This window comes from Pseudomonas sp. CFBP 8758, assembly GCF_014841725.1.
In the GTDB taxonomy this organism is placed as follows: Bacteria; Pseudomonadota; Gammaproteobacteria; order Pseudomonadales; family Pseudomonadaceae; genus Aquipseudomonas; species Aquipseudomonas baltica.
On the sequence record NZ_JACYUK010000002.1, the window covers coordinates 227565 to 338927 of the forward strand.

A 111363-nucleotide genomic window follows, 5' to 3' on the forward strand; every position below is an offset into this window, starting at 1 on the left:
CCTGGCGGACCTGATTCTGGACCCGCGCAGCAAGGAAGCCGCCCGCGTGCAGGCGCGCAAGGAATTGCGCGAAAGCCTGACCGGTGTTTCGGCCTTGTTCGCCGACAAGCCCTGCTTTCTCAGCGATGAGCAAAGTCTGGTCGACTGCTGTCTACTGCCGATACTCTGGCGCTTGCCGATCATGGGTATCGAACTGCCGCGGCCTGCCAAGCCGCTGCTCGACTATATGGAACGTCAGTTCGCGCGGGAGGCCTTCAAGGCCAGCCTGTCCGCGGCTGAACGTGAAATGCGCTAGGTTTTGAGGAGCCGTTGATGAACTCCAGTCGTCCCTATTTGATCCGCGCGCTATACGAGTGGATCGTTGACAATGACTGCACCCCGCACATGCTGGTCAATGCCGAGTATCCCTCGGTCCAGGTGCCGCAAGGTTTCGCCAGCGATGGCCAGATCGTGCTGAACGTGTCACCCAGCGCTGTGCGCAACCTGCACATGGACAACGAGGCGGTCAGCTTCGACGGTCGCTTCGGTGGTGTGTCGCACACGCTGTTCGTGCCTTCGGGTGCCATCCTCGGTATCTACGCCCGGGAGAATGGCCAAGGCATGGTCTTCGACCTGGAGTCGCCCGAGCTGGACGAGGAAGAAGCCGAGTTCGAAGACATCGTCGAATCCGATGACGACGTTCCACCGCCAGGCAACCCGCCGCCGCGCCCAACCGGGCGGCCGAGTCTGAAAGTGGTGAAATGAAAAAAGGCGATCCGCAAGGATCGCCTTTTTTCATGGTGGTGAGCGGCTGTGGTCAGTCGATGTACTCGAACAGCTTGACGATCTTCTGCACACCGGAGACGCCTTGCACCAGGTTGGTGGCGCGGGTGGCCTCGGCCTGGGTCAGCAGGCCCAGCAGGTAAACGATGCCGTTCTCGGTCACGACTTTGATGCGCGAACCGGGGATGGCGCTGTCGGCCAGCATCTGGGTCTTGATCTTGGTGGTCAGCCAGGCGTCGTTGTTGCGCGCCAGCAACGAGGAAGGCGCCAGCACCTGGATCTCGTTGTGGACCTTCTTGACTCGCTGCACTTCGCTGGCGGCCTGCTCGGCCAGGGCCTTGAGGTCGGCGCGCGGCGTCTGCCCGGCGAGCAGGACCACACCGTTGTAGCTGGTCACGACGACATGGGAGTTCTTGTCCAGGTCGATGTTGGCCTTGGCAATGTTCACCGATACCTTGGTTTCGATCAGCGAATCGTCGATCTTGCTGCCCAGGGTGCGGGTACCGCGATCATCGTCGATCGGGTTGTCGCGGGTGGCGGTCAGGACCGAGCTGCAGCCGGTTACGCTCAAGGCCAGGCTCAGGGCCACTAGGGCAAGGCGGTTACGCTTCATTCTTCACTCCCGAACAGTTGGCTGTCGATCAAGTCGCAGAGACAATGGATCGCCAGCAGGTGAACTTCCTGGATGCGTGCCGTGACGTTGGCCGGCACGCGGATCTCGACGTCTTCGGGCAACAACAGGGAGGCCATGCCGCCCCCGTCGCGGCCGGTCAGAGCCACCACGACCATGTCGCGGTCGTGGGCGGCCTGGATCGCCTGGATGATGTTGGCCGAGTTGCCGCTGGTGGAGATGGCCAGCAACACGTCGCCCGGCTGGCCCAGCGCGCGGATCTGCTTGGAGAATACCTCGTTGAAGCTGTAGTCGTTGGCGATCGAGGTAATCGTCGAGCTGTCGGTGGTCAGGGCGATCGCAGGCAGGCTGGGGCGTTCGCGTTCGAAGCGGTTGAGCAGTTCGGACGAGAAGTGCTGGGCATCGCCGGCCGAGCCGCCATTGCCGCAGGAAAGCATCTTGCCATCGCTGAGCAAGGCACCCACCATGACCTGGCTGGCTTGTTCGATGTACGGTGCAAGGACTTCCATCGCCTGTTGCTTGGTATCGATACTGGCCTGGAAAAGCTGGCGAATTCGGGATTGCATGTCCATCAAGGTGACCTTAAGTAGGGCGGCTGGTCGGGCAAGACCGCAACGCGGCGGTGGTTCCCGGCACAAGAATGTGCAGCCCGCAAAGCAAAGAGCAAAAACCGGTGGCAAGGGTGTCGAGTGTCAGCTGTCGAAGGCATTGCGGATCCAGTTCAGGCGCGTGGCCCGAGTGCCGGTGCCTTCCAGGGCGATCACGTCGAAACGGCATGGATGCTGGGCCCAGCGCGCTTCCTTGATGAGGAAATATTGCGCGGCCAGCACCAGCTTTTGGCGTTTGCGGGCGTCGATACTGGCCAACGCTCCACCCCATTGTGCATGCAGGCGATAGCGGACCTCGACGAATACTACTGTATCGCCATCTAGCATGACCAGATCAAGCTCGCCTCGTTTGCACAGCCAGTTCTGCGCCAGCAGCGTCAAGCCCTGTGCGCACAAGTGCTCCAGGGCTTGCTGCTCGGCCTCGCGACCCGCCTGCTGGCGGGGGCTCAGCGACATTACGGCGTGGTGTTGGGCAGGCGCTGGACCTGGCCACCGGCGAACTGCGCCCACGGCAATTGGCGCTCGATGCGTTGGCTGGCGCTCATGCCAAGGTTGCCGGACAGGCCTTCGATGCGGCTGTCGGGCAGGGCCTTGAGCTGGCCCAGGCGTGCGGCCAGGGTGTAGGCGTCGACGCCCATGGCATACAGTCGGCCTATGCTGCCGTTGGCCTGCGGCCACTGGCGGGTAACCTGCTGGCGCAACGGATTGCTGGTGTCGAGCAACCACGGCGTCTCGCAGAAGCGGATGCCGGTCATGTCGTTGTACTGGGCCTGATCGCCGCTGGCGCTGAACACGTGCGAAGTGGCATAGACCGGCAGGTCGCCGGCGTACTGGAAGTTCAAGGTCGGCTTGATCTGCTGGGCCTGCTGCGGTGTGGCGGCGAGGAAGATGAAGTCGATGTCCTGGCGACGCGATCCCTGTGTCCCGGTGCTGCTCTGCAGGCCGCTGCCGGCGTTGCGCACGTTGAGCATGTCGGCGATCTGTTGGGCCAGTTGGACCGGCTGGTCGACGCGTTCGGCTGCAACCAGCGTGCCGCCGTTGGCTTCCCAGTCCTGGCGGAAGGCATTGAGCACACGGTCGCCCCACTCACCCTTGGGGATCATTGCCGCAGCGCTGTGCAAGCCGTCGGCACGTGCGCGACGGGACACTTCGCGCGCTTCGTCTTCGGCGGCCAGGCCGAATTGGAACAGCTGGGGTGGACCGAGCTGGTTGTTGTCGCTGTAGTTCAATGCCAGGGTTGGCAGGGGCAGCTGGGTGCGTGCCGCCAGTTGCTTGACCAGAGGTTTCTCCAGCGGGCCGATTACCAGTTGCACGCCTTGCGCCTGCGCCTGGCGGTAGAAGTCGTCGAGCGAGCTGAGGCGCGAGCTGTCGATCACGTCGATGACCGGCGGCTTCTGCCCGGCTTGCTGGGCTTGGTAGTACGCCGCCATGAAGCCTTCGCGCAAGGCGCGGGCCACGCCTGCCAACTGGCCTTCCTGTGGCAGCAGCAGGGCGATTCGGGTCAGCGGCTGGCTGGCCAGGGCCTTGAGTTTGACCAAGGGGGTAGGCAGCTGTCTGGCGGCAGGGTGAGCCGCGTGCTGGGCCACCCAGGTATCGATGGCGGCCTGCTGCTGTTCCAGGGTGCCTGCCGATTTGACGGCCAGGGCCAGGCTCAGCCAGCCGGCGAAGTCGTCGGTGCCCTGGTTTTGCAACTGCTCCACCGGCAGCGAACCCACCAGTGCCCAGATGGCTTCGTGATTCTGGCCGGCGACCTCGCCACTGAGCAGGGGTGCCACGAATACGCGCTCGCGCGCCGCAGCCAGGATCTGCCCGTCGGCTTCCAGGGCCCGGGCGCGCACCAGATGCGCGCGTACCTGCTGGTCTGCGGGCAGCTCGCCCAGGCGCTGCAGGCTCGGATGATCGAGGGCGGCAAGCGCGGCCTTGGCATCGTTGCGGGTCAGTGCGAGCTCTGCGCCCAGGGTGCTGGCCAATATCTGCAGGCCTGGCTTGAGCAGTTCGATTCGCACTTGCTGCAGGATCTGCGCGGCGCGGGTTGGATCGCCCTGGCGAGCGGCCTGGTCTGCCGCGCTCAAGCGCAAGGCTGCCGCTTCTTCCGGCGACTTGCTGGCGGTGGCGCGTTCGAGCAGCTGCTCGACGGTCGCGTCCGGCGTGCGCGGCAGCTCACCGAGATTGGATGAAGGCGAACTGGCGCACGCGGCCAGCAAGGCGGCGAGGCATAGGGCAGATAGAAGCCGCAGGCAGGCTGTCATGGATATCTTCCTGATTTACTCGATCAATAGACGGGCAAGTGTACCCAAGCATCGGCCGGGGTGCGACGAGGATGGCAAGCCTGTCCTTATATAGGACAAGCAAATGTTTCACGTCGGCCGTGCCGGATCGCTGGGCGAGCACTGGCTGGCCTGGAGCCTGTACAATGCGGGTTTGGCCGAACGACAAGGTGTGTGCTGTGACTGCTTCAAGCGCTTCTAATTCCACCTCAGGCACACTTTATGTAGTGGCTACGCCCATCGGCAATCTGGACGACATGAGCGCGCGCGCGTTGAAGATCCTGGGCGAAGTAGCGTTGATCGCGGCCGAGGATACCCGCCATTCGGTGCGTCTGATGCAGCACTTCGGGTTGAATACGCCGCTGGCGGCCTGTCACGAGCACAACGAGCGGGACGAAGGCAGCCGTTTCATCCAGCGGCTGCTGGCGGGTGATGACATCGCGCTGATTTCCGATGCGGGTACACCGCTGATCTCCGACCCCGGTTATCACCTGGTGCGTCAGGCGCGTGCGGCGGGCGTGCAGGTAGTGCCGGTCCCCGGTCCCTGTGCCTTGATCGCGGCGCTGTCGGCCGCTGGCCTGCCGTCGGACCGTTTCATCTTCGAAGGTTTCCTGCCGGCCAAGACCGCCGGTCGCTGTGCGCGCCTGGAGCAGGTCAGGGAAGAACCGCGCACCTTGATCTTCTACGAGGCGCCGCATCGCATACTCGAATGCCTGCAGGACATGGAGAAAGTCTTCGGCGGTGAACGTTCTGCGCTGCTGGCGCGCGAATTGACGAAAACCTTTGAAACCCTCAAAGGCCTGCCGCTGTCCGAGTTGCGTGCATTCGTGGAAGCCGACAGCAATCAGCAGCGCGGCGAGTGCGTGGTACTGGTGGCGGGATGGACTGCGCCGGTCAGCGATGAGGCCGTCAGCACCGAAGTCATGCGTATTCTGGACCTGCTGCTGGCAGAGATGCCGCTCAAGCGCGCTGCCGCGGTGGCGGCCGAGATCACCGGCGTGCGCAAGAATCTGCTCTACCAGGTGGCCCTGGAAAAGCAGAAGGCGTGAGATTGGTTCGGCTCCAGGTCGATCGGAGCGATAAAAGCTTGTCCTGGCCGGTGCATGTCGTTAACCTGCGCGCCGGAGAGTCGATCGGACAGTCGCTGCCTGTTTTTGTTCCGCAACCCAGGTTGCTGGGCAGAGCGGGGGGAGGAAAGTCCGGGCTCCATAGGGCAGAGTGCCAGGTAATGCCTGGGAGGCGCGAGCCTACGGAAAGTGCCACAGAAAATAACCGCCTAAGCGCGCAAGCGCCGGTAAGGGTGAAAAGGTGCGGTAAGAGCGCACCGCACGTCTGGCAACAGTTCGTGGCTAGGTAAACCCCACTCGGAGCAAGACCAAATAGGGTTCCATATGGCGCGGCCCGCGTTGGAACCGGGTAGGTTGCTAGAGGTGTCCAGCGATGGCCATCGTAGAGGAATGACTGTCCTCGACAAAACCCGGCTTACAGATCGACTCTCCACCTTTTACCTTCGCGTCCCTTCGCTGTCCCTTGCGCTGTTTCGCAGAAAAAAACGGCTACCAAACCCCCTTTGGTAATGTCGAAAAAATCTTAGTCTTGAGACTCTACTTTAAGTTCAAGACGCAGATGCTTGAACTCAAACGGCTTTGTTCCTCCCCGACGCGTCTCAAATACCGTCTTCCCTTCATTTTGCGTTCTAAATCTCCGATCTATAAGGCTTTTCCCTACAGACGCGCCTTGACGGTGTGGTGGGGGGGTTCCTATAGTGTGCGCGAGTGGCGGGAAGTGGCGAAAAGTGGGTTTTTCGAGTGTAAAAGTCTGAGTTCAGGGGAAGCGCGACGTGTTTCGTGGAGCAAATCCGATCAACCTCGATGCCAAGGGACGGCTCGCAATGCCGAGTCGGTATCGTGACGAGTTGGATTCCAAATGCGCCGGCCAGCTGATCATCACGGTCGATACCATCGACCCCTGCCTGTGTGTCTACCCGCTGGATGAATGGGAACTCATCGAGGCCAAGCTTCGCGCCCTGCCATCGCTGGTGGAAAGCAACCGGCGCCTGCAGCGCCTGCTGATCGGCAATGCCGTCGACCTCGAGCTCGACGGCAGCGGACGTTTCCTGGTGCCTCCACGCCTGCGCGAGTACGCCCGGCTGGACAAGCACGCGATGCTGGTTGGCCAGCTGAACAAGTTTCAATTGTGGGACGAGGGTGCGTGGAATGCCGTCAGTGCGGCAGACCTTGCAGCTATACAACAACCGGGCGCCATGCCCGAAGAATTGCGTGATTTGATCTTGTGACTATTGATAGCGGCTTCAACCACATCACCGTGCTGCTCGACGAGGCCGTCGAGGCTCTGGCCGTGCGCGACGATGGTTGCTATCTGGACGGCACCTTCGGCCGTGGCGGCCATAGCCGCCTGATCCTGCGCCACCTGGGGCCCGACGGCCGCCTGTTGGGGTTCGACAAGGACCCTCAAGCGATTGCCACCGGGCAAGCGCTGGCGGCCGAAGACGGCCGCTTTGTCATTGTACAGCGCAGCTTTGCCGAACTTGGCGCCGAAGTGCGCGAGCGCGGCATGCATGGCAAGGTCAGCGGCATCCTCCTCGACCTGGGTGTTTCATCGCCACAGCTCGACGATGCCGAGCGCGGCTTCAGCTTCCTGCATGACGGCCCGCTGGACATGCGCATGGACCCTTCGCGCGGCATGAGCGCGGCCCAGTTCATCGCAACCGCTGCCGAGGAAGAAATCGTCCGCGTCTTCAAGGAGTACGGCGAGGAGCGCTTCGCCCGGCGCATGGCGCGTGCGGTGGTGCAGCGTCGCGAAGTGCAGCCGTTCGAGCGCACCGCCGACCTGGCCGAGGTGCTCAAGGTTGCCAATCCGGCGTGGGAGAAGGGCAAGAACCCGGCAACCCGCGCCTTCCAGGGCCTGCGCATTCACGTCAACAATGAACTGGCCGACCTCGAGGCAGGCCTCGAGGCTGCCCTCGATGCGCTGGAAATCGGCGGCCGTCTGGTGGTTATCAGCTTTCATTCCCTGGAAGACCGCATCGTCAAACTGTTCATGCGCAAACTGACCAAGGGCGAAGCCGACAACCTGCCGCGCAACCTGCCGGTGCGTTTCGAAGCCTTCGTACCCAAAGCCAAGCTGCACGGCAAGGCGCAATTCGCCTCCGAAACCGAGCTCAGGGCCAACCCGCGTTCGCGCAGCGCCGTCATGCGTGTCGCGGAGAAGCTGCGATGAGCAAGCTCCTCAACAAGCCGCTGCCAGGCGGCAGTTTTCTCATGCTGCTGCTGTTCATCGCCGTGCTGGTTTCGGCCATCGGCGTTTCCTACAGTGCGCACATCAATCGGCAGTTGCTCAATACGCTGTACGGCGAGCTCAGCGATCGCGACAAGGCGCAGGCCGAGTGGGGGCGCCTGATCCTGGAGCAAAGCACCTGGACCGCGCACAGCCGTATCGAAACCCTGGCCGCCGAACAACTGAAAATGCGCATCCCGGATGCCGCTGAAATTCGCATGGTGTCGCCATGATGAAGCTCGACGGGGCCTTGTTCCCGTGGCGGTTCCGCCTGATGGTCGGCCTGCTGTTGCTGCTGGTCGCCGGTATCGTTGCGCAGATCGTCTACCTGCAGGTCATCAACCGTGACTTCCTGATCGGTCAGGGCGATGCGCGCAGCATGCGCCACATCCCCATTCCTGCGCACCGTGGTTTGATCACCGACCGCAACGGCGAGCCTCTGGCCGTGAGCACGCCGGTGACCACCCTGTGGGCCAATCCCAAGGAAATGCAGCTGTCCAAGGACAAGTGGCCCGAACTGGCGCGCGCGCTTGGGCAGGAGCCCAAGGCTTTGGCCGCCCGTCTCGAGGCGCAGGCGAGCAAGGAATTCATCTACCTGGTACGTGGCCTGACGCCTGAACAAGGCGCCTCGGTGCTCGACCTGAAAACCCCGGGTGTCTACGGCATCGAGGAATTCCGCCGGTTCTATCCGGCCGGCGATGTCACTGCGCACATGGTCGGTTTCACCGACCTCGACGATCACGGCCGAGAAGGCGTCGAGCTGGCCTATGACGAGTGGCTGGCCGGCGTGCCCGGCAAGCGTCAGGTCATCAAGGATCGGCGCGGCCGGCTGATCAAGGACGTCCAGGTGACCAAGAATGCCAAGGCCGGAAAGACCTTGGCATTGTCCATTGACCTGCGCCTGCAATACCTGGCCAGCCGCGAACTGCGCAACGCCATCAACGAGAACGAAGCCAAGGCCGGCAGCATGGTCATCATGGACGTGAAGACCGGCGAAGTGCTGGCCATGGTCAACCAGCCTACCTACAACCCCAACAATCGCCGCACCATGTTGCCGGCGGCGATGCGCAACCGGGCGATCATCGACGTATTCGAACCGGGTTCGACCATGAAGCCGATCTCGATGAGTGCAGCGCTGGAAACCGGCCGCTGGAAACCCACCGACAAGGTGGACGTCTACCCCGGTACCTTGCAGATCGGCCGCTACACCATCAAGGACGTGACCAAGACCGAAGGCCCGGTGCTCGACCTGACCGGCATCCTGATCAACTCCAGTAACGTGGGCATGAGCAAGGTCGCCTTCGACATTGGCGGTGAAAGCATCTACCGGGTGATGTCGGCGGTTGGCCTGGGCCAGTACACCGGCCTTGGCTTCCCGGGCGAGCGCGTCGGCAACCTGCCCAACCATCGCGAATGGCGCAAGGCCGAGACCGCGACGCTGTCCTACGGCTACGGCCTGTCGGTGACGGCGCTGCAGCTGGTGCACGCCTATGCGGCGATCGCCAACAACGGCCGCATCGTGCCGCTGACCATTCTCAAGAGCGACCAGCCGCCGACCGCGGCGCAGGTCATTCCCGAGAAGGTCGCCAAGACCGTGCAGGGCATGCTTCAGCAAGTCATCGAAGACACCCGCGGCGTGTATCGCGCACGGGTGCCTTCGTATCACGTGGCGGGCAAGTCGGGTACCGCGCGCAAGGCCACCATCGGCTCGCGTGGGTATACCGAGAACGCCTATCGCTCGCTGTTCGCAGGCTTCGGTCCGATGAGCGACCCGCGCTACGCCATCGTGGTGGTGATCGACGAACCCAGCAAGGGTGGCTATTACGGTGGTCTGGTCAGCGCGCCAGTGTTCAGCAAGGTAATGTCCGGCACGTTGCGCCTGATGAACGTGCAGCCCGACAACCTGCCACCGCCTGTGCCACAGCAGCAGGTGAACGCCGCACCGGCGACTCCATTGATAAAAGGAGGGCGCGGCTGATGACCATGCCCCTGAGCAAGCTTTTTCCCGAAGCCAGCCGCGATCCGCTGATTCGCGAGTTGACCCTGGACAGCCGCAACGTTCGCCCCGGCGACCTGTTCCTGGCCGTGCCTGGAAGCAAGGTCGATGGCCGCGCGCACATCGCCGACGCCCTCAAGCTGGGTGCCGCCGCCGTGGCCTACGAAGTGGATGGCAGCACCGTGCTGCCGCTCACCGATGTACCACTGATTCCCGTGAAAGGCTTGATCGCGCAGCTGTCGAGCATTGCCGGGCGTTTCTACGGCGAGCCGAGTCGCCTGGTCAATCTGGTCGGCGTGACCGGTACCAACGGCAAGACCAGCATCACCCAACTGGTCGCCCAGGCACTCGATGCGCTGGGCGAGCACTGCGGCCTGATCGGCACCCTGGGCACCGGTTTCTACGGCGCCCTGCAGAGCGGCCGACTGACGACCCCCGACCCGATCGCCGTGCAGTCCACCTTGTATGACCTGAAAAAGGGCGGCGCTCATGCCGTGGCCATGGAAGTGTCGTCGCACGCGCTCGATCAAGGCCGCGTGGCCGCGCTGGATTTCGACATCGCGGTGCTGAGCAACCTGTCTCGCGACCATCTGGACTACCACGGCAGCATGCAGGCCTATGCAGCGGCCAAGGCGCGGCTGTTCGCCTGGCCGGGGCTCAAGTGCCGCGTGCTCAATCTGGACGACGAATTCGGTCGGCAGTTGGCCGAGCAGGAACAGGACTCACGCTTGATCACCTACAGCCTCGCCGACAGCGCCGCGACGCTGTTCTGCCGTGACACCCGCTTCGACGACCACGGCGTACGCGCCACCCTGGTCACCGCGCACGGCGAATACAGCCTGAGCAGCCGCCTGCTCGGGCGCTTCAACTTGAGCAACGTACTGGCGGCGGTAGGGGTGCTGATGGGCATGGCCTATCCGCTTGACGACATCCTCAAGGTCATGCGCAACGTCGAAGGCCCTGTTGGCCGCATGCAGCGCCTGGGCGGCGCAAGCAAGCCGCTGGTGGTGGTCGACTATGCCCATACGCCCGATGCTCTGGACCAGGTGCTGCAAGCCTTGCGCCCCCATGCCAAGGGCCGGTTGCTGTGCCTGTTCGGCTGCGGCGGTGATCGCGACAGCGGCAAGCGTCCATTGATGGCCGAGGTGGCCGAGCGTCTCGCCGACCGTGTGCTGGTGACCGACGACAACCCTCGCAGCGAAGATCCGCTGCGCATCTTCGACGACATTCGCGCCGGCTTCTCCAGTGCCGCCAACGCAACGTTCGTGGCTGGCCGTGGCGCGGCCATCGCCCAACTGATAGGCGCTGCCTCGGTCGATGACGTGATCGTGTTGGCCGGCAAGGGGCACGAAGACTATCAAGAGATCAATGGTGAGCGTCAGCCGTTCTCCGACCTGCAGCAGGCCGAACAGGCCCTGGCCGCATGGGGGACCGTCGATGCTTGACGCCATGACCCTCAGCCAGTTGGCCGACGCCTTGCAAGGCCGCGTGCGTGGCGGTGATGCGCGCTTCGACGGCGTCAGCATAGACAGCCGTGCCATCGTTGCCGGCGATCTGTTCGTCGCGCTGGCCGGTCCTCGCTTCGATGGCCATGACTATCTCGACGAGGTGGCTGCCAAGGGAGCAGTAGCCGCGTTGGTGCAACGCGAAGTTGCTGGCACGACGCTGCCCCAGCTGGTGGTGGCCGATACGCGCCTGGCGCTGGGTCAGCTCGGTGCGCTGAACCGCGCTGCGTTCAGCCATCCGGTGGCGGCCATCACCGGCTCCAGCGGCAAGACCACGGTCAAGGAAATGCTCGCCAGCATCCTGCGTACACAAGGTGCGGTGCTGGCCACCCGTGGCAACCTGAACAATGACCTGGGCGCGCCGCTGACGCTGCTCGAGCTGGCGCCACAGCACACGGCAGCGGTGATCGAGCTGGGCGCGTCGCGCCTGGGCGAAATCGCCTACACCGTGGGCCTCACGCGTCCACAGGTAGCACTGATCACCAATGCGGGCACCGCTCACGTCGGCGAATTCGGCGGCCCGGAAAAGATCGTCGAAGCCAAGGGCGAGATTCTCGAAGGCCTGGGCGAGGGCGGTACGGCCGTTCTCAATCTCGACGACAAGGCTTTTGCAATCTGGCAGGCGCGTGCCGGCCAGCATGCCGTGCTGACCTTCTCGCTGGACAACGCCAAGGCTGACTTTCATTCCAGCGCCCGTCACAGCGATGCGCGCGGCTGCCCGTCCTTCACCCTGCATGGCCCTGACGGCGAGGTGCCAGTCCAGCTCAACCTGCTCGGTACCCACAACGTGCTCAATGCCCTGGCAGCCGCTGCCGCGGCCCATGCCCTGGGTGTGACGCTGGCCGGCATCCAGGCAGGCCTCAACGCGGTGCAGCCGGTCAAGGGCCGCACCGTGGCGCAGCTCGCGGTCAACGGTGCGCGGGTGATCGACGACACCTACAACGCCAACCCCACCTCGATGTGTGCGGCAATCGATATACTCGCCGGCTTTTCCGGGCGTACCGTCCTGGTTCTCGGCGATATCGGCGAACTGGGCGCCTGGGCCGAAGCGGGCCATCGCCAGGTCGGTGAATACGCGGTCGGCAGAATCGACGCGCTGTACGCGGTGGGCCCATTGATGAGCCACGCAGTCGCTGCGTTCGGTGCTCAGGGCCGACACTTCGCCAACCAGGCAGACCTGATTGCGGCGCTGGGCGCCGAGCAGGGTTCCACTACCACTATTTTGATCAAGGGATCACGCAGCGCGGCGATGGAAAACATCGTGGCGGCACTGTGCGGTCCTGGCGGGGAGAAACACTGATGCTGCTGCTGCTGGCGGAATTTCTGCAACAGTTCTACAAAGGCTTCGCGGTCTTTCAGTACCTGACCCTTCGCGGGATTCTGGGCGTACTGACCGCGCTGTCGCTGGCCCTCTGGTTGGGCCCCTGGATGATCCGCACCCTGCAGATTCGTCAGATTGGCCAAGCGGTGCGCAACGATGGCCCACAATCGCACCTGTCCAAATCCGGCACGCCGACCATGGGCGGCGCCCTCATTCTGTCGGCCATCGCCATCAGCACGCTGCTATGGGCCGACCTGTCCAATCGCTACGTCTGGGTCGTACTGGTCGTCACCCTGTTGTTCGGTGGCATCGGCTGGGTGGACGACTATCGCAAGGTGATCGAGAAAAACTCGCGCGGCCTGCCCAGCCGCTGGAAATACTTCTGGCAATCGGTGTTCGGCCTGGGTGCGGCGGTGTTCCTGTTCATGACCGCGAACAGCCCGGTGGAAACCACCCTGATCATCCCGATGCTCAAGGACGCCAGTATCCCATTGGGTGCCGGCTTCATCGTGCTGACCTACTTCGTCATCGTCGGCTCCAGCAATGCGGTCAACCTCACCGATGGCCTCGACGGCCTGGCGATTCTGCCGACGGTGATGGTGGGCGGCGCGCTGGGGATTTTCTGCTATCTGTCGGGCAACATTAAGTTCGCCGAATACCTGCTGATTCCCTATGTGCCGGGCGCGGGTGAGTTGATCGTCTTCTGCGGCGCGCTGATCGGCGCCGGGCTGGGCTTCCTGTGGTTCAACACCTATCCGGCCCAGGTGTTCATGGGCGACGTCGGCGCGCTGGCGCTGGGCGCCGCGCTGGGCACCATCGCGGTGATCGTGCGTCAGGAGATCGTCCTGTTCATCATGGGCGGCATCTTCGTCGTCGAGACGCTGTCGGTGGTGATCCAGGTCGCCTCGTTCAAGCTGACCGGTCGCCGCGTATTCCGCATGGCACCGATCCATCACCATTTCGAACTCAAGGGCTGGCCCGAACCTCGGGTCATCGTGCGTTTCTGGATCATCACCGTGATTCTGGTGTTGATCGGCCTTGCCACCCTGAAGCTGAGGTAGAACGAGTGTCTCTGATCGCTTCTTCCCACTTCCGCATCGTTGTCGGCCTCGGCAAGAGCGGCATGTCGCTGGTGCGCTTCCTGGCGCGCCAGGGCGTGGCGTTTGCCGTGGCCGACACGCGAGCAGCGCCGCCGGAACTGGCGACGCTACAGCGTGACTATCCCCAGGTGGAAGTGCGTTGCGGCGAGCTGGACGTGGAGTTCCTGTGCCGCGCCGACGAGCTCTACGTGAGCCCCGGCCTGGCGCTGGCGACCCCCGCCCTGCAACAGGCGGCGGCACGCGGCGTGCACCTGTCCGGCGACATCGACCTGTTCGCCCGGCATGCCAAGGCGCCGATCGTGGCGATCACCGGCTCCAATGCCAAGAGCACCGTGACCACCCTGGTTGGCGAGATGGCGGTTGCGGCTGGCAAGCGCGTGGCCGTGGGCGGCAACCTCGGCGAGCCGGCGCTCGATCTGCTCGCTGACGACGTCGAGTTGTACGTGCTGGAGTTGTCGAGCTTCCAGCTGGAAACCACCCATCAGCTCAATGCCGAAGTGGCTACAGTGCTCAACGTCAGTGAAGACCACATGGATCGCTACAGCGGCCTGCCGTCCTATCACCTGGCCAAGCACAGGATTTTCCGTGGCGCGCGCAAGTTCGTCTTCAATCGTCAGGACGCCCTGAGCCGGCCGCTGATCGGCGAAGGCATGCCGTGCTGGACCTTCGGCTTGAACAAGCCGGACTTCAAGGCCTTCGGCCTGCGCGAGGAAGACGGGCAGAAGTACCTGGCCTACGAGTTCGAGAACCTGATGCCGGTCAGCGCGCTCAAGGTGCGTGGCGCGCACAACCAGGCCAATGCCCTGGCCGCGCTCGCTCTGGGACACGCGGTAGGTCTGCCGTTCGACGCCATGCTGGCCAGCCTGCGTGAATTCACCGGGCTGACGCACCGTTGCCAGTGGCTGCGCGAGCGCGATGGCGTGGCCTGGTACGACGACTCCAAGGCCACCAACGTCGGCGCCGCCATTGCCGCCATCGAAGGCCTGGGCGCCGATATCGACGGCCAGTTGGTGCTGATCGCCGGTGGCGACGGCAAGGGCGCCGATTTCACCGCGCTGGGCAAGCCCATCCAGCGTCACTGCCGGGCACTGGTGCTGTTGGGCCGCGATGCCCCGCGCATCGCCGCCCTGGCCGGGCCGGGCGTTCCACAAGTTACCGTTGCCTCGATCGAGGAAGCGGTTCAGCAGTGTGCCGAACTGGCGCAGCCCGGCGATGCCGTGCTGCTGTCACCGGCCTGCGCGAGTCTGGACATGTTCAAGAATTACGAAGAACGCGGGCGGCGGTTCGCCCAGGCAGTGGAGGGCTTGTCATGATCTTTGGTGTCATCAAGCCATTTCCCTCGCCGCTGATCAGTGGCCGCGGGATCGACATCGACTTCGCCATGCTCGCGGGCTGCCTGGCATTGCTCGGCCTGGGCCTGGTGATGATCACCTCGGCCTCTTCGGAAGTAGCTGCGGTCAACTCGGGCAATTCGCTGTCGATGATGATCCGGCACCTGGTCTACCTGGTGATCGGTATCGGTACCTGCATCGTCACCATGATGGTGCCCATCGCCACCTGGCAGCGCCTGGGCGGTACGCTGCTGATCGCCGCCTTCGGCTTGCTGGTGATGGTGCTGTTGCCCGGCATTGGCCGCGAAGTGAACGGTTCGATGCGCTGGATCGGCTTCGGCATGTTCAACGTGCAGCCTTCGGAAATCGCCAAGGTGTTCGTGGTGATCTTCCTGGCGGGCTATCTGGTGCGTCGCCAGCAGGAAGTCCGCGACAGCTGGATGGGCTTCTTCAAGCCGTTCTTCGTGCTGTTGCCGATGGCCGGGCTGCTGCTGATGGAGCCGGACTTCGGCGCCACGGTGGTGATGATGGGCGCAGCGGCGGCGATGCTGTTCCTTGGTGGGGTGGGGCTGTTCCGCTTCGCCTTGATGGTGGCCCTGGCGGTCGGTGCGGTGTTCGTGCTGGTCCAGGCGCAGCCGTACCGCATGGCGCGGCTGATCACCTTCACCGACCCGTGGAGCGACCAGTTCGGCTCGGGCTATCAATTGACCCAGGCACTGATCGCCTTTGGCCGTGGCCAGTGGTTCGGCGTTGGCCTGGGCAACAGCGTGCAGAAGCAGTTCTACCTGCCCGAAGCGCACACCGACTTCGTGTTCTCGGTGCTGGCCGAGGAGCTGGGGGTGATCGGTTCACTGTGCACCGTGGCCCTGTTCGTGTTCGTCTGTATCCGCGGCATGTACATCGGTTACTGGGCCGAGCGGGCCAAACAGTATTTCGCCGCGTACGTGGCCTATGGGCTGTCGTTCCTGTGGATCGGCCAGTTCCTGATCAACATTGGCGTGAACGTCGGCCTGCTGCCGACCAAGGGTCTGACCTTGCCGTTTCTCAGCTACGGCGGCAGTTCGCTGGTGATCTGCTGCGCCTGTCTGGGGCTGCTGCTGCGCATCGAATGGGAAAGCCGTTCGCACCTGGGCAGCGAAGAGGTGGAATTCAGCGAGAGCGATTTCGCCGAGGAGACGCCCCATGGCCGGTAAAGGCAATGTGCTGATCATGGCGGGCGGTACCGGGGGCCATGTGTTCCCGGCGCTGGCCTGCGCACGGGAATTCCAGGCGCGCGGTTTCAGCGTGCACTGGCTAGGCACGCCGCGCGGGATCGAGAACGAGCTGGTGCCTGCCAATGGCCTGCCACTGCACCTGATCGATGTCAGCGGTGTGCGCGGCAAGAGCCGGCTGGCTCTGCTCAAGGCGCCGTTCGCCATTTGCAAGGCCGTGTTCCAGGCGCGCCGCATCATCGCCCGGCTGCAGCCGGTGTGCGTGGTCGGCTTCGGTGGTTACCTGACCGGGCCCGGTGGCGTCGCCGCGCGGCTGGCCGGCGTGCCGGTGATCGTGCACGAGCAGAATGCCGTGGCCGGTACCGCCAATCGCCTATTGGTGCCTTTCGCCAGTCGGGTCTGCGAAGCTTTCCCCGACACCTTCGCCGCCTCGGCCAGGCGTCGTACCACCGGCAACCCGGTGCGTACCGAGCTGTTCATGGAAACCCCGCGTCAGGCACTCATCGGTCGCCAACCGCGTCTGCTGGTACTGGGTGGCAGCCTGGGCGCCGAGCCGCTGAACAAGCTGCTGCCCGAAGCCCTGGCTCAGGTGCCTGCGCACTACCGCCCCGAGGTGTTCCACCAGGCCGGCAAGCAACACGATGAAATCACCGCCGAGCGTTATCGCACCGCCGGTGTCGAGGCGCAGGTCGCGCCGTTCATCAAGGACATGGCCCAGGCGTATGGCTGGGCCGACCTGGTGGTGTGTCGCGCGGGTGCGTTGACCATCAGCGAATTGGCGGCCGCCGGCCTGCCGTCGTTGCTGGTGCCGTTGCCCCACGCGATCGACGACCACCAGACTCGCAATGCCGATTATCTGGCTCGCGAAGGCGCTGCCTTCCTGATGCCACAAGCGACAACCGGCGCGGCACAGCTTGCCGAGCGCCTGAAAGAGGTTTTGATGCAACCCGAAAAACTCCTGAGCATGGCGAGCACTGCCCGCCGCCTGGCCAAACCCGATGCCACGCGCAATGTGGTCGACGTCTGCCTGGAGGTGGCCCATGGTTGAGAACCAGAGAGCCATTCCGCAACCGGAAATGCGCCGTATCCGTCGTATCCACTTCGTCGGTATCGGTGGTGTGGGCATGTGCGGCATCGCCGAGGTGCTGTTGAACCTGGGCTACGATGTGTCCGGTTCCGACCTCAAGGCTTCGCCGGTGACCGAGCGACTGACGTCGTTCGGCGCGCAGATTTTCATCGGCCACCGTGCCGAGAACGCCGCCAGCGCCGACGTGCTGGTGGTGTCGAGTGCGGTCAACACCAGCAACCCGGAAGTCGCCACCGCGCTGGAGCGGCGGATTCCAGTGGTGCCGCGTGCCGAGATGCTGGCCGAGCTGATGCGCTACCGGCATGGCATTGCCGTGGCCGGCACCCATGGCAAGACCACCACCACCAGCCTGATCGCCTCGGTGTTCGCGGCCGGTGGCCTGGACCCGACATTCGTCATCGGCGGCCGGCTCAACGCGGCCGGCACCAATGCCCAGTTGGGCACCAGCCGCTACCTGATCGCCGAGGCCGACGAGTCGGACGCCAGCTTCCTGCACCTGCAGCCGCTGGTGGCCGTCGTCACCAACATCGACGCCGATCACATGGCGACCTACGGCAACGACTTCAACGTTCTGAAGAAGACCTTCGTCGAGTTCCTGCACAACCTGCCGTTCTACGGATTGGCCGTGGTGTGCCTGGATGACCCGGTCGTGCGCGAGATCCTCCCGCAGATCGCGCGGCCGACCTTGACCTACGGCATCAGCGAAGAGGCCGACGTGCGTGCCATCAACGTGCGCCAGCAGGGCATGCTGACCCACTTCACGGTGCTGCGCCGCGACCGCGAGCCGCTCAACGTGTCGGTCAACATGCCGGGCAACCACAACGTGCTCAACGCCCTGGCGACGATTGCCATTGCCACCGATGAAGGCATCAGCGACAGCGCCATCGTCCAGGGCCTCTCCGGCTTCCAGGGCGTGGGTCGACGTTTCCAGGTGTATGGCGAATTGCCGGTCGAAGGCGGCAGCGTGATGCTGGTCGACGACTACGGTCATCACCCCCGCGAAGTGGCGGCAGTGATCAGTGCCGTGCGCGGTGGCTGGCCCGATAAACGTCTGGTGATGGTATATCAGCCGCACCGTTTCAGCCGCACGCGTGACCTGTACGACGATTTCGTACAGGTGCTTGCCGACGCCAATGTGCTGCTGCTGATGGAGGTCTACCCGGCCGGCGAAGAACCCATCCCCGGCGCCGACAGCCGTCAGCTGTGCCACAGCATCCGCCAGCGCGGCCAGTTGGACCCTATCTACATCGAACGCGGCGTCGAGCTGGCGCCACTGGTCAAGCCGCTGCTGCGCGCAGGCGACATCCTGCTGTGCCAGGGTGCCGGTGACATCGGCGGGCTTGCCCCGCAGTTGCTCAAAAGCCCGCTGTTCGCGCAGGCCTCGGAGAAATCGCAATGAACATTCTGGATTCCAACACCCTGCGCTCGCAGATCATGCCCAGTGACTTCGGTCGCGTGGCCGTGCTCTACGGCGGCAAGAGCGCCGAGCGCGAGGTGTCGCTGAAGTCGGGCGCCGCGTGCCTGCAGGCCTTGCAGAGCGCCGGGGTAGACGCGTTCGGCATCGACGTTGGCGACGATCTGCTGGCCCGCCTGCAGGCGGAGAAGATCGACCGTGCGTTCATCATCCTCCATGGCCGCGGCGGCGAAGACGGCAGCATGCAAGGGTTGCTCGAGTGCTTGGGCATCCCCTACACCGGCAGCGGCATCCTTGCCAGCGCCTTGGCGATGGACAAATTGCGCACCAAGCAGGTGTGGCAGAGCCTCGGCCTGCCGACCCCGTCGCACGCCGTGCTGGCCAGCGAGCAGGATTGTATTTTTGCCGCTGGGGAACTGGGCTTCCCTTTGATCGTCAAACCCGCCCATGAAGGTTCAAGCATCGGGATGGCCAAGGTGAACAGCGTCGACGAACTGGTCGTCGCCTGGAAAGCCGCCAGCACCTACGATTCGCAAGTGCTGGTCGAACAATGGGTCCACGGCCCCGAGTTCACCGTCGCGACGCTGCGTGGCCAGATGCTGCCTGCGATTGCGCTGGGCACGCCCCACACGTTCTACGACTACGACGCCAAGTACGTCGCCAACGATACCCAGTACCGCATCCCCTGCGGCCTTGCTCCCGCCAAGGAACAGGAACTCACCGAACTCTGCGCCCGCGCCTGCGATGCCATCGGCATCCAGGGTTGGGGGCGTGTGGATGTGATGCAGGACCAGCAGGGCCGTTTCTGGCTGCTGGAAGTCAACACCGCTCCAGGCATGACCGATCACAGCCTGGTGCCCATGGCGGCGAACGCGGCTGGCCTGGATTTCCAGCAGTTGGTGCTGGCGATTCTGGCCGCCAGTTGCAAGGCGCGAGGTTAAGACCATGCACGGCCCAATGATTCGCCATCAGTCACCCGCCATCGGCCGCAACAAGCCGGTGCCGCGTGGCGCCAGCCGTATGGTGGCCAAGGAGCCACTGTCGGTGCGCCTGCCCAAGGCCAATTTCAGCATCTTCAGGAAGCTGATGTGGCCGGTGCTGTTGGTGGGTCTGGGCTTTGGCACCTACGAGGGTGCCCAGTACCTGATGCCCTACGCCGATCGCCCGATCACCAAGGTGTCGGTACAAGGCGACCTGGCCTACATCAACCAGCAGTCGGTGCAGGAGCGCATCCAGCCTTATGTCGGCATGACGTTCTTCAGCATCGACCTGACCCGCATGCGCACCGAGCTGGAAACCATGCCCTGGATCGCCCATGCCGAAGTGCGTCGGGTCTGGCCTGACCAGGTGGTGATCCGCCTGGAAGAGCAACTGCCGGTCGCGCGCTGGGGCAACGAGTCGCTGCTCAACAACCAGGGCCAGGCGTTCGCGCCTCGCGAACTGGGCAACTACGAACACTTGCCGCAGTTGTTCGGCCCGGTACGGGCCCAACAGCAGGTGATGCAGCAATACCAGGTGCTGAGTCAGATGTTGCGTCCACTGGGCTATTCGGTTGCCCGACTGGAACTGACCGAACGCGGCAGCTGGTTTCTCACCACAGGCGCAGGAAGCGCCGGCCCGGGCATCGAGCTGTTGCTGGGACGTGACCACTTGCTGGAAAAAATGCGCCGCTTTATCGCCATTTACGACAAGACACTCAAAGACCAGATCACGAATATCGCGCGTATCGACCTGCGCTATGCCAACGGCCTGGCCGTGGGCTGGCGTGAACCGAGCGCCCCGACTGCGGACAAGCCCGCCGTCGCGAAGAATTGACAAGAGGCAGGACCATGGCAAACGTTCAAAGCGGCAAAATGATCGTCGGGCTGGACATCGGCACCTCCAAGGTGGTGGCGCTGGTGGGCGAGGTGGCAGCCGACGGTACGCTGGACATCGTCGGGATCGGTACCCACCCCTCGCGCGGCCTGAAGAAGGGCGTGGTGGTGAACATCGAGTCGACCGTGGCGTCGATCCAGCGCGCGGTCGAGGAAGCCCAGCTGATGGCCGGTTGCCGCATTCACTCGGCGTTCGTCGGCGTCGCCGGTAACCACATCCGCAGCCTGAACTCCCATGGTATCGTGGCCATTCGCGACCGCGAGGTCAGCACCGCTGACCTGGAGCGGGTTCTGGACGCGGCCCAGGCCGTGGCGATCCCCGCCGACCAGCGCGTATTGCACACCCTGCCGCAGGACTACGTGATCGACAACCAGGAAGGCGTGCGCGAGCCTCTGGGCATGTCCGGCGTGCGTCTGGAAGCCAAGGTCCATGTGGTCACCTGCGCCGTCAACGCGGCGCAGAACATCGAGAAGTGCGTGCGCCGCTGCGGCCTGGAAATCGACGACATCATTCTCGAGCAGCTGGCCTCGGCCTACTCGGTACTGACCGATGACGAGAAAGAGCTGGGTGTCTGCCTGGTCGACATCGGCGGCGGCACCACCGATATCGCCATCTTCACCGAAGGCGCCATTCGCCACACCGCGGTCATTCCCATCGCGGGCGATCAAGTCACCAACGACATCGCCATGGCCCTGCGCACACCGACGCAGTACGCCGAAGAAATCAAGATCCGTTACGCCTGCGCCCTGGCCAAGTTGGCCGGCGCCGGCGAAACCATCAAGGTGCCCAGTGTCGGCGACCGTCCTCCGCGCGAGCTGTCGCGCCAGGCGCTGGCCGAAGTCGTCGAGCCACGCTACGACGAGCTGTTCACCCTGATTCAGGCCGAGCTGCGTCGCAGCGGCTACGAAGACCTCATCCCGGCCGGCATCGTGCTGACCGGTGGTACGGCAAAAATGGAAGGCGCGGTCGAGCTGGCCGAAGAAATCTTCCACATGCCGGTGCGCCTGGGCGTACCGCATAGCGTGCGGGGACTGAGCGACGTTATCAGCAACCCGATCTATTCCACCGGCGTGGGCCTGCTGATGTATGGCCTGCAGAAACAGTCCGATGGCTTGAACCTGTCAGGTATCAGCAACAGCGGCAATTACAGCGATGACACCAAGGCTCCGGTGCTGGAACGGCTGAAGCGTTGGGTGCAAGGCAATTTCTGATTCAAAACGGCAGTAGCGGTAGGCGCACACAAATAGAGAAAGGAGAGGGCACATGTTCGAACTCGTAGACAACATCCCGCAAAGCCCGGTAATCAAAGTTATCGGTGTCGGCGGCGGCGGCGGCAACGCCGTCAACCACATGGTCAAGAGCAACATCGAAGGCGTTGAGTTCATCTGCGCCAACACCGATGCTCAGGCACTCAAGAACATCGGCGCGCGCACCATCCTGCAGCTGGGTACCGGTGTGACCAAGGGCCTGGGCGCTGGCGCCAACCCTGAAGTCGGCCGTCAGGCCGCGATGGAAGACCGCGAGCGCATCGCCGAAGTGCTGCAAGGCACCAACATGGTCTTCATCACCACCGGCATGGGCGGCGGTACCGGTACCGGTGCTGCGCCGATCATCGCCGAAGTGGCCAAGGAAATGGGCATCCTGACCGTTGCGGTCGTGACCCGTCCGTTCCCGTTCGAAGGCCGCAAGCGCATGCAGATCGCCGACGAAGGCATTCGCATGCTGTCCGAAAGCGTCGACTCGTTGATCACCATCCCCAACGAGAAGCTGCTGACCATCCTGGGCAAGGACGCCAGCCTGCTGTCGGCGTTCGCCAAGGCCGACGACGTGCTGGCCGGTGCCGTTCGCGGTATCTCGGACATCATCAAGCGTCCGGGCATGATCAACGTCGACTTCGCCGACGTGCGTACCGTGATGAGCGAAATGGGCATGGCGATGATGGGGACCGGCTGCGCCAGCGGCCCGAACCGCGCGCGCGAGGCCACCGAAGCGGCCATTCGCAACCCGCTGCTCGAGGACGTCAACCTGCAGGGCGCTCGCGGCATTCTGGTCAACATCACCGCAGGTCCCGACCTGTCGCTGGGTGAATACTCCGACGTGGGTAGCATCATCGAAGCGTTCGCCTCCGACCACGCGATGGTCAAGGTGGGTACCGTCATCGACCCGGACATGCGCGACGAGCTGCACGTGACCGTCGTGGCCACTGGCCTGGGCGCGAAGATCGAGAAGCCTGTGAAGGTCATCGACAACACCATGCAGACCGCAGCGCAGACGCCGCCACCGTCGCAGCAGCCGGCTCGCCAGGACGCACCGTCGGTGAACTACCGCGACCTGGATCGTCCGACCGTGATGCGCAACCAGGCTCACGCCGGTGCTGCTGCAGCGGCCAAGCTGAACCCACAGGATGACCTGGATTATCTGGACATCCCGGCCTTCCTGCGTCGTCAGGCCGATTGATGCAATTTATCAGGGGTATTAGGGTGATTGGTGTTCAGCAAAGGTTCGGTCTGCTATCATCGCCAGCCTTTGTTGATACCAGTTCGCAATTTGCGCTGAAGCGGCCAATGCCATGATTAAACAACGCACCCTGAAGAATATTATCCGTGCCACAGGCGTCGGTCTGCACTCCGGTGAGAAGGTCTACCTGACCTTGAAGCCTGCGCCCGTGGATACCGGCATCGTGTTCTGCCGTGTCGACCTTGATCCGGTCGTGCAGATTCCTGCGCGCGCCCACAATGTCGGCGCTACCACGATGTCCACCACTTTGGTCAATGGCGATGTCAAGGTCGATACCGTAGAGCATCTACTGTCGGCCATGGCGGGCCTGGGAATCGATAACGCCTACGTCGAGCTCTCCGCGTCCGAAGTGCCGATCATGGATGGCAGCGCCGGACCCTTCGTATTCCTGATTCAATCGGCTGGCCTGGAAGAACAGGACGCGCCGAAGAAATTCATCCGCATCCTGCGTGAAGTGACAGTGACGGAGGGCGACAAGCGCGCCACCTTCCTGCCTTTCGAAGGTTTCAAGGTGAGCTTCGAGATAGATTTCGATCATCCTGTCTTCAAGGATCGCACCCAGAGTGCCAGTGTCGACTTCTCTAGCACGTCCTTCGTGAAGGAAGTCAGTCGCGCTCGCACGTTCGGTTTCATGAGCGACCTTGAGTACCTGCGCAAGCACAATCGTGCACTGGGCGGCAGCGTCGAGAACGCTATCGTGGTGGACGAGGCAGGCGTCATGAACGAGGACGGTCTTCGTTACGAAGACGAGTTCGTCAAGCACAAGATCCTTGATGCAATCGGCGATCTCTATCAGCTGGGTAACAGCCTGATTGGCGAATTCCGTGGCTACAAGTCGGGCCACGCACTGAACAACCAGCTTCTGCGTCGTCTGCTCGAGCAGGACGATGCGTGGGAAGTGGTCACGTTCGAAGATGCCAGTACGGTACCGATCTCCTACATGCGGCCAGCTGCGTTGGGTTGATACAACCTCTCTTTTCTGGTTACACATTTATAGGCCACCCATTGGGTGGCTTTTTTTTGCGTGGCGTTCAGGGTACCCAGGGCATTGCCGGCGGGTTCAGCGCACGCGTTTGGCGTGGGCTGCCAGGCGCTCAAGCGCGGCGCGCAGATTCGGATCGCTGATGCCGTCGGCGGTGGCCTGAATGTTCTCGCTCGCGCCGATGGACAGATCGATGCTGCGCTCTCCGGCCTTGCTCTGCACCGTGGGCGGCTGCACCTTGAACAGGATACGGGTCAGGCTGCCGAATTCCTCCAGGGCCTGCAGGTCGCGCTGCAGTCGCTTTTGCTGATAGCGCAGGCGCGTGGCCCAGTGGCCGTCGGTGACGATCAGCAACAGGCTGCCTTCGCGCCACGAGGCAACGTAGCAATGCTCGCGCGCCGCAGGCTGCAGCTGGCTCTCGAGCAGGCGCTGCAGGTGCGACAGGCGCTGGGCATGGCTGAACAAGGCCTTGAGCGGCTTGGCTTCGCGCAGCAGCACCGCTGGTGCCCGGGCGGGCAGGGGCCGAAAGACCATGGAGATACACCTGAGGTTACAGAGTCGGCATGTTAACAGAATCCCTTGTCGTCACCGTTTTACGTAGGTACACCGGCGGGCCTGTGAACGTTCGAATAGATGACATCTGCAGCTTGCGGGTTGAACTTGGCGAAAAAGCCCTTATTGTAAAACCGCCCCGTCACAACGCTGTGCCAGCATCGTGGACATCGCGCCACTTTCCTCTCCATCGTTTCCGGGTAGAATGCTCGTTCGCATGCGGCCATGAGGGCTGCACGGGCGACTCACGGGGCCGCCCTCCATCCCTATGTGTGGAAGATCCTGCCAATATGTTTGCGCCTTTGTTAAAGAAACTTTTTGGAAGCAAGAACGAGCGTGAAGTACGACGCATGCTCAAGACGGTACAAGCCGTCAATGCCTTCGAAGAGCAGATGGTGGCCCTTTCGGACGAGCAGCTGCGCGCCAAAACCGCAGAGTTCAAGGCCCGCCTGGCAAAAGGCGAGACCCTCGACCAGCTGCTGCCCGAAGCCTTCGCCGTGTGCCGCGAAGCCGGCAAGCGCGTCATGGGCATGCGGCACTTCGATGTCCAGCTGATCGGCGGCCTCACCCTGCACGAAGGCATGATCGCCGAAATGCGTACGGGTGAAGGCAAGACCCTGGTGGCAACCCTGGGTGTGTACCTCAATGCGCTGTCCGGCAAGGGCGTGCACGTGGTTACGGTCAACGACTACCTGGCCCGTCGCGACGCCAACTGGATGCGTCCGCTGTACGAGTACCTGGGCCTGACCGTGGGCGTGGTCACGCCGTTCGCGCCGCCGGACGAGAAGCGTCTGGCCTACGCCGCCGACATCACCTACGGCACCAACAACGAATTCGGTTTCGACTATTTGCGCGACAACATGGCGTTCAGCATGGAAGAGAAATTCCAGCGCGAGCTGAATTTCGCCGTGATCGACGAAGTCGACTCCATCCTCATCGACGAAGCCCGCACGCCGCTGATCATTTCCGGTCAGGCCGAGGACAGCTCCAAGCTGTACACCGAAATCAACCGCCTGATTCCGCAACTCGAGCAGCACATCGAGGAAGTGGAAGGTCAGGTAACCAAGGAAGGCCACTACAGCATCGACGAGAAGACCCGCCAGGTCGAACTCAACGAAGCCGGCCACCAGTACATCGAGGAAATGCTCACCCGCGCCGGTCTGCTGGCCGAGGGCGAGAGCCTTTATTCGGCGCACAACCTGGGCCTGCTGACCCACGTGTATGCCGGCCTGCGTGCGCACAAGCTGTTCAACCGCAACGTCGAGTACATCGTCCAGGACGGCCAGATCCTGCTGGTCGACGAGCACACCGGTCGTACCATGCCGGGCCGTCGCCTGTCCGAGGGCCTGCACCAGGCCATCGAGGCCAAGGAAAATCTGAACATTCAGGCCGAGAGCCAGACGCTCGCCTCGACCACGTTCCAGAACTACTTCCGCCTGTACAACAAACTGTCGGGCATGACCGGTACGGCCGATACCGAGGCGTTCGAATTCGCCCAGATCTATCAGCTCAACGTGATGGTCATTCCGCCGAACAAGCCGCTCGCGCGCAAGGACTTCAACGACCTGGTGTACCTGACTGCGGACGAGAAATACGCCGCCATCGTCACCGACATCAAGGAAAGCATGGCCCAGGGCCGGCCGGTGCTGGTGGGTACGGCCACCATCGAAACCTCCGAGCACATGTCGCGCCTGCTCAACCAGGAAGGCATCGAGCACAAGGTGCTCAACGCCAAGTTCCACGAGAAGGAAGCCGAGATCATCGCGCAGGCCGGTCGTCCAGGTGCGCTGACCATTGCCACCAACATGGCCGGCCGTGGTACCGACATTCTTCTGGGCGGCAACTGGGAGGTCGAAGTGGCTTCCCTCGAGGACCCGTCGCCGGAGCAGATTGCCCAGATCAAGGCCGACTGGCAGAAGCGTCACCAGCAGGTGCTCGAATCCGGTGGCCTGCATGTGATCGCCTCCGAGCGTCACGAATCACGCCGTATCGACAATCAGTTGCGTGGCCGTGCCGGTCGCCAGGGTGATGCCGGTTCCAGCCGCTTCTACCTGTCGCTGGAAGACAGCCTGATGCGCATCTTCGCATCCGACCGGGTGAAGAACTTCATGAAGGCGCTGGGCATGCAGTCCGGTGAAGCCATCGAACATCGCATGGTGACCAACGCCATCGAAAAGGCCCAGCGCAAGGTCGAAGGCCGCAACTTCGACATTCGCAAGCAATTGCTCGAATTCGACGACGTCGCCAACGAGCAGCGCAAGGTCATCTACCACATGCGCAACAGTCTGCTGGCGTCCGACAACGTCGGTGACACCATTGCCGACTTCCGCCAGGAAGTGCTGGGCCAGCTGTTCGCCCAGCACATTCCGCCACAGTCGCTGCCCGAGCAGTGGGACGTGGCCGGTCTGGAAGCGGCGCTGCAGACCGATTTCGGTGTGAGCCTGCCGATCCAGCAGTGGCTGGACGCCGACGACAAGCTCTACGAAGAAACGCTGCGCGAGAAAGTCATGGCCGAGCTGCTGGCGGCCTACACCGAGAAGGAAGACCAGGCCAGCGCCGATGCGTTGCGCACCTTCGAGAAGCAGATCCTGCTGCGCGTGCTCGACGACCTGTGGAAAGATCACCTGTCGACCATGGACCACCTGCGTCACGGTATCCACCTGCGCGGCTACGCCCAGAAGAACCCGAAGCAGGAATACAAGCGCGAGTCGTTCAGCCTGTTCCAGGAGCTGCTGGATTCGATCAAGCGCGACACCATCCGTGTGCTTTCCCACGTTCAGGTGCGCCGCGAAGATCCGGTCGAGGAAGAGGCTCGTCTGCGTCGCGATGCCGAGGAGCTGGCTGCGCGCATGCAGTTCGAACACGCTCCTGCGCCAGGCCTGGATCAGCCCGAAGCCTTGGCGGAGGACGCCGAAGTGATTGCCGCCACGGTGTCGGAGCCGGTGCGCAATGACCAGAAACTGGGCCGCAACGAGCTGTGCTGGTGTGGTTCAGGCAAGAAGTTCAAGCATTGCCACGGCAAGATCGACTGATCGCCGCACATTGCTTCAAGCAGTAGCACGCCGCGACTGACGCCGGCTCCCCGTAGGAGCGGTCAGTGGCCGCGAAAAGTACGACACGGTGTGGCAGGTTACCGCGTCGTCTGTTTCGCGGCCGCTGACCGCTCCTGCGGTGGATTTCGGTGATCCGATCGCGGCGTTCGTCCATTCAATGGCGGCGTCGACGCTACGCCGTACAGTCTTCAAAGGAGTGCTCACATGGCTGTTGGTCTTGGTCCACTGCCCACGCTGCATGCGGTTCCCGGTTTCGAGCTGGGCATCTCCAGCGCCGGCATCAAACGCCCCGGCCGCAAGGACGTGGTGGTCATGCGCTGCGCCGAGGGTTCCAGCGTCGCTGGCGTGTTCACCCTGAATGCGTTCTGTGCGGCACCGGTCATCGTCTCCCGGCAGCGCGTGGGCGGCGCTGTGCGTTACCTGCTGACCAACACCGGCAATGCCAACGCCGGTACCGGTGAGCCCGGCCTGGCTGCCGCCGAGCGCACTACGGCGCGGCTCGCCGAATTGGCCGGGGTGGACGCCAGCGCCGTGCTGCCGTTTTCCACCGGAGTGATCGGCGAGCCACTGCCCGTGGAGAAGATCGAAGGGGCCCTGCAGGCCGCTCTCGACGACCTGTCGGTGGACAACTGGGCCGCCGCGGCCACTGGCATCATGACCACCGATACCTTGCCCAAAGGCGCCAGCCGCCAGTTCCAGCACGACGGCGTGACCGTCACCGTGACCGGGATCAGCAAGGGTGCGGGCATGATCCGGCCAAATATGGCGACCATGCTTGGCTACATTGCCACCGACGCCAAGGTCGCGCCCCACGTACTGCAGGATCTGCTGCGCGACGGCGCCAACAAGTCGTTCAACCGCATCACCATCGACGGCGACACGTCGACCAACGACTGCTGCATGCTGGTGGCTACCGGGCAGGCGGCATTGCCGGAGGTCGGCGAGGCCAGCGGCCCGTTGTTCGCGGCGCTGAAGCAGGCGGTCTTCGAAGTGTGCATGGAAGTGGCCCAGGCCATCGTGCGCGACGGTGAAGGGGCGACCAAGTTCGTCACCGTCCAGGTCAACGGCGGCAGCAACCACCAGGAATGCCTGGACGTGGCCTACACCGTGGCTCACTCGCCGCTGATCAAGACCGCCTTGTTCGCCTCCGATCCGAACTGGGGGCGCATCCTGGCGGCCGTCGGCCGTGCAGGCGTGCCGGAACTGGATGTCAGCAAGATCGATGTGTTCCTGGGCGAGGTGTGCATCGCCAGTCGTGGCGCGCGTGCGGCCACCTATACCGAGGAGCAGGGTTCGGCGGTGATGGCGCAGGCAGAAATCGGCATTCGTATCGAGCTGGGCCGCGGCGATTGCAGCGAGACCATCTGGACCACCGACCTGTCCCATGAATATGTGAAGATCAACGCCGAATACCGTACCTGACGGTCAGGCCCGGGTGTGCTCCATGGTGCACCTGGGCGTTGGTAGCTCAGTGCGGCCTGGAGAATGCGTGAAACGAGTGCATGTAGCCGCCGCGGTGATCCGTGGCGCAGATAACCGTATCTTGATTGCCCGCCGTGCCGATGCCCAGCACCAGGGCGGTTTATGGGAGTTTCCCGGCGGCAAGGTCGAGGCCGGCGAGACGGTGCAGACGGCGCTGGCGCGGGAGCTGCGCGAAGAACTGGGGATCGAGGTCGGCCAGGCGCGGCCATTGATCAAGGTGCATCACGACTATGCCGACAAGCAGGTGTTGCTGGATGTCTGGGAAGTGACCGAGTTCACTGGCCAGCCGCACGGCGTCGAAGGTCAACCCGTGGCGTGGGTCAAGGCCCGCGAGTTGCCGGGCTACGAGTTTCCGGCAGCCAATCGTCCCATCGTCGCGGCAGCGAGCCTGCCCGGTGAATATCTCATCACTCCGGATGGGCTCGATAACCCGACCTTGTTGCGCGGGATGCAGAAGGCGATTGCCGGTGGCATCAAGCTGCTGCAACTGCGTGCACCCAATGGCTACGATCCGCAGTACCGCGACCTGGCGGTGGACGCAGTGGGGTTGTGCGCCGGCAAGGCCCAGTTGATGCTCAAGGGGCCGCTGGAATGGCTGGGCGATTTCCCTTCGGCCGGTTGGCACCTGACGTCGGCGCAGTTGCGCAAGTACGCCAGCAAGGGCCGGCCGTTTCCTCAGGAGCGTTGGCTGGCGGCCTCCTGTCACGACGCCGAGGAGCTGGCGCTGGCGCGGCAGATGGGGGTGGATTTCATCACCCTGTCGCCGGTGCAACCGACCCTCACGCATCCCGATGCCCAGCCGTTGGGATGGGATCAGGCGCATGGTTTGATCGAGGGTTTCAACCAGCCGGTCTATCTACTGGGCGGGATGGGTCCGCAGGATCAGGCGAAGGCTTGGGAGATCGGCGCGCAGGGCGTCGCAGGCATCCGCGCGTTCTGGCCAACCCTGTAGCCGCCCTGGCCCCTGTAGCAGCGGCGCAAGCCGCGTCAGCTGTCCCTCGAGACCCACTGACCTGACGCGGTACTGGCGACCTGCAGCCTGCGCCACTCTCACGGCTTGGCAGGCTGCCAAAGAATTTCGGCAATAGCCTGGCGTCGAGCGATGATCCGCGCCGCCACGAACAGCAGGTCCGAAAGCCGATTGATGTACGCCAGGCTCACCGCTGACAAAGGCTCCACGGCATTGAGCTGCTGACAGCGACGCTCGGCACTGCGTGCCAGGCTGCGACAGACATGGGCCTGGGCGATCAGCATTGAACCGCCTGGCAGGATGAAATTCTCCAACGCGCCGACTTCGTCGTTCCAGGTATCGATGGCCGTTTCCAGGCGCTCCACTTCGCCAGCATCGAGTGCCTGGTACGCGGGCATGGCCAACTCGCCACCCAGATCGAACAGCCGATGCTGGCAGGGCGCAAGCACCTCGTACACCTCGTTCAGGCGCGGATCTTCCGTCAGTCCCGCCAGCAGCACGCCCAATTGGCTGTTCAAGGTGTCCACTTCGCCAATAGCCTCGACTCGCGGATGGTCCTTGGGCACCCGACGTCCATCGCCAAGCCCGGTTTCGCCCTGGTCGCCGGTGCGCGTGTAAATCTTCGTCAGGCGAAAGCCCATGCTCATATCTCCGTGGTGGTGAGGGGCAGCGGATTGCCGGCCAACGGCAGGCGCAGGGTGAAGCAGGTGCCCTGGCCAGGGCTGGATTGCACTTCCATCTGGCCCTTGTGGTTGTTGGTGATGATGAAGTAGGACACCGACAGGCCCAGGCCGGTGCCTTGGCCAATCTCCTTGGTGGTGAAGAAGGGCTCGAACGTACGCTTGCGCACGCTTTCGGGCATGCCCACGCCGTTGTCCTCGACCTGGATTTCCGCCCACGGCGGGCTCAGCCGGGTGCGCAGGATGATGCGTCCCGGCTCGTGCTCGTCGTTGCGCTGGTGAATGGCCTGCGCGGCGTTTTTCAGCAGGTTGAGCAGCACTTGCTCCAGCTCGTTGGCAGTGCCCGGTACCGGGCCCAGCGCCGGGTCGAACTGGCGCACGATGTTTTGTCCCTTGAAGTCGAAACCGATCGCCAGATCGAAGTCGTTGCCGGCGATCTCCACCGCCTGGTCGATCAGGGCGGGCAGGTCGCACGGCGCCATTTCCCGCGTGCTGCGGCGGCTGAAGCTGAGCATGTGGGTGACGATCTTGGCTGCCCGTGCACCGGCCTGCTGAATGCCGTCGAGCAGCTGCGGGATTTCGCGCCCTTGCAGGTAGGCGTTCACTGCTGCCAGATCGACACCGGCGTCGCTGGCCTGTTCGAGGTTCTTCGGCAGGTCGGCCGAAAGGCGGCGCCTGACGTTCTGCACGTTGTGCAGGATCGCGCCCAGGGGGTTGTTGATTTCGTGGGCCATGCCGGCGGCCAGCCCCCCCACCGAGAGCATCTTTTCCGACTGCACCATCATCTCTTCCAGGGACAGGCGCTGGGTGATGTCGTCGATGCGAATCACCACGCCGCGGCCGGCACCGCCCATCAGCGGATAGAAGGTCAGCGCGTAATGGTGTGGGGTGTCGTCCTTGACCCAGGTGACCCGCTCGATCTTGGCCACCGTGTGCTGTTCGACCGTGGTCTTGAGCTGCGGCAGGAACGGTTTGAGCGGGGCGAATGCAAGAAAGATCGGTTGATTGAGCGCCTCGTCCAGCGGCGTTCCGGAAAGTGCGCTGGCTTCCTGATTCCACTGGGTGACGTACAGCTGCTCGTCGAGGGCAATGAGCGCCGAAGGCATGGAGTCGATGATGCTGTTGAGGTAGTTCTGAAAGCCGGTGAGTTTCTTCTCGATCTTGCTGCGCACCTGGACTTCGAGTTCGAGCTTGCGGTTGGTGTGGCGAGTTTCTTCGGCCAGCCCCTGGGCCTGGTCGTAGGCGGCCTGGGACTCGTCGCGGGCACGCTTGAGTTGCTGTTCGCGGGCCTCGATGCGTGAAAGCATGGTGTTGAACGCTTCCGCCAGGCTGCCGATCTCGTCGTGGTTGCCGCGGCCGGCGCGCAAGGCGTAGTTTTCTTCGCGGGTGACCTGGCGCGACAGCTCTTCGAGGCGATAGATGGGTTGGGTGATCAAGCGCTTGATCTGCCGGGCGATGATCATCCACAACAGCACGCTGAACACCAGGATGCCCAGGCTGGCAGTCAGCGTGCCGGTGTAGAACGCCACGGGCAGTTCGCTGCTGGCCACCAGCAGCAGATGGCCGGCACTGGGGAGAGGCACCAACTGGGTGCTGCGGAATTCGGTGGAGCGCCAGGCTTCGATGCTGGCGAAGCGGGCCGGCATCTTCAGCCGGTCGCCGTGCTGCAACTGGGCCAGGCGCTCGCCCTGGGCGTCGTAGATGGCGGCGGCGCGCAACGGGGAATAGCTGTTGAGCTCTTCGAGCAGCGCTTCGGCGTCCTGCGGCGAGCGTACCGCCCGCTGCGCAAGGCCAGGGTTGGCCAGCAGTCGGCCGATGGTCTGCAAGGCCTGGGGCGCCATGCTTTCCTGGGAAATCCAGTAGGCGGCACTGATGAACGTCAGGTTGGCGACCAGCAGGACCGTGGTCAACAGCACCAGCAGGGCAGCCAGCAGTTTCTGGCCAACCGGCAGGTTTTCGAGTCTCTGGCGCAAGGGCATTGGCGGGTCGCTTCCACGGCAGGGCAGAGCGCCAGTGTAGCAAACCTGTTTTGCAAATCCCGCGGTTCGCCTGATACACCGCGGCGCCTGTTTCGCGGCCGATGACCGCTCCTACGGAAATTGTGAGTCCCGCCGTAGGAGCGGTCGGTGGCCGCGAAGGGCGCGCTGCGGTATGCCTGATTCACCGCGCGGCTGTTTCGCGGCCACGGACCGCTCCTACGGAGATCGTGAGTCCCTCCGTAGGAGCGGTCGGTGGCCGCGAAGGGCGCGGTCTCAGGTCTTGTTCAAGGCCCGCACAAGCCGCGCCTGCAGTGCTTGCAGATGTGGCACCTCGCAGTGCCGCTCCAGCGCGGCTTTGCAGGCGTAGCCCAGCAGATAGTCGATTTCGGTGCGCCGACCCTGGTCGACGTCCTGGTACATCGAAGAGTAATTGGCAGCGGTCGCCTGGATAACCCGTCGTACTTCCTCGTGCAGCCCCTGGGCCGCGTCCACCTGCCCGCACGCGTCCAGCAGCTGTGCCAGCTCGGCGCAAAGGGTGGCCACTTCGTCGTGATGGTCCGCCAACGCGCCATTGCGACAGCCGTACAGCACGGTCAGCGGGTTGATCGCGCAGTTGAGCGCCAGCTTGCGCCACAGGCGCGAATGGATACTGGGTGTCCACTGATGAGCGATGCCGGCACGCTCCAGGTCGGCCAGCAAGGCTGCAGGGTGGGTGGGGCAGGCCGGGTCGGCATCGCCCAGCCAGGTAAAGCCCTGCCCGGCGAAAACCGCCTGGAAATCGGCGGCACGGTAGGCGCCTTCGGTGGTCGAGGCATAGATACAGCGCGCCTGCGGCAGCATTTCGGCCACCGCCTGCTGACTGCCCATGCCGTTCTGCAGAAGGATCACTTCGGCGCCGGGTGCCAGCCGCGCGGCGACACTGGCAATGGCCGCTTGCGCATCGTAGGCCTTGCAGGCCAGCAAAAGGCGGGTGATGGCGCCCTCGGCGGCCACGTCGGTGGCCGGCAGGCAGTGAACGCTGGCCTCGCCGCTTTCGATCAAGCGCAAGCCACCGGCTGCGCGGTAGGCCTGCAGGCGCGCGGCATTGCGCAATAGCAGCTGCACCTGCAAGCCCGCGCGGGCCAGGCGGCACGCCCACAACGTACCCAGGCTGCCTGCGCCCAACACATGCCAGGATCGCGCTGCCGGCGGTTCTGCGACGACCAGCGCTGGTTCCTCGGCGGCCGCATTGCTTGGGGGGAGGTTGCGCATGTCAGGCTCGTGTGGAAAGTGATGACCCATGCCTGAATTCAAGCGGTGGGGTGGCATTTCACGATGCCGGCTCCCTTATAATGAGCGGGCATTTCAATCGTCAAGCCAGGCGTGCTCCTTCTTTCAACGAGCCGCCGATCAATTCTGGAGGAAACACATGCCCTCGTTCGACGTAGTGTCCGAGTTGGACAAGCACGAAGTCACCAACGCGGTCGACAACGCCATCAAGGAGCTGGATCGCCGTTACGATCTCAAGGGAAAAGGCAGTTTCGCATTAAAGGAGCTGACGGTCACCCTGACCGCCGAAGCCGAGTACCAGCTGGAAGCTATGATCGAGATTCTCAAGCTGGCACTGGTCAAGCGCAAGATCGACGTGCAATGCCTCGAGGTCAAGGATGCCTACGCCTCGGGTAAGGAAATGAAGCAGGAAGCGATCCTGCGCGAAGGTATCGAGAAGGAACTGGCGAAGAAGATCGTCGCCCACGTCAAGGACGCCAAGCTCAAGGTGCAGGCTGCCATCCAGGGTGAGCAGGTGCGTATCACCGGCAAGAAACGCGATGACTTGCAGGAGGCAATCGCTGCCCTGCGGGCGAAGGAATTCGGCATGCCGCTGCAGTTCAACAACTTTCGCGATTGATGAAGAACGGCGGGCCGGGCTGAACCTTGCCAGGCGACCGGCGTCGGAGCATCAGTGCGGCCGGAGCCTCTGGCGCCGGGCTTGCCGTGGCCTTTCAGATCGTGGCGCCGGTACGCCCGAGCCGGTCTTTGCCGGTTATCGCACGCTTTTTCTTGAACGAAGCTTGAACGAAGGCGGTAGGAGAACCCCATGGATTTGAACGCGGAAGTCAATCATCTGGTCCAGGCCTCGCAGGCCTGGATTCCGATGGTCATGCAGTACGGCAGCAAGGTGATCCTCGCCTTGGTGGTGCTGTGCGTGGGTTGGTGGTTGATCAACCGAGTCACCGCCAACCTGCAGAAACTGCTGGCCCTGCGTCACATCGATCTGGCGCTGCAGAACTTCATCGGCACGATCGCCAATATCATCCTGAAGATCCTCTTGATGGTCAGTGTGGCCTCGATGATCGGTATCGAGACGACCTCGTTCGTTGCCGCCATCGGTGGTGCGACCCTGGCCATCGGCCTGGCCCTGCAGGGCAGCCTGGCGAACTTCGCCGGCGGCGTGCTGATTCTGCTGTTCCGTCCCTTTCGCATCGGCGACTGGATCGAAGCGCAGGGTGTGAGCGGCACGGTCGACTCCATCCAGATCTTCCATACCGTGTTGCGCACTGGCGACAACCGCACGGTGATCCTGCCCAACGGCAACCTGTCCAACGGCATCATCACCAACACCAACCGTCAGCCTACGCGCAAGATCACCTTCGATATCGGCGTGGACTACGATGCCGACCTGCAGAAAGCTCGCGAGATCCTGCTGGACCTGGCCAAGGACCCACGCGTGTTGCAGACCCCGGCACCCGAGGCAGTCGTGGCGGCCCTGGGCGACAGCTCGATCACCGTGTCCCTGCGGATCTGGGTGAACACTGGCGACTTCGGCGGCGTGACCAACATGCTCAACGGCGAGATTCGCGATCGCCTGCGTGCCGAAGGCATCGACATTCCGTTTCCGCAGCGTGTGATTCGGGTGATGCAGGAAGGCGAAGCCAAGTAGGTTCGCAACGCTTCACGAAAAAGCCCCGGTCATCATGGCCGGGGCTTTTTTTTGTCAGGAGGGTTCTTCGTCAGGCCCGTCGCGCGCGATGCGGGCATTCTCCTGCTTCCAGTGCAGGGCGATCAGCAGCAGGGTCGGCACACCGAGCAGGGCAGTGATGAGGAAGAAATTGTGGTAGCCGAACTTCTCGACCATGACCCCTGAGTAGCCCCCGATCAGGCGCGGCAGGAGGAGCATGATCGAGCTCAGCAGGGCGTATTGGGTCGCCGAGAACTTGAGGTTGGTCAGGCTCGACAGGTAGGCGACGAAGGCCGAAGTGGCGAGCCCGGAGCTGAAGTTGTCCAGCGAGATGGTCAGCACCAGCATCTGCAGATTCGGCCCCATGTCGGCCAGCATGAGGAACAGCAGGTTGGTCCCCGCCGAAGTGATGCCACCGATGAACAGAATGGGCAGGATGCCGAAGCGCACGATCAGCAGGCCGCCGAAGCCCGCGCCGAGCAGGGTCATGATCAGGCCGAAGATTTTGCTGACGCTGGCGATCTGGTCCTTGGTGAAGCCTTGGTCGATGTAGAAGACGTTGGCCATGACACCCATCACCGTATCGGACATCCGGTAGGTCGCGATCAGGCCCAGCAGCAGCAATGCCTGCCAGCGGTAGCGCAGGATGAAATCGTTGATCGGTGTGAGCACGGGAGCCAACCCGCGGCGACCGACCGAAGACAGGCACACCGCAGTCAGGATTATGTAGAGCAGCGCACGCAGGAATGCCCGGTCCTCGAGCAGCAGGTCGATCAGGCTCTGGCTGCCGAACAGCACGCTGGCAAAATCGGTGTTGTACAACTGGGTGAACATCGCCGGCACCGACACCAGCAACACGATCAGCACGAACACCGACATCAGTTGGTGACTGAAGCCGTAGCGCGCTGCGGACAATTGCGTGCGCAGGGCTACCGGGGGTTCGCGCATGATCAGGGTAGTGATCAGTGCCGGTACCATCAGCACACCGAACAGCAGGTACGTGTTGGCCCAGGCCTGGTGCAGATAGGCGAAGCCGGTGGAACCGAAGCCTTCGGCGAAGTACAGCGCACCGGCGGTGGCCAGCAGCGCGGCCACGCGATAGCCGGCCATGTAGCTGGCGGCGAGGGCGGCCTGGCGCTGGTCTTCGGCGATTTCCAGGCGGTAGGCGTCTACCGCGATGTCCTGAGTGGCCGAGGCGAACGCGACCACCACGGCAATCGCGATCAACCACGACAGATGCTTCTGCGGGTCGCAGAAACTCATGCCCACCAGGCCGAGGATCACCAGAGCCTGGGCCAGAACCAGCCAGGAACGACGCCGGCCCAGCTTGCCGAGCAGTGGCAGCCGCCACTGGTCGAGCAGCGGCGACCATACCCATTTGAAGGCATAGGCCAGACCGATCAGGCTGGCGTAACCGATGGTTTCACGGGCGACGCCCGCTTCACGCAACCACACCGACAGGGTTGAAAACACCAGCATGTACGGCAGGCCGGCAGCGAAACCGAGCAGCAGAAGCACAACGGTGGAAGGGCTGGCATAAGCGGCGAGCGCGGCGCGCCAGGTTTTACGGGGCATGGGCTGGAATCTGCCTCAGTTTGCGAAACAAAGCGCGCACTCTAACCGCATGCCTGCTCCGGACGCCAGCCATGGCGTGCCATATCCACGCGATTCTTCATGATCAGCACGCCTTCGCCACGCAGGCGTGCGCGTTGTTCGGCCCCGCTGCACGTGCCTGCCGCCAGGCTCAGCCGCCCGCCGGCGGCAACCACACGGTGCCAGGGCAGGCGGGTACCGTCCGGCAGTTGGCTCAGGGTACGTCCGACCCAGCGGGCCGCGCGCCCGAGCATGGCCAGTTCGGCCAACTGTCCATAGGTCACCACTTTGCCTTCCGGTACCTGAGCCAGCACGGTGTACAGCGCAGTGCGGCGAACGGCCGCAGCCTGATCCGGAGTATTTTGCAGTTGAGAATTGAACTCGTCTGTCATCTCGGGGTCTGTCCTTGCTCGGATCTTGTCCTACCGAATAATGCCGCATTTCCTACACTTCAGAGCACCCAGAATCCGCCTATGTTGCCTAGAACCCTGCTGTGCCTTGCCCTGGCTTCCACCTCCACCGTGACGTTTGCCGATACAGTCTGGTTGAAGAACGGCGACCGTATCTCCGGGAAGATTACCGTGTTCGACGGTGGCAAGCTGATGGTGAAGACTGAATACGGTGGTTCGATTCCTCTGGACTGGAAACAGATCAAGACTATGGAAAGCGACCAGGAACTGCTGGTCAAGCAGGATGACTACATCGGCGAGAAAACCAAGTCGTTCAAGGCCGCCGAAGACGGCAAAGTCATCCTGCAGAACGGTGATGCACCGAAGACCGTCGAGTTGGCCAGCATCCAGCAGATCATCAAACCCAAGCCGGTGGTCACCGATCTGCAGATCAAGGGCAACGTCGATTTGGGCCTGGACTACAAGCGCGCCGAAACCGATACGGACGACTACAACGTCGCCTTCAAGACCACCGCCAGGCACGGCAAGTGGCGTCATATCGGCTCTGGCGAGTACAACCGCGAGTCCCAGGACAGCATCGTCACGACCGACAATTTCGATCTCGAATACTCCCTTGACCGCTTCCTCACCGATCAGTGGTTCTGGCAGGGCCGGGTTGATTACAAGCGTGACAAGATCGAGGACCTGGAGCGTCAGCGCACCGTGGGTACCGGCCCGGGCTACCAGTTCTGGGACGACGAACTGGGTGCGTTCTCCCTCGGTGGCTTGATCAACCGCACCGACTACCAGTATGCCGACGGCGACAAGGACAACTTCTATTCGCTGGCCATGAAGTGGGACTACAACCGCTACCTGATCGGCAAGACGGTCGAGTTCTTCACCCGCGGCGAACTCGGCAAGCCGATCGGCAACGTCGCCGACTACAGCCTGGATGCCGAAATGGGCCTGCGCTACAAGGTTACCGAATGGGCGTCGTTGAACCTCAAGGCCGAGAAGGACCTGGTCAGCGGCACCAGTGGTGCGGACCTGGACAGTACCCGCTACACCGCCGGTTTCGGTGTCGCCTGGTAACATTGCAATACGCCGACACAAGTCTGCGAGGCCCGGCTGGCGCGGGTTTCGCGGGACTGGCCTAAGCGACTGATGGGTCGCCACCTTGAATTAACGATTTATTGACGTCATCTAGGGTCTACTGGAAGGCATTCTTCCGTAGAGGAAACCATTTGATGCGCGCTTTTCTATTGCTGTTCCTGTTGTTCCCCGTGCTGGAACTGTACGTCTTCTTCAAGGTGAGCACGGCGATCGGGTTCTTTCCCGCGCTGCTGCTCATCATCGCCGGTTCGGCATTGGGTGTGCTGGTCATGCGCGTCGCCGGGCTGGCCACCGTCCTGCGTACCCGAGCCAGCCTGCAGCGCGGCGAGCTGCCTGCCGAGCAGATGTTCAATGGTCTGGTCACCGCCGTCGGCGGCGTACTGCTGATCGTGCCCGGCTTCATCAGCGATCTGCTGGCCGTGCTGTGCCTGCTGCCATTCACCCGGCACTTCCTGATCCGCAAGGTACGCGAGCGTGCCCAGGCGCAAGCCATGCGCCAGCGCGCGTTCGCCGACGACATGCCGCCCCCGGGTGGCCCGGCCCAGGCCTACCGGGCTCACGTCATCGAAGGCGAGGTGATCGAAGGCGAAGTGGTCGGTCGCGACACGTCGCGTCCGGACCGCTGAACACCTGCTGCAACCTGTCAACGGCGCCCTCGGGCGCCGTTTCTCTTGCAGCTTTGCCTGCAAATTTTTTCAGCCCGGCCCTTGTAATCGCTCGCGCCGACCTCATGTATGGGTCACCGCAAGGTTTGTGGCGATTGCGCCACACATGTTCCCGCGTCTTGCGGTGCAAGACGCGACCGGTTACGCCGGAAGATCCACACCGCCGGTACACACCGGCCGATGAAAACCATAATTAGGAGAGATCGACAATGAAGCTTCGTCCTCTGCATGACCGCGTCGTTATCCGTCGCAGCGAAGAAGAGTCCAAAACCGCTGGCGGTATCGTTCTGCCAGGTTCGGCCGCTGAAAAACCCAACCGTGGCGAAATCGTCGCAGTGGGCACCGGCAAGATCCTGGAGAGCGGCGAAGTTCGTGCGCTGGCCGTCAAAGTGGGTGACAAGGTGGTATTCGGCCCTTACTCGGGCAGCAACACCGTCAAGGTCGACGGTGAAGACCTGCTGGTGATGAGCGAGAGCGAGATCCTCGCCGTCGTCGAAGGCTGAAACCACTGAACTCCCGTTACTACCCAGTATTCAAGGAAATCGATCATGGCTGCTAAAGAAGTTAAATTCGGCGACTCCGCCCGCAAGAAAATGCTGACTGGTGTCAACGTCCTGGCTGACGCGGTAAAAGCGACCCTGGGCCCGAAAGGCCGTAACGTGATCATCGAGAAGAGCTTCGGCGCTCCGACCATCACCAAGGACGGCGTTTCCGTTGCCAAGGAAATCGAGCTCGAAGACCGTTTCGAAAACATGGGCGCGCAGCTGGTCAAAGACGTTGCCTCCCGTGCCAACGATGACGCAGGCGACGGCACCACGACCGCTACCGTTCTGGCTCAGGCCATCGTCAACGAAGGCTACAAGGCCGTCGCTGCCGGCATGAACCCGATGGACCTCAAGCGCGGCATCGACAAGGCGACCATCGCCGTTGTTGCCGAGCTGAAAAACCTGTCCAAGCCGTGCGCCGATACCAAGGCCATCGCTCAGGTCGGCACCATCTCCGCCAACTCCGACAGCTCCATCGGCGACATCATTGCCGAAGCCATGGAAAAAGTCGGTAAAGAAGGCGTGATCACCGTTGAAGAAGGCAGTGGCCTGGAAAACGAGCTGTCGGTTGTAGAAGGCATGCAGTTCGACCGTGGCTACCTGTCCCCGTACTTCGTCAACAAGCCTGAGACCATGGTCGCCGAGCTGGACAGCCCGCTGATCCTGCTGGTCGACAAGAAAATCTCCAACATCCGTGAAATGCTTCCGGTGCTGGAAGCTGTTGCCAAGGCCGGCCGCCCACTGCTGATCGTTTCCGAAGACGTCGAAGGCGAAGCCTTGGCGACTCTGGTCGTGAACAACATGCGCGGTATCGTCAAAGTCGCTGCCGTCAAGGCGCCGGGCTTCGGCGATCGTCGCAAGTCCATGCTGCAGGACATCGCCGTACTGACCGGCGGTACCGTTATCTCCGAAGAGATCGGCCTGAGCCTGGAAAGTGCCACCCTGGAAAACCTGGGCAGCGCCAAGCGCGTGACCATTTCCAAGGAAAACACCATCATCGTCGACGGTGCTGGCGTTGAAGGCGACATCCAGTCCCGTATCAACCAGATCCGTGCCCAGGTTGCCGAAACTTCCTCGGACTACGACCGTGAAAAACTGCAGGAACGTCTGGCCAAGCTGTCTGGCGGCGTTGCAGTGATCAAGGTTGGCGCTGGCTCCGAAGTTGAAATGAAAGAGAAGAAAGCCCGCGTTGAAGACGCCCTGCACGCAACCCGCGCAGCCGTCGAAGAAGGCGTGGTACCTGGCGGTGGCGTTGCACTGATCCGTGCTCTGGAAGCGCTGACCAACCTGACCGGCGACAACGCTGATCAGAACGTAGGTATAGCTGTACTGCGTCGCGCAGTCGAAGCACCGCTGCGCCAGATCGCTGCAAACTCCGGCGACGAGCCAAGCGTCGTCGTCAACGAAGTCAAGAACGGCAATGGTAACTACGGTTACAACGCTGCAACTGGCGTCTACGGCGACATGATCGAAATGGGCATCCTGGATCCTACCAAGGTGACCCGTTCGGCCTTGCAGGCTGCAGCTTCCATCGGTGGTCTGATCCTGACCACCGAAGCGGCCATTGCCGACAAGCCGAAAGCCGAAGGCTCGGCTGGCGGCGGCATGCCAGACATGGGCGGCATGGGTGGCATGGGCGGCATGATGTAAGCGAGCCCCGCGCTCTACCTGTCCTCAGGTAAGAAAAACCCCGGCCAGCGATGGCCGGGGTTTTTTTATGCCTGCCCAGCCTATAAGCTGCGCGAGCCCCGCCGGGGCGACAGCAGCACTCGGAGACCTGCCCATGCGAATCCTACTGGTTGAAGACAACCGCGACATCCTGGCCAACCTGGCCGATTACCTGGGTATGAAAGGCTACACCGTCGACTGCGCCCAGGACGGCCTGTCCGGATTGCACCTGGCGGCGACCGAGCACTACGACCTCATCGTGCTCGACATCATGCTCCCGGGCATCGATGGCTATACGCTGTGCAAGCGCCTGCGCGAAGATGCCCGGCGCGATACGCCGGTGATCATGCTCACCGCGCGCGACCAGCTGGACGATCGCCTGCAGGGTTTTCGTTCCGGCGCCGACGACTACCTGCTCAAGCCGTTTGCCCTGTCGGAGCTGGCAGCACGCATCGAAGCGGTCCTGCGCCGGGCCCAGGGCGGCGGTCGTCGCTCGCTGCAGGTGGGCGATCTCATCTACGACCTCGACACCCTCGAGGTCACCCGCGAGGGCCGCCTGCTCAAGCTCAACCCGGTTGGCCTCAAGCTGCTCGCCGTGCTGATGCAGAAGAGCCCCCATGTGCTGCGCCGCGAAGTGCTCGAGGAAGCTCTGTGGGGCGATGACTGCCCCGACAGCGACAGCCTGCGCAGCCACGTCCATCAGCTGCGCCAGGTGATCGACAAGCCGTTCGAGAAGCCCTTGCTGCACACCGTGCACGGTGTCGGTTACCGTCTTGCCGAAGGCCGCGATGGAGTTTAAGCAGAGCCTCGCGCAACGCATCATCATCGCGTTTGCCTTGATGAGTGCGCTGGTCGCAGGGGCGTTCGCGGTCGGTATCGTGGCTACCGTGCACCTGGTGGAGGAGCGGTTGATATCCGCAGGCCTGGGCGGCGACCTGCAGCGGCTGCTGCTGATGGACAACGCGGCCGACTGGAGCCATCGCCCCGAACCCGATCAGTTGTTCTACTACGATAACGGTCCGGGCGACTTCGCGCTCACTGCCGATGTGAGGCATCTGCCACGCGGCTTCCACGAAGTGTTTCGCGGCGACCTTTCCTACCACGCGATGATCGAGGTAGTCGACGGTCGTCGTTACGCCTTGCTGCAGGATCAGAGCGATTTCGAAGAGCGCGAAAGAGTGCTGTTCGCCGTGGTGCTGGTGGGCTTCGTGCTCAGTCTGGCCCTGGCGATCTTTCTTGGCTGGGTCTTGGCACGCAAGGTCATGGCGCCCGTGGTGCGCCTGGCCCGCCAGGTGCGCCATCGTGATCAGATTCTTGGCCTGGCACCGCCATTGGCACCGGACTATACGGCCGACGAAGTCGGCGAGCTGGCCGTGGCCTTCGATGCCACCCTTGGCCGCCTGCGCGATGCCTTGACCCGCGAACGGCTGTTTACCAGCGACGTGAGCCATGAACTGCGCACGCCGTTGATGGTGCTCGCCAGCTCCTGCGAGCTGCTGCTGGAGAATCCGGCGCTGCCGGAGCGTTCCCGTGCGCAGGTGCTGCGCATTGCCCGAGCCTGCGAAGACATGCGTGACCTGGTGCAGACCTTCCTGATGCTGGCGCGGGCCCAGCGCGACGACAGCGGCAGAGCCACGCCGGCCACTCTGGGTCAGGTAGCCGAAGCGCTGCTGACCCAATGGCGACCAGCCATCGAAAAGAAAGGCCTGGCCCTTGAGTTCGTCGCTGGCGCGCCCTTGGCGCAGACCTACAACGGTGCTTTTCTTCACGCCGTGATGGGCAACCTGCTGCGCAATGCCCTGCACTACACCGATCAGGGTTTCATTCGTCTGACGCTGGGGGCGAGCGGCTTCCATGTGGAAGACAGCGGTGTAGGGATCCCCGAGGCCCAGCGCGAGGCCATGTTCCAGCCGTTCGTGCGCGGCCCGGAGAAGCGTGGAGAAGGTCTAGGCCTGGGTCTGTCGTTGGTCCAGCGGATCTGCGAGGACCAGGGCTGGCAAGTCCATCTGGAGGCCGTCGAGCCTCATGGCTGTCGCTTCAGTGTGGAGCTGGGCCTTGGCAAGCAAGCCCTGGGGTGATGCTTGCTTCGCACCCCAGGTGCAATTATTGTAGGAAATATCCTGTATCAGCTCGGAAACTTCTGACAAATTTTTCACAATGACATGACCTAGCCATGACGGTTGGATGAATAAGGTGTGCGCCACTGTCCTGGAGGCGTGCCCATGTCCGATCCCGTGAAGCTGGAATTTTCCGATAAGTACGATCGCGCTCACGCGCAGAAGTATTTCGACAAACACCGCAACAGTTTTGCTCGACGCATGTCGCACCGACGTGACGAACAGCTGGCCCGCAAAGCCCTGGCCCTGGTCGGCGAGCCTGGATTGGTGCTAGACCTGCCGTGCGGCGCCGGTCGTTTCTGGCCGCTGCTGGCGGAGAAGCAGAACCGGGTGATCATTGGTGCGGACAACTCTGCGGCCATGGTGGAAACCGCTTGCGCTTCACAGCCGGCGCACATCGTTGGACGGGTGCAGCCGCTGCAGACCTCGGCATTCGATGTGGCCCTGCCGGACAATTCGGTGGACAGTATTTTCTGCATGAGGTTGCTGCACCACATCGGCGAGGCCGAGCACCGCATGACGATCCTCAAGCAGTTTCATCGAGTGACGCGTGACAGTGTGGTGTTGTCGTTGTGGGTCGATGGCAACTTCAAGGCCTGGAAGCGTGAGCGGGCCGAGCAGCGTCGACGCCTGCACAACGAGCAGGATGGGTATCAGAACCGCTTCGTGTTGCCGGCGGCAACCGTTGAAGCGGAGTTCATCCAGGCCGGCTTCCGTATCCAGGAACGCCTGGACTTTTTACCGATGTACGCCATGTGGCGAGTATACGTTCTACGTAAGGGGTAAGCAGGATGGCGGTTGAAGGTATGACGGCAGGCACGGCGAGCGGAGATGCCGACTTCGATCACTATTGGCGGCAGCAGGGTGCCTGGGTGGAAGAGCCTAATGTCAGGCGCGGCGGTGAAAGCGGCGTGCAACGCCTGTTCGCTGCCGACGGGCAGATGATCTACGTCAAGCGCCAGGTCGGGCATATCTACCGCAGCTGGCTGCACCCGTTCGGTCGCCCAACGGTGCTGCGCGAACGCGATGCGTTGACCGCGCTCTACCAGCTCGACGTCAATGTACCGAAGATGATCTTCTGCGGTACGCAGCGCGACGAGAACAATCAGTGGCGCGCACTGCTGGTGACGCGTTCCTTGGACGGTTTCGAGGAGTATGAGCACTGGCTGCAGGGCGGGGGCCGCGAACGCCACGGCGAAGCGGTCCACGAGCAGATTCTGCAGAGCCTGGCGACCAATCTGGCGCGCATGCACCGCGGCCGCTGGCAGCACAGCTGCATCTATATCAAGCATGTGTTCGTGCGCGTGACAGGCGAGGGCAGCAATGCACGCGGTGAGGTAGCGCTGCTGGACCTGGAGAAGTGCCGTCAGCGCATGACCGCGCAGCAAGCTGCCTCCCACGACATGAAGCAGCTGCGTCGCCATTCGTCGTTCAGTGCACCCGACTGGCAGAAGTTGATCTACCTTTATGAAGCGGCATTCGGCAGCTCCATCAAAGGTTTAGCGTGATGAAACTAGAAATGGCACGAGGTTTGTTTCTGGTGGCAGCCCTGGGGGTGGCCACTGCGGCGGCAGCGGCGTGGGAACAACCCCGCTCGGCCATTGTCAGTGCGGCCCACGGTGAGGGCAATTGCCCATTGCCCCGGTCGCAGAAGGCGCACATCGCAGTGACCCCGGACAAGGATTTCATCCTGTTCATGCTGGGCCTGAGCCAAGGCGTGCGCACCCAGGGTTGAATTCCCGAGCCAGTTCGCTGGCTCACGTTGCACTGGCTCAAGCCAGGTACAGGTGGTTGTCCCAAAGCCCCGATGGCAATTGCAGCGGCATGCCCACTAGCTGCGCTGCTCGGCAGTCATAATGGCGGCAGCGGCCTTGCCCCGAAGTCACCACGAAACCGTCTTCCACAGCCCCCACGCCTGCGCAATCGGGCAAGGTGCCGTCATGCCTGACCGCACCACTGTCCATGTCCCAGATGAAGAAGCGGTTGGCCCTCGGCGCCGTCAGCGCCACAAGGCGCAACTCGCTGTGCACCGCAACGCTGGCGGTGTAGTGCCCCATGGATTGCAATTGCGTCAGCGAAACGGGAAAGGCTTCGAAGGGCTGGCCGGGACGCTTGACCGCCAACAGCGGCGCGCTTTCATGGGCAGGCCCCATGAATTGCTGGCAGGCGAAGACGGTAGCGTCGCTGCCGATTGCCAGGTGCCGCACGCTGTTCATCGGCTGTTCCAGGCACTCCTTGCTCAGCAGGGTGCCATCGCGCTGCATCATCACCAGGCTCGGCTGCATGGCATCCAGATTCATCTCGATCCGGCTTTCGGCCTCGGTCCGAATACCGCCATTGGCCACCACCAGGGTTTCGCCGTCCGGCATCCACGATACCTGATGAGGGCCGATGCCATGGGTGGACAGTTCGCCACTGTGCACCAGGCGTCCGTCGACGAAGCGGTAGACCCCCAGAACGCCACGGCCTGGATCGGTGGTGTCGTTCTCGGTGGCGTACAGCCACTCGCCATCCTTGTGCACTACTGCGTGGCCATAGAAGTGCCGATCTGCCTGGGATGCCAGGGTCTGCAGCAACACGCCGTCGTGCAGATCGATCAAGTAGCTTTCGGTGCCGGGACGGCGAGCCACGAACAGCGCCACGGGCAGCGTCGGGTGCGTGACGATGTCATGGCAGCGTTGGCCTACCTGCGTGGCGAACACCTCGCGGCCGTCCAGCCGATAACCCACGGCGTAGTGCCCGCCATCGGCATCGTCGCGCGCAGACAACAGCAGCGGTTCGCGCTGCGGATGCCGGGCCAGCGTCCAGTTGCCCAGGGTCAGTGCCTTGAGCAGTACGTGGGTCAGCTTCTGCGCCGAGCGTACAATCATCGTCAGTCACCGTCGTTGGCATTGAAGCCCAGCTGGATGTTCAGGGCGCGGGCCAGTTCGCCTTCGTGCAGACGGTGGACCACGTTGAGGCTGTCGTAGAGGGTGTTGAGGAACTGTTTGCCGGCATCGTCGCCGAGCAGTTCACCGAGGTTGCGGGTATTGCCGTCGAGCAGCTTCATGGACGCGGCGTAGGCGGCGTCGATCTTGTCGGCCAGGGGTTTCTGCTCGGCGGGCAACAGGCCGCGCAGGCCCTTGCCGTCGACACCGACCCAGACGGTCTGGGCGGCCGCCAGGCTCGCCCGCACGCTGTGCATCGACTGCGCGCTGCGCCAGGCCTCGGCCTGGTAGGGCTGGGCAATACCCTTGCTGAGGCGGCCCATGGGCGCGCCGAGCTTTTTCTTCAGGGTGTCGAGTGCGGTGACCTGCGCACGCAGCACATCGGCGATGGCTTCGTGGGAGTCGGCGTAGCGCTGGTTGGGAAACTTGGTCATCTGCGCGAGCATGCCGTCGGCACTGTTCCAACTGGCGAGGATTTCTTCGGCCAGCGCTTTCTGCCTCTCGCCAATGGCGCTGAGCAGTGGACAGTAGCGTGCTTTCTGCGCGGCATCGGCAATTTCCGGCTTGCTGTCGAACAGGATGTACTCATAGGCCGACAGCCCCTGCACGACCACGCTGGCCTTGGCCAAACCCTGTGCGTCGATGGGTTGCTCGGCGTTGGCCAGTTGCTCGACCTGACGGCCGACGAGGTTCTTCTTGTCCGGCCAGAACTGCACCGACCAGGCTTTGTTGCCCTCGGCCAGCGGCCCGATCAGCAACGGTTGCAGCTCGGCCCAGGCTCTTTGCGCCTTGAGGAAATCGGCACGCGCGGCATCCAGTGGCTGCGTACCCTGGCAGAACGCCAGGGCGCTGGCAGCCAGTTGCCGATCGGCCTCCACCCAGCGGCTATAGGTCGGCAGGATGACCTGCTTGGCGATGGCCGCACTGGTAACGGCTTGCCGATCTTGCGGCGAGCAGGCACCCAGTGCCAGGGCGGCGAGGCCGGTGAAGAGCAGCTTGGGACGGAACATGTAGGCTCCTGAAACGTGTGTTCATCTAGAGAGAGTTCAAGAACGCCAGCAGCGCAGCGCGCTGCTGGGCGTCGAATTGCAATACCTGTTGCCTGGCCGCTTCGGCTTCGCCGCCGTGCCACAGCACGGCTTCGAGCAGGTTGCGCGCGCGACCGTCGTGGAGAAACTGGCTATGCCCGCTGACCGTTTCGCTCAGGCCGATGCCCCACAGCGGCGGCGTGCGCCAGTCCTGTGCGCCAGCCTTGAACTCGCTGCGGCCGTCGGCCAGGCCGGGGCCCATGTCGTGCAGCAGCAGGTCGGTGTAGGGGCGAATCGTCTGGCTGCGCAGCTCGGGCTCCGCCGCGTCGCTGGCCGTGGTGTATTGCGCCACGTGGCAACCCTGGCAGCCGGCCTGATAGAACAGATTCTTGCCGGCCAGGACCTGCGGCGAGTCGACGTCGCGGCGCGCAGGCACACCCAGGTTGCGGGTGTAGAACAACACCAGACGCAGAATGTTATCACTGACTTCGGGTTCCCCGCCCGGGCCATTGCCGTTGACCGCCTGGCGACAATCGGTTTGCGCCGCCGTACAGTCATCGAAGGGTCGCAGCGTGGTGGTCAGCCCCATGTCGCCGGAAAAGGCATGGACATTCTGCTGGTTCAGATTGGGCTGTCCGGCTTTCCAGCCGAAGCGGCCAGGCACGCTGCGGCCTTGGCTGTCGTCCCATACCTGGTTGGGCCGACCCTTGATCGGCCCGGCGCTATCGGCCTGGTTGCGGGCATTGGCCAGGATATCCGCTTCGCTGATTGCTTCGAGCAGGCCCAGGCCGATCATCGGTGGTGCGACCCGCGCAGAGAAGCGTGTGTCGGGATGCAGTGGGCCGTAGCCCAATTGGCTGATCTGCAACTGCGGCTGGCGCAGCTCGACCAGAGTGCCGTCCTTGAAGCGCACCGGCACGCTTTGATAGGTGACCCTCACCTTGCCTTCGGGCACGTGGCCAGGGATGGCCATATCCTGCAGCTGTGTGCCGTAGACCGGCTCGGGCACCACGCCCAGGCGTTCGATCTCGCGCAGGTAATGCGGGCTGTCGGGCAGCGACAAGCGGACCAGCATGGAGACGGCGCTGAGCGCGTTGTCTTCGGGCGGATGGCCGCGGCCATCCTTGATGTGGCAGTTCTGGCAGGCATTGGTATTGAACAGCGGCCCCAGGCCGTCACGCGCGGTGGTGGTAGACGGCGCGATGACCCAGGGGCTGCGGAAGAAGCTGTTGCCCACGCTGAAATCCAGGCGTCGGACCGGCGAAAGATTGGCCGAGGGCATGGAGTAGGCGTTGACATCGAATTTGCGCACGGTGGCCTGCCCCGCGCTCTGTGCTTCGCCCGGCTCTGCCTGGGTGAAACGCGGGGCGTCGTCACACCCGACCAGGCCGCAGGCCAGGAGCAGGAAGACGACACGGGGCAGGGATGGGCGCATGGGTGAAAAGCTGTGGTGAAGGAAGCGGATGTTCGGCCGACGCATGGGGGCTGCAACTGGCGTCGGCGTAGCCTTCTCCAGTGCAGCCCCCGGTTGAATCAGAACTCGTGATCGGCGGTGTCCGGGTTCAGATCGGTGATGCCCAGTTTGCCGGCGGCCTGTTCGATTGCGCCGGTCTGCTTGACCAGGGCGGCGATTGCATCGCGTACCACCTGCTGGCCGGCGGCGTTGTCGGCGCTGATCAACTGGTCGAAGTGCTCGCCCTTGTTGGCGCGGTCGACGATGGCCTGCATCTTCGCTTCGGTGTCGGCCAGATCGGCCTTGAGCGCGGTATCGGCAGCCGGGTCGGCCTTGGCCACCAGTGAGGACAGGCTGGCGCCGGTCAGCTTGGTGCCGTCGGTACGGGTGTACTCGCCCAGGTACACGTTACGGATGCCCTTGGCATTGTAGAAGGCGGAATTGTGCGTGTTGTCGCTGAAGCAGTCGTGCTCGTCTTCCGGCGAGTTGGCTTCGAGCGCGACCTTCATGCGTTCGCCGGCCAGTTCGCCGAGCGACAGGCTGCCCATGCCGAAAAGCATTTTGCGCAGGCCACTGTCGACCGGTTCGCCGACCAGCGTGGCGCGGTAGTTGTCGGCCACGTTGGGCTTCCAGTTGGCGAGCATCTCTTCGAGGTCGCTGACCAGCAGATCGGTGACGGCCTTGAGGTAGGCGCGACGGCGATCGTTGTGGCCGCCGGTGGCGCCCGCGCCGTCCAGGTAGTCGGAGGCGGGGCGGTTGCCGGCGCCAGGGCCGGTACCGTTGAGGTCCTGGCCCCAGAGCAGGAATTCGATGGCGTGGTAGCCGGTGGCGACGTTGGCCTCCGAACCGCCCAGCTCGTTCAGGCTGGCAAGCTTCTCGGGAGTGATTTCGCTGACGTCGACCTTGTCTTCACCGACCTGGATTTCCTTGTTGGCGATGATGTTGGCAGTCGCGCCCGGGTTGCCCAGGGCGTGTTCGTAGCTCTTGTCGGTGTAGTCGATCAGGCCTTCGTCCAGCGGCCAGGCATTGACCTGGCCTTCCCAATCGTCGATCAGGGTGTTGCCGAAGCGAAAGGTTTCGGTCTGCAGGTAGGCAGGGCGCGAGGCTACCCAGGCGTCGCGTGCGGCCTTCAGGGTGGCGTCGCTGGGTGCGGCAAGGAAGGCGTCCACGGCTTTCTGCAGCGTCTGGGCAGTGCTCAGCGCGTCTTCGAAGGTGGCGTGCACGATGTCGGCGTAATGGGCAACCACGGCCTTGGCGGCCGCCTCGTCCAGAGTCCCGGAGGCCGTGGGCACCGCAGCCGGGGCCGCCGGGGCGGATGCAGCCGGGGCTGGGGCCTGGGCAGCGGTGGTGGTTTGCTTGTCCTTGCTGTCGCAGCCGGCAAGAGCGATGGCGATGGCCAGCAGACTGGCGGTGGCCAGGGGCGTACGAATCATGGCGAAATCCTGCGTCAAGAGTGGCGAGCGGGCGCGCCTGTGGCGCGCAAAACTGCGCCATAATGCGAAAGATTTGCATTTTCTGTAAAGGGTTAATGTGAAAAAACCTTCAGGCTGGCATGTCTGCCGCTAGGTTTGCGACGGAGTCCGCGCCAGGCTGGTACGGCTGCGCTCGGATTGCTTGAGCAGGGCGGTCAGTTCGCGAGCGGCCAGGGGTTTGCTGTAGAGGTAGCCCTGGCCCTCATGACAGCCCTGGGCGACGATGTACGCTTCCTGCTCCAGCGTTTCCACGCCTTCGGCGATCACCTGCATGTTCAGGCTCTTGCCCAGCTGGATGATCGCCCGGACGATGGTCGCGTCGTCCTCGTCGTTGAGCACGTCCTGGACGAAACTCTTGTCGATCTTGATCTTGTCCAGTGGCAGTGACTTCAGGTAGCTGAGCGAAGAATAGCCCGTGCCGAAGTCGTCGATGGCGATCAGCGCACCCGAGCGTCGCAGACTCAGCAGGTGCTGCGCGGCGGTGCTGATGTCCTCCATCAGGCCGGTTTCGGTGACTTCCAGTTCGAGGCTGCGCGGCGGCAGGCGGTACATTTGCAGGATGTTGCTGACCACCCGCGGCAGTTCGTTGTGATGCAACTGCACGGTCGACAGATTGACCGCCATGCGCAAGCCGCTGAAACCCTGGTCGTGCCACTCGCGCAGTTGGCTGCAGGCCTCGTTCAGCACCCACTCGCCGATGGCAATGATGCTGCGGTTCTGCTCGGCCAGCGGAATGAACTGATCGGGTGGCACCAGGCCGTGCTCGGGATGCTGCCACCTCAGCAGTGCCTCGACGCCGACGATCCGGTGGTCGCGGTAGCTGATCTGTGGCTGGTACACCAGATGCAGTTGATTGCGTGCCAGTGCCTCGCGCAGGTCTTTTTCCAGCTCGCGGCGCCGGCGCATCTCGGTGTCGACGCTGGCAATGTAGAACTGGTAGCGGTTGCGCGAGCGGACCTTGGCCAGGGTCATGGTCTGCTCGGCTTTCTGCAGCAGGTTTTCGGTGCTGTCGCCGTCTTCGGGAAACAAGGTGATGCCGATGGTTGCGCGCAGGCGAATGGAGTGCGGGTCGAGCGGGAAGGCGGCATCGAGGTCGTCGAGAATGCGCTGGGCCAGTTCTGCCGCTTCGTAAGGTTGTTCGATGTCGGCCTGGACCAGTGCGAACTGATCGCCGCCCAGGCGGGCCAGGGTGCCGAACCTGCCACTGTGGGCCCGCAGGCGATCGGCCAGCGCGCGCAGCAACTGGTCACCGGTCTGGTAGCCAAACTGTTCGTTGATGCCCTTGAAGTCGTCGAGGCCGACGCACAGCACCGCCACCCGCCGCTGCAGGCGATGGGCGTCGAGCAGGACCTTGTCCAGTTGCTGCTGCAATTGCACGCGATTGGCCAGGCCGGTCAGGAAGTCATGCTGGGCCATGTGCAGCATGCTGTCTTCGGCTTCGTGGCGCAGTTGGGTGTTGCGCTCGATGGAGGCCAGGAGTTGATTGGCGGTGTTCACCCACAGGCCCAGCTCGTTGTGTTCATGGCCGCGCGGCAACGGCAATTGGTACTCGCCGGGGCGGTCGGGATTGATCTGCAGCAGGTGTTTGATGATCCGCGACAACGGCTTGGTCAGCAGCCAGTGATAGATCAGGTACAGCAACAGACCCAGGGCGAGCGCGCGCAAGGTGCCGGAGATGAAGATGATCACCGAGCTGACGATGAAATCCTCGCCATAGGTGGCGGTGTCCAGGGTGATGTGCAGGTCGCCGTAGTATTCGCTGTAGGGCCCGCGGCCGATCAGGCGTGTACTGAAGCTGCGCTCCTGGCCCAGGATGCGATCGGTCAGCCAGCGGCTGGTCAGGCTCTGCAGCGGACGCGAACGTTCGGCGAGCATGGGTTCGTCGGGATGGCCGATGGAAGCCTGGCGCACGGCATCGTCCTGGAACAACCCTTCGATGACCTGCATGCCCATTTCCCGGTCCAGGCTATAGACCGCCTGGGTCGACGGATCGCGGAACATGGCGAGGATCCGCTCGGCATCGGCGGAGATGGCCTGGCGGGTCTTGTAGCCATCGAAGACGATTTGCGCACAACTGAGCACCATGCCCACGACCAGTGCCGACATCAGTACCACGCGAAGCAACTTGACGGACAAGCTGTTCCTGACTTCCAGCTTCAATGGCAATTCCTTGTTTCGAACGCTTGGCATCAAGATGCCATGAGTATTGGCAACTTACCGTAAGCCGTAAAGCCACAAATGTGCGCGAGCCGTACCGATGGTCTTGAATACCGGAGGACGCGCCAGTGTGTCGGCCGACCCGGACGTATTCTTGAGCGGCCATGTAGCAACAAGGTAAACGAAGCGTGCCTTCGGCGTATGCAGGCAGGCACAAAAAAGCCCGGCACGAAGGCCGGGCTTTTCAACAGTGCAGCAGGTCAGGCGGTGAACGCCTGGCCTTCGTACTGCTGGGCAACGAAGTCCCAGTTCACCAGGTTCCAGAACGCCTCGACGTACTTGGGGCGGACGTTGCGGTAGTCGATGTAATAGGCGTGTTCCCAGACGTCGCAGGTCAGCAGCGGGGTATCGCCGTTGGTCAGCGGGTTGCCGGCACCAATGGTGCTGGCCAGGGCCAGGGAACCGTCGGCTTTCTTCACCAGCCAGCCCCAGCCGGAACCGAAGGTGCCGACCGACGTCTTGGTGAATTCTTCCTTGAAGGTGTCGAACGAGCCGAACGCGGTGTTGATGGCTTCGGCCAGGGCACCGGTAGGCTGGCCGCCGGCGTTTGGCGCCAGGCAGTTCCAGTAGAAGGTGTGGTTCCAGACCTGGGCGGCGTTGTTGAAGATGCCACCGGAAGACGACTTGACGATCTCTTCGAGGGTCTTGCCTTCGAACTCGGTGCCAGGCACCAGGTTGTTCAGGTTCACGACATAGGTGTTGTGGTGCTTGTCGTGGTGATACTCCAGGGTTTCCTTGGAGATGTGCGGCTGCAGGGCATCGTGGGCGTAGGGCAGCGGCGGCAATTCGAAAGCCATGGTGATTCTCCTAATCAGGTCTGTTGCGGTTTGCGCAAGGCCGATCACGGGCGGCCTGGAAAACGTCGGCGAGTTTTTACTCTTTGCGACGCAGTGCCGGATCATAGCATCGGCATAGTGGCTTAACCACGCAACAACTGTGTGGAATAGAGGTTCCAGAGCCTTTGCGTGGCCAGACTGACGGTTTCAGGCGAATACCAGTTGCGCGGCTACGGCGAACATCATCACCGCCACCATCAGATCGAGCAGGCGCCAGGTGTTGGGCCGCGCCAGCCAGGGCGCCAGCCACGCCGCAGCCAGGGCCAGGCCGAAGAACCACAGCAGCGATGCGCTGGTGGCGCCGGCGACATAGGCGGCAGGCACGCTTTGCTGGGCGCCGAGCGAGCCGATCAGCAGGACCGTGTCCAGATACACGTGGGGGTTGAGCAGGGTCACCGCCAGGGCGCTGAGCAGCACCGCCCTGCGCGAGCGCAATCCGGCGGTGCCGGCCTGTTCCAAGCTTTGCCGCGAGCAGGCACGGCGCAGGGCCTTGACGCCGTACCAGAGCAGAAACAACGCACCGCCCCAGCGTGCCACCGCCAGCAAGGTCGGATTGTGCGCCAGTACCGTGGCCAGGCCGAACACACCCGCAGCCACCAGCAGCGCATCGCATACCACGCACAGCAGCGCCACGGGCAGGTGATGCTCACGGCGCAGGCTCTGCGCCAGAACGAAAGCGTTCTGCGTGCCGATCGCCATGATCAGGCCGAACGCGACCAGCAAACCGTTCAAGTAACTCTGCCACATCGCTGTATCTCCCATTTGATGCTGGCCATTGTGAGGGGCGGCGCGGTATAAGAAAAAGCAATAGTGCTGATCACTCATTAGGAAATCTGATGTTCGATTACAAGCTGCTCGCCGCGCTGGCCGCCGTGGTGGAGCAAACGGGCTTCGAGCGCGCCGCGCAGGTGCTGGGCCTGTCTCAGTCGGCCGTGTCGCAGCGGATCAAGCTGCTCGAGGCGCGAGTGGGCCAGCCCGTGCTGATTCGCGTCACGCCGCCGGCACCCACCGATATCGGCCGCCGCCTGCTCAACCATGTGCAGCAGGTACGCTTGCTCGAGCGTGACCTGCAGGGGCAGGTGCCGGCGCTGGATGAACAGGGCATGCCCGAGCGCCTGCGGATTGCCTTGAACGCGGACAGCCTGGGCACTTGGTGGGCCGGCGCGGTCGCGGACTTCAGCATTCGCGAGCAATTGCTGCTGGACCACGTGGTGGAGGATCAGGACGTCGGGCTCAAGCGCATGCGCGCCGGTGAAGTGGCCGCCTGCCTGTGTGCCAGCGAGCGGCCCCTGGCCGGGGCGCGCAGTCTGTTGCTGGGGGCCATGCGCTATCGCGCGCTGGCCAGCCCTGAGTTCATGGCTCGGCATTTTCCCGCAGGCTTCGACCCGGCCCATCTGCCCCGCACGCCTGCGCTGGTGTTCGGCCCCGACGATTATCTGCAACATCGTTTTCTGGCGTCGCTGGGGCTGGCGGAAGGTTTTCTCCATCACCTGTGCCCGTCGTCGGAAGGGTTCAACCGGTTGGCCAAGGCCGGGATGGGCTGGGGCATGGTCCCCGAGCTGCAGGTCGAGGATGCACTGGCCGACGGCAGCCTGATCGAGATCGTCACCGGGCATCCGGTGGACGTACCGTTGTACTGGCATCACTGGCGCAACGGTGGGCAATTGCTCGAGCGCCTCACCCGGCATCTGCGCGAGGGCGCCGCAAGCTGGTTGGTGCCGCTGTGAGCCCTGGGTGCGTCTACCGCTAGCGGCCCGGTTGCTCACAGCCATGGTGCCGAGCAGAGAGTGACCTCGAAGAACGCTGCAGGACCTTCCCGAGGTCGTGCTGCGGTAACACATTGAACGATGCACAGCGGAGCAATTCATGAAGATTCTGGTTACCGGCGCAAGCGGCTTCATCGGCGGGCGCTTCACGCGCCTGGCGTTGGAGCAGGGGCTTGAAGTGCGCATCAACGGTCGCCGGGCCGAAGGGGTCGAGCATCTGGTACGACGCGGCGCACAGTTCATGCAGGGCGACCTGCTCGACCCCGACCTGGCCAAGCGCCTGTGCATCGGCGTCGACGCCGTGGTCCATTGCGCCGGTGCCGCAGGTACCTGGGGCCGCGCCCAGATGTTCCAGCAGGCCAATGTCGAGGTCACCGAGAACGTCGTCGAGGCCTGTCTCAAGGAGCACGTGCAGCGGCTGGTGTATCTGTCTTCGGCAGCGGTCTGTTTCGACGGTCGCAGCCACCTGGCAGTCAAGGAAGAGCAGGTACCGGGACGTCTGCGCGGGCATGCCGCGCGCAGCAAATGGCTGGCCGAGCGCAAGGTGCTCGGCGCTGCCGAGTTCGGCCTGGAAACCATCGTGCTGCGAGCGCACAGGGTGACCGGCGCCGGCGACGGGCAGCAGTTCGCGCGGTTGATCGAGATGCAGCGCAAGAATCGCCTGCGGATCATCGGCGACGGCTTGAACAAGGTCGACTTCACCAGCGTGCAGAACCTCAACCAGGCACTGCTGGGCGCTCTGACGGCGGGCGATACCGCGCTCAACCAGGTCTACAACATCAGCAATGGCGCGCCGATTCCGCTGTGGGATGTGATCAACTACGTGATGCGTCAGCTGGAGTTGCCCCAGGTACGTCGCTACCGCGACTTCGGCCTGGCCCACGGCAGTGCTGCGGTGTGCGAGTCGGCGTGCCTGCTGTGGCCAGGCCAACCCCGACCGCGGTTGTCGCGTTTTGAAGTCCAGGCCTTGCACGAGCATTTCACCCTGGATATCAATCGCGCCCGGCATTACCTGGGCTACGAGCCACGCACGTCCGTGTGGGCATCGCTGGATGAATTCTGTGGCTGGTGGCGTGCCCAGGGCACGCCCGGCGGTTGAGCCAATCGCCCGGGTGGTCGGCCAGTGCCCGCCGTTGCAAGGGTATACTCGCGGTCCTGGCCATTACCCCGTGACACAAAGGTTTCTCACATGCGCAAAGATGCTCCCGACGACTTCGACGACAACCTGCCCAGTTTGCGTGGTGATACCCGCGACGACCACGAGTTTGCCCCAGTGGGCGGCGGGCGCGATCGCGACGCGTTGTACTCGCGCAACACGCCGGTGGTGCGCGTCAAGGCGCCCAGCACGGGTGCGCTGTGGGCGCTGATCGGCGCGTTGTTCATCGCCCTGGGCGGCCTGGGCTGGTGGAGTTTCCAGCAGATCAATTTGATGGAGCAGCAACTGGTGGCCACTCAGGAGAGTTTTGCGCGCATCAGCGAAGAAGCGGCGGGGCGCCTGCAGGACATCAGCGGCAAAGTGGCCAACACCCAGTCCACTGCCGTATCGGGTAGCGAAGCGATGCGGGTCGAAATCAAGCAGTTGCAGGACCAGCTGGCGCAGCAGACTCAGCAACAGAGTGGCGTGGCCGGCCAGCAGAGCACCTTGCAGACCCGTCTGGAACAGGCCGCGTCTCAGGTGGCTGCGCAGCAGACGCTCAACGAGCAATTGCAGACGCAGTTGAAGGCACTGGCGACCGAGCTTGCGACGTTGAAGCAGGCACAGCCGGACACCGGCAAGTTGCAGGCACGTCTGGACAGCGTGGACGGCGAGCTTGCCGCGTTGAAGAAGAGCAATCCGGGCGCGCAGCTCGAACGCCTGGAGCAGGATCTCATCGTGCTCAAGAGCGAGCAGGACAATCGACCGGCGGCCACCAGTGGCCCCAGCATCAGCGAGTTCGATGCGTTCCGCGGACAGGCCACGCGCAGCTTGAACACGCTGCAGAGTCAGGTACAGAACCTGCAGCAGCAGATCAGCCAGCTGCGACGCTGAACGGCCGGGCACGCCTGGCGGCGGCCCGGCCTGCCGCTTACATGCGCGGGTAGTCCAGGTAGCCCGCAGCGCCCTTGGCGTAGAACGTTTCGGGGTGTGGCTCGTTCAATGGCGCGTCGGCCTGCAGGCGCTCCGGCAGGTCGGGGTTGGCGATGTACGGCACGCCGAAGGCCACGGCGTCGGCGATGCCATTGGCCAGGGCAGCGTTGGCCGACGCCTTGTCGAAACGCTCGTTGACGATGTACGGACCGCCAAACGCATCACGCAGTTGCGCGGCCAAACTGTCCTCGCCTTCCTTCTCGCGGGCACAGATGAACGCGATGCCGCGCTTGCCGAGTTCGCGGGCAACATAGGTGAAGGTTTCGGCACGGTTGCCGTCGCCCATGTCGTGCAGGTCGGCACGTGGCGAGAGGTGCATGCCGACACGGTCGGCGCCCCAGACGTCGATGGCCGCATCGGTCACTTCCAGCAGCAGCCGTGCACGGTTTTCCAGGGAGCCGCCATAGGCGTCGGTGCGCTGGTTGGTGCTGCTCTGCAGGAACTGGTCGAGCAGGTAACCGTTGGCGCCGTGGATTTCCACGCCATCGAAGCCCGCAGCCTTGGCGTTTTCCGCGCCCACTCGATAGGCCTCGACGATGTCGGCGATTTCAGCGGTTTCCAGTGCCCGTGGGGTTTCGAAACCGGTGATCGGGCGCACCAGGCTGACGTGGCCGTCGGCGGCGATTGCGCTGGGGGCCACCGGCAGCTCGCCGTTCAGGTATTGCGAATGCGAGATCCGGCCCACGTGCCACAGCTGCAGCATGATCCGGCCACCGGCGGCGTGCACGGCCTGGGTGACGTTGGCCCAGCCGCGAACCTGGTCGTTGGACCAGATGCCAGGGGTATCCGGGTAGCCGACGCCCATGGGCGTCACCGAGGTCGCTTCGCTGAGGATCAGCCCGGCGCTGGCGCGTTGCACGTAGTACTCAGCCATCATCTGGTTGGGCACGCGGCCCTCGTCGGCGCGGCAACGGGTCAGCGGTGCCATGATGATGCGGTTCGGCAGTTCCAGTGCGCCGAGCTTGATCGGGTCGAAAAGTGTGGTCATGTAGGACAGCCTCTATCAGTGAGTGGCGGGTGCCAGGTCCGGCGTCCGGGTCTGGCGAAAAGTGATCAGGGTGACGATCAGGGCAAGCACGGCCAGTGCGGCGGCGGCCAGCGGCACGCTGGTCAGGCCCAGGCCGCCGGCGATGACGGCGCCGCCGATCCAGGCGCCCAGGGCGTTACCGACGTTGAAGGCACTGATGTTCAGGGTCGACACCAGGTTGGGCGCCGACTTGCCGAAGGTCACCACGTTGATCTGCAGCGCAGGCACGGCGGCGAATGCCGCGGCGGCCCAGAGGAATAACGTGATTTCGGTCGGGATGACGGCCACTGCGGTCCAGCTCAGCGCGGTGGACACCACGGCCATGGCCGCGAAGACCCCGATCAGGGTGGCACCCAGGCGTCGATCGGCCAGCTTGCCGCCGATGATGTTGCCCACGGTCAGGCCCAGGCCGATCAGCAGCAGCGTGTAGGTGACCCCGCGCGGTGATATGCCGGTGACATCACCCAGCAGCGGCGCGATGTAGGTGAACAAGGTGAACATGGACGCGGCGAACAGCGCTGTCATGCTCAGCGACAGCCAGATGCCGGCGCCCTTGAGGGCCGACAGTTCGGCGACCATGTCCAGCTTGGCTTCTTCGCGATTGCCTGGCAGAAAACGCAGCAGACCGATCAGCGCGATCACGCCGATCAGGGTGACCACCCAGAACGTCGAGCGCCAGCCCGCCGCCTGGCCCAGCGCAGTGCCCAATGGCACGCCCAGCACGTTGGCCAGTGTCAGGCCGGTGAACATCAAGGCCACCGCCGAGGCACGCTTGTTGGGTGCCACCAGCCCTGCAGCCACAACCGAGCCGATGCCGAAAAAGGCACCGTGGGACAGCGCGGTGACCACCCGAGCGAACATCAGCACGTTGTAGTCGCTGGCGATGGCGCAGAGCAGGTTGCCGACGATGAAGATGCCCATCAGCACCACCAGCGCCGCTTTTCGCGGCAGGCGCGCGGTGGCCAGGGCCATGAACGGCGCGCCGATGGCCACGCCCAAGGCGTAGCCGGTGACCAGCCAGCCGGCGCTGGGAATGCTGACGCCGAGGTCGCCCGCCACATCGGGCAGCAGGCCCATGATGACGAACTCGGTGGTGCCGATGGCGAAGGAGCTCAGCGCCAGGATCAGCAGGGATAAAGGCATGAAAAGATCCTTGTCAGAGCTGTGCGCTCATTTGCGCGAGAAACGCCTGGATGACGTCCTCGTTGCGTTTGAAGAAGTGCCACTGGCCAACCTTCTTGCTGCTGATCAGGCCTGCCCGTTGCAGGGTGGCCAGATGCGCCGAGACGGTTGACTGCGAGAGGCCGCAGCGTTGGTCGATCTGCCCGGCACATACACCGTTTTCGGTGCTGTGGTGCTGATCGGGAAACTGCCCCTGGGGATCCTTGAGCCACGCCAGGATTTCCCTGCGCACGGGGTGGGAGAGGGCTTTTATTATTTCGTCGAGATCGAGGGACATGACGTACTCGGCTTATATCGGGACGAAGCGAAATATATATCTGTATTTCGCGATATACAAATATGAATGTGTGCTAACGACGGGTCATTCGGCTATATCGGGTTATAACGATACAGTCGCAATGGTGCTAAGCTGCGCGGTATGAACTACCTGGCACACCTTCATCTCGGCGGTCCTGCACCTGAGCAACTGCTCGGCAGCCTCTATGGCGATTTCGTCAAAGGCCCGCTGGCAGGGCGCTTCAGCGCGCCCATGGAGGCCGGCATTCGCCTGCATCGGCAGATCGATGCATTCACCGACAGTCACCCGCTGGTGCTGCGCGCCATCGGCCGCTTCCCGGCCGAACGGCGCCGCTATGCCGGGATCATCGTCGATGTGTTTTTCGATCATTGCCTGGCGCTGCACTGGGCGGACTATTCCCGGCAGCCGCTGACGGCGTTCACCGACCATGTCTATCGGGTGCTGGCAGCCGAAGCCGAGTTGCCGGGGCGGCTGGCGGCCATGGCGCCGCACATGATCGCCGAGGATTGGTTGGGGTCGTACCGGGATTTCCAGATCATCGAGCGGGTGCTGCAGGGGATCTCACGGCGGTTGTCCAAGCCCGAAGGGCTGGCTGGGGGGTTCGAGGAAGTACGAGCCCTGTACGCGCCACTGACCGAAGATTTCCGCGCGTTCTATCCGGTGGTGCAGGGGTTCGCGCGGGAGAGGCGGTGACTGTACTGACGTATTCGCGGGCGGCGAGTCCTCTGCCCGCGAATGAGGCAGCTGGGTACATCTGACTCACGCCGCCTGCCGCACCTCTTCAACCTCCCCGAACAACGCGAAGCGCACTGCCTCCTGAGCCTCATAGGCCAGCGCCGCGCGTTCCTTGCCCAGGCTGGCGATCGGTGTCAGCACCTGGATCAACACCTGCCCGCGGGGCTGAGCAAAGATGCGCAGCAAGTGCGACAGCAGATCATCATCGCCCACAAACGGCGCGATCGGATCCAGCTCGCCGTCACGCTGATAGCGGATCGCGATCGGCTGCACCGGCACGCCGGCGTCTATGGCGCTGGACATCAGCCGCCCATGGAACGTACGCAGGCTGTGACCATCGGTGGTAGTGCCCTCGGGGAAGATCATCAGATCCAGATCGTTGCGCAAGTGCTGGGTCATCTGCCGCCGGATCAACTGGCTGTCGCCCGCGCCGCGACGAATGAACAGCGTGCCGGCCTTGAGCGCCAACCAGCCGGCCACCGGCCAGGTGCGAACTTCGGCCTTTGACAGGAACGAAAGCGGCGCCAGCATGCCGAGCAGGGGAATGTCCGTCCAGGAGACATGGTTGCCGACCCACAGCATGGGCTTGTGCGGCAACTTGCCCTGCACGGTCACCTCGAACGGCAGCGCATTGCTCAGGCGCACCATGAACCAGCGCGACCAGCGCTGACGGCGGCCCATGCAGTCGGGCAGGCGCAGCCGCTCCAGCAGGCTGAACATCGCGGCCAGCGTCAGGCCCAGGCCGATCACCCAGAGCAGGCGCAGGATGCGCGCGTACACGCGCCAGCGCGGCATCACACGGCCGCCTTGAAGTGGCGGGCGTAGCGCGGGCAGAGATCGTCGCGCTTGAGCAGGATGAACACGTCGGCAACCTGGAAATCCGGGTCCCAGCATGGCTCGCCACAGATCTTCGCGCCCAGGCGCATGTAGGCCTTGAGCAGCGGCGGCAGTTCGGCAATGACGTTGCCTGGAATGTCCAGGCTGGGCAGGGGCATCTTCGGCTCGGCGCGCAAGTGCTCGGTGCACAGGTAGCGCTCGCGCAGACGCTGCATGATCGCCTGGGCCTGGATGCCGCCATCCTGCATCGGGATGCTGGCGCAGCCCATCAGGTAATCATAGCCACCCTCGTTCAGCACCTCCGCCAGCTCGCCCCAGAGCACCGCGATGGTGCCGCCGTTGCGGTAGGCGGGGGCCACGCAGGTGCGCCCGATTTCCAGGATCGAGCCTTGCAGGTGGCGCAGGCCGTGCAGGCTGAATTCTTCTTCGCTGTAGAAGCGCCCCAGCCGGTCGGCAGCGCGGTGGTCGAGCAGGCGTGTGGTTGCTACCAGTCGCCCGGTGGCCAGGTCGCGCACCCCGATGTGCTGGCAATGGGCATCGTAGTCGTCGATATCCAGACCTTGCTCGGCGCTCTTGAGTTGGGCGTTGAGCTCGGTGCTGAACACGGCGAAGCGCAGGGCCTGGGCCTCGTGCAGAGCTTGCGGGCCGACAAGTCGTTCGGCGTGCAGACGGCGTTCGGTACGGGTGTCGCCAGAGCGTGCGATCTGAGTCATTGCAAGTCTCCAAAAGCCGGCCGGTGAGTGCGGCAGGTCGATTTTGCTAGGCATGGCCAGCCTAGGAAGACCCGGTGTCATCACCATGAAGCTTTGGTGATGCTTGCGTGACAGCCCTCGACCGCCATACGCCACACAACTCTTGCAGCGAACGGCTGTCATACCCGCACTGCACACTCGCTCCAACCTCGATCACGAGCCTTCCCCGCATGCCGCGTCTGCTTATCCTGTCGATCTCTCTGCTGTGCGCGTTACCGGTGTGTGCGCAGAATTGGCCATCCGAGCGATGGAGCCAGGCACCGGCACCGGCGTCGCCGGCCATTGCCGCCCTGGAGCAATACGCGTTCGTCGCCCGCGATGACGCCGTGCGCGAAGGCGTGCGCACCGATGCGCTGCTGGTGGTCCGCGACGGCGAGATCGTCTACGAGCGCTACGCCGGCCCCGGTGCTGCCGACCGGGTGCATGCCACCTGGTCGATCAGCAAGAGCCTGCTGGCCACGGTAATGGGCGTGGCCTATGGCGAAGGGCGTTTTGCCCTGCAGGATGCCGCCGCCGACTATTTCCAGCCCCTTGCCCAGCACCGCGATATACGCGTGCAGGACCTGTTTCACTGGGCGTCGGGGCTGGACTGGCAGGAAGACTACGAATATGCACCGCTCAATTCCTCGGTGGTGGCGATGCTCTACACCCGTGGTCATCACGACATGGCCAGCTATGCCGCGAGCCACCGGCGTGCCTACGTGCCCGGCGAACATTTCCGCTACTCCAGTGGCGACAGCAATCTGCTTGCCGCAGCGCTGCGCAATATGGTCGGCCTGCACGAGTACCCGGACTATCCCTGGCAGGCGTTGTTCACGCCTCTGGGTATCGACCAGGCGGTGTGGGAAACCGATGCCAGCGGCACATTCGTCGCCTCGTCCTATGCCTACCTGACCGCGCGCGATCTGGCCCGGGTGGGCCTGCTGATGCAGCGCGATGGTCAATGGCGTGGCCGGCAATTGCTGCCGCAGGCGTGGGTGGCCTTCAACCGCACGCCGTTCGCCCCGAGTGAGCACGTTGCGGGAGAGCCCGCAGCAGGCGCGCACTGGTGGCTCAACAGCAATATGGCCTGGCCCCATGCTCCGCGCAGCACCATGGCGGCACTGGGGCATTGGGGACAGGCGCTGTACGTGCTGCCCGAGCAACGCCTGGTGGTGGTGCGCTATGCCGATGACCGCGATGGCAGCTTCAGCCACGATGCGCTGTTGCAGCGGATCGTGGCCGCCTTCGCCGCACCGGGTGGCCAATGAGCACTGGCAAGCGCGCCTGGGCGGCGCTCGGCCTGCTGCTGTCGCTGGCGGCGGCCACTTGGCTGTGGCACGAACGCACGCAGTTGCTGGCCTTTCCCGACATTCTCAGCGCCTTTTCAGCGAAGGAATACTGTTCGTGCCGCTATGTGCTGCAAAACAGTGCCGGCTACTGTCAGAGCTACATCAAGCAGTATCTGCCGCTCAGCAGCCTGAGCGAGGACGCTGGCCAGCGGCGGGTTATGGCCAGCGGCCTGGGGCGCAGCAATACGGCGGCCTGGGTTGGGCCCCGGCAAGGCTGCCGATTGATTCCCGGGAGCGACGGATGAACCGGCCCGAACCTGGTCTGCCTGCACCCGCCACCGATGTCTCCATCCACCTGGTTACAGGACTGCCCATGCGTGAATCGAACGGCTTGCAAGCGACCCTATCTGTCATGCAGGGGCGCTGACATGGGCGGGCCGGTGTTTCCGTGGCGCGAGAGCAGCGAATTCGAGTTGCTGATCGACGGGCCGCAGTTCTTCCCGCGCATGCTCGAGCGCATCGGCGAGGCCGAGCACGCGATCGATCTGGAACTGTACCTGGTGGAGGCCGGCGCCTGTGCCCAGGCCGTGGTCCAGGCACTGCACGCGGCGGCCGCACGGGGCGTGCATGTACGCTGCCTGTTCGACGACTACGGCTCGCTGGCCTTCACCGCAGAACTGCGCGCGCAGTTGATCGACGTCGGGGTGGAGCTGCGTTTCTACAACCCGATCAGTTGGCGCCGGGGCGTGCGCAACCTCTACCGCGACCACCGCAAACTGTTGCTGGTGGACCAGCAATGGGCGATGGTCGGCGGCACCGGTGTCACCGACGAGTTCTGGCAGCCGAATGAAAGTGTCAGCGAATGGCATGAGGTAATGGTGGCCATGACCGGCACCTTGGTCGCTGACTGGCAGATGCTGTTCGACCGCCAATGGCGCGCCAACCTGCGGCGCACCGCCTGGCGTCCGCCTACCCATTTCGGCTTGGCGCGCGTGCCGCCCATGCCCGACGGCGGCCAGGGGCTGGGTCGGGTCGCCTACGCCGATGCCCGGCAACATCGCGACATTCTGCAGTCACTGGTGCGCGCACTGAACAGCGGACAGCGCCGCATCTGGCTGGCGACACCTTATTTTCTGCCGACCTGGAAGGTCCGCCGCTCGCTGCGTCGCGCCGCCAGCCGCGGCATCGACGTCAGGCTGTTGCTCACCGGTCCGCGCACCGACCACCCATCGGTACGCTATGCCGGCCATAACTATTACCCGAAGTTGCTCAAGGCCGGGGTCAAGATCTATGAATACCAACCCTGTTTCCTGCACTTGAAAATGGTCTTGATCGACGACTGGGTCAGTGTCGGTTCGTGCAACTTCGATCATTGGAACCTGCGCTTCAATCTGGAAGCCAACCTCGAAGCGCTGGACCCCAGCCTGACCGAGGCGGTGCAGCGCAGCTTCATCACCGACTTCGCCGCCAGCCATGAAGTCAGCCTGGCCGATTGGCGCCGTCGGCCGTTCTGGGGGCGGGTTCAGCAACGCATTTTCGGCTGGATGGATCGCCTGAGCGTGGCGGTGTTTCGGCGCCGGGGCTGAGGCCGCCCGACAACCGTGGCCTCATGCGGGGCAGGGCTCTACACTGTCGCGCAACTGCGCACAGGACACCTCAGTGACTTCCAGCATTTTCTGGTACGACTACGAAACCACCGGTATCAATCCGCGCTGCGATCGGCCCTTGCAGGTCGCCGGCATCCGCACCGATGCAGACCTCAACGAGATCGCCGCGCCGGTCAACCTGTACTGCCAGCCCAGCGACGATATTCTGCCGCATCCGGCAGCCTGCATGATCACCGGCATCACTCCGCAGCGCCTGGCCGATCGCGGCCTGAGCGAGGCCGACTTCATGACCCGGGTCCACGCCCAGCTGGCGATGCCCGGTACCTGCGGGGCCGGCTACAACACCTTGCGCTTCGACGATGAAATGACCCGCTACAGCCTCTATCGCAACTTCTTCGACCCTTACGGGCGCGAGTGGCAAGGTGGCAACAGCCGTTGGGATTTGATCGACGTGGTCCGCGCTGCCTATGCGCTGCGCCCCGAGGGCATCCACTGGCCGCAGGTAGACGGACGGGCGAGCATGCGCCTGGAGTTGCTCACGGCCGCCAACGGCATCGACCATGGTCAAGCGCACGATGCGTTGTCCGACGTGCGTGCGACCATTGCGCTGGCGCGCTTGATTCGCCAGCGCCAGCCTCGGCTATACGACTGGCTGTTCCAATTGCGTGGCAAACAACGGGTGCAGGAAAACATCCAGCTGTTGCAGCCGCTGGTACATGTTTCCGGGCAATTCGGCGCAGCGCGACGCTATGCCGCAGTGGTGTTGCCATTGGCTTGGCATCCAAAGAATCGCAATGCCTTGATTGTCTACGACCTGGCTCATGATCCGCAGCCGTTGATCGAGCAAAGTATCGAGGTATTGCAAGAGCGTCTGTACAAACGCCGCGAGGATCTCGCGGAGGGCGAGGCGCCATTGCCTTTGAAACTTCTGCACATCAATCGCTGCCCGGTAATAGCCCCGCTCGGCGTACTGCGCGACGAAGATTGGCAACGCCTGAATCTGGACAAGCCGCTTTATCAAGCTCGGGCAATGCGTTTGTGCGATGCCCAACCGCAATGGCATTACAAATTGTCACCGTTGTATCAAGCGCAGGCGTTTTCCGAGAGTGTCGATCCGGAACAACAGTTGTATGACGGGTTCATCGGTGACCGCGACCGGTTATTGTGCGAACGGATTCGCACATTGGATCCAGAACAGTTGGCGACAGCTCAGTGGGTATTCGATGACGAGCGCCTGCCTGAATTGTTGTTCCGTTACAGGGCGCGCAACTTTCCGCATACCCTGAATCCTCTTGAAACACAGCGTTGGTTGCAATTCTGCCAACAGCGCTTGAGTGATCCACTATTGGGTGCGCCCAATACGTTGCAAGGTTTCAATGCCGCGCTGGCCGACTGCATGGTCAAGGCCGATCCGGCGCAGACCCAGGTGCTGAATCACTGGCAGACCTACGCGCAGGCACTGGCGGCGCGCCTGGGCCTACAGCCGACTTGAATTGAAGTCGCGGCCATAAAAAACGCCAGTCACAGGACTGGCGTTTTTTTATCTACAGGCTGTGATCTACAGACTGCGATCCAAACGATGTAGCGATCAGCCGAGGAAACTGGCCCAGCTTTCGACCACGTCACCACCCCATTTGGCTTTCCATTCTTTCAGGGTCTTGTGGTTGCCACCCTTGGTCTCGATGACTTCACCGTTGTGCGGGTTCTTGTATTGTTTGACCTTGCGCGCGCGCTTGGTGCCGGTAACTTTGCCTGTGGCAGGGCGCGGTGCCTTGTTCAACTTGGCTTCCGGATCCAGCAGGGCAATGATGTCGCGCAGTGATTTCTGGTATTCGCCCATCAGGGTGCGCAGTTTGCCTTCGAATTCCAGTTCGGTTTGCAATTTGTCGTCTTCGGACAGGTTCTTCAAGCGTGCCTGAAGCTCTTTGATTGCCTCTTCGGTTGCGCGATATTCGTTGATCAGGGACATGGTCATACCTCGGTAATGCAAGTGTCAGTGGAAACAGTGTCGTGATAATAAGCATCCACCGAGGCCAAGTAAACATTTAACGGAAACACTGCGTTGATACCGTCAGTGCCTGCAACATCGAGGTGAATGATTTTTCATGTCATTACCGGGCAGATCTATTTAATACCTGTGACTCCATCGACAGTGTGCCGGCCGACCCGTTCGGTGGAGCGGGGCGGATGTGCGACACGCTTGAAAGGCTGCAATCAATACTGCAGATTCGGCCGTCAACCGCTAGAATGGCGCCCTTTGCGAAGTTTCTGGAGTTTGAATACATGCGCACTTTTCGGCTGGTGACCGCTTGCCCGGACCGCGTTGGCATCGTTGCCAAAGTCAGCCATTTCCTGGCGTCCCACAACGGCTGGATCAGCGAATCGAACCACCACTCCGATGACCAGAACGGCTGGTTCTTCATGCGCCACGAAATTCGTGCCGACACCCTGCCGTTCGACATCGACGCCTTCCGCGAAGCCTTCGCGCCCATCGCCGAAGAATTCGCCATGGAATGGCGGGTCACCGACACCGCGCAGAAGAAGCGCGTGGTGCTCATGGCCAGCCGCGAATCCCACTGCCTGGCCGACCTGCTGCACCGCTGGCACAGCAACGAGCTGGACTGCGACATCGCCTGCGTGGTGTCCAACCACGAAGACCTGCGCAGCATGGTCGAATGGCATGGCATTCCCTACTACCATGTGCCGGTCGACCCTCAGGACAAACTGCCGGCGTTCGCCGAAGTCTCGCGCCTGGTCGATCAGCACCAGGCCGATGTCGTGGTGCTGGCGCGTTACATGCAGATTCTGCCACCGCAGTTGTGCCAGGCCTATGCCGGCAAGATCATCAACATCCACCACAGCTTCCTGCCGTCTTTCGTCGGCGCCAAGCCTTACCACCAGGCCTCGCTGCGCGGCGTGAAACTGATCGGTGCCACCTGTCACTACGTCACCGAGGAGCTGGACGCCGGCCCGATCATCGAGCAGGACGTGGTTCGCGTCAGCCACAGCGACAGCATCGACGACATGGTGCGCTTCGGTCGCGATGTCGAGAAAATGGTCCTGGCCCGTGGTCTGCGCTATCACCTCGAAGACCGCGTGATGGTGCACGGCAACAAGACCGTAGTCTTCAGCTGAGCATGGGCGAGCCGGGCGACAAGGCCAGTGCCAAGCCGTTGCCGGTGCTCGGTGCGGGCTGTGCGAGCCGCTACGATCCCGAGGCGCTGAGCGAGGAGCACGGCACCGATTTTCCGGGTGCCGAGGCGTTGTGGGCGCAGCAGTGGCGGGAACAGCCGCAGGGCGAGCCTGCCAGCGACGTCGACACGCCCGCTGCAGTCAAGCCTGGCGGGCCCGCAGCAGCTTGTTGAGCAAGGGCTTGCCCAACAGGGCGACGAACACCGGGCCGCCGGCGATCAGGTAGAAGTAGTAGGTGACCAGCCGCCAGATCAGAATGGCGGCGGCAGCGGTCGACTTGCCTACCATGGGCGCCAACAGGGCGGCCGAGGCCAGCTCGGCGGCGCCCGCGCCGCCGGGCAACAGGCTGAACTGGCCGGCGCTCAGGGCCAGCATCTGAATCAGAAAGCTCCACGCCCAGTCCACCTCGCTGCCCAGCCCCTGCAAAGTGAAATACAGCACGCTGTAGCGCAGTGTCCAGTGCACGCAGGTCAAGGCAAACACCTGGGCGAGCACGCTGCGGGGCAGGCGGAAGTTGTCAGCGAAAGCGTCGAGAAAATGCAGCAGTTTGCGCGCCCAGCGCCTTCGTGTGGCGGGCTTGATGCGCAGCAGTTGCAGGAGCCGGCCGTTGATCTTGATCACCGGGCGGTGATAGCGCGCCAGTACCGCACAAGCGATCAATGCGCCCGTCATCAGAACTCCGCTGGCCAGCAGCATGCTTTCCAGTGCCTGGCTGAGGTTGTGAAACAGCGCGTAGACCAGAATGCACAGCAGGGCGAAGAAGAAGAACATCAGGTCGTTGAGCTGGTCCATGGCGAACACGGCGCTGGTCTTGGCCGCGCCAATGCCCTGGCGTCCCAGCAAGGCCAGCAGGGTCAGTGGTGCGCCGCTGCCGCCCGGGGTTGCGCAATAGGCGAACTCTGCCGCCATCACTACCGCAACCGTCTTCAGCCGACCGATGCGTGCCGCCTGCTCGGCCAGCAGCAGCCGCAGGCGCATGGCATTCACCACCCAGCCGACGCAGATCATGCCGAACATGCCCAATAGCAGAAGCAGCGAGAACCCGCGCAGGCGCTGGAGCATTTCGCTGCCGCCCATGACGATGGGAATGAGCACGGCGACGGCGATGATCAGAACCAGCCACAGCATACGACTCATGGTAGGCGAGTCGCCGCGAGGTTCGCGGGAGGGGAAAGGCGAGTGCGCTGCATGGAAGAGTCCGTATGGGCCGGCATCGGGCCGTCGTGGGCGAGATGATAGCCGCGTCGGCGTGATTCGTCAGCGACTTGGATTCACCCAGGATTTTTTTCTGCACACCGGCCGGTTTGGCATTACGCTGGGTCAGGCTTCATTGAATAACAGCAGAGGTGCAACATGACGGATGCCCGACACGTATTGTTCGGTGCCGACCTGAGCGGTGAGCCGGTGGGTCTGGACCTGCGCCTGACCAACCGCCACGGTTTGATCGCCGGTGCCACTGGAACCGGCAAGACGGTCACCCTGCAGCGCTTGGCCGAGGCATTCAGCGAGGCCGGGGTGGCGGTCTTTGCCGCCGATATCAAGGGTGATCTGTGCGGCCTGGGCGCCAGTGGCAATCCGCAGGGCAAGATCGCCGAGCGGATTGCGCAGATGCCATGGCTGGAGTACCGCCCCCAGGCCTGCCCGGTCACCCTCTGGGACATTCATGGGCAGTCCGGCCATCCGCTGCGCACCACGCTCAGCGAAATGGGGCCGCTGCTGCTGGGCAGCCTGCTGGAACTCACCGACAGCCAGCAATCCGCGCTGTACGCCGCCTTCAAGGTAGCCGACCGCGAAGGCTTGCTGCTGCTCGACCTCAAGGATCTCAAGGCGCTGCTCAACCACCTCCGGGACAACCCAGAGCTGCTCGGTGACGACAGCGCGCTGATGACCACGGGCTCGAGCCAGGCCCTGTTGCGCCGCCTTGCCACGCTGGAGCAGCAGGGCGCCGAAGCGCTGTTCGGCGAGCCGGCCCTGCGCCTGGAAGACATTCTGCACCCCGACGCCGATGGCCGCGGCCGCATCCATCTGCTCGACGCCAGCCGCCTGGTGCACGAGGCGCCGAAAGTCTACGCCACCTTCCTGCTGTGGCTGCTGGCTGAGCTGTTCGAGCAATTGCCCGAGCGCGGCGACGCCGACAAGCCGTTGCTGGCGCTGTTTTTCGACGAAGCCCACTTGTTGTTCAACGGCACCCCCAAAGCCCTGCAGGATCGCCTGGAGCAAGTGGTGCGGTTGATTCGCTCCAAGGGCGTCGGCGTGTACTTCGTCACCCAGTCGCCCAGCGACCTGCCCGATGCGGTGCTGGCCCAACTGGGCCTGCGCATCCAGCACGGTCTGCGGGCGTTCACCGCCCGAGAGCAGAAAGCGCTCAAGGCGGTTGCCGAAGGTTTCCGCCCCAACCCCGCGTTCGACACCCTGGCGGTGCTGACCGAGCTGGGCACCGGCGAGGCCTTGGTCGGAACGCTGGAGGAGAAAGGCACCCCGGCGATGGTCCGGCGCGTCTCGATCGCGCCGCCGCAGTCGCGTATCGGCCCGCTGACGGACGCCGAGCGTGCCGCCGTGGTCCGCAACTCTGCACTGGCCGGGCGTTACGATCAGCCGGTGGACCGCGAGTCCGCCTATGAACTGCTGACCGCGCGCAAGCTGGCGCCCGCCGCGGACCCTGCACAGCCGCCCGCGCCAAGCCTGGCCGACAAGGCCGGCGAGTTTCTCAGTGGCGCTGCGGGGCAGGCATTGAAGTCAGCGATGCGCCAGGCGGCCAACCAGTTCGGTCGTCAGTTGGTCCGCGGCTTGATGGGGTCTTTGCTGGGCGGCAGCAAGCGCAAGTAGCGTCCAGCGTTTTCCCACCCATGCAAAAAGGCGCCCGCGGGCGCCTTTTCTGCAACTGTCGCTCATTACCTAGCCGACCAGTTGGCTCGCCAACCAGAACAGCCCGGCCGCCAGGCCCATTGAGGCCGGCAGGGTCAACACCCATGCCAGCATGATGGTGCGCACCGTGCCGCCCTGCAGCCCGCTCTTGTTGGCCACCATGGTGCCAGCGACGCCCGAGGAGAGGATGTGAGTAGTCGACACCGGCAGGCTGAACACGTTGGCTGCGCCGATGGCGCACGCTGTGACGATCTGCGCCGACATGCCCTGGGCGTAGGTCATGCCCTGCTTGCCGATCTTCTCGCCGATGGTCAGCACCACGCGTTTCCAGCCGACCATGGTGCCGGTGCCCAAGGCCAGGGCCACGGCCAGGATGACCCAGAACGGCGAGTATTCGGTGGTTGCGGTGAGGTCCTTGCGCAGCTTCTCGAGGTCGGATTTCTCACGCGGCTCCAGTGCTGGCAACTTGCCGACCTTCTTCGCCGTGTCATCCAGGCAGAGCAGGTAGCGACGCACTTCGATGCGACGCTCGGCCGCCAGCGAATGGTAGTCGGAGACACCTTCAAGTGTGCTCAACAGCGCTGCGATGGTAGGTTCGGTCTGCTGCGGATTGCAGCTGAACTTCTCTGGCAGATCGCCCTGCTGGGCTTTGCCCAGCGCCAGGAATTCACCCAGGGTGGCCTGGTTGCGCTGGTAGAACTGGCTCAAGTGCTGGGTCGCGTCGCGGGTCCGCTCGATCTGGTAGGTGGTCGAGTTCAGGTCAAGTACGAACTGCTGCGGGACGATACCGATCAATACCAGCATGATCAGGCCGATGCCCTTCTGGCCATCGTTGGAACCGTGCACGAAACTCACGGCCATGGCCGACAACACCAGCACCAGGCGATTCCAGAACGGTGGGTGCTTCTTGTCGTCCAGTTTGCGCCGCTGCTCCGGGGTCTTGTGCATCTTGGACGCCGGACGCCACCATTTCAGGCCGATCAGCACCAGGGCCGCCGCCACGAAGCCGGCGATGGGCGAGAACACCAGCGAGGCGCCGATGTCGATTGCCTTCTGCCAGTTCACGCCGTCGCCCAGGGGGATGTCGTTGATCAAGGCATTGGCCAGACCCACGCCCAGGATCGAGCCGATCAGGGTGTGCGAGCTCGAGGCCGGAATGCCGAAATACCAGGTGCCCAGGTTCCAGGTAATGGCCGCGGCCAGCAGCGAGAACACCATGGCCAGGCCATGTCCGGTGTTGACGTTGATCAGCAACTCCACCGGCAGCAGGTGGACGATCGCGTAGGCCACGCCAACGCCGCCCAGCAGCACGCCGAGGAAGTTGAAGATACCGGACAGGAATACGGCCAGGTGCGGCGGCATTGCCTTGGTGTAGATGACTGTGGCCACCGCGTTGGCGGTGTCATGAAAGCCGTTGATGAATTCGAAGGTGAGAACAAACGCCAGCGCTAAGAACAGGCTGACCAACACCCACGCATCCAGTGCGCTGAATAATTCGATCATGAAGGTTTTGTGACCGGGCCATTGAGGGGGCGCGATTATGCCAGAAATCGAGGCGTTATGACCCCCCAGGCGCTGACCGGTGGGTCCGCTTTTCCGGCATTCAGCAGGCAGTGGCGAGGGCTGACGCCAATGCAGCAGGCACCTTGGCCCCGAAAATTCGGGCTATCGGTAGCAGGCAACGTCCCGCATACAATCCTGAATAATTCAAACGGGCGTATGAAATCTGTCGCCACATGACGCATTTTTGATGGCAATTGACGTGGTAGGGCCGGCGCGGTGCGTCGTGCCACGTCAATATCAGGCGTTAGGCTGTTGCAGGTCTTTTTCGATCTTCTGGATCTCTTCCTGGAACGCCAGATCGACAATGCTGGCGCGTTTGCGCCAAGGTTTGCGTTCGGGTTCCGGCTGAGCAGCGTAGGTGGTGATCTCGCCGCCGTAGACTTCCTTGTAACGTTGTTCCTGGCGCTCCAGTTGCGCGCGCAGTTCGTCTTTCGTCACATTCATTACTCTGATAATTGGAAAGTTGAAACCGGCTGACAGGGTTTCTCGAGCGCCGTGCCAGTTGGCGAACGCATTGTAGCGAGTCGCAGTGTCAACGGGGCACCTGGGCCTGTCATCGAATGTGTGTAGCTCAACTCGATACACACTAGGAAAACGCAAACAGGGATAAGTTTCAGCACCGGCCACGAAACGCCCGCTGCACAGGTTTGCGATTATCGCCCGCTGGTTCGATAATCGCCCTGGGCAGTTCCCAGTATCCAGAGGGCAGTTTGATGAGCGAAGACACTCCACCGGCAGCCTCGACAGTGCCCCAGCGAACTGCGTTCAGCTCCCTGGCTCCGCCGATCGTGGCATCGCCGGCCAAGCGCATCCAGGCGTTTACCGGCGATCCCGACTTCATGACCTCGCTGGCCCGCGGGCTGGCGGTGGTGCAGGCATTCCAGGAGCGCAAGCGACACCTGACCATCGCGCAGATCAGCCACCGCACCGAAATCCCTCGGGCCGCCGTGCGACGTTGCCTGCATACCCTGATCAAGTTGGGCTACGCCACCACCGATGGGCGCACCTACTCGCTGTTGCCCAAGGTCCTGACCCTTGGCCATGCCTACCTGTCGTCGACACCTCTGGCGGTGTCTGCACAGCCGTATCTGGATCGCATGAGCGAGCAGCTGCACGAAGCCTGCAACATGGCCACGCTCGAAGGCGACGATATCCTCTACATCGCGCGCTCGGCCACGACCCAGCGGCTGATCTCCGTGGACCTGTCGGTGGGCGGCCGGCTGCCGGCGTATTGCACCTCCATGGGCCGCATATTGCTCGCCGCGCTCGACGACGCCTCGTTGCACGAATACCTGCAGCACACCGACCTTGCTCCCAAGACCAGCCGTACCTTGACCAGCAAGGTGACATTGCTCGAATGCCTGGAGCGGGTTCGCCAGCAGGGCTGGTGCATCGTCGATCAGGAGCTGGAGCAGGGCCTGCGTTCGATTGCCGTGCCGGTGTACGACGCGTCGGGGCAGGTGCTGGCGGCGCTCAACGTCAGTACCCACGCCGGTCGAGTGACGCGGGCGGAACTGGAGCAACGCTTCCTGCCGATCATGCTGGCTGCCAGCCGCGACTTGAGTGCGCAACTGTTCGCTTGAACCATCGTGGCCAGGGTGGGCATTGCAGTGTGCGGTGACCGCACACATCTGCAGGTGCGCGATTGACCGGGCCGGGGCGCGCTGACTAATGTCCATCGCATCGACTGCTCAGGCATGTGTCGATGTGCCCGTCTTTCCCGAATAACTACAATGACAAGAACAATAATGAACAGACCTGCCAACGCTGCAGGGGTGTGCCTGGATGTGCAGACCCTGATCAACGACCGACCGCTGTCGCGCTACCAATGGCGCGTGGTCATCCTGTGTTTCCTGATCGTCTTTCTCGATGGCCTGGACACCGCCGCCATGGGCTTCATCGCGCCCGCGCTGTCGCAGGAGTGGGGCATCGACCGGGCCAGCCTGGGGCCGGTGATGAGCGCCGCGCTGATTGGCATGGTGTTCGGCGCGCTGGGCTCCGGGCCCTTGGCCGACCGCTTCGGGCGCAAGGTGGTGCTGGTTGGGGCGGTGCTGGTGTTTGGCGGGTTCAGCCTGGCATCGGCCTACAGCAGCAACGTCGATCAACTGCTGATCCTGCGCTTTCTCACCGGCTTGGGGCTGGGCGCGGGTATGCCCAACGCCACCACGCTGTTGTCCGAATACACCCCCGAACGCTTTCGCTCGCTGCTGGTGACCAGCATGTTCTGCGGTTTCAACCTGGGCATGGCCGGTGGCGGGTTCATGTCCGCCAAGCTGATTCCTGCCTTCGGCTGGCACAGCCTGCTGTTGCTCGGCGGTGTGCTGCCGCTGCTGCTGGCGGTAGTGCTGATGGTCTGGCTGCCCGAGTCGGCGCGGTACCTGGTGGTACGCAACAAAAGCGTGGAAAAAATCCGTCGTACCCTTGCACCGATCGACCCTGAGCAAGTGGCGCGGGCCGAGCGTTTCAGCGTTCCCGAACAGAAAACCGTCAAAGCGAGCAACGTCCTGGCCGTGATCTTTTCGGGCACCTACCGTGCCGGCACCTTGCTGCTGTGGCTCACCTATTTCATGGGTCTGGTGATCGTCTACCTGTTGACCAGCTGGCTGCCGACGCTGATGCGCGACAGCGGCGCGAGCCTCGAGCAGGCCGCCTTCATCGGCGCGCTGTTCCAGTTCGGCGGTGTACTGAGTGCCGTAGGCGTGGGTTGGGCGATGGACCGGTTCAACCCGCACAAGGTCATTGCCACGTTCTACCTGCTGGCTGGCGTATTCGCCTACGCGGTAGGGCAAAGCCTGGGCAACATCACCGTGCTGGCGACGCTGGTGCTGATCGCCGGGATGTGCGTCAACGGCGCGCAGTCGGCGATGCCGTCGCTGGCCGCGCGGTTCTATCCGACACAGGGACGCGCTACCGGTGTGTCGTGGATGCTGGGCATCGGCCGTTTCGGTGCAATTCTGGGTGCCTGGATGGGCGCGACACTGCTCGGCCTGGGTTGGGATTTCGAACAGGTGCTGACTGCGCTGGTCGTCCCCGCCGTGCTGGCCACCGTGGCCTTGTTGATCAAGGGGCGCGTCAGCCACGCCGACGCTACCTGAAGCGCGCCGCTGTACTGTTCGATAATCGAACAGATAGTCGATAATCGGATTGTTCGTGTGAGGCTGGCGCCCTAACCTGTATGCCAGCTTCATTCAAACAAGATGGCTCACAGTACCGAGGAGTCCTGCCCACATGGCTGCAATTCTGTCGCTCACCGACGCGGTGAAGCAATTCGTCAACGATGGCGACACCATCGCGCTCGAAGGCTTCACCCACCTGATTCCAACCGCTGCAGGTCACGAGATCATTCGTCAAGGCAAGAAAGACCTGACGCTGGTGCGCATGACCCCCGACCTGATCTACGATCAGTTGATCGGCGCCGGTTGCGCTCGCAAGTTGATCTTCTCGTGGGGCGGCAACCCCGGTGTCGGTTCGCTGCATCGACTGCGCGACGCCGTCGAGAAGCAGTGGCCGCAAGCGCTGGAGATCGAAGAACACAGCCATGCCGACCTGGCCAATGCCTATGTGGCCGGCGCCTCGGGCCTGCCGTTTGCGGTGTTGCGGGCCTACGCCGGTTCCGATCTGCCCAAGGTCAACCCGCTGATCAAGACGGTGACCTGCCCCTTCACCGGCGAAGTGCTGGCAGCGGTGCCGTCGGTGCGCCCCGATGTCACCGTGATCCATGCGCAGAAAGCCGACCGCAAGGGCAACGTACTGCTGTGGGGCATCCTGGGCGTGCAGAAGGAGGCCGCCTTGGCCGCCAAGCGCTGTATCGTCACGGTGGAAGAAATTGTCGACGACCTGCAGGCCCCCATGAACGCCTGCGTACTGCCGACCTGGGCACTGACTGCGGTCTGCCACGTACCGGGTGGGGCACATCCGTCCTACGCCCACGGCTACACCGAGCGCGACAACGTGTTTTACCAAGCCTGGGATCCTATTGCGCGAGACCGACAGACCTTTACCGCCTGGATCGACACCTACATCCGTGGCACGCAGAACTTCAGCGAATACCAGGCGAAACTGGCCAGCGCAGCGCAGGTGACCCCATGACTTACTCCACCAACGAGATGATGACCGTCGCGGCTGCGCGGCGCTTGCGCAACGGCGCGGTGTGCTTCGTCGGCATCGGCCTGCCGTCCAAGGCCGCCAACCTGGCCCGTCTGACCTCCTCGCCGGACGTGGTGCTGATCTACGAATCAGGTCCGATTGGCGCTAAACCCACCGTGCTGCCCTTGTCCATCGGCGATGGCGAGTTGGCGGAAACCGCCGACACCGTCGTGCCGACGGGTGAGATCTTCCGCTACTGGCTGCAGGGTGGACGTATCGACGTCGGCTTCCTCGGCGCCGCCCAGGTCGACCGTTTCGGCAACATCAACACCACCGTGGTGGGCGACTATCATCAGCCCAAGGTACGCCTGCCGGGCGCTGGCGGAGCGCCTGAAATCGCAGGTTCCGCCAAGAGCGTGCTGATCATCCTCAAGCAGTCGCACCGCAGCTTCGTCGAGAAGCTCGATTTTCTCACGTCGGTGGGCCATGGTGACGGCGGCGACTCGCGCAAGCGCCTGGGCCTGCCGGGCCAAGGCCCGGTGGGGATCATCACCGACCTGTGCATCATGGAACCGGAGGCCGGCACCAACGAGTTCGTGGTCACCTCCATCCACCCCGGTGTGACCCGCGAGCAGATCAGTGCTGCCACCGGCTGGAAGGTCCGCTTCGCCGACGACGTGCAGACCACGGCCGAGCCCGATACCACCGAACTGGAGGCGTTGCGCGCCCTGGAAGCACGCACCGCGGCCGCCCATGGCCAAGCGCCGGGAGAAGCATGATGCGTGACGTATTCATTTGCGATGCGGTACGTACGCCCATCGGTCGCTTTGGCGGCAGCCTGGCCAACGTGCGTGCCGACGACCTCGCCGCCGTGCCGATCAAGGCGTTGCTCGAGCGTAACCCGACGGTGGATTGGGCGCAGGTCGACGAAGTGTTCATGGGCTGCGCCAATCAGGCGGGCGAAGACAACCGCAACGTCGCACGCATGGCGCTGCTGCTGGCCGGCCTGCCCGAAGGCGTGCCGGGCGTGACCCTCAACCGCTTGTGTGCTTCGGGCATGGATGCGGTGGGCACGGCGTTCCGCGCCATTGCCAGTGGCGAGATGGAGCTGGCGATTGCCGGTGGTGTTGAATCGATGTCACGCGCACCCTTCGTCATGGGCAAGGCCGATGCCGGTTTCTCCCGCAACATGAAGCTGGAAGACACCACCATCGGTTGGCGCTTCATCAACCCGCTGATGAAGGCCCACTATGGCGTGGATGCGATGCCGCAGACCGCCGACAACGTGGCTGACGATTACCGGGTTTCCCGTGAGGACCAAGACGCCTTCGCCGTGCGCAGCCAGCAACGCACCGCTGCCGCCCAGGCGGCGGGCTTCTTCGCCGAGGAAATCGTACCAGTGCGCATTCCCGGCAAGAAGGGCGACACCGTGGTCGAGCAGGACGAGCATCCACGTGCCGATACCACCCTGGAAACCCTGGCCAGGCTCAAGCCGGTCAACGGCGCCGACAAGAGCGTGACCGCAGGCAATGCTTCGGGTGTCAACGACGGCGCCGCCGCCATGATTCTCGCCAGTGCCGAGGCAGTGCAGAAGCATGGCCTGACGGCCCGTGGCCGGGTGCTGGGCATGGCCAGTGCCGGGGTGGCGCCACGGGTAATGGGCGTCGGTCCGGTACCGGCAGTGCGCAAGCTGCTGGAACGCCTGGACCTGGCGGTCGAGGACTTCGACGTGATCGAGCTCAACGAGGCGTTCGCCAGCCAGGGCCTGGCCGTGCTGCGCGAGCTGGGGCTGGCGGACGACGCGGCGCAGGTCAATCCCAACGGCGGGGCGATTGCCTTGGGGCACCCATTGGGCATGAGCGGGGCGCGGCTGGTGTTGACCGCGCTGCATCAGTTGGAAAAAAGTGGCGGCAAGCGCGGGCTGGCGACGATGTGCGTGGGGGTAGGGCAGGGTCTGGCGTTGGCGATCGAGCGGGTTTGAGGGGGCTTCACTGGCCTCTTCGCGGGCAGAGGGCTCGCCGCCCGCCCCGCTCCCACAGAAAGCCCGCTCCCACATAGATCAAATGTTCTTGTGGGAGCAGGCTCCTGTGGGAGCGGGCTCTGCCCGCGAAGAGGCCCTAAAGCCAACCCTCAACCTCCCAGACCGCCAATCACCTTGTGCCTGAGGTTGTAACAGGTTATGTCTAGCCTTTACCGACCTCAATGAGAACTAAAACATGACAACAGTTCATTACACCGGTGAGGAGCGCAAGAAGCGCATATTCGCGATCGTCGGCGCTTCATCGGGCAACCTGGTGGAGTGGTTCGACTTCTATGTCTACGCCTTCTGCGCCATTTATTTCGCCCCAGCCTTCTTTCCTTCCGACGATCCAACCGTGCAACTGGTCAACACCGCCGGAGTGTTCGCCGCAGGCTTTCTGATGCGGCCGATCGGTGGCTGGCTGTTCGGCCGCGTGGCCGACAAGCATGGCCGCAAGAACTCCATGATGATCTCGGTGCTGATGATGTGCGCTGGCTCGCTGGTGATCGCCTGCCTGCCGACCTACGCCACCATCGGTGTCTGGGCACCGATCATCCTGTTGCTGGCCCGGCTGTTCCAGGGTCTCTCGGTAGGTGGTGAATACGGCACCACGGCGACCTACATGTCCGAAGTCGCCCTGCGTGGCCAGCGTGGTTTCTTCGCGTCGTTCCAGTACGTAACGTTGATCGGCGGGCAACTGCTGGCCGTGCTGACCGTGGTCATCCTCCAGCAGTTTCTCGATGAGCAGGAACTGCGGGCCTGGGGCTGGCGCATTCCGTTTTTCGTCGGTGCCGTCGCCGCGATCATCTCGCTGTTGTTGCGCCGTACGCTGAAGGAAACCAGCACCGCCGAAACGCGCAACGACAAGGACGCCGGCAGCATCGCCGGGCTGTTCAAGAATCACAGCGCAGCCTTCATCACCGTATTGGGCTACACCGCCGGCGGCTCGCTGATTTTCTACACCTTCACCACCTACATGCAGAAGTACCTGGTCAATACCGCAGGCATGCATGCCAAGACCGCCAGCCTGATCATGACCGGCGCGCTGTTCCTGTACATGTGCATGCAGCCGCTGTTCGGCATGCTCGCCGACCGCATCGGCCGACGCACCTCCATGCTCTGGTTCGCCGGGCTCGGTACCTTGTGCACCTTGCCGATCCTCATGGCATTGAAGACCGTCACCAGCCCGTTCCTGGCGTTCGTGCTGATCACCCTGGCCCTGGCCATCGTCAGCTTCTACACCTCGATCAGTGGCCTGGTCAAAGCCGAGATGTTCCCGCCGCAGGTGCGCGCCCTGGGCGTCGGCCTGGCCTACGCGGTAGCCAACGCGGTGTTCGGCGGTTCAGCGGAGTTCGTCGCCTTGAACCTGAAGAACATGGGCAACGAAAACGCGTTCTACTGGTACGTCACGGTGATGATGGCCATCGCCTTCCTGTTCAGCCTGCGGCTGCCCAAGCAGCCCAAGTACCTGCATACCGACCATTAAACCCAAGGGCGCGCCATCGCTGGCGCGCCCTTGCAGGGGAGCTCCATGGACCAACCGCCGAACAATCAGTTGTTCGATGTCTACTTCACCGCCCCGGCCATGCGCCAGATCTTCTGCGACCATGGCCGGGTGCAGGGCATGCTCGATTTCGAAGCCGCGCTGGCTCGCGCCCAGGCGCGGGTCGGTGTGATCCCCAGCGCGGCAGTCTCTCCCATAGAGGCCGCGTGCAAGGCCCAGCTATACGACTTCCAGGCCTTGGCGCAGGCCATTGCCAGTGCTGGCAACTCGGCCATTCCCTTGGTCAAGATGCTCGGCAAGGTCATTTCCGCCACCGACGCCGAGGCCGAGCGCTACGTGCATCTGGGGGCGACCAGCCAGGATGTCATGGACACCGGGCTGGTACTGCAGCTGCTGGCGGCAGTTGAGCTGATCGAATCCGACCTGCGCCTGCTGACCGACGGCCTGAGCCTGCAGGCTCGCCGCCATGCGGCCACGGTGATGCCCGGACGAACCTGGCTGCAACACGCCACACCCGTCACCTTGGGCATGAAGATCGCTGGCTGGCTCGGCGCCCTGACCCGCAGCCGGCAGCGCCTGCGCGAGCTCAGGCCGCGGCTGGCCTGCCTGCAGTTCGGCGGTGCCTCGGGCACCCTGGCCGCCCTCGGCGATCGAGCCATGCCGGTGGCCCAGGCGCTGGCCGAGGAACTGCACCTGAATCTGCCCGAGCAGCCTTGGCATACCCAACGCGACCGACTGGTCGAGCTGGCCTCGGTGCTGGGCCTGTTGGCCGGCAGTCTGGGCAAGCTGGGCCGGGACATCAGCCTGTTGATGCAGACCGAAGCGGCGGAAGTGTTCGAGCCGTCCGCGCCGGGCAAGGGCGGTTCCTCGACCATGCCGCACAAGCGCAATCCGGTCGGTGCGGCGGTGCTGATCGGCGCCGCCACCCGAGTGCCGGGCCTGCTGGCCACGCTGTTCAGCGCCATGCCGCAGGAACACGAGCGCAGCCTGGGGCTGTGGCACGCCGAATGGGAAACGCTGCCGGAGATCTGCTGCCTGGTGTCCGGCGCGCTGCAGCAGGCGCTGGCCATCGCCGACGGTATGCAGGTAGACGATGGGCGGATGCTGGCGAACCTGGAACTGACCCACGGCCTGGTGCTGGCCGAAGCCGTCAGCATCGTGCTGGCCCAGCGGATCGGTCGCGACCGCGCCCATCATGTGCTGGAACAGTGCTGCAAACAGGCCGTCGCCCAGGGCCGGCATCTGCGCGCAGTGCTCGGCGACGAGCCGCAGGTCACCGAGCATTTGGACGCCAATGAACTGGACCGTCTGCTGGACCCTTCGCATTACCTGGGCCAGGCCCGGGTCTGGGTCGAACGGGCGGTCGCCGAACACGATCTTTTGAATGCGTGAGGAGATGAGCGTGGCACAGGTACAACTCGCCGACGGCGAACTCGATTACAGTCTGCAAGGCCCCGAGGACAAGCCGGTACTGGTTCTGTCCAACTCGCTGGGCACCGACCGGCACATGTGGGACAGCCAGATGGCCGCCTTCACCGAGCATTTCCAGGTGCTGCGCTACGACACCCGTGGCCATGGCCAATCCCTGGTGACCCCGGGCACCTACACCATCGAGCAGCTGGGTGGCGACGTGCTCGCGCTGCTCGATGCCCTGCGACTGGACAAGGTGCACTTCTGCGGGCTGTCCATGGGCGGCTTGATCGGCCAATGGCTGGGGATCAACGCTGGCGAGCGCCTGCACAAGCTGGTGATCTGCAACACGGCGGCGAAAATCGGTACCCAGGACGTCTGGAACCCTCGGATCGAAATGGTCCTTGGGCAGGGCGAGGCGGCCATGCAGTCGCTGCGCGACGCCTCCATCGCGCGCTGGTTCACCCCGGCGTTCGCCGAAGCCAACCCGGGCGAAACCCGGCGCATCACCGACATGCTCGCGGCCACTTCGCCCCAAGGCTACGCCGCCAACTGCGCGGCCGTGCGCGACGCCGATTTCCGCGAGCAGTTGGGTGCCATCCAGGTACCGCTGTTGGTGATCGCAGGCACCGAGGACGCTGTGACCACGCCCGCCGACGCGCAATTCATCGTCGAGCAGGTGGCCGGTGCGCAGTACGCCGAGTTTGCCGCGGCGCATTTGTCCAACGTCGAAGTCGGTGCGCCTTTCAGTGCCCGCGTCGTCGAATTTCTGTTGCGCTGAAGGAGCACGTCCATGGACGAAAAAGAACGCTACGAAGAAGGCCTGAAAGTCAGGCGAGCGGTGTTGGGCGATGCCCATGTGGAACGCAGCCTGAACAACCTGACCGAGTTCAATACCGAGTTCCAGGAGATGATCACCCGCCATGCGTGGGGGGATATCTGGACCCGTCCGGGCCTGCCGCGGCACACCCGCAGCCTGGTCACCATCGCCATGCTGATCGGCATGAATCGCAACGACGAGCTCAAGCTGCACTTGCGTGCGGCGGCAAGCAACGGTGTCACCCGTGAAGAGATCAAGGAAGTCTTGATGCAGAGCGCCATCTATTGTGGCATTCCGGCGGCCAACGCGACGTTTCACCTGGCCGAATCGGTATGGGATGAGCTGGGCGTCGAATCCCGCCAGTGACGCCCGAGCGGGCCGGTGCGGGCGACATGCCCGTCACCGGCGCGAGGGTTACAGAATGCTCAGCGGATAGCTGACGATCACCCGGTTTTCGTCGAACTCGCTGGTGCTGTAGTCGCGGCGCATGGTCGAGTTGCGCCAGCGCATGTTCAGGCTCTTGAAGGTGCCCGACTGCACGGTGTAGGCCAGTTCGGTTTCGCGGCCCCATTCCTTGCCGTCGGTGACGGTGGCGGTGTGCACATTGTCGCCGCTGATGTAGCGGTTCATCAGTGTCAGCCCCGGTACGCCCACGCCGGCGAAGTTGAAGTCATGGCGCAACTGCCAGGATTTCTCCTTGGCGTTCTCGTAGCTGGAGTTGTAGCTGTCGTTGGCCAGGGTGCCGCCACTGGTGCCGTTGACGCGCATCCAGCCATTGTCGCCGGTGACTTTCTGCAGACCGACATAGAAGGTGTTGCTGCCGTACTTGGCCGACAGCAGCGCCGACCAGGTCTTGTTGTCCAGGTCACCGGCCCGTGCGCTGCCGTCCTCCTTGCCATGGAAGAAGCCCAGGTTGGCACCCAGGGTCCAGTCGCCCAAGGGCTGGCTGTGGAGAATCTGCAGGTACTGCTGCTGGTAGATGTCCTTGAGCTCGGCATTCCACAGGCCGACCAGGGTGTTCTTGCCGTTGAAGGTGTACTCGCCACCGACGAAATTGAAGCGGTCGGAAGTGATGCCGGCGCGGCCCTGCAGGAACATGTCCTCCATGCTGGCGTCGTTGCGCGGGCTGTTCTTGCGGAACTGGCCGCCGTATAGCGTCAGGCCGTCGATTTCCTGGGAGGTGACCTGTCCGCCCTGGAAAGTCTGCGGCAGCGAGCGCCCGTCATCCGAGCGCAGGATAGGCAGCACCGGCATCCATTCACCGACCTTGAGCACGGTCTTGGATATCTTGGCCTTGGCGGCCACACCCAACCGACCGAAATCGTCGGCCGGGTCATTGCCGTCATGCACAGGCAACAACTGCGTGCCATAGGTACCACGGCCGCCGTCGAGCTTGACCGAGTACATGCCCAGCACGTCCACACCGAAGCCGACCATGCCTTGGGTGTAGCCGGACTTGGCATCGAGAATGAAGCTTTGGGTCCATTCCTCGGACTTGCTCTGCGGGAAGGCCGGGTTGGTGTGATTGCGGTTGAAGTAGAAGTTGCGCAGGTTCAGCCCTACCTTGGCGTCCTCCAGGAAGCCGGACTCGGCCGCAAAGGAGGGCAGGGCGGCCGTGGCAACGGTCAGCGCAATCAGGTTGGGCAACAGACGGGGTGAACGACGGAAGTGCTGGCGCATGGGGTAAACCTATTGTTATTGATTTTATGATTGACGCACGCTTGTACGAGCAGGTCATGCATGTTTCTAAGTGTTGCGCGGATGGTGCGTTGGGGTGACGCCCGATTCAACCGACCGCACGGGAATACGTGCGATAACCGAACACTAACTAACTGGTTAATAACAAGTCAGTTATCTGGTCATCAGACCACTATTGCTCAAGATTGAACTTTCGGCCAGTCCCGTGTGACATTTTCTTCAGGGGCTACCCTGTTCGTGCCGACGTCGCCGCCTGACCTGCATAAAAAAACCACCGCAGGCGGTGGTTTTTTCTTGCAACGTTGCGCTTCAGCTTTTCGGCGCCTGCGCTGGCTGTGCCAACTGGGCCTGGCCCGTACGCTCGTACCAGCCGCCACCCAGGGCCTTGTACAGATTGACCTCGCTGGTCAGCTGCGAAAGCCGGTCGGTGATCAGCGATTGCTGAGCACTGAACAGCGAGCGCTGGGCATCGAGGAAGGTCAGGTTGCTGTCGATACCGATCCGATAGCGACGCTCTGCCAGGCGGTAGTAATCCTGGTTGGCCTGTACCGAGTCACGCTGGGCCTGCAACTGCTCGTTGTAGGTCTTGCGTGCGGCGAGGCCGTCGGACACTTCCTGGAAGGCCGTTTGAATGACCTTCTCGTAGTTGGCGATGTTGATGTCCTTCTGGATCTTCGAGTAGTCCAGGCTTGCACGCAGCGCACCGGCGTTGAAGATCGGCAGGCTGATGCTGGGCGAGAACAACCAGCTGCCGGAACCGGCGTCGAACAGGCCGGACAACTGGCGGCTCGAAGTGCCGGCGTTGGCGGTCAGGCTGATGCTGGGGAAGAACGCTGCGCGAGCCGCGCCGATGTTGGCGTTGGCGGCCAGCAAGGCGTGCTCGGCTTCGAGGATGTCCGGGCGCCGGGTCAGCAGCTGCGACGGCATGCCTGCGGGCACTTCGCTGAGCAGGTCGGCATCCAGGCCACGGGCTTCGGGCAGGTCCACCGGAATGCGCGTGCCCAGCAGCATGGTCAGGCTGTTGCGGTCCTGGGCCACCTGGCGGTGGTAGCGGGCCAGGCTGACCCGGGCGGTTTCCACCGCGGTGCGCGCCTGGCTCAGGTCCAGGGCCGAGGACACGCCCACTTCGGTGCTGCGGCTGGTCAGCTTGAGGCTCTGCTCGAACGCGCCCAGGGTGTCCTGGGTCAGTTTCAGCAGCGCCTGGTCGGCCTGCCAGGTCAGGTAGGCATTGGCCACGTTGGCCACCAGGCTGATCTGGGTGGAACGACGTGCCTCTTCGCTGGACAGGTAGGTCTGCAGCGCCTGTTCGTTGAGGCTGCGGATGCGGCCCCACAGGTCCAGTTCATAGGCGCTGACGCCCAGGGTGACCCCGTACTGGCTGGAGATGCCCGACTCGCCGAGCTGTGACAGGTCGGCCGGTGTGCGCTGACGCGTACCGGTGCCGTCGGCGTTGATCGCCGGGAACAGATCGGCGCGCTGGATGCGGTACTGCGCCCGGTAGGCCTCGATGTTCAGGGCCGCCACGCGCAGGTCGCGGTTGTTCTCCAGCGCCACCTGCACCAGGCGCTCGAGCGCCGGGTCGGTGAAGAACTGCCGCCAGCCTTGCTCGGCCGCAGCCACTTCGGCCGCATCGGCGGGCGCGTAGGCCTCGCCTTGCGGAAACTGCTCGGCCACTGGCAGGGCAGGCTGCTGGTACTCGGGGATCATCGAGCAGCCGCCGAGCACGAAGGCGGCGACAGCGATGGATATCAGTGACTTGCTCATTGGCCAGCCTCTTCGTGTGTAATGGCTTTGTCGTTGCCCTTGTCCTTCTCGTGTTCCTTGTCGTATTTGCTCTTGAACATCGACGACACGGCCACGTAGAACATCGGCACCCAGAAGATTGCCAGGACGGTGGCGGTGATCATACCGCCGATCACCCCGGTGCCGATTGCATGTTGGCTGCCCGAACCTGCGCCGCTGGAAATCGCCAGCGGGACAACGCCGAGGATGAACGCCAGGGACGTCATGATGATCGGCCGCAGACGCATGCGGCATGCCTCGGCTGCTGCATCGACCAGGCTCTTGCCCTGTTCGTGCAGTTCCTTGGCGAACTCGACGATCAGAATGGCGTTCTTCGCCGCCAACCCCACCGTGACCAACAGGCCCACCTGGAAGAACACGTCGTTGGACAAGCCGCGCATGCTGGTGGCGATCAGCGCACCGATCACACCCAGCGGCACCACCAGGAGCACCGCGATCGGGATCGACCAGCTTTCATACAGGGCTGCCAGACAGAGGAACACGAACAGCAGCGATATCGCATAGAGCGCCGGGGCTTGCGAGCCGGACAGACGTTCTTCGTACGACAGGCCGGTGAACGAGTAGCCGATGCCATCAGGCAGTTTCTTTGCCAGCGCCTCGACCTCGGCCATGGCGTCACCCGAGCTGTAGCCCGGTGCCGGCGTACCCAGGATTTCCATCGCCGCCACGCCGTTGTAGCGCGACAGTTTGGGCGAACCGTAGATCCACTCACCGGTGGCGATGGCCGACAGCGGCACCATGGTCCCGGAGTCGTTGCGCACGTACCACTTGTTCAGGTCTTCGGGGGTCATCCGCGCTGCCGCTTCGCCCTGCACATAGACCTTCTTCACCCGACCGCGGTCGATGAAGTCGTTGACGTAGCTGCCGCCCAAAGCGATGGACAGGGTCTGGTTGATGGTCGACAAGGTGATGCCCAGGGCACTGGCCTTCTCGTCATCCACGGTGAGCTGGTACTGCGGCTCGTCGTTCAGACCGTTGGGACGCACGCCCGCCAGGATCTTGCTCTGGGCGGCCATGCCGAGGAACTGGTTACGTGCCTCCAGCAGTTTTTCGTGGCCAACCCCGCCCTGATCCTGCAGGTAGAAGTCGAAGCCCGATGCGTTACCCAGTTCCAATACCGAAGGCGGGACCACGGCGAAAACCATGGCATCGCGGAAGCTGGCGAAATGCTTCTGCGCCCGCTCGGCGATCTTGAACACAGTCGTCTCGGCGTCGCGCTCACCCCAGGGTTTGAGCATGACGAACGCCAGGCCCGAACTCTGGCCACGACCGGCGAAGTTGAAGCCGTTGACACTGAACACCGACTTCACACCGGCGCCTTCGCCGTTTTCCCCATCCAGCAGGAAGGTGCGCATCTCGTCGATGACCTTCTGCGTCCGCTCGGCCGAGGAGCCTGCAGGCGTCTGCACCTGGGCGAAAATCACGCCTTGGTCTTCTTCAGGCAGGAACGCCGAGGGGATGCGGGTGAACAGGAAGATCATGCCAGCGAAAATGATCAGATAAACGATGAACGCCGGCAGCTTGTGCGTGACCATGCGCTTCACGCCGTTCTCGTAGCTGACCACGCTGCGGTCGAAGGTTCGGTTGAACCAGCCGAAGAACCCACGCTTGGGTTGGCCGTGTTTTTCCGGATCGATCGGCTTGAGCATGGTGGCGCACAATGCCGGGGTGAAGATCAGCGCGACCAGTACCGACAGCGCCATGGCCGAAACGATGGTGATCGAGAACTGTTTGTAGATCACACCGGTGGAGCCGCCGAAGAAGGCCATCGGCAGCAGTACCGCCGAGAGCACCATGGCGATACCGACCAGAGCGCCCTGGATCTGCTCCATGGACTTCTTGGTCGCCTCCTTGGGCGACAAGTGCTCCTCGGCCATGACCCGCTCGACGTTCTCCACCACCACGATCGCATCGTCCACCAATAGCCCGATCGCCAGGATCATGCCGAACATGGTCAAGGTATTGATGGTGAAACCGAACGCGGCGAGGATGCCGAAGGTGCCGAGCAGTACCACCGGTACCGTCATGGTCGTGATGACCGTGGCGCGGAAGTTCTGCAGGAACAGGTACATCACCAGGAACACCAGCACGATCGCTTCGATCAGCGTGTGCACGACGCCGGAAATCGACTCGGTCACGGTCGGCGTGGTGTCATACGGGTAAACCACTTTCATGCCAGGCGGAAAGAACGGCTCCAGGTTGGCCACGGTGGCGCGAATCGCCTTGGCGGTGTCCAGTGCGTTGGCGCCGGACGCCAGCTTGATCGCCATGCCCGAGGCCGGCTTGCCGTTGAACTGGGCATCGATGCTGTAGCTCTGGCCGCCCAGGGCGATGCGTGCAACGTCCTTGAGACGTACCTGCGAACCGTCAGCGTCGACCTTGAGCAGAATGTTGCCGAACTGCTCGGCGGTCTGCAGGCGGGTCTTGCCGATGATGGTGGCGTTGAGCTGGGTGCCAGGCACGGCCGGCAGGCCGCCGAGCTGACCGGTAGCGATCTGCACGTTCTGCGCGCTGATCGCGGCGCTGATTTCCACCGGTGTCAGTTGATACTTGTTCAACTTGGCCGGGTCCAGCCAGATGCGCATGGCGTACTGCGAACCGAACACCTGGAAGTCGCCCACGCCCGAGGTCCGCGAGATCGGGTCCTGGATGTTGGAGACGATGTAGTTGGACAAGTCTTCACGGGTCAGCGTGTCGTCTTCGGCCACCAGGCCGATCACCAACAGGAAGTTCTTCACCGACTTGGTCACGCGCAGGCCCTGTTGCTGCACTTCCTGCGGCAACAGTGGGGTGGCCAGGTTGAGCTTGTTCTGCACCTGCACCTGGGCGATGTCGGGGTTGGTGCCCTGGTTGAAGGTCACGCTGATGGTCATGCTGCCGTCGGAGTTGCTCTCCGAGGAAACGTAACGCAGGTTGTCGATACCGTTGAGCTGCTGCTCGATGATCTGTACCACGGTGTCCTGCACGGTCTGTGCGGACGCACCTGGGTAGGTGACCTGGATGTCGATGGCGGTCGGCGCGATGGCCGGGTATTGGTTGATGGGCAGCTTGAGAATGGCCAGCCCACCCACCAGCATGATCACCAGGGCAAGTACCCAGGCGAAAATGGGTCGGTCGATAAAGAATTTAGACATCGATCACTCACCTTTGCCGTTGGCGGCAGGGGCGGACTGTTCAGGAGTCAGGTTGCCAGCATCCTTGACGGTCACATCGGCACCCGGCTTGACGTATTGCAGACCTTCGGTGATCAAGCGATCGCCGGCGTTCAGGCCTTTCTCGATCACCCAATAGGCGCCATCGGTACGATTGGCCACCAGCTGACGCTGCTCGACCTTGTTGTCCTTGTTGACGATCAAGGCGGTCGGGGTGCCCTTCAGGTCGCGCGTCACGCCTTGCTGGGGCGCCAGGATGGCTTCGCTGCGCACACCGGCCTGCAGCTTGGCGTGCACGAACATGCCGGGCAGCAGCACGTGTTCCGGGTTGGGGAACACGGCGCGCAGGGTGACCGAGCCGGTAGCCTGATCGACCGAGACTTCGGAGAATTCCAGCTTGCCGGTCTGGGCGTACTCGCTGCCATCTTCCAGGGTCAGCTTGACCGAGGCGGCGTTGTCGCCGGCCTTTTGCAGCTTGCCGCTGTCGAGGTCGCGTCGCAGCCTGAGCATTTCGGCGGACGACTGCGTCACGTCGACGTAGATCGGGTCCAGTTGCTGGATGGTCGCCAGGGCGTTGGTCTGGCCATTGGTCACCAGTGCGCCTTCGGTCACGTCGGAACGGCCGATGCGGCCCGAGATCGGCGCCATCACCTTGGTGTAGCGCAGGTCGATCTGCGCGCTTTTCACCGAGGCCTCCGCCTGCAGCTGCTGCGAGCGTGCGTTGTCGTATTCCTGGCGGCTGACGGCTTGCTCGTCGATCAGCTGCTTGTAGCGCCCGGCCAGCGACTTGGCCGACTCAAGCGTCGCCTGGGAGCTGCCCAGCGTGGCCTCGTACACCGACGGGTCGATCTGGTAGAGCTGCTGCCCGGCCTTGACCTCGGTGCCTTCCTTGAACAGACGCTTGAGGATGATCCCGTTGACCTGCGGCCGTACTTCGGCCACGCGGTACGCGGTGGTCCGGCCCGGCAGTTCGCTGGTCAATGTGTAGGGTTGGGTTTTCAGGGTAACCACGCCGACCTGAGGAGCTTGCTGAGCCTGTTGCGGGGCTGCTTCTTCCTTTTTGTCACAGCCGCTGAGCAAGGTTGCCAGGGCGACGGCGGATACCAGAGCGGTAACAACTGGCTTGAATTGCATGAAGATCCTCGGGTCGTGAGCGCGGGGGAGGGCTCAAGAATAGTGGAAAGGTAAAAAAATGTTACGACTGGATTAATAGCTTACTAACGAATATACTTACATTCGTGGTTGTTTGTAAACAACTTGATGGCCTGATGCCCGCGACGTTGCGGCGCACCCATCGATATTCCGGACAAGCCCCGCACAAAAGGGATTCCCGGCCTGAGCAGGCGCTGCGTTACGCATCGCGCGTGCATTGAAGATTGAGGTTCGACTGCCATGGTTCGCCGTACCAAAGAGGAAGCCCAGGAAACCCGCAGCCAGATTCTCGAGGCGGCCGAGCAGGCCTTCTACGAGCGCGGCGTGGCGCGCACGACCCTGGCTGACATCGCGACCCTGGCAGGGGTGACGCGCGGCGCCATCTATTGGCACTTCAGCAACAAGGCGGATCTGGTCCAGGCCATGCTCGACAGCTTGCAGGAGCCGCTCGAGGAGCTGGCCCAGGCCAGCGAGAGCGAGGATGAGCCCGACCCGCTGGGTTGCATGCGTCAGTTGCTGATCCGCCTTTTCCAGCAGATCGCCGTAGACCCCAAGACCCGCCGCCTCAACGAAATTCTGCATCATAAATGCGAGTTCACCGATGAAATGTGTGACATGCGCCGCCAGCGCCAGTCGGTCAGCATCGACTGCAATGTGCGCATCGAACGGTCGTTGCGCAACGCCGTGAACCGCGAGCAGTTGCCGCACGATCTGGACACCGTCAGGGCGGCCATCGCCTTGCACGCCTATATAGATGGCATGATCGGCCAATGGTTGCTCGTCCCCGACAGTTTCGATCTCTATCAGGAAGCGGAGCGTTGGGTGGACCTGAGCCTGCAGACGCTGAGCCTGACACCGGCGTTGCGCAAATAAAGTTCTGAATCAAGTTGTAACAGCGCCCCCGCTCGCGCCATCATCGACCCGACACCATCCAGCCGCTGCCCGAGTACCTGCGTGCGGCGGACAGGTCACGACCGTTACCCTTTCATCATCCTGTTGCGAGCGTGTGAATGAGCGTGCAAAACCCGTTGCTCACCGGGGTCAACCAGCCGCTGCGCGGTATCGCGCTGATCTGTCTGGCAACGTTGCTGTTCGCCAGCCACGACGCCTTGTCCAAGTACCTCTCCGGGCTGTTCCCCATCGTTGTGGTGGTGTGGGCGCGCTACGTGGTGCACACCTTGCTGATGCTGGTCATATTCGTGCCGCAGACCGGGCTGTCCACGGTGATCCGCACCAAGCGGCCGGGGCTGCAGCTGTTGCGCGCGCTGTGCCTGATCGCCACCAGCCTGTTCTTCACCACCAGCCTGCGCTACATACCGCTGGCCGAAGCCACGGCGGTCAACTTCCTGGCACCGCTGTTGGTGACGGCGTTGTCGGTGCCGCTGCTCAAGGAAGTGGTGACCCGCGCGCAATGGGCGGCGGTGATCACTGGCTTCATCGGCGTGCTCATCGTGATCCGCCCCGGCGGTGCCCTGTTCACGCCGGCCATCCTGCTGCCGTTGATATCCGCGTTCTTCTTCGGCCTGTACCAATTGCTGACGCGCAAGCTCAGCAGCATCGACAGCCCGACCACCAGCAATTTTCTCGCCGGTATCTTCAACACGCTGATCATGAGCGCCGCGCTGCCGTTCTTCTGGCAGGCGCCGGGGTGGATCGATGCATTGTTCATGGTCGGGCTGGGCACCTGCGGCATGCTCGGGCATCTGTTGCTGACCCAGGCCTTTCGCCATGCCGCGCCGGCGCTGCTGGCACCGTTCAGTTACGGGCAGATCCTGTTCGCCGGGATGTATGGCTACCTGATCTTCGACCACACCCCCGATATCTTCGGGGTGGTGGGCATCAGCGTCATCTGCCTCAGCGGCCTGGCCGTAGCCTGGGCCCAACGCAAGAAGCGACCGGCCGTCTGATCGGGCCTCTTCGCACAAGCTACTTCTCGCCATGCCCGCGGCCGCGCAATTCCAGATTGGGCAGCGCCAGTGCCACGGCCACTCCCAGCAGGGAGATGCCGGCACTGGCCCACAGCAAGTGCTGGAAGGTCTGCGCCAGTTCCATGCGCAAGGCATCGCGGGCAGGGCCCGCCGCAGCGTTGAGCCCGGTCAGCAGCACGTTGCCACTCACCACCTCGAGCCCATGACCGCTCAAGGCACCGTCCGCCAACTGCACACCGTGCAGCATGGCCAACAGCAAAGCCGACAGACAAGCCACTCCAACAGCGCCGCCCAGCGAGCGAAACAACGCCAGGGTACTGGTGGCCACGCCGATGTCCCTGGCCTGCACCGAATTCTGCGCGCCGACCAGCGAGGTGGGAAACTGCAACCCGCAGGCGAACCCGGTCAACAGCATGAAGGTCACGCTGAGCAGCAGGTTGTCCGGCGGACTGAACGCCATGCCCAGAATCCCCAGCGGAGCGAGCAACGCCCCGGTCAGAATGATGGGTTTGTAGCGCCCGGTCTGCGATGTGCGACGCCCGCCCAGAAAAGCCCCGATGGGCAACCCCAATGCGAGTGGCAGCAGGTACAGGGCCGCCTGGTCCGCGCCGGCACCGGTGACGGTCTGGAAGCGCAGGGGCATCATCACGCTCAGCCCGATGGCCTGGAAGCTGGTGAAAAACACCGTGCACCAGCACAGCACCGCTGCGCGATTGGCAAACAGATGCATCGGCAGCAGCGGTTCGCGAAAACGTCGTTCATGCCAGACAAAACCCAGCAGCGCTGCCGTGGCAATCACCAGCAGCGCCCACACCTGGGTGTCGTCCAGCCCATGCCCCTGGCCAACGCGGGTGATGCTCATGAGCAAGGTGCTCAGGCCGACGATCATCAGCACCGTACCCAGGTAATCGATGATCGGCGTACGCTGCGGTATGGGCAGCCCCGCCAGCTTGCGGCTGGCGTACCAACAGGCGAACGCGCCCAGCGGCAGGTTGATCAGAAACACCCAGCGCCACGACAGGTACTGCGTCATGTAGCCGCCCAGCACCGGGCCCAGCACGCTGGCGGCTGCGTACATGCTGCTGAAATAGCCCTGGTAGCGGCCACGTTCGCGCGGCGGCACGACATCGCCGATGATCGCCTGGCTCACCGAAACCATGCCGCCAGCGCCGACGCCCTGCAGCAGGCGCGCCAGCACCAGTTGCTCCATGCTCTGCGCCATGCCGCAGAACAGCGACGCCAGGGTGAACAATCCCGTGCCGATCAGAATCATGCGTCGGCGTCCGTACAGGTCGCCCAGCTTGCCGTAGATCGGCGTGGCCACGGTCATGGCCACCATATACCCGGAGATCACCCAGGCCAGGCGGTCGACGTCGTTGAACTGGGCGGAGATCGCCGGCATGGAGACCGCAACGATGGTCTGGTCCAACGCGCCCAGGAAAATGGCCAGCATCAGGGCCACCAGAATGCTCTTGATGGCCGGTGGGGAGTGGCTGAGATCGGTCACAGGTAGGCCTGCAAAGAGACGCCCCGGCAAGATGGCCACGGGCTGCGGTCTTCGAGTGTACTTGATAGCTAGCTATCGGTTCTATTGGTGATCTGCGGTTTTTTCAACCCTGCCAGCGTGACATCAGAGGCTGATGCGCAGGCGTGCCAGGTCACGCACCGGTGGTGCGCCGAAATGCCGGCTGTATTCGCGGCTGAACTGCGAAGGACTTTCGTAGCCCACGCGATACCCGGCGGCCGACGCATCGAGATCTTCGCTGAGCATCAGTCGACGAGCCTCCTGCAAGCGCAGCTGTTTCTGGTACTGCAACGGGCTCATGGACGTCACGGCCTTGAAACGGTGATGCAGGGTGGACACGCTCAGGTTGACTTCGCGAGCCAGGTCTTCGATGCGCAGGCTGCGCTGGAAATGCCGATTGATCCAGGCGATGGCCTGGCTGACCCGGTGGGTCTGGCTGTGGGCGACGGCGATTTCATACAAGCGGTGACCCTGTTGCCCTCCCAGCAGGCGATAGAGGATTTCCCGCCGCACCAGTGGCGCCAGCACGGCAATGTCCTTCGGTGTTTCCAGCAGGCGTACCAGGCGCAGCACGGCATCGAGAAACGCCGTGTCCATCTGCTCCACGTACAGGCCGCGCTGGGTCGAACGCGAAGGCACGCCCAGCGGCCCGGCGTCGGCGATCACCGCGTTGATCTCGTCGGGGTCGATGTCCAACCGCAGGGACAAGCTAGGGTCGCCGGGGCTGGCATCCAGGATCCGTCCCGAGATCGGCATGGCCACCGACACCACCATGAAGTTCAGCGGGTCGTAGATATAGCGCTCTTCCCCCAGGCGCACCTCCTTGCTGCCGTGGGCAAGGATGCACAGCGCCGGTTGCACCAACGCCGGGAACGACTGCACGCACTCTTCATAGCGCACCAGATGCAAGCCGCTGATCGCGGTGCCATGGCAGCCGGGTGCCTGTGCGCCACGAGCAATGCGCTCGGCAAGTTCGCAGCGACTTCGTTCCAGGGCAGGGTGCAGGGGCAAGGCAGCAGGTGCGGCGGGTTTCATGCAGGCTCCATGATCTGTGCATCACATGACCACGAGGATAATCCGCGCTTAATGCCAAGGGTAGACGATAGCTGCAGGATGTTTGCCCAATCCTGCCAAGTTGTAGGAGCGTCTTGTCCGAACCCGCACATGCACTGTGCGGATAAGCATGAAAACCGCCACACAGGGCCGCTTGGGTTGATTGAAACTGCAACCCTGCAGGATCGGGCAAGACCTTGACAGGAAACGGCTAACCCCTGTGGTCCGGGGTTGCGTACTGTTGTCGCAGCAATCTTGTTCACCGCAGACCGTTCAATCAGGGAGAGTCGAGCATGAACTCATTATCCACCGTCAGTCACTGTGCCTTGGTCACCGCCCGGCATGGGCATTCCGAACAGGTCGGGCTGGGGTTGTCGGCACTGGTGCGGCCTGCGCTGGGCATGCCCGGCTGCCTGCATTTTGCAGTCCAGCGCAGCCACGGCGACGAGCGATTGTGGCAAGTGGCAGGCGTCTGGCGCGATCACGCCGCGATGACCGCCTGGTTCAAATCGCCCGGTATGCAGGTGTTCTCCGACCTGGTCCAGGGCCTGCTGGTCACCAGCCTCGATCTGCACACTTTCGAGGATGCCGCGATCGAACAGGCCAGCGCGGCCTGAGCTGCGTACAATCGTGGCTTTTGCATAGCTGCGAGGTACGTCATGGCACGCAAGGTATTCGAACATCACGAAGCGGTTTCAGCGGTAGTGCCCAATGAAGGCAGTTACCACGCCGCCATCGCCATCAAGGCCCTGCAGGGCGGTGGTGCGCCGCGGTTTCACAAGGTGCTCGACGGCCAGTCGTTCCGTACCGCGCACGAGGCCGATGGCGCTGCCGCCGAGATTTTGCTGACTCTGGCCGCTGTCGACGATGAAGGCGAGCCGCGCTTCGAGCCTACTTGACCTGCGGTCGGTGCATTTTGAACAGCGCCTGCGGACCGATCTCGAAATAATCGGCCGGCCCGCCGCCGCGCAGGATCGGACCGGCTGCGGCCGTGTCGTAGACCCCGTCCTTGAGCAATGACTTGGCGATGTGCACCGCCACCACTTCACCCAGGATCAGCCAGGTGGGCACTTCCTGCTGGTCGGCGCCCTTGAGCTGAATGATCTGCGTCACCTTGCACTCGAACGACACCGGCGCTTCGAGCACCCGCGGTACGCTGACGATTGTCGACGGTGCATGGTGCAGGCCACTGAGTTCGAACTCGTCGACTTCGGGGCCGACCGCGGCGCAGCTCTGGTTCATCTGCTCGGCCAGGGCACGAGTAGACAGGTTCCAGACGAATTCACCGGTCTGTTCGATGTTGTTCAGGCTGTCCTTGCGTCCCACACTGGCGAAACCGATGATCGGCGGCGTGTAGTTGAAGGCGTTGAAGAAGCTGTAGGGCGCCAGGTTCAGGCGACCTTCACGGTCGTGGGAAGAGATCCAACCAATGGGCCGCGGGCCGACGATGGCGTTGAAGGGGTCGTGGGGCAAACCATGGCCCTTGGCCGGCTCGTAGTAGTAGGTGTCATCCGACATCAGGGGCAATCCTCAGCGTTCAGGTGCCCCCAGTGTGCGTCGGCCATGGCGGCCAGTGCAACTGCCCCCGCCTTTGCGGCGCAGGCATGCTCAGGTTCAGTCCGTTTCGATCCGTGAGTGCGTCTTGGTGTCCTTCATGAACACGTACACCAGCAGCGAGCAGGCGATGCAGGCGGTCACGTACCAGTAGTAACCGGTTTCCATGCCGATCTGCTTGAACCACAGGGCGATCAGTTCGGCGGTTCCGCCGAAGATCGACACGGTCAGCGCATAGGGCAGGCCGACGCCCAGAGCGCGGATCTCGGTGGGGAACAGCTCTGCCTTTACCACGGCGTTGATCGAGGTATAGCCGCTGACGATGATCAGTGCCGCCATGATCAGGAAGAACGCACCCCACCAGGTTTGAATGGTGTGCAGCGTGGTCAGGATGGGAACGGTACACACCGTGCCCAGTACCCCGAACGCGATCAGGATGGGGCGTCGGCCGATCTTGTCGGAGAGGGCGCCGACCACCGGTTGCAGGCACATGAACAGGAACAGCGTGGCCGCCGAGATGGCCGTCGAGTCCGCTTTGCTGAAGCCCACCGTGTTGACCAGGTATTTCTGCATGTAGGTGGTGTAGGTGTAGAAAGCCAGGGTACCGCCCATGGTCAGGCCGACCACGGTCAACAGTTCCTTGGGATGGCGCAGCAGGGTGCGCATCGTGCTTTCCTTGGATTCCTTTTTCTGGGTGAAGGAGTCTGTCTCTTCCATGCCACGGCGCAACCACAGCGCCACCACTGCGCACAGCGCGCCGATCACGAACGGTACACGCCAGCCCCAGCTGAGCAGCTGTTCTTCGGTGAGCGTCTGCTGCAGCACGATCAGCACCGCCAGCGCGATCAACTGGCCGGAGATCAGGGTCACGTACTGGAAGCTGGAGAAGAAGCCGCGCCGTTCCCTGGTTGCCATCTCGCTCAGGTAGGTGGCGGACGTGCCGTACTCGCCGCCCACCGAGAGGCCCTGCATCAGCCGCGCCAGCACCAGCAGCACGGGCGCCCAGATGCCGATGGTTTCGTAGCTTGGTGTCAGCGCAATGACCAGCGAGCCAAAGCACATCAGCAATACCGAAGCCATCAGCGCAGCCTTGCGGCCCTTGCGGTCGGCGTACAAACCCATCAGCCAGCCACCGATGGGACGCATCAGAAACCCGACGGCGAAGATCGCGGCGGTGTTGAGCAGTTGCGCGTTGAGGCTGTCCTTGGGAAAGAACACCTGGGCGAAATACAGCGAGAATGCCGCGTAGACGTACCAGTCGTACCATTCGACCATGTTGCCGACCGAGCCACTGAAGATCGACTTGACGCGGCTGGCGGTGGTGCGAGGCGGGGCGGATGCAGCGGTTGCCCCGGCGGGCAGGGTGTTGGAGTTATCCATGATGGATCCTTCTCATTATTGTTGGTAGCGCGTTGGTTCGCGCTTGCCAAGGCAGTAGCAGGAGCCGTGCCAGCCGCTGTACCCCCGATTTCAGAGGGTTCACGAAAAAAAGCCGGCGGATTCTTGCCGATACGAGAAGTGGGGTGAGCGGATTCTTGCCTACTCGCGAAAGTCGTCGCGGGCCAGGCCGTGACGCTGCATCTTTTCGTTGAGGGTGCGCCGAGGCAGTTGCAGTTCCTCCATCACCGACTTGATATCGCCGCGGTGCCGCGCCAGTGCCGCGCGCAGGCATTGGGCTTCGAAGGCTTCCTGTTGTGCCGCCAGGGACAGCCGGACGCTGACCGTTTCCGCCGCTGGCGCGGCCAGGCCCAGCACGTGGCGTTCGGCGGCATTGGCCAGCTCGCGGACATTGCCCGGCCAATCGTGGCTGAGCAACTGGGCCAGTTGCGCCGAATTGACCGGCGGCGCCTGTCGCGCCAGACGCTTCGCGGTTGCCGCGGTGAAGTGATCGAACAGCCGCACGATGTCTTCGCGCCGCTCGCGCAATGGCGGCAGGCGCAGTTCGGCGACATTCAGCCGATAGGCCAAGTCTTCGCGAAACAACCCAGCCCGTGCCTGCTCCAGCAGGTCGGGCTTGCTCGCCGCGACCAGCCGCAGGTCAACCGGAATGCTCTGGTTGGAGCCCAGGCGCTCGAGCTTCTGCTCCTGCAGCACACGCAGCAGCTTGGCCTGCTGAGCCATCGGCAGGCTCTCCACTTCGTCGAGAAACAGAGTCCCGCCGTGGGCGTACTCCAATTTGCCGATGCGCTTGCCCTGGGCGCCGGTGAATGCACCGCTCTCGTGACCGAACAGTTCGGCCTCGAACAATGCCTCGGGAATCGCGGCACAGTTGAGCGCCACGAAGGGTTTGCCAGCCCGTGGGCCGAAATCGTGCAGGCAGCGCGCAACCAACTCCTTGCCACTGCCGGTTTCGCCACGAATCACCACGTTGACCGGCAACTGCGCCAGATCCAGTACCTGGCGCCGCAGCTGGGCGATGGCGGGCGCAGCGCCAAGTAGGGTCGCCTGCAATTGCTCGCTGAAATCGGCCCGACTGTGCAGGCGCCGGTTTTCCAGAACCAGTCGACGCTTGTCCTGAGCGCGCTGCAGGCTGGTCAACAGGCTTTGCGGGCTGAAAGGCTTCTCGAGAAAATCGTAGGCACCCTCGCGCATGGCCTGCACCGCCATCGGCACGTCACCGTGCCCGGTCAACAGAATCACCGGCAACTCGGGGTCGCGGGCCTGGACCTGTGCCAGCAGGCCGAGCCCGCCCATGCCGGGCATGCGCACGTCGCTGAGTATGACCCCGGCGAAATCCGCTGGCAGCTGCGCCAGGCAGTCTTCGGCCTGGCTGAAGCGCTGCACCGAAAAGCCGCTGAGGCCCAACCACTGTTCAACGGCGTCGCGAATGCTCGCTTCGTCGTCGATGACCATCACTTGATTGCTCATGCAGGCTCCGTATCGATGGGCAGGGCAAGGGTGAAACGTGCGCCGTGTGCCAGGTTTTCCGCGCTCAACTGGCCGCCGTGTTCGTGAGCGATCGCCAGGGAGACCGCCAGCCCCAGGCCGAGGCCTTCTCCGATGGGCTTGGTGGTGAAGAACGGGTCGAACAAGTGTTCGAGGTGCTCGCTGGCGATGCCGCCACCGCTGTCGGCAATGTCCAGCTGCCATTGCTCGCCATGAAGCTGCAGGCTGATGTGCATGTCCTTGGCAGGCACCCCGGTCATGGCGTCCAGCGCGTTGCGCAACAGATTGATCAGCACCTGTTCGAGGCGAATCACGTCGCCACGGACACAGGCCGGTCGCCGGACCTGCAAGTGCAGGCGTACAGCCGCCGCATGCAGGGGTGTTTCCAGCAACTGCAAGGCCTGGTCGAGCACCTGCGCCAGGTCGACTCGTTCGCGCACGCCGGCCGGGCTCTTGCGCGCGAAGGTCTTCAAATGGGTGGTCAAGGCCGCCATGCGTACCAACATCTGTTCCAGCGGCGCCAGGGCCTGGCGCGCCGCGTCGATGCGATCCTGATCGAGCAACAGCCGCAGGCTCGCCAGCTGCATGCGCTGCGCTGTCAGCGGCTGGCTGATCTCGTGGGCCAAGGCCGCCGACATCTGCCCCAGTGCCGCCAGTTTGGCCGCCTGGACCAGGCCCTCCTGAGCATCGCGCAGCTCCCGGGTGCGTGCCCTGACCAGTGATTCCAATTGCTCGCGACCGCGCTGGCGCAGCGCAGCCAGGCGCCGACGCTGATTCAGCCAGAGGCCGCCGAAAACCAGACTCAACCACAGGCCGGCCGCTGCCAGCGCGGCATTGCGGCTGTCTTCGGTACTCGCCATGGGAGGCTTGAGCAAGTGCAGGGTCCAGCCTTCGCTGGCCATCGGCAACGATGCCCACAGGTAGTCGGCGGTGCCTTGAGGGCCGTTGACGCGCACGTGCCGGGCCGCTCCATCGAGGTTGCCCAGCACCTGGTGGTCCAGCGGCTGCAAGGCTTGATCGTGATACTGACGGGTGCGCTGCAGTTCGGCGCGGTCGGCCTCGCTCAAAGGGTGCAAGGTGCGATACCGCCATCCCGGTCGGTTGGCGATGAACACCACCCCGCGCGCGTCACTGACCAGCAAGGTATCGGGCCCCTGCGCCCATTCCTGTTCCAGTTCGGGCAGCTCGAGCTTGACCACCATGGCGCCGAGAAAGCCGTCCCGAGCGTCCTTGATCGCACTGGACAAGAAGTAGCCGGGAATGCCGCTGGTCACGCCTACCGCATAGAAACGCCCGCTGCCCTGGCTGACCGACTGGCTGAAATAGGGGCGGAAGGCGTAGTTGTGACCCACATAGCTGGTCGGCAGACGCCAGTTGCTGGCTGCCACCGCCAGGCCCTGGCTGTCCAGCAGTTCCAGGGTCGACGACCGCGCCGCCGCGTTGATGCGCTCAAGCTTGCGGTTGAGCATGTTCTGGGTGGCCGGATCGATCGGCCCCTGCAGCGACTGCTGCAGCTGAGGATCCAGCGCCAGCACGGCAGGCAGGGTGCGATAGCGCTCGATCAGGGTGTGCAGGCTGTTGGCGTACAGCGCCAACTGGCCATTGCTGCGTGCCGCCTCCTCGTTCTGCGCCAGCAGCTGGGCGTGACGGCCCGCCCATACGGCGGACAACAACGCGCCGGCCACGATGACCAGCACGATGACGGCCAGGCGCGGGGCGCGGGAACCGGTCACGGGCGCTATCGAGCCGTTGCCGACCTACAACAACTCGAAGGTCGCCTCTTTGACGTCCTCGGAGTCCAGCCCGATCATCACGGTGAACTGCCCGGCCTCGGCGGCCCGCACCAGTTGCTGGTTATAGAACTTCAGATCACCCTCGACGATATCGAATGTCAGGGTCTGGCTTTCGCCCGGCTTGAGCATCACCTTGCGGAAATGCTTGAGCTCCTTGACCGGTCGAGCCATCGAAGCAGCGACATCACGCAGATACAGCTGAACCACGGTCTCGCCGGCGACCTTGCCGACGTTGCGCACGTTGATGCTGGCCGTCACCTTGCCGTCGCGGCTCAGGCGCTTGCTCGACAGGCTGACGTCCGACAGGCTGAAGTCGGTGTAGCTCAAGCCGTAGCCGAAGGGGTACAGCGGGCCCTGCTCGCTGTCGAAATACTGCGAGCTGTAGTTGCCCGGATGCCCCGGCGTGAACGGTCGGCCGATGCTCAAGTGGCTGTAGTACAGCGGCACCTGGCCAACCGAGCGCGGGAAGGTGACCGGCAGTTTGCCGGACGGGTTGTAGTCGCCGAACAACACATCGGCAATGGCATTGCCGCCTTCGGTGCCGCTGTACCAGGTTTCCAGCACCGCATCTGCCTGGCGCTGTTGTTCGCCAATGGTCAGCGGGCGGCCGTTCATCAGCACCAGCACCAGCGGTTTGCCCGTGGCGCGCAGTGCAGTGATCAAGGCTTGCTGGGTACGCGGCAGGTCGAGGGCAACACGGCTGGCCGATTCATGGGTCATGCCGCGCCATTCGCCCACCGCGGCCACTATCACGTCGGCATCGCGTGCCGCTGCCAACGCTTCGTCGATCAAGGCCTGGCCGGAGCGTGGGTCGATGGCCTGCTTCACGTGCTCGGGGTTGAAGTGGGCGATGAAGTCCAGCGTCGCACGGTCATCGGTGAGATTCGCACCCTTGGCATAAGTGACCTTGGCGGGGTCGGCCACGGCATTGCGCAATCCGTTGAGCAACGTCACCGATTGCGTTGCGACGCCGGCTGCCGACCAGCTGCCGAGCATGTCGTCCGGCGCGTCGGCGAGGGGCCCGATGAGGGCAATGCGCGCGTCTTTTTTCAGCGGCAGCGTCTGCTTCTGGTTCTTCAGCAACACCAGCGTCCTGCGCGCGACATCACGCGCTTCGGCGCGATGCAGGCGGCTTTCCGCGTTGACATCGGCCGGGTCGTCCTGGGCCTTGCCGATGCGCAGGTACGGGTTGGCGAACAGGCCCATGTCGTATTTGGCGCCAAGCACCTCGCGCACCGCGTTATCGATGTCGGCCTGGCTGATCTGGCCGCTCTTGAGCAGCCCCGGTAGATGTTCGCCGTACGCCTGGTCGTTCATGCTCATGTCGATGCCGGCCTTGATGGCCAGCTTGGCCCCCTCACGGTCGTCGCTGGCCACGCCATGCTTTATCAATTCATGAATTGCACCGTGGTCACTGATGGTGACGCCCTTGAACCCCCATTGCTTGCGCAGCACATCCTGCATCAGCCAGGTATTGGAGGTCGCCGGCACACCGTTGATGGAGTTCAGGGCGACCATCATGCCACCTGCGCCAGCATCGACCGTGGCGCGATAAGGCGGCAGGTAGTCCTGGAACATCCGTTGCGGGCTCATGTCGACGGTGTTGTAGTCGCGCCCGCCCTCGATCGCGCCGTACAAGGCGAAGTGCTTGGCGCTGGCCATCATTCGGTCCGGGTTGGCCGGGCTGGGGCCCTGTATGTTTTCCACCATCACCCGGGCAATTTTCGACACCAGGTGGGTGTCTTCGCCAAACCCCTCGCTGATGCGGCCCCAGCGCGGATCGCGAGAGATGTCGACCATCGGCCCGAAGGTCATGTCGATACCGTCGGCCGCCGCTTCGGCGGTCGAGGTTCTGGCACTCAAGGCAATGGCGTTCATGTCCCAGCTCGCGGCCAGGCCCAGGCTGATCGGAAACTGCGTGCGGTGACCGTGGATCACGTCGTAGGCGAAGAACATGGGAATCTTCAGGCGGCTGCGCTGCGCGGCATCCTGCATGGGCCTGTTGTCCGCGCGAGTGACCGAATTGAAAGTGCCGCCGATGCGCCCTGCGGCGATCTCGGCCTCGATGCGCTGGTGAGTCATTTCCCCACCGATGGCGATCAGGCGCAACTGGCCGATCTTCTCGTCCAGGGTCATGCGTGCGAGCAGGTCGGCAACGAATGCATCCTTGTTCTGCGGACCTTGGGAAGGGCTATCGGCATACGCGGTTTGCAAGGCCAGGCCAACGACGACACCCAGCAGACACAGCTTGTTCATTGAGTTCTTCTCTCTGGCCTACCGCAGGGATGCCGCAGCCGATTACGGGTGACAGTGTTTTTATAGTTTGCCGGAGGTGTTTTAACGTATCGGCGCTCGTCAATCCAGTCGGGTGCCGGGATTGATACAAATGCATTCGCGCAAGCAGCGTCGAATCAAATCCCCCAAGTCCATTCACAGCCACTAAAATGCCTGCCTGAATAGACCCGAGATCCGTTTCGCCATGTCCGTCACCGACCCCCGCGCCGAATTCCTTGCCCTGCTCGACACCAGCCTGGCGCAGAACGCTTTCATCAAAGTGGTGCTGGCCCGCCATGTCGGCCAGGAACCGGACCTGCAGCGGCTGATCGTCAAGTTGGCGACCATCAAGGGCGAGCCTTGCCTGTCGTTCGTGTACCGCTACAAGACGCGCGACATCACCAAGAACTTCAGTCTGGTCGATGGCCAGCAGTTCATTGCCGACGCCTTGCCCGACACCTTCAAGAACGCGCACCTGCTGACCTTGACCGACGAGTTGCAGCTCGAATTCAGCAAGAAGAACAAGGCCAGCCTGCACCGCAACAAGCAACAACAGGAGCGGGCCGCGCCGGAATTGGGTCACGATCGGGAGAAGAAGCGTTACCTGGAGCTGAGCCGGCCGTTTCTGCAGGACCTGGGTGTCACCGACAAGCAGCAGCAACTGATCCCGGCGATGTCGCGCAAGTGGAAACAGATCAACAAGTTCATCGAGGTGTTTTCCCACGCCTTCGCTTCGTCGGTGCTGGCCAAGACGACTGTTCCCGTACGGGTCGCCGATTTCGGCTCGGGCAAGGGCTATCTGACCTTCGCCATCCATGACTATCTGGCCAACTCGCTGCAGCGTCAGGCCCAGGTCACCGGCGTCGAACTGCGTCCGGACATGGTCGAATTGTGCAACGCGGCTGCCACCTCCTTGGAACATCCGGGGCTGGTGTTCGAGTGCGGCGACGTGCGTTCGGTGGTGCCCAGCGAGATCGACGTGATGATCGCCCTGCATGCCTGCGACATCGCCACCGACTACGCCATTCACACCGGTATCCGCTGTGGCGCGGCGATCATCATGTGCTCACCGTGCTGCCACAAGGAAATCCGCCTGCAGATCCAGAGCCCGGGCCTGCTCAAGCCCATGCTGCAATATGGCCTGCATCTGGGCCAGCAGGCCGAGATGGTCACCGACAGCCTGCGCGCGCTGTTGCTGGACGCCTGCGGATACGAGACCAAGGTGTTCGAGTTCATTTCTCTGGAGCACACCAACAAGAACAAGATGATTCTGGCGGTCAAGCGCGACACGTCCGGCCCGTCCGCCGAAGCGCTGGCGAAGATCGAGGAACTGAAAGCCTTCTACGGCATTCGCGAGCAGCGTCTGCAGACCCTGCTGCAGGAAGACGGCCTTCTCAGCTAGGCGCTGTGAGGCATCGGGACTACAAGTCGCCGGCATTGTTACCCATCCTTGGCGAGCGCCACCATGAGCGCTCAAGTCAAGGGTTGGAGTTTGCAGTGACGTTCGACATCAAGCTGACGCCCCGTGAGCAGGAAGTGCTCGTCTGGAGTGGCAGAGGCAAGTCCTCGTGGGAAATCTCGCGGATACTGGCCTGCTCCGAGGCAACGGTGAATTTCCATTTCGCCAACATTCGTCGCAAATTCGCCGTGGGTTCACGCAGCGTGGCTGTGCTGCTGGCACTGGAGAAAGGGTTGATATCGCTGTGGTGAGCGCCTGGTTGCGCTCCCGTCTTCAACGACGCTTCTTCAACACCGCAGGCACGGCCACGTTCAATTGCGCACTGCCCAGGCCATGGCTGGTCGCGTCGAAGAAATACAGTGTCTTGCCGCAGCCGGCGAACAGTTCTTCGAAGCGCTGTTTCTGGCTGATGATCCAGGCATCGCTGAGCGGGAAGATCGACACATACAGGGTCTGTGCAGGCGCCAGACGCAGCGCCTGAAGGATGTGCGCATCGTCGCTGTCCAGGTTGTGGCCGAAGATGCACAGCGTGCCGTCTTGCCGGCTCAACTCGCCGTGGCACCAGCTCAGGTAGTCCGAATCACGGATGGTGCGCAGCTTCTGCGCACTGGGGCCTTCGTTGACCAGCAACGGCACATCGCCAGGCGTGTTGATCGCAAACCCGTCGAGCAAGGCTTCGCCCTCGGCGGTGCGTTGCCGGGTCGTACCGTCGCTGTTCTTGATCAGGTGCAGACCGCCGTGCAGGTACAGCACGCGGCAGCCTGTGGCGGCGGTGTGGCGAATGTCGAAACCGGTGTCCACGTCCATCAGCTCGGCAAAACCCTGCGGGTCGTGCTGCACGGCCCAGGGGCAGAGCAGGTCGTAGTTGCTGCTGTACACCGTGTCGAACGCGCGCAGTGCAAGGTTGAGCGCGGCCAGGCGCTGTTCATCGAGCAGGCGAAAGGGAATGTGCACGCTGCGCACCGCATGGATCAACGCTTCCTTGATCGCATAGTAGCGATTGAGCGGGGCGGTGGAACTGATCGCCAGGGCGGCATTGACCCGAACGGTACTGTTGAGGACCGCCAGCACCTGCTCGAAGCTGTGGGTCTGCAGCGATTTGAACAAGGCCAGGTCGGTCAGGCTCAAGGGTTTGTTGCGCACCTTTTGCGCGCGCTCGAACAACCCGTCGTAGGCGAAGCTGCGCCACACCGCGCGGCTGGCGCCGTTGCCCAGCAACAGGCTTTGTGCAGGCTGACGGCTATGCAGGGTTTGCCAATCGTCGAGGTGGGCGTCGAAGGTGTCATGTGCCATGGTGATGATTCGTTCTACTCGTGTCTTGGGCAAGGGCGCGACTCTATCACGCCATGTCCTGTCATCCGACGCCGTCTATGCTGGGTCGGTTCACCGGCATCAAACCGCGCCGTTTTCGATCATCCGTGGAAGGACTACACATGTTGGCACACCTGTACAAGACGCTCTGCCTCACTGCTGCCATGGGCGCAGCTGCCTCGGCCCAGGGGCAAACCCCCGATCAGTTGGCTCATGCCGCCAACATTCCGCACCCTGCGGTCATTGCCCATCGAGGTGCTTCGTTCGATGCGCCGGAATCGACACTGCCGGCCTACCTGCTGGCCCGTGACCTGGGCGCCGACTATCTGGAGCTCGATGTGCAGCGCACTCGCGACGGGCAACTGATCGCACTGCACGACGATACCTTGCTGCGCACCACCGACATCGCCAGCAAGTTTCCCGAGCGCAAGGACAACCCGGCCAGCGACTTCACCCTGGCGGAGCTGAAAACCCTGGATGCCGGCAGCTGGTTCAACGCAGCGCACCCCGAGCGCGCCCGTGACAGTTACAAAGGCTTGAAGATTCTCACCCTGGATGAGGTACTCGACGTGGCGCAAGGCGGTACGCACACGCCTGGGGTGTACATCGAAACCAAGGTGCCGCAGCAGTTTCCTGGTATCGAGCGTGACCTCAAGGCCAAACTCGAGCAGCGTGGCTGGCTCGATGGTCAGCACCGGGTCGTGTTGCAGACGTTCGAAAAAGGCAGCCTGGAACTGCTGGCCAAGGAAATGCCGCAGGTGCCCAAGGTATTGCTGCTATGGGTAGGCGAGGGCAGCATCGAGCCCGAATCCAAGGTGACGTTCGCAGCGTCCGGCATGAAGGACAAAGCGGCTTACTACGCCCAGCAACGGCCCCGCGACCGTGCCGAGTTCGAGCGCTGGCTGGACATTGCCAAAGCCAACGGCGCGGTGGGTACCGGGCTTTCGGCAGCGTTGACCGAGGGGGGAGAGCAGAGCTACATGGACCTGGTTCAGCCGTGGATGAACACGCTGACCCACGACAAAGGTCTTCTGGTGCACGTGTATACCGTGGACGAGCCGGTCGATTTCAAGAAGGTCAGTGACGCAGGCGTGGATGGCATCTTCACCAACCGTACCAGCGAGCTGCTGAAGTTCTACAAGCGTCCTGCCGCTGAATCGGTGATCGAGGTTCTTCAACGCAACGGTTACTGATCTGCGGAAACGCCAACGGCGCGAATCCGGTTGACCTTGCAATTGCGCTTGGCAATTTGAAGGACGGAATTCGCGCCGCTGCAGAAGGTGCGGTGGGCTTATTTGCCAGCGCCGCTGCCGTTGCCGCCGCTGTTGCCCGAGCTGCCATCGCCTTTGGTCGCGCCCATCGGGGTAGGGCCACCGTCGGTGGTGCCGGCGTCTGCGCCCTGGCTCATGGAACCGGTCTTGCCGTCGATACCGGTGGCGTTGCCATTGTCGGGCGATTTGTCGGTGCCTGGAATGACCTGCTTGCCCGATGGTGCTTCCGGGGTGGCAGTAGGGTTGCTGTCATTGGATGCCGCAATCGCCGCGAACGACGAGGCCGACAGAAGACCGGCCAGAGCCAGCGAGGCAAGCTTTTTGCTAATCATCATGGTGCATCTCCGCAGTGATTGGGGTACAAGCATTGGGCCAGCGTCTTGCACGCAAGGTGCCGTCGAGGCGACGAGCGGCATCTCGTCGCAGCAATGCTTCTCAGCGGTATTGGCGATGAAATCCAGGTGGATGGCGTCTGGCTGTATCAATGGAGATAGGCTGCCCGCGCTTCAGCCAGGCATCAAGGGCCTGGCCAAAGGTGTGGTCACTGCAATCGCGCAGCAGCATCAGCGGAATGTCCAGATGGCGCGCCACCGCTCGCGCGCTGTCACGCTCCTGATGCTGGAACACCTCGACCTCGGTCGGCGAAGCGTGGCTGGCCGGCAAGCGCTTCAACACCGTCCACGGATCGCTCTCCAGCAACAGAATCGCCCCCAGGGAAAGCCGCTCGAACGCTGTCAGATCGGTGCCCGACGAACGTGGGCGCTTACCCATCAACGCCACGTTTCCTTCCAGCAGCATCGACTTGCCACTGGCGGCGATGCTGGTCACGGCCAGTTCCAGTGCCTGGCGGTTGCGGTCTCGATTGGTCGCGTAGCGATCATCGCTCCATTTCACACAGGCCAGCACCTGCCTGACCAAACCCGAAGCGCTGCTGTGCAACACGCCCCGACGGTGCCCGTAATGCTCGCAATGCCAGGTTTTGCCCACGCCATGAATACCCGCTACCAGGATGATCATGATGGATGTCCCTATCAAGTAAGAGGATATTACTAGGCTGGATAGGTAACTGAACCGTCAACATCAGTGTCAGAAATTTCTTCGCAATGTTGGGTGGTTTTCTGATTGAGTTGGCGTAACTGGCTGTTTGATCGAGAAATGAAGGGTGCTGGGCGGGGGGCTTTGCAAGGTTGCGAGCAACGAATCTGTGCTGATCGATGCGCTACATCTGCATCTTGTTTATCTGTATAGCTGGTGCCAATGGGACAGTTTCCACACCATGCGGTACAGCAGAGCTGGTATCAGCCCTTGAAACCTGCGAGCTGTTGCGGATAACTGCGTTTGAAACGTTCACTCCGCAGCAGGCCTTCACACGCGAGATGACAAGGTGTTCGAACTGACCAGCTATGTAAGCCTTTTCGTCGTGGCGTTCGGTGCCGCCACGCTTCTGCCTTTGCAATCCGAAGCGGTATTGGTGGGCATGCTTGTTTCGCAACACTACGCAACGGTGTTGCTCTTACGGATAGCCACGGCGGGCAACGTGCTGGGTTCTGTCGTGAACTGGTACCTGGGCCGCTCTATCGAACGTTTTCGGCACCGCCGTTGGTTTCCCATCAGTGAGCGCCACTTGGATAAAGCGCAGAATGCCTACCTGCGTTACGGATACTGGGCGCTCTTGTTCAGCTGGGTGCCGATCATCGGTGATCCCATCACTATGATCGCTGGCGTCATGCGTGAGCCGCTCTGGCGTTTTCTGGTCGTGGTTACACTGGCCAAGGCGTTCCGCTATCTGGCACTGACCGCGATCACGCTTGGCTGGGCGATATGAACGCCTTCAGCCAAACGCCTGGGGATGGCGAATTAAATACATGCCAGCCAACGCGTATCAGATGGGTAGGATCGGCATCAGCCTTTGCTGTGTTTATCCGATGTTGGCGGGATGGCAACCCCTCGCGGCCCCGCGATGCCCCATATAGCGAGTCCGACAAGGGGCAGTACAAAGATCAGCACCGTCCAGCCCAGCTTCGTGCCGGAGCTTTTGGCGCTTCGCCAGACGCTCGTCAGTACCCAAGCGTCCAGCAACAGAACGATCACGGCGGACGCCGCCCAGAAAATCTAGGTTTCCATGGTTTATCACTCTTGAGGAATCACCTACAGGAGAGGGATACCGGTCTGCGCAAGTTCCCGATCATATCCAGTTGGCGATTGACCGTACGTTCCCGTGCTCGATTTGCATGATGTAGAAGGGGGGGGCAAATCGGCGCCTGTGCATTGGCTGATGATATCCATGAGCTGGCGAAGCCGATGGCCCGAGCTTCGTTACGCCGGAGGCAGAGTTCTGCGGAGTATGGCGAACAAGGTTCGGCGGATAAGAGGCTGAGCGGGGAGGGGGAGAAAATCAAAATACTGCCTGAAACATGGAGCGGGTAGAGGGAATCGAACCCTCAACTAAAGCTTGGGAAGCTTTCGTTTTACCACTAAACTATACCCGCATGACGCGTTGTTTCCGTGCCGCTGGCAGTTCATTGCGAACTCGATTGCCAGCTTGGCGACCTCGGTGCACTGCGTCTTTCGACACCTGCTCCGGGCGGCTGACTTTGTACCAGAAGCGCCTGGCAATTTGAAGCGCTAATTTTCGTTTCTCTGCTCGATTCCCCTCAAACCAGACCGATCTCCTCTGCGCTCAAGCTGCGGTACTGGCCGGGTTGCAGGCTGTCATCGAGTACCAGCGCGCCCATGCGCTCTCGGTGCAGCGTGAGCACCTTGTTCTGGAAGTAGCCGAACATCCGCTTCACCTGGTGGTAACGCCCTTCGACGATGCTCAGGCGCGCCAGGCGCGGGCCGAGGATGTCGAGGTGGGCGGGCAGGGTGGTGAGGTCTTCGAAGGCGAAGTAGATGCCCTTGGCGAACGTCTCGACGTAATGGGGTTCGATGACCTGCTCGGTCTCGACCAGGTACACCTTGGGCAGCTTGGTTGCCGGTTGGGTCAGGCGGCGTGACCATTGCCCATCGTTGGTCAGGATCATCAGCCCGGTGGTGTTGAAATCCAGTCGCCCGGCAATGTGTAACTGGTGCTTGTCGGGCACCTCGAGCAGGTCGAGCACGGTCCGATGCTGCGGATCCTGCGTGGCGCTGACGCAACCAGGTGGTTTGTGCAGCATCAGGTAGCGAGCAGGATAGCCGGCCTGCAACAGCGCTTGGTCAAGCCGTACTTCGCTGAACTCAGAGACAGCGTGCAGCGGGTCGCGGACCACGCTGCCATCCACCTGTACCCGTCCTGCGGTCAAGGCCAGGCGCACCTGCTGCCGGTTGAAGCGTTCGAAATTGGAAAGGAACCTGTCCAGACGCATCGCTGCGCTATGCCTCCGACTCAGGCAGTTGCTCATTCACTCGCGCGCAGCGCGGACACAAGCAGGCGGCGTTGCGCAGATGCTCGGGCAAAGCCCGCAGCACAGCGGGGTCGATGCTGACCGTGTAGCACCAGCACGGCTGTGCGGCCGTCTTGGCATCGGCCAATGTGCAGTCGTTGCGGCCGCCGCAGGCTGGGCAAAGGCGGCTGTCGGTCAGCGCGAGCGTGGTCATGAGCGATCCGTGAAGGTATGAACGTGGCATTCTACTTCAGCGCCCTGCGGGTCGGCGAAAAGCGTCAATGCAGAGCGCTTTGTATCAATTTATTGCCGAGTGAAATGCAGTATCTTTCCTGCTGTCTGAGTTATGCCCAGAACCACCGTTCCGGGTAACGACCAGTCGTGCTGGTTCGATCCCTCTCGCGGTCCAGGAGGCCGCTTATGTCCCCTAGAGCTCTTTTGATCGTGGTATTGGGCTTGTTGACAAGTGCCTGTGTGCCCTATGGAGGGGGAGGT

The 111363-nt window shown here is 63.2% G+C and carries 105 protein-coding genes, 1 tRNA gene and 1 other RNA gene (2 of these 107 running past the window's edge); 63 read left to right on the forward strand and 44 right to left on the reverse strand.

Annotation, left to right across the window (positions count from 1 at the left end; all coding sequences use genetic code 11):
* Nucleotides 1-295, forward strand: the end of a protein-coding gene (locus IFT75_RS04860) for a glutathione S-transferase N-terminal domain-containing protein (protein WP_049860608.1). The gene continues 323 nt to the left of window position 1, outside the view; the window shows 295 of its 618 coding nt (coding positions 324-618); its start codon lies off the left edge, out of view; it ends in the stop codon at nucleotides 293-295.
* Between the two features lie 17 nt (nucleotides 296-312).
* On the forward strand, nucleotides 313-744 hold the full coding sequence (locus tag IFT75_RS04865; protein WP_122479479.1) for a ClpXP protease specificity-enhancing factor: 432 nt from the start codon (nucleotides 313-315) through the stop codon (nucleotides 742-744).
* A 52-nt stretch (nucleotides 745-796) separates the two neighbouring features.
* On the opposite strand, the gene IFT75_RS04870 is transcribed toward IFT75_RS04865, so the two are convergent.
* The 4 genes from IFT75_RS04870 to IFT75_RS04885 all read right to left on the reverse strand — a co-directional run bounded on the left by IFT75_RS04870 (nucleotide 797) and on the right by IFT75_RS04885 (nucleotide 4250).
* A complete protein-coding gene (locus tag IFT75_RS04870; RefSeq protein WP_122479478.1) occupies nucleotides 797-1375 on the reverse strand; it encodes a BON domain-containing protein in 579 nt (192 codons plus the stop codon).
* Nucleotides 1372-1965 (reverse strand): phosphoheptose isomerase, encoded by a 594-nt coding sequence (locus IFT75_RS04875; protein ID WP_122479477.1) that lies wholly within the window; start codon nucleotides 1963-1965, stop codon nucleotides 1372-1374. The genes IFT75_RS04870 and IFT75_RS04875 overlap by 4 nt, the downstream gene beginning before the upstream one ends.
* A gap of 120 nt (nucleotides 1966-2085) precedes the next feature.
* A complete protein-coding gene (locus tag IFT75_RS04880) occupies nucleotides 2086-2457 on the reverse strand; it encodes a YraN family protein (protein WP_122479476.1) in 372 nt (123 codons plus the stop codon).
* Nucleotides 2457-4250 carry a penicillin-binding protein activator gene (locus tag IFT75_RS04885; RefSeq protein ID WP_192053602.1) on the reverse strand — a complete coding sequence of 598 codons (1794 nt, stop codon included), beginning with the start codon at nucleotides 4248-4250 and terminating at the stop codon, nucleotides 2457-2459. Before IFT75_RS04885 ends, IFT75_RS04880 begins: the two co-directional genes overlap by 1 nt.
* A 164-nt stretch (nucleotides 4251-4414) precedes the next feature.
* On the opposite strand from IFT75_RS04885, the gene rsmI reads away from it, so the two are divergent.
* The 18 genes from rsmI (at nucleotide 4415) to lpxC (ending at nucleotide 23886) form a co-directional block, all read left to right on the forward strand.
* The gene (gene rsmI / locus IFT75_RS04890) at nucleotides 4415-5317 is read left to right on the forward strand and encodes a 16S rRNA (cytidine(1402)-2'-O)-methyltransferase (protein WP_192053603.1); all 903 of its coding nucleotides are present in this window, start codon (nucleotides 4415-4417) and stop codon (nucleotides 5315-5317) included.
* A gap of 76 nt (nucleotides 5318-5393) precedes the next feature.
* Nucleotides 5394-5769, forward strand: an RNA gene (rnpB, locus tag IFT75_RS04895) — RNase P RNA component class A.
* Nucleotides 5770-6108: 339 nt separating this feature from the next.
* On the forward strand, nucleotides 6109-6564 hold the full coding sequence (gene mraZ, locus IFT75_RS04900) for a division/cell wall cluster transcriptional repressor MraZ (protein WP_122479473.1): 456 nt from the start codon (nucleotides 6109-6111) through the stop codon (nucleotides 6562-6564).
* Nucleotides 6561-7508, forward strand: coding sequence for a 16S rRNA (cytosine(1402)-N(4))-methyltransferase RsmH (gene rsmH, locus IFT75_RS04905; protein ID WP_446731054.1), 948 nt, complete (start codon nucleotides 6561-6563; stop codon nucleotides 7506-7508). The genes mraZ and rsmH overlap by 4 nt, the downstream gene beginning before the upstream one ends.
* Nucleotides 7505-7798: a cell division protein FtsL gene (gene ftsL, locus IFT75_RS04910; protein WP_122479472.1), complete on the forward strand. Its 294-nt coding sequence runs from the start codon at nucleotides 7505-7507 to the stop codon at nucleotides 7796-7798. The genes rsmH and ftsL overlap by 4 nt, the downstream gene beginning before the upstream one ends.
* The gene (locus tag IFT75_RS04915; RefSeq protein ID WP_163007622.1) at nucleotides 7798-9543 is read left to right on the forward strand and encodes a peptidoglycan D,D-transpeptidase FtsI family protein; all 1746 of its coding nucleotides are present in this window, start codon (nucleotides 7798-7800) and stop codon (nucleotides 9541-9543) included. The genes ftsL and IFT75_RS04915 overlap by 1 nt, the downstream gene beginning before the upstream one ends.
* Nucleotides 9543-11006 carry a UDP-N-acetylmuramoyl-L-alanyl-D-glutamate--2,6-diaminopimelate ligase gene (locus tag IFT75_RS04920; protein WP_122479470.1) on the forward strand — a complete coding sequence of 488 codons (1464 nt, stop codon included), beginning with the start codon at nucleotides 9543-9545 and terminating at the stop codon, nucleotides 11004-11006. The genes IFT75_RS04915 and IFT75_RS04920 overlap by 1 nt, the downstream gene beginning before the upstream one ends.
* Nucleotides 10999-12366 carry a UDP-N-acetylmuramoyl-tripeptide--D-alanyl-D-alanine ligase gene (locus tag IFT75_RS04925; RefSeq protein ID WP_192053605.1) on the forward strand — a complete coding sequence of 456 codons (1368 nt, stop codon included), beginning with the start codon at nucleotides 10999-11001 and terminating at the stop codon, nucleotides 12364-12366. The genes IFT75_RS04920 and IFT75_RS04925 overlap by 8 nt, the downstream gene beginning before the upstream one ends.
* The gene (mraY, locus tag IFT75_RS04930) at nucleotides 12366-13448 is read left to right on the forward strand and encodes a phospho-N-acetylmuramoyl-pentapeptide-transferase (protein ID WP_122479468.1); all 1083 of its coding nucleotides are present in this window, start codon (nucleotides 12366-12368) and stop codon (nucleotides 13446-13448) included. Before IFT75_RS04925 ends, mraY begins: the two co-directional genes overlap by 1 nt.
* 5 nt (nucleotides 13449-13453) lie before the next feature.
* The gene (gene murD / locus IFT75_RS04935) at nucleotides 13454-14800 is read left to right on the forward strand and encodes a UDP-N-acetylmuramoyl-L-alanine--D-glutamate ligase (protein ID WP_192053607.1); all 1347 of its coding nucleotides are present in this window, start codon (nucleotides 13454-13456) and stop codon (nucleotides 14798-14800) included.
* Nucleotides 14797-16011, forward strand: coding sequence for a putative lipid II flippase FtsW (gene ftsW / locus IFT75_RS04940; protein WP_122479466.1), 1215 nt, complete (start codon nucleotides 14797-14799; stop codon nucleotides 16009-16011). The genes murD and ftsW overlap by 4 nt, the downstream gene beginning before the upstream one ends.
* On the forward strand, nucleotides 16001-17077 hold the full coding sequence (gene murG / locus IFT75_RS04945; RefSeq protein WP_192053609.1) for an undecaprenyldiphospho-muramoylpentapeptide beta-N-acetylglucosaminyltransferase: 1077 nt from the start codon (nucleotides 16001-16003) through the stop codon (nucleotides 17075-17077). The genes ftsW and murG overlap by 11 nt, the downstream gene beginning before the upstream one ends.
* Nucleotides 17070-18515: a UDP-N-acetylmuramate--L-alanine ligase gene (gene murC, locus IFT75_RS04950; RefSeq protein WP_122713415.1), complete on the forward strand. Its 1446-nt coding sequence runs from the start codon at nucleotides 17070-17072 to the stop codon at nucleotides 18513-18515. The genes murG and murC overlap by 8 nt, the downstream gene beginning before the upstream one ends.
* Nucleotides 18512-19471 carry a D-alanine--D-alanine ligase gene (locus IFT75_RS04955; RefSeq protein WP_192053610.1) on the forward strand — a complete coding sequence of 320 codons (960 nt, stop codon included), beginning with the start codon at nucleotides 18512-18514 and terminating at the stop codon, nucleotides 19469-19471. Before murC ends, IFT75_RS04955 begins: the two co-directional genes overlap by 4 nt.
* Before the next feature lie 4 nt (nucleotides 19472-19475).
* Nucleotides 19476-20345 carry a cell division protein FtsQ/DivIB gene (locus tag IFT75_RS04960; protein WP_122479462.1) on the forward strand — a complete coding sequence of 290 codons (870 nt, stop codon included), beginning with the start codon at nucleotides 19476-19478 and terminating at the stop codon, nucleotides 20343-20345.
* Between the two features lie 14 nt (nucleotides 20346-20359).
* The gene (gene ftsA, locus IFT75_RS04965) at nucleotides 20360-21616 is read left to right on the forward strand and encodes a cell division protein FtsA (RefSeq protein ID WP_122479461.1); all 1257 of its coding nucleotides are present in this window, start codon (nucleotides 20360-20362) and stop codon (nucleotides 21614-21616) included.
* Nucleotides 21617-21668: 52 nt separating this feature from the next.
* The gene (ftsZ, locus tag IFT75_RS04970; RefSeq protein WP_049860625.1) at nucleotides 21669-22862 is read left to right on the forward strand and encodes a cell division protein FtsZ; all 1194 of its coding nucleotides are present in this window, start codon (nucleotides 21669-21671) and stop codon (nucleotides 22860-22862) included.
* Between the two features lie 112 nt (nucleotides 22863-22974).
* Nucleotides 22975-23886: a UDP-3-O-acyl-N-acetylglucosamine deacetylase gene (lpxC, locus tag IFT75_RS04975; protein ID WP_043186858.1), complete on the forward strand. Its 912-nt coding sequence runs from the start codon at nucleotides 22975-22977 to the stop codon at nucleotides 23884-23886.
* A 96-nt stretch (nucleotides 23887-23982) separates the two neighbouring features.
* Here lpxC and IFT75_RS04980 read toward each other — a convergent pair whose 3' ends face one another.
* Nucleotides 23983-24438, reverse strand: coding sequence for a DUF721 domain-containing protein (locus tag IFT75_RS04980; RefSeq protein WP_192053612.1), 456 nt, complete (start codon nucleotides 24436-24438; stop codon nucleotides 23983-23985).
* A gap of 308 nt (nucleotides 24439-24746) precedes the next feature.
* On the opposite strand from IFT75_RS04980, the gene secA reads away from it, so the two are divergent.
* The 3 genes from secA to IFT75_RS04995 all read left to right on the forward strand — a co-directional run bounded on the left by secA (nucleotide 24747) and on the right by IFT75_RS04995 (nucleotide 29943).
* Nucleotides 24747-27488 (forward strand): preprotein translocase subunit SecA, encoded by a 2742-nt coding sequence (gene secA / locus IFT75_RS04985; protein ID WP_185794029.1) that lies wholly within the window; start codon nucleotides 24747-24749, stop codon nucleotides 27486-27488.
* 225 nt (nucleotides 27489-27713) lie between these two features.
* Nucleotides 27714-28931 carry a bifunctional glutamate N-acetyltransferase/amino-acid acetyltransferase ArgJ gene (gene argJ, locus IFT75_RS04990; protein ID WP_185794028.1) on the forward strand — a complete coding sequence of 406 codons (1218 nt, stop codon included), beginning with the start codon at nucleotides 27714-27716 and terminating at the stop codon, nucleotides 28929-28931.
* Between the two features lie 67 nt (nucleotides 28932-28998).
* Nucleotides 28999-29943 (forward strand): Nudix family hydrolase, encoded by a 945-nt coding sequence (locus IFT75_RS04995; protein WP_185794027.1) that lies wholly within the window; start codon nucleotides 28999-29001, stop codon nucleotides 29941-29943.
* Nucleotides 29944-30041: 98 nt separating this feature from the next.
* On the opposite strand, the gene IFT75_RS05000 is transcribed toward IFT75_RS04995, so the two are convergent.
* The 3 genes from IFT75_RS05000 to IFT75_RS05010 form a co-directional block, all read right to left on the reverse strand.
* Nucleotides 30042-30602: a cob(I)yrinic acid a,c-diamide adenosyltransferase gene (locus IFT75_RS05000; protein WP_185794026.1), complete on the reverse strand. Its 561-nt coding sequence runs from the start codon at nucleotides 30600-30602 to the stop codon at nucleotides 30042-30044.
* Between the two features lie 2 nt (nucleotides 30603-30604).
* Nucleotides 30605-32620, reverse strand: a complete 2016-nt coding sequence (locus IFT75_RS05005; RefSeq protein ID WP_185794025.1) for an ATP-binding protein — start codon at nucleotides 32618-32620, stop codon at nucleotides 30605-30607.
* A 273-nt stretch (nucleotides 32621-32893) separates the two neighbouring features.
* Nucleotides 32894-33871: a putative 2-dehydropantoate 2-reductase gene (locus tag IFT75_RS05010; RefSeq protein ID WP_192053614.1), complete on the reverse strand. Its 978-nt coding sequence runs from the start codon at nucleotides 33869-33871 to the stop codon at nucleotides 32894-32896.
* Nucleotides 33872-34028: 157 nt separating this feature from the next.
* Here IFT75_RS05010 and IFT75_RS05015 point away from each other — a divergent pair, with 157 nt between their 5' ends.
* Nucleotides 34029-34508 carry a YajQ family cyclic di-GMP-binding protein gene (locus IFT75_RS05015; protein WP_192053616.1) on the forward strand — a complete coding sequence of 160 codons (480 nt, stop codon included), beginning with the start codon at nucleotides 34029-34031 and terminating at the stop codon, nucleotides 34506-34508.
* A 189-nt stretch (nucleotides 34509-34697) separates the two neighbouring features.
* Entirely contained in the window at nucleotides 34698-35540 is an 843-nt protein-coding gene (locus tag IFT75_RS05020) for a mechanosensitive ion channel family protein (protein ID WP_122479452.1), read from the forward strand.
* A gap of 54 nt (nucleotides 35541-35594) precedes the next feature.
* Here the strand turns inward: IFT75_RS05020 and IFT75_RS05025 are convergent, their stop codons facing one another.
* Entirely contained in the window at nucleotides 35595-37133 is a 1539-nt protein-coding gene (locus IFT75_RS05025) for an AmpG family muropeptide MFS transporter (protein WP_122479451.1), read from the reverse strand.
* Between the two features lie 41 nt (nucleotides 37134-37174).
* On the reverse strand, nucleotides 37175-37543 hold the full coding sequence (locus IFT75_RS05030; RefSeq protein WP_122479450.1) for an MGMT family protein: 369 nt from the start codon (nucleotides 37541-37543) through the stop codon (nucleotides 37175-37177).
* A gap of 81 nt (nucleotides 37544-37624) precedes the next feature.
* Here IFT75_RS05030 and IFT75_RS05035 point away from each other — a divergent pair, with 81 nt between their 5' ends.
* The 9 genes from IFT75_RS05035 (at nucleotide 37625) to IFT75_RS05075 (ending at nucleotide 45383) form a co-directional block, all read left to right on the forward strand.
* On the forward strand, nucleotides 37625-38632 hold the full coding sequence (locus tag IFT75_RS05035; protein WP_122479449.1) for a DUF481 domain-containing protein: 1008 nt from the start codon (nucleotides 37625-37627) through the stop codon (nucleotides 38630-38632).
* A gap of 155 nt (nucleotides 38633-38787) precedes the next feature.
* A complete protein-coding gene (locus IFT75_RS05040) occupies nucleotides 38788-39279 on the forward strand; it encodes an FxsA family protein (RefSeq protein ID WP_122479448.1) in 492 nt (163 codons plus the stop codon).
* 248 nt (nucleotides 39280-39527) lie between these two features.
* A complete protein-coding gene (locus tag IFT75_RS05045; RefSeq protein ID WP_122479447.1) occupies nucleotides 39528-39821 on the forward strand; it encodes a co-chaperone GroES in 294 nt (97 codons plus the stop codon).
* A gap of 45 nt (nucleotides 39822-39866) precedes the next feature.
* A complete protein-coding gene (groL, locus tag IFT75_RS05050; protein WP_122479446.1) occupies nucleotides 39867-41513 on the forward strand; it encodes a chaperonin GroEL in 1647 nt (548 codons plus the stop codon).
* Between the two features lie 133 nt (nucleotides 41514-41646).
* The gene (gene colR, locus IFT75_RS05055) at nucleotides 41647-42330 is read left to right on the forward strand and encodes a two-component system response regulator ColR (RefSeq protein WP_122479445.1); all 684 of its coding nucleotides are present in this window, start codon (nucleotides 41647-41649) and stop codon (nucleotides 42328-42330) included.
* Nucleotides 42320-43609: a sensor histidine kinase gene (locus IFT75_RS05060; RefSeq protein ID WP_192053618.1), complete on the forward strand. Its 1290-nt coding sequence runs from the start codon at nucleotides 42320-42322 to the stop codon at nucleotides 43607-43609. Before colR ends, IFT75_RS05060 begins: the two co-directional genes overlap by 11 nt.
* 144 nt (nucleotides 43610-43753) lie before the next feature.
* On the forward strand, nucleotides 43754-44434 hold the full coding sequence (locus tag IFT75_RS05065; protein WP_122479443.1) for a class I SAM-dependent methyltransferase: 681 nt from the start codon (nucleotides 43754-43756) through the stop codon (nucleotides 44432-44434).
* Nucleotides 44435-44439: 5 nt separating this feature from the next.
* Nucleotides 44440-45156: a lipopolysaccharide kinase InaA family protein gene (locus IFT75_RS05070; protein ID WP_185794021.1), complete on the forward strand. Its 717-nt coding sequence runs from the start codon at nucleotides 44440-44442 to the stop codon at nucleotides 45154-45156.
* Entirely contained in the window at nucleotides 45156-45383 is a 228-nt protein-coding gene (locus IFT75_RS05075; RefSeq protein WP_122479441.1) for a hypothetical protein, read from the forward strand. Before IFT75_RS05070 ends, IFT75_RS05075 begins: the two co-directional genes overlap by 1 nt.
* A gap of 37 nt (nucleotides 45384-45420) precedes the next feature.
* Here IFT75_RS05075 and IFT75_RS05080 read toward each other — a convergent pair whose 3' ends face one another.
* From IFT75_RS05080 to IFT75_RS05110, 7 genes are all read right to left on the reverse strand, one after another.
* Nucleotides 45421-46518 carry a DUF1513 domain-containing protein gene (locus tag IFT75_RS05080; protein ID WP_185794020.1) on the reverse strand — a complete coding sequence of 366 codons (1098 nt, stop codon included), beginning with the start codon at nucleotides 46516-46518 and terminating at the stop codon, nucleotides 45421-45423.
* A gap of 2 nt (nucleotides 46519-46520) precedes the next feature.
* Nucleotides 46521-47585, reverse strand: coding sequence for an imelysin family protein (locus tag IFT75_RS05085; RefSeq protein ID WP_192053619.1), 1065 nt, complete (start codon nucleotides 47583-47585; stop codon nucleotides 46521-46523).
* A 25-nt stretch (nucleotides 47586-47610) separates the two neighbouring features.
* Nucleotides 47611-49038 (reverse strand): di-heme oxidoreductase family protein, encoded by a 1428-nt coding sequence (locus IFT75_RS05090; RefSeq protein ID WP_192053621.1) that lies wholly within the window; start codon nucleotides 49036-49038, stop codon nucleotides 47611-47613.
* A 98-nt stretch (nucleotides 49039-49136) separates the two neighbouring features.
* Complete coding sequence (locus IFT75_RS05095) at nucleotides 49137-50489, reverse strand: imelysin family protein (protein ID WP_122479438.1); 1353 nt, start codon at nucleotides 50487-50489, stop codon at nucleotides 49137-49139.
* Between the two features lie 129 nt (nucleotides 50490-50618).
* Nucleotides 50619-52688: a putative bifunctional diguanylate cyclase/phosphodiesterase gene (locus IFT75_RS05100; RefSeq protein ID WP_122479437.1), complete on the reverse strand. Its 2070-nt coding sequence runs from the start codon at nucleotides 52686-52688 to the stop codon at nucleotides 50619-50621.
* 257 nt (nucleotides 52689-52945) lie between these two features.
* Nucleotides 52946-53542, reverse strand: a complete 597-nt coding sequence (locus IFT75_RS05105; RefSeq protein ID WP_122479436.1) for a superoxide dismutase — start codon at nucleotides 53540-53542, stop codon at nucleotides 52946-52948.
* 186 nt (nucleotides 53543-53728) lie between these two features.
* Nucleotides 53729-54328 carry a LysE/ArgO family amino acid transporter gene (locus tag IFT75_RS05110; RefSeq protein ID WP_122479435.1) on the reverse strand — a complete coding sequence of 200 codons (600 nt, stop codon included), beginning with the start codon at nucleotides 54326-54328 and terminating at the stop codon, nucleotides 53729-53731.
* A gap of 89 nt (nucleotides 54329-54417) precedes the next feature.
* Here IFT75_RS05110 and IFT75_RS05115 point away from each other — a divergent pair, with 89 nt between their 5' ends.
* The 3 genes from IFT75_RS05115 to IFT75_RS05125 all read left to right on the forward strand — a co-directional run bounded on the left by IFT75_RS05115 (nucleotide 54418) and on the right by IFT75_RS05125 (nucleotide 57376).
* Nucleotides 54418-55308, forward strand: a complete 891-nt coding sequence (locus tag IFT75_RS05115; RefSeq protein WP_192053623.1) for a LysR family transcriptional regulator ArgP — start codon at nucleotides 54418-54420, stop codon at nucleotides 55306-55308.
* A 139-nt stretch (nucleotides 55309-55447) separates the two neighbouring features.
* On the forward strand, nucleotides 55448-56446 hold the full coding sequence (locus IFT75_RS05120; protein ID WP_192053625.1) for an NAD-dependent epimerase/dehydratase family protein: 999 nt from the start codon (nucleotides 55448-55450) through the stop codon (nucleotides 56444-56446).
* Between the two features lie 90 nt (nucleotides 56447-56536).
* On the forward strand, nucleotides 56537-57376 hold the full coding sequence (locus tag IFT75_RS05125) for an ATPase (RefSeq protein WP_192053627.1): 840 nt from the start codon (nucleotides 56537-56539) through the stop codon (nucleotides 57374-57376).
* A 37-nt stretch (nucleotides 57377-57413) separates the two neighbouring features.
* On the opposite strand, the gene IFT75_RS05130 is transcribed toward IFT75_RS05125, so the two are convergent.
* The 3 genes from IFT75_RS05130 to IFT75_RS05140 are packed head-to-tail and all read right to left on the reverse strand — an operon-like array spanning nucleotide 57414 to nucleotide 59961.
* On the reverse strand, nucleotides 57414-58463 hold the full coding sequence (locus IFT75_RS05130; RefSeq protein ID WP_192053628.1) for an alkene reductase: 1050 nt from the start codon (nucleotides 58461-58463) through the stop codon (nucleotides 57414-57416).
* A gap of 15 nt (nucleotides 58464-58478) precedes the next feature.
* Nucleotides 58479-59645: an MFS transporter gene (locus IFT75_RS05135; protein ID WP_185794012.1), complete on the reverse strand. Its 1167-nt coding sequence runs from the start codon at nucleotides 59643-59645 to the stop codon at nucleotides 58479-58481.
* A gap of 13 nt (nucleotides 59646-59658) precedes the next feature.
* Nucleotides 59659-59961: an ArsR/SmtB family transcription factor gene (locus tag IFT75_RS05140; RefSeq protein WP_043186925.1), complete on the reverse strand. Its 303-nt coding sequence runs from the start codon at nucleotides 59959-59961 to the stop codon at nucleotides 59659-59661.
* A gap of 141 nt (nucleotides 59962-60102) precedes the next feature.
* On the opposite strand from IFT75_RS05140, the gene IFT75_RS05145 reads away from it, so the two are divergent.
* Complete coding sequence (locus IFT75_RS05145; RefSeq protein WP_192053630.1) at nucleotides 60103-60675, forward strand: acyl carrier protein phosphodiesterase; 573 nt, start codon at nucleotides 60103-60105, stop codon at nucleotides 60673-60675.
* 66 nt (nucleotides 60676-60741) lie between these two features.
* Here the strand turns inward: IFT75_RS05145 and IFT75_RS05150 are convergent, their stop codons facing one another.
* Complete coding sequence (locus tag IFT75_RS05150; protein ID WP_192053632.1) at nucleotides 60742-61512, reverse strand: lysophospholipid acyltransferase family protein; 771 nt, start codon at nucleotides 61510-61512, stop codon at nucleotides 60742-60744.
* Nucleotides 61512-62267, reverse strand: a complete 756-nt coding sequence (gene olsB / locus IFT75_RS05155) for an L-ornithine N(alpha)-acyltransferase (protein WP_192053635.1) — start codon at nucleotides 62265-62267, stop codon at nucleotides 61512-61514. The genes IFT75_RS05150 and olsB overlap by 1 nt, the downstream gene beginning before the upstream one ends.
* A gap of 209 nt (nucleotides 62268-62476) precedes the next feature.
* Between olsB and IFT75_RS05160 the strand changes: the two genes are divergently transcribed.
* The 4 genes from IFT75_RS05160 (at nucleotide 62477) to sbcB (ending at nucleotide 66676) form a co-directional block, all read left to right on the forward strand.
* On the forward strand, nucleotides 62477-63556 hold the full coding sequence (locus IFT75_RS05160; RefSeq protein WP_192053636.1) for a serine hydrolase domain-containing protein: 1080 nt from the start codon (nucleotides 62477-62479) through the stop codon (nucleotides 63554-63556).
* Nucleotides 63553-63882 (forward strand): amidase, encoded by a 330-nt coding sequence (locus tag IFT75_RS05165; protein WP_192053638.1) that lies wholly within the window; start codon nucleotides 63553-63555, stop codon nucleotides 63880-63882. Before IFT75_RS05160 ends, IFT75_RS05165 begins: the two co-directional genes overlap by 4 nt.
* 123 nt (nucleotides 63883-64005) lie before the next feature.
* The gene (locus tag IFT75_RS05170) at nucleotides 64006-65163 is read left to right on the forward strand and encodes a phospholipase D-like domain-containing protein (RefSeq protein WP_192053640.1); all 1158 of its coding nucleotides are present in this window, start codon (nucleotides 64006-64008) and stop codon (nucleotides 65161-65163) included.
* Between the two features lie 73 nt (nucleotides 65164-65236).
* Nucleotides 65237-66676, forward strand: a complete 1440-nt coding sequence (sbcB, locus tag IFT75_RS05175) for an exodeoxyribonuclease I (RefSeq protein WP_192053642.1) — start codon at nucleotides 65237-65239, stop codon at nucleotides 66674-66676.
* Between the two features lie 96 nt (nucleotides 66677-66772).
* On the opposite strand, the gene mvaT is transcribed toward sbcB, so the two are convergent.
* Nucleotides 66773-67153, reverse strand: a complete 381-nt coding sequence (gene mvaT / locus IFT75_RS05180) for a histone-like nucleoid-structuring protein MvaT (protein ID WP_122479728.1) — start codon at nucleotides 67151-67153, stop codon at nucleotides 66773-66775.
* A 314-nt stretch (nucleotides 67154-67467) separates the two neighbouring features.
* Here mvaT and purU point away from each other — a divergent pair, with 314 nt between their 5' ends.
* Nucleotides 67468-68319, forward strand: coding sequence for a formyltetrahydrofolate deformylase (gene purU / locus IFT75_RS05185; RefSeq protein ID WP_192053644.1), 852 nt, complete (start codon nucleotides 67468-67470; stop codon nucleotides 68317-68319).
* A gap of 2 nt (nucleotides 68320-68321) precedes the next feature.
* A complete protein-coding gene (locus IFT75_RS05190; RefSeq protein ID WP_192053646.1) occupies nucleotides 68322-68549 on the forward strand; it encodes a hypothetical protein in 228 nt (75 codons plus the stop codon).
* Here the strand turns inward: IFT75_RS05190 and IFT75_RS05195 are convergent.
* A complete protein-coding gene (locus tag IFT75_RS05195; RefSeq protein WP_192053648.1) occupies nucleotides 68518-69513 on the reverse strand; it encodes a lysylphosphatidylglycerol synthase transmembrane domain-containing protein in 996 nt (331 codons plus the stop codon). The two genes, IFT75_RS05190 and IFT75_RS05195, sit on opposite strands and share 32 nt — an antisense overlap.
* A 216-nt stretch (nucleotides 69514-69729) precedes the next feature.
* Between IFT75_RS05195 and IFT75_RS05200 the strand changes: the two genes are divergently transcribed.
* Nucleotides 69730-71202, forward strand: a complete 1473-nt coding sequence (locus tag IFT75_RS05200) for a helicase HerA-like domain-containing protein (protein ID WP_192053650.1) — start codon at nucleotides 69730-69732, stop codon at nucleotides 71200-71202.
* Between the two features lie 69 nt (nucleotides 71203-71271).
* Here the strand turns inward: IFT75_RS05200 and IFT75_RS05205 are convergent, their stop codons facing one another.
* Both IFT75_RS05205 and IFT75_RS05210 read right to left on the reverse strand, forming a co-directional pair.
* Nucleotides 71272-72744: an inorganic phosphate transporter gene (locus IFT75_RS05205; RefSeq protein ID WP_122479418.1), complete on the reverse strand. Its 1473-nt coding sequence runs from the start codon at nucleotides 72742-72744 to the stop codon at nucleotides 71272-71274.
* A 297-nt stretch (nucleotides 72745-73041) separates the two neighbouring features.
* Complete coding sequence (locus IFT75_RS05210; protein ID WP_122479727.1) at nucleotides 73042-73242, reverse strand: hypothetical protein; 201 nt, start codon at nucleotides 73240-73242, stop codon at nucleotides 73042-73044.
* Between the two features lie 275 nt (nucleotides 73243-73517).
* On the opposite strand from IFT75_RS05210, the gene pcaR reads away from it, so the two are divergent.
* From pcaR to pcaC, 9 genes are all read left to right on the forward strand, one after another.
* A complete protein-coding gene (pcaR, locus tag IFT75_RS05215) occupies nucleotides 73518-74387 on the forward strand; it encodes a pca regulon transcriptional regulator PcaR (RefSeq protein WP_185794003.1) in 870 nt (289 codons plus the stop codon).
* Between the two features lie 165 nt (nucleotides 74388-74552).
* A complete protein-coding gene (locus IFT75_RS05220; RefSeq protein ID WP_185794002.1) occupies nucleotides 74553-75899 on the forward strand; it encodes an MFS transporter in 1347 nt (448 codons plus the stop codon).
* 133 nt (nucleotides 75900-76032) lie between these two features.
* Nucleotides 76033-76893 (forward strand): CoA transferase subunit A, encoded by an 861-nt coding sequence (locus IFT75_RS05225; RefSeq protein ID WP_185794001.1) that lies wholly within the window; start codon nucleotides 76033-76035, stop codon nucleotides 76891-76893.
* Nucleotides 76890-77669, forward strand: coding sequence for a CoA-transferase subunit beta (locus IFT75_RS05230; protein WP_122479414.1), 780 nt, complete (start codon nucleotides 76890-76892; stop codon nucleotides 77667-77669). Before IFT75_RS05225 ends, IFT75_RS05230 begins: the two co-directional genes overlap by 4 nt.
* Nucleotides 77666-78871 (forward strand): 3-oxoadipyl-CoA thiolase, encoded by a 1206-nt coding sequence (gene pcaF / locus IFT75_RS05235; protein WP_185794000.1) that lies wholly within the window; start codon nucleotides 77666-77668, stop codon nucleotides 78869-78871. The genes IFT75_RS05230 and pcaF overlap by 4 nt, the downstream gene beginning before the upstream one ends.
* A 235-nt stretch (nucleotides 78872-79106) precedes the next feature.
* Complete coding sequence (locus tag IFT75_RS05240) at nucleotides 79107-80396, forward strand: MFS family transporter (protein ID WP_122479412.1); 1290 nt, start codon at nucleotides 79107-79109, stop codon at nucleotides 80394-80396.
* Between the two features lie 45 nt (nucleotides 80397-80441).
* Complete coding sequence (locus IFT75_RS05245; protein WP_192053652.1) at nucleotides 80442-81806, forward strand: 3-carboxy-cis,cis-muconate cycloisomerase; 1365 nt, start codon at nucleotides 80442-80444, stop codon at nucleotides 81804-81806.
* Between the two features lie 10 nt (nucleotides 81807-81816).
* Nucleotides 81817-82605: a 3-oxoadipate enol-lactonase gene (pcaD, locus tag IFT75_RS05250; RefSeq protein WP_192053654.1), complete on the forward strand. Its 789-nt coding sequence runs from the start codon at nucleotides 81817-81819 to the stop codon at nucleotides 82603-82605.
* 12 nt (nucleotides 82606-82617) lie between these two features.
* Nucleotides 82618-83010 carry a 4-carboxymuconolactone decarboxylase gene (gene pcaC, locus IFT75_RS05255; RefSeq protein WP_185793997.1) on the forward strand — a complete coding sequence of 131 codons (393 nt, stop codon included), beginning with the start codon at nucleotides 82618-82620 and terminating at the stop codon, nucleotides 83008-83010.
* Nucleotides 83011-83058: 48 nt separating this feature from the next.
* On the opposite strand, the gene IFT75_RS05260 is transcribed toward pcaC, so the two are convergent.
* The 4 genes from IFT75_RS05260 to IFT75_RS05275 form a co-directional block, all read right to left on the reverse strand.
* Nucleotides 83059-84324, reverse strand: coding sequence for an OprD family porin (locus tag IFT75_RS05260; protein ID WP_122479409.1), 1266 nt, complete (start codon nucleotides 84322-84324; stop codon nucleotides 83059-83061).
* Nucleotides 84325-84651: 327 nt separating this feature from the next.
* Entirely contained in the window at nucleotides 84652-86106 is a 1455-nt protein-coding gene (locus IFT75_RS05265) for an AdeC/AdeK/OprM family multidrug efflux complex outer membrane factor (protein WP_122479408.1), read from the reverse strand.
* The gene (locus IFT75_RS05270) at nucleotides 86103-89279 is read right to left on the reverse strand and encodes an efflux RND transporter permease subunit (protein WP_122479407.1); all 3177 of its coding nucleotides are present in this window, start codon (nucleotides 89277-89279) and stop codon (nucleotides 86103-86105) included. The genes IFT75_RS05265 and IFT75_RS05270 overlap by 4 nt, the downstream gene beginning before the upstream one ends.
* 3 nt (nucleotides 89280-89282) lie before the next feature.
* Nucleotides 89283-90431 carry an efflux RND transporter periplasmic adaptor subunit gene (locus IFT75_RS05275; RefSeq protein ID WP_192053656.1) on the reverse strand — a complete coding sequence of 383 codons (1149 nt, stop codon included), beginning with the start codon at nucleotides 90429-90431 and terminating at the stop codon, nucleotides 89283-89285.
* Between the two features lie 258 nt (nucleotides 90432-90689).
* Between IFT75_RS05275 and IFT75_RS05280 the strand changes: the two genes are divergently transcribed.
* Nucleotides 90690-91322, forward strand: coding sequence for a TetR family transcriptional regulator (locus IFT75_RS05280; protein ID WP_122479405.1), 633 nt, complete (start codon nucleotides 90690-90692; stop codon nucleotides 91320-91322).
* A gap of 137 nt (nucleotides 91323-91459) precedes the next feature.
* A complete protein-coding gene (locus IFT75_RS05285; protein WP_192053658.1) occupies nucleotides 91460-92356 on the forward strand; it encodes a DMT family transporter in 897 nt (298 codons plus the stop codon).
* A gap of 19 nt (nucleotides 92357-92375) precedes the next feature.
* Here IFT75_RS05285 and IFT75_RS05290 read toward each other — a convergent pair whose 3' ends face one another.
* Together IFT75_RS05290 and IFT75_RS05295 are read right to left on the reverse strand one after the other, a co-directional pair.
* Complete coding sequence (locus IFT75_RS05290) at nucleotides 92376-93884, reverse strand: MDR family MFS transporter (protein WP_342214366.1); 1509 nt, start codon at nucleotides 93882-93884, stop codon at nucleotides 92376-92378.
* A gap of 123 nt (nucleotides 93885-94007) precedes the next feature.
* On the reverse strand, nucleotides 94008-94937 hold the full coding sequence (locus IFT75_RS05295; protein WP_122479402.1) for an AraC family transcriptional regulator: 930 nt from the start codon (nucleotides 94935-94937) through the stop codon (nucleotides 94008-94010).
* A 311-nt stretch (nucleotides 94938-95248) separates the two neighbouring features.
* Between IFT75_RS05295 and IFT75_RS05300 the strand changes: the two genes are divergently transcribed.
* Both IFT75_RS05300 and IFT75_RS05305 read left to right on the forward strand, forming a co-directional pair.
* Nucleotides 95249-95572 (forward strand): putative quinol monooxygenase, encoded by a 324-nt coding sequence (locus tag IFT75_RS05300; RefSeq protein WP_192053660.1) that lies wholly within the window; start codon nucleotides 95249-95251, stop codon nucleotides 95570-95572.
* Between the two features lie 42 nt (nucleotides 95573-95614).
* Nucleotides 95615-95854, forward strand: a complete 240-nt coding sequence (locus IFT75_RS05305) for a hypothetical protein (RefSeq protein WP_192053662.1) — start codon at nucleotides 95615-95617, stop codon at nucleotides 95852-95854.
* On the opposite strand, the gene IFT75_RS05310 is transcribed toward IFT75_RS05305, so the two are convergent.
* From IFT75_RS05310 to bglX, 5 genes are all read right to left on the reverse strand, one after another.
* On the reverse strand, nucleotides 95847-96473 hold the full coding sequence (locus IFT75_RS05310; protein ID WP_185793993.1) for a flavin reductase family protein: 627 nt from the start codon (nucleotides 96471-96473) through the stop codon (nucleotides 95847-95849). The genes IFT75_RS05305 and IFT75_RS05310 overlap by 8 nt on opposite strands.
* Nucleotides 96474-96569: 96 nt before the next feature.
* On the reverse strand, nucleotides 96570-97889 hold the full coding sequence (locus IFT75_RS05315; RefSeq protein ID WP_185793992.1) for an MFS transporter: 1320 nt from the start codon (nucleotides 97887-97889) through the stop codon (nucleotides 96570-96572).
* A gap of 159 nt (nucleotides 97890-98048) precedes the next feature.
* Nucleotides 98049-99377 carry a sigma-54-dependent transcriptional regulator gene (locus tag IFT75_RS05320; protein WP_185793991.1) on the reverse strand — a complete coding sequence of 443 codons (1329 nt, stop codon included), beginning with the start codon at nucleotides 99375-99377 and terminating at the stop codon, nucleotides 98049-98051.
* Nucleotides 99374-101128 carry a sensor histidine kinase gene (locus tag IFT75_RS05325; RefSeq protein WP_342214367.1) on the reverse strand — a complete coding sequence of 585 codons (1755 nt, stop codon included), beginning with the start codon at nucleotides 101126-101128 and terminating at the stop codon, nucleotides 99374-99376. Before IFT75_RS05325 ends, IFT75_RS05320 begins: the two co-directional genes overlap by 4 nt.
* 24 nt (nucleotides 101129-101152) lie before the next feature.
* Nucleotides 101153-103444: a beta-glucosidase BglX gene (gene bglX, locus IFT75_RS05330; RefSeq protein ID WP_192053663.1), complete on the reverse strand. Its 2292-nt coding sequence runs from the start codon at nucleotides 103442-103444 to the stop codon at nucleotides 101153-101155.
* A gap of 223 nt (nucleotides 103445-103667) precedes the next feature.
* Here bglX and IFT75_RS05335 point away from each other — a divergent pair, with 223 nt between their 5' ends.
* Both IFT75_RS05335 and IFT75_RS21485 read left to right on the forward strand, forming a co-directional pair.
* Nucleotides 103668-104864, forward strand: coding sequence for a class I SAM-dependent methyltransferase (locus IFT75_RS05335; protein WP_192053665.1), 1197 nt, complete (start codon nucleotides 103668-103670; stop codon nucleotides 104862-104864).
* A 95-nt stretch (nucleotides 104865-104959) separates the two neighbouring features.
* Nucleotides 104960-105172, forward strand: a complete 213-nt coding sequence (locus IFT75_RS21485) for a response regulator transcription factor (protein WP_342214368.1) — start codon at nucleotides 104960-104962, stop codon at nucleotides 105170-105172.
* 22 nt (nucleotides 105173-105194) lie between these two features.
* Here the strand turns inward: IFT75_RS21485 and IFT75_RS05345 are convergent, their stop codons facing one another.
* Nucleotides 105195-106214: a DUF4917 family protein gene (locus IFT75_RS05345; protein WP_192053667.1), complete on the reverse strand. Its 1020-nt coding sequence runs from the start codon at nucleotides 106212-106214 to the stop codon at nucleotides 105195-105197.
* Nucleotides 106215-106354: 140 nt separating this feature from the next.
* Here IFT75_RS05345 and IFT75_RS05350 point away from each other — a divergent pair, with 140 nt between their 5' ends.
* Nucleotides 106355-107425: a glycerophosphodiester phosphodiesterase gene (locus tag IFT75_RS05350; protein WP_192053669.1), complete on the forward strand. Its 1071-nt coding sequence runs from the start codon at nucleotides 106355-106357 to the stop codon at nucleotides 107423-107425.
* A 98-nt stretch (nucleotides 107426-107523) separates the two neighbouring features.
* Here the strand turns inward: IFT75_RS05350 and IFT75_RS05355 are convergent, their stop codons facing one another.
* A complete protein-coding gene (locus tag IFT75_RS05355) occupies nucleotides 107524-107838 on the reverse strand; it encodes a hypothetical protein (RefSeq protein ID WP_122479390.1) in 315 nt (104 codons plus the stop codon).
* A gap of 100 nt (nucleotides 107839-107938) precedes the next feature.
* Complete coding sequence (locus tag IFT75_RS05360) at nucleotides 107939-108520, reverse strand: hypothetical protein (RefSeq protein ID WP_192053671.1); 582 nt, start codon at nucleotides 108518-108520, stop codon at nucleotides 107939-107941.
* A gap of 367 nt (nucleotides 108521-108887) precedes the next feature.
* Here IFT75_RS05360 and IFT75_RS05365 point away from each other — a divergent pair, with 367 nt between their 5' ends.
* Nucleotides 108888-109328: a VTT domain-containing protein gene (locus IFT75_RS05365; RefSeq protein WP_192053673.1), complete on the forward strand. Its 441-nt coding sequence runs from the start codon at nucleotides 108888-108890 to the stop codon at nucleotides 109326-109328.
* 77 nt (nucleotides 109329-109405) lie between these two features.
* On the opposite strand, the gene IFT75_RS05370 is transcribed toward IFT75_RS05365, so the two are convergent.
* From IFT75_RS05370 to IFT75_RS05385, 4 genes are all read right to left on the reverse strand, one after another.
* On the reverse strand, nucleotides 109406-109615 hold the full coding sequence (locus IFT75_RS05370) for a PLDc N-terminal domain-containing protein (RefSeq protein WP_192053957.1): 210 nt from the start codon (nucleotides 109613-109615) through the stop codon (nucleotides 109406-109408).
* Between the two features lie 303 nt (nucleotides 109616-109918).
* Nucleotides 109919-109992, reverse strand: a tRNA-Gly gene (locus IFT75_RS05375).
* Between the two features lie 165 nt (nucleotides 109993-110157).
* Nucleotides 110158-110850 (reverse strand): pseudouridine synthase, encoded by a 693-nt coding sequence (locus IFT75_RS05380; RefSeq protein ID WP_192053675.1) that lies wholly within the window; start codon nucleotides 110848-110850, stop codon nucleotides 110158-110160.
* A 7-nt stretch (nucleotides 110851-110857) separates the two neighbouring features.
* Nucleotides 110858-111067: a cysteine-rich CWC family protein gene (locus IFT75_RS05385; protein WP_185794202.1), complete on the reverse strand. Its 210-nt coding sequence runs from the start codon at nucleotides 111065-111067 to the stop codon at nucleotides 110858-110860.
* Between the two features lie 221 nt (nucleotides 111068-111288).
* Between IFT75_RS05385 and IFT75_RS05390 the strand changes: the two genes are divergently transcribed.
* Nucleotides 111289-111363, forward strand: partial view of a hypothetical protein gene (locus tag IFT75_RS05390; RefSeq protein ID WP_192050790.1) — the 5' end (the start) only. It continues 321 nt past the right edge of the window; 75 of the gene's 396 nt are visible here — the first part of the coding sequence; the start codon lies at nucleotides 111289-111291; the stop codon falls past the right edge of the window.

What these genes read in the sequence shown, in the direction of transcription:
- IFT75_RS04865 (WP_122479479.1), top strand. Translation starts at nt 313, where the DNA reads ATGAACTCCAGTCGTCCCTATTTGATCCGCGCGCTATACGAGTGGATC.
- IFT75_RS04870 (WP_122479478.1), bottom strand. Translation starts at nt 1,375, where the DNA reads ATGAAGCGTAACCGCCTTGCCCTAGTGGCCCTGAGCCTGGCCTTGAGC.
- IFT75_RS04875 (WP_122479477.1), bottom strand. Translation starts at nt 1,965, where the DNA reads ATGGACATGCAATCCCGAATTCGCCAGCTTTTCCAGGCCAGTATCGAT.
- IFT75_RS04880 (WP_122479476.1), bottom strand. Translation starts at nt 2,457, where the DNA reads ATGTCGCTGAGCCCCCGCCAGCAGGCGGGTCGCGAGGCCGAGCAGCAA.
- IFT75_RS04885 (WP_192053602.1), bottom strand. Translation starts at nt 4,250, where the DNA reads ATGACAGCCTGCCTGCGGCTTCTATCTGCCCTATGCCTCGCCGCCTTG.
- rsmI (WP_192053603.1), top strand. Translation starts at nt 4,415, where the DNA reads ATGCGGGTTTGGCCGAACGACAAGGTGTGTGCTGTGACTGCTTCAAGC.
- ftsL (WP_122479472.1), top strand. Translation starts at nt 7,505, where the DNA reads ATGAGCAAGCTCCTCAACAAGCCGCTGCCAGGCGGCAGTTTTCTCATG.
- IFT75_RS04915 (WP_163007622.1), top strand. Translation starts at nt 7,798, where the DNA reads ATGAAGCTCGACGGGGCCTTGTTCCCGTGGCGGTTCCGCCTGATGGTC.
- IFT75_RS04920 (WP_122479470.1), top strand. Translation starts at nt 9,543, where the DNA reads ATGACCATGCCCCTGAGCAAGCTTTTTCCCGAAGCCAGCCGCGATCCG.
- IFT75_RS04925 (WP_192053605.1), top strand. Translation starts at nt 10,999, where the DNA reads ATGCTTGACGCCATGACCCTCAGCCAGTTGGCCGACGCCTTGCAAGGC.
- mraY (WP_122479468.1), top strand. Translation starts at nt 12,366, where the DNA reads ATGCTGCTGCTGCTGGCGGAATTTCTGCAACAGTTCTACAAAGGCTTC.
- ftsW (WP_122479466.1), top strand. Translation starts at nt 14,797, where the DNA reads ATGATCTTTGGTGTCATCAAGCCATTTCCCTCGCCGCTGATCAGTGGC.
- murG (WP_192053609.1), top strand. Translation starts at nt 16,001, where the DNA reads ATGGCCGGTAAAGGCAATGTGCTGATCATGGCGGGCGGTACCGGGGGC.
- murC (WP_122713415.1), top strand. Translation starts at nt 17,070, where the DNA reads ATGGTTGAGAACCAGAGAGCCATTCCGCAACCGGAAATGCGCCGTATC.
- IFT75_RS04955 (WP_192053610.1), top strand. Translation starts at nt 18,512, where the DNA reads ATGAACATTCTGGATTCCAACACCCTGCGCTCGCAGATCATGCCCAGT.
- IFT75_RS04960 (WP_122479462.1), top strand. Translation starts at nt 19,476, where the DNA reads ATGCACGGCCCAATGATTCGCCATCAGTCACCCGCCATCGGCCGCAAC.
- ftsA (WP_122479461.1), top strand. Translation starts at nt 20,360, where the DNA reads ATGGCAAACGTTCAAAGCGGCAAAATGATCGTCGGGCTGGACATCGGC.
- ftsZ (WP_049860625.1), top strand. Translation starts at nt 21,669, where the DNA reads ATGTTCGAACTCGTAGACAACATCCCGCAAAGCCCGGTAATCAAAGTT.
- lpxC (WP_043186858.1), top strand. Translation starts at nt 22,975, where the DNA reads ATGATTAAACAACGCACCCTGAAGAATATTATCCGTGCCACAGGCGTC.
- IFT75_RS04980 (WP_192053612.1), bottom strand. Translation starts at nt 24,438, where the DNA reads ATGGTCTTTCGGCCCCTGCCCGCCCGGGCACCAGCGGTGCTGCTGCGC.
- secA (WP_185794029.1), top strand. Translation starts at nt 24,747, where the DNA reads ATGTTTGCGCCTTTGTTAAAGAAACTTTTTGGAAGCAAGAACGAGCGT.
- argJ (WP_185794028.1), top strand. Translation starts at nt 27,714, where the DNA reads ATGGCTGTTGGTCTTGGTCCACTGCCCACGCTGCATGCGGTTCCCGGT.
- IFT75_RS05000 (WP_185794026.1), bottom strand. Translation starts at nt 30,602, where the DNA reads ATGGGCTTTCGCCTGACGAAGATTTACACGCGCACCGGCGACCAGGGC.
- IFT75_RS05005 (WP_185794025.1), bottom strand. Translation starts at nt 32,620, where the DNA reads ATGCCCTTGCGCCAGAGACTCGAAAACCTGCCGGTTGGCCAGAAACTG.
- IFT75_RS05010 (WP_192053614.1), bottom strand. Translation starts at nt 33,871, where the DNA reads ATGCGCAACCTCCCCCCAAGCAATGCGGCCGCCGAGGAACCAGCGCTG.
- IFT75_RS05015 (WP_192053616.1), top strand. Translation starts at nt 34,029, where the DNA reads ATGCCCTCGTTCGACGTAGTGTCCGAGTTGGACAAGCACGAAGTCACC.
- IFT75_RS05020 (WP_122479452.1), top strand. Translation starts at nt 34,698, where the DNA reads ATGGATTTGAACGCGGAAGTCAATCATCTGGTCCAGGCCTCGCAGGCC.
- IFT75_RS05025 (WP_122479451.1), bottom strand. Translation starts at nt 37,133, where the DNA reads ATGCCCCGTAAAACCTGGCGCGCCGCGCTCGCCGCTTATGCCAGCCCT.
- IFT75_RS05030 (WP_122479450.1), bottom strand. Translation starts at nt 37,543, where the DNA reads ATGACAGACGAGTTCAATTCTCAACTGCAAAATACTCCGGATCAGGCT.
- IFT75_RS05035 (WP_122479449.1), top strand. Translation starts at nt 37,625, where the DNA reads ATGTTGCCTAGAACCCTGCTGTGCCTTGCCCTGGCTTCCACCTCCACC.
- IFT75_RS05040 (WP_122479448.1), top strand. Translation starts at nt 38,788, where the DNA reads ATGCGCGCTTTTCTATTGCTGTTCCTGTTGTTCCCCGTGCTGGAACTG.
- IFT75_RS05045 (WP_122479447.1), top strand. Translation starts at nt 39,528, where the DNA reads ATGAAGCTTCGTCCTCTGCATGACCGCGTCGTTATCCGTCGCAGCGAA.
- groL (WP_122479446.1), top strand. Translation starts at nt 39,867, where the DNA reads ATGGCTGCTAAAGAAGTTAAATTCGGCGACTCCGCCCGCAAGAAAATG.
- colR (WP_122479445.1), top strand. Translation starts at nt 41,647, where the DNA reads ATGCGAATCCTACTGGTTGAAGACAACCGCGACATCCTGGCCAACCTG.
- IFT75_RS05060 (WP_192053618.1), top strand. Translation starts at nt 42,320, where the DNA reads ATGGAGTTTAAGCAGAGCCTCGCGCAACGCATCATCATCGCGTTTGCC.
- IFT75_RS05065 (WP_122479443.1), top strand. Translation starts at nt 43,754, where the DNA reads ATGTCCGATCCCGTGAAGCTGGAATTTTCCGATAAGTACGATCGCGCT.
- IFT75_RS05070 (WP_185794021.1), top strand. Translation starts at nt 44,440, where the DNA reads ATGGCGGTTGAAGGTATGACGGCAGGCACGGCGAGCGGAGATGCCGAC.
- IFT75_RS05075 (WP_122479441.1), top strand. Translation starts at nt 45,156, where the DNA reads ATGAAACTAGAAATGGCACGAGGTTTGTTTCTGGTGGCAGCCCTGGGG.
- IFT75_RS05080 (WP_185794020.1), bottom strand. Translation starts at nt 46,518, where the DNA reads ATGATTGTACGCTCGGCGCAGAAGCTGACCCACGTACTGCTCAAGGCA.
- IFT75_RS05085 (WP_192053619.1), bottom strand. Translation starts at nt 47,585, where the DNA reads ATGTTCCGTCCCAAGCTGCTCTTCACCGGCCTCGCCGCCCTGGCACTG.
- IFT75_RS05090 (WP_192053621.1), bottom strand. Translation starts at nt 49,038, where the DNA reads ATGCGCCCATCCCTGCCCCGTGTCGTCTTCCTGCTCCTGGCCTGCGGC.
- IFT75_RS05095 (WP_122479438.1), bottom strand. Translation starts at nt 50,489, where the DNA reads ATGATTCGTACGCCCCTGGCCACCGCCAGTCTGCTGGCCATCGCCATC.
- IFT75_RS05105 (WP_122479436.1), bottom strand. Translation starts at nt 53,542, where the DNA reads ATGGCTTTCGAATTGCCGCCGCTGCCCTACGCCCACGATGCCCTGCAG.
- IFT75_RS05110 (WP_122479435.1), bottom strand. Translation starts at nt 54,328, where the DNA reads ATGTGGCAGAGTTACTTGAACGGTTTGCTGGTCGCGTTCGGCCTGATC.
- IFT75_RS05115 (WP_192053623.1), top strand. Translation starts at nt 54,418, where the DNA reads ATGTTCGATTACAAGCTGCTCGCCGCGCTGGCCGCCGTGGTGGAGCAA.
- IFT75_RS05120 (WP_192053625.1), top strand. Translation starts at nt 55,448, where the DNA reads ATGAAGATTCTGGTTACCGGCGCAAGCGGCTTCATCGGCGGGCGCTTC.
- IFT75_RS05125 (WP_192053627.1), top strand. Translation starts at nt 56,537, where the DNA reads ATGCGCAAAGATGCTCCCGACGACTTCGACGACAACCTGCCCAGTTTG.
- IFT75_RS05130 (WP_192053628.1), bottom strand. Translation starts at nt 58,463, where the DNA reads ATGACCACACTTTTCGACCCGATCAAGCTCGGCGCACTGGAACTGCCG.
- IFT75_RS05135 (WP_185794012.1), bottom strand. Translation starts at nt 59,645, where the DNA reads ATGCCTTTATCCCTGCTGATCCTGGCGCTGAGCTCCTTCGCCATCGGC.
- IFT75_RS05140 (WP_043186925.1), bottom strand. Translation starts at nt 59,961, where the DNA reads ATGTCCCTCGATCTCGACGAAATAATAAAAGCCCTCTCCCACCCCGTG.
- IFT75_RS05145 (WP_192053630.1), top strand. Translation starts at nt 60,103, where the DNA reads ATGAACTACCTGGCACACCTTCATCTCGGCGGTCCTGCACCTGAGCAA.
- IFT75_RS05150 (WP_192053632.1), bottom strand. Translation starts at nt 61,512, where the DNA reads ATGCCGCGCTGGCGCGTGTACGCGCGCATCCTGCGCCTGCTCTGGGTG.
- olsB (WP_192053635.1), bottom strand. Translation starts at nt 62,267, where the DNA reads ATGACTCAGATCGCACGCTCTGGCGACACCCGTACCGAACGCCGTCTG.
- IFT75_RS05160 (WP_192053636.1), top strand. Translation starts at nt 62,477, where the DNA reads ATGCCGCGTCTGCTTATCCTGTCGATCTCTCTGCTGTGCGCGTTACCG.
- IFT75_RS05165 (WP_192053638.1), top strand. Translation starts at nt 63,553, where the DNA reads ATGAGCACTGGCAAGCGCGCCTGGGCGGCGCTCGGCCTGCTGCTGTCG.
- IFT75_RS05170 (WP_192053640.1), top strand. Translation starts at nt 64,006, where the DNA reads ATGGGCGGGCCGGTGTTTCCGTGGCGCGAGAGCAGCGAATTCGAGTTG.
- mvaT (WP_122479728.1), bottom strand. Translation starts at nt 67,153, where the DNA reads ATGTCCCTGATCAACGAATATCGCGCAACCGAAGAGGCAATCAAAGAG.
- purU (WP_192053644.1), top strand. Translation starts at nt 67,468, where the DNA reads ATGCGCACTTTTCGGCTGGTGACCGCTTGCCCGGACCGCGTTGGCATC.
- IFT75_RS05190 (WP_192053646.1), top strand. Translation starts at nt 68,322, where the DNA reads ATGGGCGAGCCGGGCGACAAGGCCAGTGCCAAGCCGTTGCCGGTGCTC.
- IFT75_RS05195 (WP_192053648.1), bottom strand. Translation starts at nt 69,513, where the DNA reads ATGAGTCGTATGCTGTGGCTGGTTCTGATCATCGCCGTCGCCGTGCTC.
- IFT75_RS05200 (WP_192053650.1), top strand. Translation starts at nt 69,730, where the DNA reads ATGACGGATGCCCGACACGTATTGTTCGGTGCCGACCTGAGCGGTGAG.
- IFT75_RS05205 (WP_122479418.1), bottom strand. Translation starts at nt 72,744, where the DNA reads ATGATCGAATTATTCAGCGCACTGGATGCGTGGGTGTTGGTCAGCCTG.
- pcaR (WP_185794003.1), top strand. Translation starts at nt 73,518, where the DNA reads ATGAGCGAAGACACTCCACCGGCAGCCTCGACAGTGCCCCAGCGAACT.
- IFT75_RS05220 (WP_185794002.1), top strand. Translation starts at nt 74,553, where the DNA reads ATGAACAGACCTGCCAACGCTGCAGGGGTGTGCCTGGATGTGCAGACC.
- IFT75_RS05225 (WP_185794001.1), top strand. Translation starts at nt 76,033, where the DNA reads ATGGCTGCAATTCTGTCGCTCACCGACGCGGTGAAGCAATTCGTCAAC.
- IFT75_RS05230 (WP_122479414.1), top strand. Translation starts at nt 76,890, where the DNA reads ATGACTTACTCCACCAACGAGATGATGACCGTCGCGGCTGCGCGGCGC.
- pcaF (WP_185794000.1), top strand. Translation starts at nt 77,666, where the DNA reads ATGATGCGTGACGTATTCATTTGCGATGCGGTACGTACGCCCATCGGT.
- IFT75_RS05240 (WP_122479412.1), top strand. Translation starts at nt 79,107, where the DNA reads ATGACAACAGTTCATTACACCGGTGAGGAGCGCAAGAAGCGCATATTC.
- IFT75_RS05245 (WP_192053652.1), top strand. Translation starts at nt 80,442, where the DNA reads ATGGACCAACCGCCGAACAATCAGTTGTTCGATGTCTACTTCACCGCC.
- pcaC (WP_185793997.1), top strand. Translation starts at nt 82,618, where the DNA reads ATGGACGAAAAAGAACGCTACGAAGAAGGCCTGAAAGTCAGGCGAGCG.
- IFT75_RS05260 (WP_122479409.1), bottom strand. Translation starts at nt 84,324, where the DNA reads ATGCGCCAGCACTTCCGTCGTTCACCCCGTCTGTTGCCCAACCTGATT.
- IFT75_RS05265 (WP_122479408.1), bottom strand. Translation starts at nt 86,106, where the DNA reads ATGAGCAAGTCACTGATATCCATCGCTGTCGCCGCCTTCGTGCTCGGC.
- IFT75_RS05270 (WP_122479407.1), bottom strand. Translation starts at nt 89,279, where the DNA reads ATGTCTAAATTCTTTATCGACCGACCCATTTTCGCCTGGGTACTTGCC.
- IFT75_RS05275 (WP_192053656.1), bottom strand. Translation starts at nt 90,431, where the DNA reads ATGCAATTCAAGCCAGTTGTTACCGCTCTGGTATCCGCCGTCGCCCTG.
- IFT75_RS05280 (WP_122479405.1), top strand. Translation starts at nt 90,690, where the DNA reads ATGGTTCGCCGTACCAAAGAGGAAGCCCAGGAAACCCGCAGCCAGATT.
- IFT75_RS05285 (WP_192053658.1), top strand. Translation starts at nt 91,460, where the DNA reads ATGAGCGTGCAAAACCCGTTGCTCACCGGGGTCAACCAGCCGCTGCGC.
- IFT75_RS05295 (WP_122479402.1), bottom strand. Translation starts at nt 94,937, where the DNA reads ATGAAACCCGCCGCACCTGCTGCCTTGCCCCTGCACCCTGCCCTGGAA.
- IFT75_RS05300 (WP_192053660.1), top strand. Translation starts at nt 95,249, where the DNA reads ATGAACTCATTATCCACCGTCAGTCACTGTGCCTTGGTCACCGCCCGG.
- IFT75_RS05305 (WP_192053662.1), top strand. Translation starts at nt 95,615, where the DNA reads ATGGCACGCAAGGTATTCGAACATCACGAAGCGGTTTCAGCGGTAGTG.
- IFT75_RS05310 (WP_185793993.1), bottom strand. Translation starts at nt 96,473, where the DNA reads ATGTCGGATGACACCTACTACTACGAGCCGGCCAAGGGCCATGGTTTG.
- IFT75_RS05315 (WP_185793992.1), bottom strand. Translation starts at nt 97,889, where the DNA reads ATGGATAACTCCAACACCCTGCCCGCCGGGGCAACCGCTGCATCCGCC.
- IFT75_RS05320 (WP_185793991.1), bottom strand. Translation starts at nt 99,377, where the DNA reads ATGAGCAATCAAGTGATGGTCATCGACGACGAAGCGAGCATTCGCGAC.
- bglX (WP_192053663.1), bottom strand. Translation starts at nt 103,444, where the DNA reads ATGAACAAGCTGTGTCTGCTGGGTGTCGTCGTTGGCCTGGCCTTGCAA.
- IFT75_RS05335 (WP_192053665.1), top strand. Translation starts at nt 103,668, where the DNA reads ATGTCCGTCACCGACCCCCGCGCCGAATTCCTTGCCCTGCTCGACACC.
- IFT75_RS05345 (WP_192053667.1), bottom strand. Translation starts at nt 106,214, where the DNA reads ATGGCACATGACACCTTCGACGCCCACCTCGACGATTGGCAAACCCTG.
- IFT75_RS05350 (WP_192053669.1), top strand. Translation starts at nt 106,355, where the DNA reads ATGTTGGCACACCTGTACAAGACGCTCTGCCTCACTGCTGCCATGGGC.
- IFT75_RS05355 (WP_122479390.1), bottom strand. Translation starts at nt 107,838, where the DNA reads ATGATGATTAGCAAAAAGCTTGCCTCGCTGGCTCTGGCCGGTCTTCTG.
- IFT75_RS05360 (WP_192053671.1), bottom strand. Translation starts at nt 108,520, where the DNA reads ATGATCATCCTGGTAGCGGGTATTCATGGCGTGGGCAAAACCTGGCAT.
- IFT75_RS05380 (WP_192053675.1), bottom strand. Translation starts at nt 110,850, where the DNA reads ATGCGTCTGGACAGGTTCCTTTCCAATTTCGAACGCTTCAACCGGCAG.